The following is an 85,669-nucleotide window of genomic DNA, read 5'->3' on the forward strand; positions in this document are numbered from 1 at the left end:
GCGATCCGGTCGATGAGGGTCGAGCGCCGTTCCTTCAACGGCTGCAGAATGCTGTTCTGCACGAAGTCGGGGTCCCGCGCCGCCGCGTCCCGCGAGGCCGCGAGGCGCTGGTACGACTCGGTGATCTGGCTGTCCATCGTGGCCAGTTCGCCGTCGACCTCGGACCGTGCGGCGTCCGGCACGTCGGAGAGCCCGTTGCCCACGTCGGGGCAGTCGATCGTGGCGACCTGCTGCTGTTGCTGCTGCGCTCCGTCGCCGTGCTGCGCCGGGTTCTCCTCGTGGGCGGACGCGTAGACGTTCACCGCGACCAGCCCTCCTCCGCCCAGGAGCAGTGCGGCCGACGCGATCGTCATGCGCGTCGCGAGTGACGAGCGCCGTTTTCGTGATGTGCGTCCCATGGGGCTACGTACGCAACACGAGGTCCCCTTGTTCAAAGAGAGCACCGGTGATTTCCCGGCGGATTCTCAACGGCCCTGATCCAGATAGGCGATGACGGCGAGAACGCGCCGGTTGTCGTCGTCCGACACCGGAAGTCCCAGCTTCAGAAAGATATTGGAGGTGTGTTTCGCGATCGCCCGTTCCGTGACGACGAGTTGGCCGGCGATGGCCGCATTCGACCGGCCCTGCGCCATGAGTTCCAGAACCTCCGTCTCGCGCGGTGTCAGACCGCCGAGCGGTGCCTGTGAGGCCCGCCGCGAAAGGAGCTGCTGGATCACCTGGGGGTCCATCGCGGTCCCGCCCGCGGCGACCCGGCGCACCGCGTCGACGAACTGGTCCGCGTCGAACACCCGGTCCTTCAGCAGATATCCGATCCCGCCGTTCCCGTCGGCGAGCAGCTCGCGCGCGTACAGCTGCTCCACGTGCTGCGACAGGACGAGGACCGGCAGCCCGGGCCGCGCCCGCCGCGCGGCGAGGGCGCACTGCAGCCCTTCGTCCGTGTGCGAGGGCGGCAGCCGTACGTCGACGACGGCGACGTCGGGCTCCGACTCGGCGAGTGCCTTGGTCAGTTCGGGACCGCTCTCGACGGCCGCGACGACCTCGAAGTCGTACGCCTCCAGCATCCGCACCAGGCCGTCGCGGAGCAGGAAGAGATCTTCGGCTAGGACAACGCGCAAGGAATCTCCATCGTCACCATGGTCGGACCGCCCGCGGGGGAGCTGACGGCGAGGACGCCGTCGAATGTACCGAGCCGGCGCTCGATCCCGCCCAGCCCCGACCCCGCCCCGATACGCGCGCCGCCCTTCCCGTTGTCGGTGACGGCGATCCGCAGCATGCCGGTCGCCCCGGTGTGGTGCACGTCGACCCGGACGCGGTCGGCCCCCGAGTGCTTGACGGCGTTCGTGAGGACCTCGCTGACGGCGAAGTAGGCCGCCGACTCGACGGGCGCCTCGGCGCGGCCCGGGAGGTCCACGTCGACGTCGGTGGCGACCGGCAGGCGCAGCGCGAGCGCCTTCACCGCGTCGCCGAGGCCACGCTCGGCGAGGACCGGCGGATGGATGCCGCGGACCAGGTCGCGCAGCTCGGTGAGGGCGTCGGCCGAGGACTTCCGGGCCCGCGCGAGCAGCTCCTTGGCCTTCTGCGGGTTCTTCTCGACCAGCGCCTCGATCGTGCCGAGGTCCATGCCCATGGCGACGAGGCGGGCCTGCGCGCCGTCGTGCAGGTCGCGCTCGATGCGGCGCAGCTCCGCGGCCGAGGTGTCGACCGCGTCGCGCCGCGTCCGCGTCAACACCTGGACACGGGCGGCCAGTTCACCCGAATCGGGTGTGAGGACCGCGCGGGTGAGGAGGAAGTGGACCCGCAGCAGGGCCGGGGCCAGGAAGTAGCCGGCCACGAGAAGCGCGTTGGCGAGGCCGGCGGCCTGGAACGCGGAGCCCTGACCGCTGACGGGCACGAACCCGTACCACCAGCCGACGTGCGTGCCGTCCGTGAAGACCCGCCACAGACCGGCCGCGAGGGCGTAACCCTCCAGTGGATAGACGATGAGCGCGGCCGGCAGGAGCGCCGTCACGAGCCCGGCCGTCATGTCGATGAGCAGCCACAGCAGGTCCCGCCATGTCGCCGGGTCGCCGAGCATCAGGCGGCAGCGCTCCGCCTGCCCGACGAGCCCGGTCCGCGCGTCGGCGGGGAACGGCCGGTACAGCGCCGGGACCCGGATCCCGTACCACTCGGCGGCGAGGACGCGCCGCCGGTTCGCCCAGGACCTGACCAGGGAGAGCAGCGCGGGCGTGGTGAACACGCCGACACCCAGGGCGATGAACACGAGCGAAAGGACGGACAGGACGAAGAGGGTGAGCGACCCGGCGAACCCCGCCACCGCCAGCACGAGGCCACGCGCCCCCGCCACCAGTGCGCGCCGCGCCCGCCCGCCGTCCGCGTCCGACGTGTTCATCCCGCTCCCCGTCCACCGCCCGACCCGTAGGCCCCCAGTCTCCCCGGCCGGGGCCGCGCGGGGCATGGGGCGGACACCCTTTCCGGGGGTGTATCCGGCAACACCCCCAAAGATGCCGGGCCCCACGCGGGCCCGCGGCCTCAGGCCTCGAGCACCTTGGCCTCCGTCGCCGGGTCGAGGCCGAGCACCGGGCGGTCCGGGCGCTGGGGTGCCGTCCCGCCGATGGACTCCAGCCACGCCCAGGTGTCGGCGACGGTCTCCTCGACGGGCCGGCACCGCAGGCCCGCAGCGACCGCCTTCGCCACGTCGGCGCTGTGCAGCGCGGCATGCATGTCGCCGCCCGGAGGCACCCAGACCGGCAGCTGCATCCAGGGCTGGATCCCGGCCTCGGTGATCACCTCGGGAGCGGTCCAGCGCAGTTCGGCGTCACCCCCGGTGACCCGGACGCAGGCGTCGAGCAGCCCTCCCATGGTGGTGTGGCCGGAGGGGCTGATCAGGGTGTACGGGCCGCTCAGTCCGGCCTGCGCCGCGTCGAGGGCCCAGGTGGCGAGGTCGCGCACGTCGATGTACTGGAGCGGCAGTTCGCGGGGGCCGGGGGCGAGTACGGGGCCGCCCCGCGCCATCCGGGCCAGCCACCACGGGAGCCGGCCGATGTTCTCGTACGGGCCGAGGATCAGACCGCACCGCACCAGCAGGGAGCGGTCCGCGCCGAACGCGTCGACCGCCGCGAGCTCACCGCCCCGCTTGTCCCGCGCGTAGTCCGTCTGCTCCGCATCGGGCGAGGCGCCGGCGACGACCGGGGCGTCCTCGGTGTAGCCGGGCGGGGGCGCCCACTCGTACACGGACGAGGTCGACACGTATACGTAGCGGCCGGCACGCCCCGCGAGCAGCCGGGCGGAGTCGCGCACGACGCGGGGCGCCGCGGCCCAGGTGTCGACGACGACGTCCCACTCGCCCTCGCTCCGCGCGAGCGCGGCGAGTCCGCCGTCCGCGGTGCGGTCCCCGTGCAGGGACCGCACCCCTTCGGGCGCCGCGTGCCGCCCGCGATGGAACACCGTCACGTCCCAGGACCGGGCCACCGCGGCCTCCACCACGGCACGCCCCACGAATTCCGAACCGCCGAGTACCAGAAGTCTCATGCGGGTGACTCTGCCCGCACGCGGCGCGTCAGGGAATGGGTTTCTGCCCGTGGGAGAACGATTCGGCCGGAGGAGGAGTCCGACGGAGAAAGGGCGGCGGAGGCCGGAGGAAGGCACCTGCGCCGCCCGTCGGTCACCGCGTCGCCGGCGGGGCGTACTTGTACCCCACCCGCCGCACCGTCTGGATCACCTGACGATGCGCGGCCCCGAGCTTGCGCCGCAGCCGCGCGACATGGACGTCGACCGTCCGTCCGTCGCCCACGTGCCCGTAGCCCCACACCGTGGTCACGAGCTGGTCGCGGGTGTGCACCCGGTGCGGGTGCGCGACGAGGTGGGCGAGCAGTTCGAACTCCAGGTAGGTCAGGTCGAGTTGGCGTCCGTCGACCCATGCGGTGCGCTGTGCGCCGTCGATGCTGACGAGTGTGTCGGCGTCGGTGCCGCCGTTGTGCGACGTGGCTTCGGGCCGAGGACCGGGCTCGTCGGGCACGGGGAGCAGAGGCTGCTGGTCCGCGGGTACGAGCACCAGATAGCCGATCATCGGCGGCCGGCCGGGGAGCGAGGGCAGGGTGTGCGGGGGAGCGGGCAGCCAGGTCGCGCCCGGCGGCAGGAAGTCCGCGACGTCGACCACCTCGTCCCGGTCGACGGCGCGCAACCGGTGGCGGCCGGAGACGGCGGGGGAGGGGGCGGCGGCGGTCACGGAGGAAGCGGTGGAGAAGGAACGGGTGTTCGCCATGAGTGGTCAACTCTTTCGCGCGAGGAGTCATCGAGATCGTCGAGAACTGCGAGGTCGCAGAAGGACCTACGTCTGCGCGCGGGCCGAACGCCGGGGTGAGCCGGCTTTAGAGGGCCTGCGCGTTCTCCGCGCGGCAACACACCCGGTCGAAGTCGTGGTGCTGACGGGAAGGCCAGAAGGGCTCGAGGTCGTGGCGACCCGTCGCGGTGTTCTGGAAGCTGGCCATGGCCCCATTGAAGCAGACGGGTTCGCCGGGCAGGACCCCCCTCTCACCGGTCGGACGGCACCTTGGCGTGAACTTGACGTTCCGCGCGGCTCGCCGGACGGGCAGCGCGAAGGGCGCCCACCGTGACGGTGGGCGCCCTTGCGGAGGCAGGAGCCGTGGATCAGACCTGGCCGGCCTTCTCCAGAGCGCTGCAGCAGGTGTCGACGATCAGGCGCGTCACGACGTACGGGTCGACGTTCGCGTTCGGACGGCGGTCCTCGATGTACCCCTTGCCGTCCTTCTCGACCTGCCACGGGATGCGGACCGAGGCACCGCGGTCGGAGACGCCGTAGCTGTACTCGTTCCACGGGGCGGTCTCGTGCAGACCCGTCAGACGGTCGTCGATGCCCGCGCCGTAGTTCTTGACGTGGTCCATCGGCTTCGAGCCCTCGCCGAGCGACTCGCACGCGGTGATGATCGCGTCGTAGCCCTCGCGCATCGCCTTCGTGGAGAAGTTGGTGTGCGCACCCGCGCCGTTCCAGTCGCCCTTGACCGGCTTCGGGTCGAGGGTCGCGGAGATGTCGAAGTCCTCGGCGGTGCGGTACAGCAGCCAGCGGGCCACCCACAGCTGGTCGGAGACCTCGAGCGGGGCGAGCGGGCCGACCTGGAACTCCCACTGGCCGGGCATGACCTCGGCGTTGATGCCGGAGATCCCGAGACCCGCCTTGAGGCAGTTGTCCAGGTGCGCCTCGACGACGTCACGGCCGAAGATCTCGTCCGCGCCGACGCCGCAGTAGTAGCCGCCCTGCGCGGCCGGGAAGCCGCCCACGGGGAAGCCGAGGGGGCGCTCGCCCTCGAAGAACGTGTACTCCTGCTCGATGCCGAAGATCGACTCCTGCGCGGCGAACTGCTCCGCGACCTCGGCGAGCGCGGCACGCGTGTTGGACTCGTGCGGCGTCATGTCGATGTTCAGGACCTCGCACAGGACGAGGATGTCGTCGCCGCCGCGGATCGGGTCCGGGTAGGAGGCGACGGGACGCAGCACGCGGTCGGAGGCGTGACCCTTGGCCTGGCTGGTGCTCGAACCGTCGAAGCCCCAGATCGGCAGCTCTTCGAGCGCCGGCGCGGAACCCGCGATTATCTTCGTCTTCGAACGGAGCTTGGCCGTCGGCTGGGTGCCGTCGATCCAGATGTACTCAGCCTTGAACGTCACGGGGCCACATCCTTCGGGTGGGTCTGTACGGCGCAGTCATGTGCGGGTGCGGCGCCTCGGTGTGCTGCTCCGCAGACTGTCAACAGGCGATTTCCCGTCCGTTGCCCGAATGTGAACCCCGTGTTACCCGGGCCCTTTTGTGGCTCACGTCACGTTTCGCCGGACGGCCCCGGCCCGCGCCCGTCATGGGGGCACGCGCGCGGGGCGGGGCCGAAGGCCTGGGGGTCAGCCCACCTTCTCTATGCGTGCGTTGCGGATGAGGAATTTGCCCGGTTCGCGGACCTGCTCGAACGCCGAGTTGTTCAGCAGGACGCAGCTCCCGGAGACGGAGGTGACCTCGACGGACGTGGACCTGCCGTTGTCCAGGTTGGTGACCTTGAGCTTCGTCCCGGCCGGGAACTGCCCGCTGGACGCGGCGGGAGCGCCGCCCTCGCCGGACAGCGTCACGGTCGAACCGGCACAGACCTGCTCGCCGGTGGCGTCCCCTCCGGCGCCACCGGCGGCCTCGGTGGGGCCTGGTCCGGCGGTGACCGTGTCCGGCGGTGCGGCCGTCACGGTCTTCATGCCGCCGGCCGCGTCACCGGCTCCGTCCCCGGCCTGCGCTCCGGCTCCCGCCGCGTCATCGGCGCCGGATCCGGCCTGTGCCCCGGCTCCGTCGTCCCCTGCCGCGCAGCCGGACGCCGCCTCCTTGCGCCGGATCTCGGCGATGACCGCTTCCCGGTTGGCGATGCGGGCCTCGGACTGTGCGTCCGGGGCGGCCCGCTGCCCGTCGATGAACTTCTGGTTGTTGGCGATCGCGGTCTCCAGTCCCTGGCAGACCTGGGCGTTCTGCGCGACGGGCGCCGCATTGCCCGTACTCGCGAGCGCGAACGCCGCGCCCCCGGCGACGAGGGCGGCGCTCACCGCGAGCGCGGCCTTCTTCCGGGGGCTCATCCTTCTCCTGCGGGACATGTCCGCCTCCTGTCGTCGTTACGAACGTCGGTGCGCGCACCGTCACGTACGGGTAACGGGAGGGCGGAACTCAACTGACCCAAGGGGAACTCAAGTAACTTACGTCACAGGCGAGTTGGTCCCATGGTGTGAGCCCGTCGCGGCTCAGTGGCGTCCGAGCGCGTCCCGGACCGCGTCCTCGCTGCGCGCCACCACGGCCGTACCGTCCTGTGCCGTGATGATCGGCCGCTGGATGAGCTTCGGGTGCGCGGAGAGCGCCGCGATCCATCGGTCGCGCGAACCCGCGTCCCGCGCCCAGTCCTTCAGGCCGAGCTCCTTCGCGTCGGCCTCCTGCGTCCGTGTGATGTCCCAGGGCTCCAGCCCGAGCCGGTCCAGAACGGCGCGGATGTCGTCCTCGGACGGCACGTCCTCCAGGTAGCGGCGCACCGTGTAGTCGGCGCCTTCCGCGTCGAGCAGGGAGAGCGCGCTGCGGCACTTAGAACAGGCGGGGTTGATCCAGATTTCCATGGGGTCAAAGGTACGGGAAAGGCCCTGTGGCCAGCGGCTATTGTCAGTGCCCGGCAGTAGAATTGAAGCAGTGTTCGAGGGAGCGCCCGGGGCCGCGCAGGGCTTCGGAAGGTCTCCCTCCCGCGACAGGAGGATGTCTGTGCCCGCTGCCGCACCGATGCTGATCGACCTGCCCGGCAAGCCACTCCACAAGAAGGCCCTGCCCGCGGGACGGCCGCGTGACTGGTACGTCACGCACAACCGCCGCCTCAAGGCCATGCGCCTCGCGATCGCCCTGCTCGACTCGGGCGTCTACCTTCCGAACCAGGCCCACAACCGGACGATACGGAGCACGGCGGAGCGCGTCGGCATCCATCCGCCGTCGGACATCACCTGCCACATGGTGCGCGCCCTGATGCGCTACAGCCGCTGACGGCCAGGTGCGCCGCCCGCCCGGTCGTCTCTCGACGGGCGGGCGGCGCACGGAAGTTCACTCATTTCTTCGCCGGAGCCGGTCCCGCCAGCTCCTTCTCCAGGGGCGTACGGAAGCGGGGTGTGACCCGCGCATCACCCACCCACTCCTGGAGCCGCGCGGCCTCCGCCTCGACGGCGGCCGCGGCCTCCCGGCCCGCATCCGCGAGCAGCCGCCACCGGATGACGCCGTCCCTGTCCTGGGCCCATCCGCCGGCGATCCGCCCGTCCCACCACACGGTGGGCCCGATGTTGCCCGCCCCGTCGAAGAGCGGCGCCCGCAGCTCCGGCGGCAGGTACCAGTCGCGCTGCTGCCAGCCCATCGCGCTCGGGTCGAGCCCCGGGAGCAGGGCGGCCCACGGCTCCGCGTCGGCGGTGTCCGGCTCGACGGCATCGGGGAGCACGAACCCGGCCCCCTCGTCGAGCTCCACCTCGACCGCCTCGACGGCCGCGAGCGCCCTGCGGACGTCGGTGGCCTTCCACCCCGTCCACCACTTGAGGTCGGCCTCCGTGGCCGGACCGCACGAGCCGAGCCAGTGCCGAAGGAGCTCCGACTGGGCCTTCGCCGCGTGGAGTTCGGGATGCGCGGGCGCGAGCGCCCACCTGAACTGGCTGGACGTCCACGACCCGCGGGGCCGCCCACGCACGACGCGCCCCTCCATGCCGAGCACACGCAGCAGCCGCGTCGAGATCGACTGCCAGGCCTCGTACTTCTTGCCCGGCGCGTACAGCAGCTGCGTACGCAACCGGGGCTCGTCCTCGGCGAGTTCGGCCGCGGTGGCCTCGCCGCGCGCCCCGATCGCCGCCAGGGTGCCCGCCTCGACGTCCGCGAGCCACGCCGCGTCGTGCTCGCTGCCCGCCTCCAGATGCTTGACGAAGGAGGCACGCTCCCGCGCGGCGACCGCCACACCCGTCGACGCGTGCACCACGGCGGTGAGCGCGGCGGGAAACACGAACACCGTGTGCCGCATGCCGTGCATGCGCACCAGGGAGCGGTCCGTATACAGGGCGCGCTCGACATCGGCGACCGTCTTCGAGGGGTCCCTGAGGCGCGCGCCCACCGCCAGGTACACGGTGGCCGGGTCCGTGCCGTGCAGCGCCACGAGCGACCCGGCGACCTCCTCGGCGGACCCCGCCCGCGCGTCGGGCGCGAGCCGCTGCCCGGCCGCGAGCCTGGCCCGCCGCTCCGGCGCCCCGATGTACCGCCGCCCACCACTCACGAGGTCCTCCCAGGACTGTCCGCCGACTGTGCCCCCCATCCTGCCCGGGCCCGGGCAGGATTCACCTGTTTGCCGTATCCGGCATGCCGCCCGGGCCCCGGCCGCCTTGACTGGGGTGACGGGGGAGCGGAGCGGAACTGGCAGCGGGAGGCATGATGTCGGGACGTGGCATACGGGGAGCGGCAGCCGGACTGTTCGTGGCGGCGGTGCTGCTCGTGGCGGCCGGGTGCTCGGACGACGGCACCAGCCCGTCCAACGCGGTGTCCAAGGCCGCGTCCGCCGCGTCGTCCGCGGCGTCCCGGGGCGGGGAAGTCGTCGCGTCGGCCACGGCGAAGGCCCAGGACGAACTGGACCGCATCAAGGGCGGCGTGAACGCCAAGGGCGACATCGCGCTGGGCGACGTGACGAAGGAGGGCGACCGGCTGACGGTCCCCGTCACCGCCACCAACAAGTCCGGGTCCCAGGCCTCGTACGCGGTACAGATCGACTTCCGCGACAGCAGCGGCAACCTTCTCGACATGGTCGTGGTCACGGTCGACGACGTGGACAACGGCAAGTCCAAGAAGGCGACGGCCCGCACCAACCGCGACCTCACCGGCGACGTGAAAGCGGACGTCGGCCGAGCGCTGCGGCACTAGCCATGGCCGGCTCCGCAGGCCACGCGGACGGTGCGGCATGACCACTCCCCAGGCCAGGGCCGCCCTGGGCAGGGCGGCCCGCAAGCGCGCCTCACGCTCCTCGCACGGTGCGTGGATCCCCGCCGCCGACCGCGCCGACCCCGTCGTCGTACTGGAACGGCAGGCGGTCGACCGCGTCGCGGAACTGCTGCCCATCCGGTACGGACGGATGGCGGCGTCCCCGTTCGCGTTCCTGCGCGGCGCCGCCGCCGTCATGACCGGCGACCTGGCCACCCAGCGCGCCACCGGCCTCACGGTCCAACTCTGCGGCGACGCACACCTGTTGAACTTCGGCCTCTTCGCGTCACCGGAACGGTCCCTGCTCTTCGACGTCAACGACTTCGACGAGACCAGCCCGGGCCCCTTCGAATGGGACGTGAAACGGCTGGCCGCGAGCGTGGCCGTCGCGGCCCGCGACAACGGGCACACCGACACCCAGGCCCTCAGGTCGGCCCGCGCCGCCGTGGCCGCGTACCGCACGACGATGCGCCGGCTCGCCGGGATGGGCGAACTCGCCGTCTGGTACGAGCACATCGACGCGCACCAGCTGCTTCCCCTCATCCGCTCCGGCCGCAACCGCCGACGCGTCCAGGCGACCCTCGCCCAAGCCACCCGCCGCACCAGCCTCCAGGCGCTCGGCAAACTCACCGAGGTCGTCGACGGACGCCGCCGCATCATCAGCGACCCGCCGCTCCTCGAACCGGCGAGCACCCCCGACGCGGCCACGGTGCGCAAACTGTTCGGTGACTACCGCTCCACCCTCGCCGAGGAACGCCGCCGCCTCCTCGACCGCTACCACTTCGTCGATGCCGCCCGCAAGGTCGTCGGCGTCGGCAGCGTCGGCACCCGCTGCTTCATCGTGCTGCTCGAAGGGCGCGACGCCGACGACCCCCTGTTCCTCCAGATCAAGGAGGCCACCCGGTCCGTCATCGAGGAACACCTGCCGCACGGCCCCTACGTCCACCCGGGCCACCGCGTCGTCGCCGGCCAGCGCCTGCTCCAGGCCACCGGAGACATCTTCCTCGGCTGGATGACAGGACCCCAGGGCCGCGCCTTCTACTGGCGTCAGCTGCGCGACATGAAGGGCTCCGCCGACGTCGCCGGCCTGGGCCCGGACGAACTGCGCTTCTACGCCGAACTGTGCGGCAACACCCTGGCCCGCGCCCACGCCCGCTCCGGCGACCGCATCGCCATCTCCGGCTACCTGGGCCGCGCCGACACCTTCGACCGCGCCGTGGCCGACTTCGCGCTGCGCTACACCGACCAGAACGCCGCCGACCACACGGCCCTGCGCAGGGCGGCGTCGCAGGGCCTGATCACGGTGGCGCCGGGCGTCTGAGCACGCCGGTGCGGCCGCCCCCGGACGGGAACGGCCGCACCCACAGGACCGTACGGATGTCTCAGACCCCCTGCGGGGTCTCCTGTCCCGCCGCGCCGGCCCGGGCCGCCTTCAGGGCCGCCCGCAGACGCTCCTCGTCCTCGTTGCTCAGCGAGGTCTGGACGAGCTGACCGCCGAACGCCGCGATCTCGGGGATGACCTTGTCCGGGGAGGCCTGCTTCACCAGGACGAACAGCGCGGCGGCGCCGGGCTGCAGGTTCTGGCTCAGGTCCTTCATGAAGTTGTCGTTGATGCCGGTGTCGGTCGCGGCACCACCGGCGGCCCCGGCCGCGGCACCGACGGCCGCACCGAGCAGCGGCGCCAGGAAGAGCAGACCGATGACACCGCCCCACAACGCCCCGCCGGCCGCGCCCGTCGCCGTGTGGTTCACGGCCTGGTGCAGCTTGATCTTCCCGTCCTCGCGCCGCTCGACGACCACGATGTCCTCGAGTTCGACGAGATGCTGCTTGGACAGGTCGAGCATTTTCTCGCGCACCTGATGGGCCGTGGCGAGGTCGTTGTAGGCGACGACGAACAGATTGCTCATACGGCACTCCTCGGAGGTCTGTGCAACTTCGCCCGAGTTTATGAGTATTTGCGGCGATACGCAGAACGAAGGCCGATCGCAGACGCGGCATCGGGGGCGATCTGTGCGCAGGTTCGTCAGATGCGGCGCTGAGCGTCGAAACGCTCGCCTGACTGCCGTAACCCGGCGCGCGCAGAGCATCTCCACCGGCAAAGCTGTTGGGGCGTACGTGCTCCATCCGTCCTGTCGGGGGAGACAAAGAAGGATTTCCTGTGCGTCTGCATCGAATAGCGCTGTGGGTCATGATCCCTGTGGCAGTTCCACTCGTGGCGGCACCGGCCGGAATGACGAAGGCCGCCGCCATCAGTGAGACACGGTCGGAATCCCTTCCGTCGGCGTGGCGGGCCGAAGCGGTCACGGAGCCGGCGGTCGCTTCCGCCCGGACCTTCCCGCCTCTCGGATCGGCGCCCGTGCTCCTGCCTCACACAGCGCATCGACCCGTCATCGTGTCGCGTGCGCAGTGGCGGGCCGACGAGACCAAGCGCGACCCCCATGCCCACTACGCGCTAGGGGTTGCGGCGATCTTCATCCACCACACCGACACCCCCAACGACTACTCGTGCGCGGACGTCCCGCGTACCTTGCGCAATCTGTACACGGGCCAGACCCGTGACAGGAAGTGGGGAGACCTCGGCTACAACTTCCTCGTCGACAAATGCGGCAACATCTACGAAGGCCGCGCCGGCGGTACCGACCGCCCCGTCATCGGCTCCCACACCATCGGGTTCAACCAGGGCACCATGGGGATCGCGGCGATCGGCACCTTCGGAGCGGGGACGCCGGTGCCGGCGGCCATGGAACGCGGCATCGCGGCCCTCGCCGCCTGGAAACTCGGCCTGCGCGGCATCGACCCCACCAGCAAGGTGCGGCTGACGTCCACGAATGACAAGAGCCGTTACTCCAAGGGAACTTCGGCCACGTTCAACGCGATCTCCGGCCATCGCGACGGCTTTGCCACCGACTGCCCCGGAGAGGCGTTGTTCGCCCGACTCCCCGCGATCCGCCGGCTCGCCGCCCGTCTCCAGGGCAGGTCTGCACAGACAGCTTCGATGCCGACCTCCCCCGGTCGCCTTGAGGGCCCTCCGTCAGGGCGGTAGTCGACCGCCGGGCGCCGGGGCCGCCCTGTCCTGCGCATCGGTCGGGGGTGAGGTGACCGGGCGTTCCAGGCCGCGTCCGGCCGATCGTCCGAGTCGTGGTTCCGGCCATGACCGATCCGGGGGATCTCACGGAAAAGGCCGTCGGCCGTGCCTTCCGATGAGCGGAAGAACACGGCCGACGGCCCACGGACGGTCCAGGGGAGCGGAAACCCGCTCCGACCTGCGGCGATCCTAGATGTCGTAGTACAGCTCGAACTCGTGCGGGTGCGGGCGGAGCTGGATCGGGGCGATCTCGTTCGTGCGCTTGTAGTCGATCCACGTCTCGATCAGGTCGGACGTGAAGACGCCGCCGGCCTGGAGGTACTCGTTGTCCGCCTCGAGGGCGTCGAGGACCGCGGGGAGCGAGGTCGGGACCTGCTGGACGTTCGCGTGCTCCTCGGGAGCCAGCTCGTACAGGTCCTTGTCGATCGGCTCCGCCGGCTCGATCTTGTTCTTCACGCCGTCGAGGCCGGCCATCAGGAGGGCCGAGAAGGCGAGGTACGGGTTCGAGGACGGGTCCGGCGCGCGGAACTCGACGCGCTTGGCCTTCGGGTTCGAGCCCGTGATCGGGATGCGCATCGCGGCGGAGCGGTTGCGCTGCGAGTAGACCATGTTGACCGGCGCCTCGAAGCCCGGGACCAGACGGTGGTACGAGTTCACCGTCGGGTTCGTGAAGGCCAGCAGCGACGGCGCGTGCTTCAGGATGCCGCCGATGTAGTAGCGGGCGATGTCCGAGAGACCCGCGTAGCCCTGCTCGTCGTAGAACAGCGGGTCGCCGCCGGCCCACAGGGACTGGTGGACGTGCATGCCCGAGCCGTTGTCGCCGAAGATCGGCTTCGGCATGAAGGTCGCGGTCTTGCCGTTGCGCCAGGCGACGTTCTTCACGATGTACTTGAAGAGCATCAGGTCGTCGGCCGCGGCGAGCAGCGTGTTGAACTTGTAGTTGATCTCCGCCTGGCCGGCGGTGCCGACCTCGTGGTGCTGGCGCTCGACCTGGAGGCCGTTCTTGTCCAGCTCCAGGGAGATCTCCGCGCGCAGGTCGGCGAAGTGGTCGACCGGCGGGGTCGGGAAGTAACCGCCCTTGTAGCGGACCTTGTAGCCGCGGTTGTTGTCTTCCGAACCGGTGTTCCAGGCGCCGGCCTCGGAGTCGATCTCGTAGACCGAGCGGTTCGCGGAGGTCTCGAAGCGGACCGAGTCGAAGACGTAGAACTCGGCCTCGGGGCCGAAGTACGCGGTGTCGGCGATGCCCGTCGAGGCCAGGTACGCCTCGGCCTTCTTCGCGACGTTGCGCGGGTCACGCGAGTACTGCTCGCCCGTGATCGGGTCGTGGATGAAGAAGTTGATGTTGACCGTCTTGTCGCGGCGGAAGGGGTCGATGCGCGCGGTGGTCAGGTCGGCGCGGAGCGCCATGTCGGACTCGTGGATGGCCTGGAAGCCACGGATCGAGGATCCGTCGAAGGCCAGCTCCTCGGTGGGGTCGAACGCCGCGGCCGGCACCGTGAAGTGCTGCATCACACCCGGCAGGTCGCAGAACCGGACGTCGACGAACTTGACGTCCTCGTCCGCGATGAACTTCTTGGCGTCATCGGCGTTCTGGAACATCCAACTCCTCCTACTCCCACCCGGGAGGGGCGGGGTTGCAGCTCGGTGGTGCGGCCAGTGCGGTGGCACACGCTGGGACCCGACCATAGGGACGGGGGATTTCTCAAGCATGACCCATTTGTTTCGCCGAAGTTAACCGAGCCGGGGGGCAGAGCGGGCCGGGTGGCCGAGCGCAGTACCTTGGACGGGTGGACAACAGGCAAGCAATCGGATCGTGGCTCTCCGGGCCGCGCGCGGCCGCAGAGGACGCGGGTGTCGAGTTCGGGTACCGCGGCGAGCAGCTGGGGCTGCCCGAGGAGGGACCGGGCTCCATCGCCCGCCCCGGCAGGCGTATCGCCGCCCTCGTCATCGACTGGGCCCTGTGCATGCTGATCGCATACGGGCTCCTCACGCACGGCTACAACCAGGCGACGGGGAACTGGGCCCTCGCGATCTTCTTCCTCCTCGGCCTGCTCACCGTCGGCACCGTCGGCTTCACGCCGGGCAAGCGGATCATGGGTCTGCGCGTCGTCGCGCAGGACGGCTCCGGCCGCCTCGGCCTCGGCCGCGTCCTGGTCCGCACGGCGCTCCTGTGCGTCGCCGTCCCCGCGCTGATCTGGGACCGTGACGGCCGCGGCCTGCACGACCGCGTGGCCCGAGCGGTCCAGGTCCGCGCCTGACGCCTGACGCCCGATGCCTGACGCCTGACGCCGACCCGCCGTCGCAGCGGGACGCGCTCCTGCGGCCTGATGCGACGGCGACCCACTACGACGATGAGGCCCCGGAACCGATCGGTTCCGGGGCCTCATCGTCGTAGTAGGAGGGTCAGCGGGCCTTGCCGCCGCCGCGCGGCATCCGCATGCCCTTGGGCATCGGACCCTTGGGGAGCGGCATGTTGCTCATCAGGTCGCCCATCGCCCGGAGGCGGTCGTTGGTCGACGTGACCTGCGGGCCCGCGAGAACGCGGGGGAGCTTGAGCATGGTCGTGCGGAGCTTCTTGAGCGGCACCTGGCCCTCGCCGTTGCCGACGAGGATGTCATGGACCGGCACGTCGGAGACGATGCGGGCCATCTTCCGCTTCTCGGCCGCCAGCAGCGTCTTCACGCGGTTCGGGTTGCCCTCGGCGACCAGGACGATGCCGGCCTTGCCGACCGCCCGGTGCACGACGTCCTGGCTGCGGTTCATCGCCACGGCCGGGGTCGTGGTCCAGCCACGGCCGATGTTGTCGAGTACCGCGGCAGCCGCGCCGGGCTGGCCCTCCATCTGCCCGAAGGCTGCTCGCTCGGCACGGCGTCCGAAGACGATCGCCATCGCGAGGAAGGCGAGCAGGAAGCCGAGAATTCCGAGATATACCGGGTGACCGATCAAGAAACCGATCGCGAGGAACACACCAAAGGTGACGATTCCCACAGCCGCGAGTACAAGGGCGATCATCGGATCGGCCTTGCGGGTCATCTTAAAGGTCAGAGCGATCTGCTTGAGTCGCCCGGGGTTCGCAGCGTCCGCTGCGGTTTCCTTCCTCGCCATGCCTTGAAGTCTACGTGTCCGGGCAAGTGGCTACGACGTGCGGGCGGCCACAGCCTTCTCGAGCACCCGCTGCGCCTCCACCCGGTCCTTGGCGCGGCGGCGGTCCTCGAGCACGGAGGTCCAGGCGTTGCGGCGGGCGGTGCGCTGTCCGCTGCTCATGAGCAGCGACTCGACCGCGCGCAGGGCGTCGGTGAAGGTCGGGATGGCGGTGGCGCGAACGGGCGCGGCCTGCATTGGGAGGTCCCCCTCGGGAGCGACTCTGACGATGGGTACGTGGCGTGAGTACAGCGTCACTGTTTGGTGTTACCAGGGCATGACCGAAGGGTCAAACGCCCATGAAGCCTTGATGGGGGAGGGCCGAACGATGACGCGGCCCTGACGGTGCCCCCCATCTGCGGGGACTGTCAGGGCCGCGTTCTCTCGGCCATTACCGGCCGGTAGCTGCTTGTGCGTGATTTCACACGGCTGGCGGGCCGTGCGGGTGGGACGGGATCAGACCGCCTGCGAGGCCACGTACGCGCCGCGCTTCTCGACCGCCATCTGATAGAGGCGTCCGGCGCGGTACGAGGAGCGGACCAGCGGGCCCGACATGACGCCGGAGAAGCCGATCTGCTCGGCCTCCTCCTTCAGCTCCACGAACTCGGCCGGCTTCACCCAGCGCTCGACGGGGTGGTGGCGCGGCGTCGGGCGCAGGTACTGGGTGATGGTGATCAGCTCGGTGCCCGCCTCGTGCAGCTGGCGCAGCGCCTCGCTGACCTCGGCGCGCTCCTCGCCCATGCCCAGGATCAGGTTGGACTTGGTGACCAGTCCGGCCTCGCGGGCCTTCGTGATGACCTCGAGGGAGCGCTCGTACCGGAAGCCGGGGCGGATCCGCTTGAAGATGCGCGGCACCGTCTCGACGTTGTGCCCGAGAACCTCGGGGCGGGACGAGAAGACCTCGGCCAGCTGGTCCGGGTCGGCGTTGAAGTCGGGGATGAGCAGCTCGACCTTGGTGTAGCCCTCGGCGCGCTCCGCCGTCATCGCGTGGATCTGGCGCACGGTCTCCGCGTACAGCCAGGCGCCGCCGTCCTCCAGGTCGTCGCGCGCGACGCCGGTGATCGTGGCGTAGTTCAGGTCCATCGTGACGACGGACTCGCCGACGCGGCGGGGCTCGTCACGGTCCAGCGCCTCGGGCTTGCCCGTGTCGATCTGGCAGAAGTCACAGCGCCGCGTGCACTGGTCGCCGCCGATGAGGAAGGTGGCCTCGCGGTCTTCCCAGCACTCGTAGATGTTCGGACAGCCCGCCTCCTGGCAGACCGTGTGCAGGCCCTCGCTCTTCACGAGGCTCTGCATCTTCGTGTACTCGGGACCCATTTTCGCCCGGGTCTTGATCCACTCGGGCTTGCGCTCGATGGGGGTCTGGCTGTTGCGGACCTCCAGGCGCAGCATCTTGCGTCCGTCGGGTGCGACTGCGGACACGACCGGCTCCCTACAGCTTTGATTCTTCGGCGTACCTCAGGGTACGCCCGTGGTCTTGATGGGCCTTACGTGTGGCCAACCTCTGGCCTTCGGGGTGCATTCCCGCTCAGGCGGTCGCCTTGTCGGGCTCCCTCTCGGGTGCCTTCTCGATGACGCGTGGGGCGAGCGCCGCGTTCTCCAGGACGTCGCGCAGGTGGCGCTCCACGACGGGCAGCACCTCGTCGATCGTGACCTCGCGGCCCAGCTCGTACGAGAGCGAGGTGACGCCCGCGTCACGGATGCCACACGGGATGATCTTGTCGAAGTTCGAGGTGTCCGGATTCACGTTCAGCGCGAAGCCGTGCATCGTGACGCCCTTGGCGACACGGATGCCCATCGCGCAGATCTTGCGGTCCTCGCGGCGCTGTCCGGCGTTCGAGGGCGCGTACTCCGGGCCGTTGAGACGGGGGTCGAACTCGGAGTCGTTCACCCGGGGGTCGAAGTCGAGGGACAGGCCGCCGAGCTTCGGGCGCTCCTCCACCGGGTCGCCGAGCACCCACACGCCCGCCCGGCCCTCGACACGGGAGGTCTCCACGCCGAACTCGGCGCAGACCGCGATCATCGCGTCTTCCAGGCGGCGCAGGTGCGCGACCACGTCGACGGGGCGCGGCAGCTTCTGGATCGGGTAGCCGACGAGCTGGCCCGGGCCGTGCCAGGTGATCTTGCCGCCCCGGTCCACGTCCACGACGGGGGTGCCGTCCAGCGGACGCTCCTCGGGCGCGGTGCGGCGGCCCGCGGTGTAGACCGGCGGGTGCTCGAGAAGCAGGCAGGTGTCGGGGACCTCGTCCGCGAAGCGGGCGGCGTGCACACGGCGCTGCTCGTCCCAGGCCTCCTGGTAGTCGACCGAGTCCGCTCCGAAACCCAAGCGGACGAACCGCAACTCATTCACGGTCAGTGCCTCCCTAGAACCTTCAGCGTGCACATATCGCGCCCCCAGCCACTGTACGGGCAGGGCTTCCTCGCCAGCCGTTCGGGGAATCCTCACACGATCGGATGAAAGGGGGTCTCGGCTGGTCTCATCGGGGGCCTCCGTGCGCGCTGCGTGATAGCTTCGGCGCCGTCCGTGAGCGGGGAGCCGCTCGTGGACCTACCGCCGGGCGGGCGGGAAGTCAGGCTTGTGGAGGCTGCGTAAGACCGGACCCCGGTCCGGCAGGGCCTGTGAAGCAGGAACCCACCGAGGTCCCGTGCGAGCGGGGCGGCAGGAGATTCCCCGCTTGCGGGGAAGGACGTCAAATTCGCGCCGTTCCATGTGGGAGCAGTGCAGAGGGGGGCGCACGACGGCCCCCCTCTACGGCTTCCTAGGGCCCGGAAGGCAATCGCACAGCATGACGGAACGACCTCCGCAGCGCACGCCCAACCGCCAGCTAGCCGCGCTCATCGCGGAGGCGGGGTTCTCCAACGCCGGACTGGCCCGCCGAGTCGACCAGCTCGGTCTGGAGCACGGTCTCGACCTGCGCTACGACAAGACATCCGTGACGCGCTGGCTGCGCGGCCAGCAGCCCCGCGGCACCACACCCGCACTGATCGCCGAGGTGTTCACCCGGCGCCTGGGCCGTCGGCTCTCCGCCCAGGACCTGGGGCTCGACGCCTGCTCCCCGGTCTACGCGGGTCTGGAGTTCGCGGCCTCGCCCGAGGAAGCCGTCGACATCGTCAGCGGCCTGTGGCGCAAGGACTCGGGCAGCCATGCCGAGCTCCGCAAGATCGCGTTCACCCCGGCGGGGCTCGTCGTGCCCAGCCGGGACTGGCTGATCGGGCGGGCCGACGACCGGGTCGCCCACGGGGACCACGGCGGTCCCGGCGGCGTGCGGATCCCCGCTCAGGGACGCTCTTCGGCGAAGGCTCCGTCCGGGCCCGAACAGGGGCCGCCCCCCTTGCCCCGGCAGCGCGTCCAGGCCGAGCGCGGGCCCGGGCAGCGGGTCACCGCGGGCGACATCGCGGCCCTGCGCTCCGTCGGCGAACTCTTCCGCTCCCTCGACCAGGCCTACGGCGGTGGTCACGCCCGCCAGGCGCTCGTGCGCTACCTGGAGCACGAGGCCGAACCGATGCTGCGGGGCACCTACGGGGAGCAGACCGGCCGGCGGCTCTTCGCCGCCGCCGCCGATCTGACCCGGCTCGCGGGCTGGACCTCGTACGACATCGCCGCGCACGGGCTCGCGCAGCGGTACTTCGTGCAGGCGCTGCGGCTCTCGCAGGCGGCGGGGGACCGGACGTACGGGGCGTACGTCCTGGTCACGATGAGCCGCCAGGCCGTCTATCTCGGTCACGGGCGTGAGGCCGTCCAGCTGGCGCGGGTCGCCCAGCAGGGCGTGGGCTCCTCCGCGCCGCCTGCCGTACAGGCACTCCTGCACGCGGCCGAGGCGCGCGGGCACGGCGTGCTCGGCGAGGTGCGCGCGTGCACGGCGTCGCTGGTGCGGGCCGAACGGGCCCTGGAGGCGGTGCGGACCGGGGACGACGTGCCGCACTGGGCGCGGTTCTTCGACGAGGCGCAGCTGGCCGACGAGTTCGGGCACTGCCACCGGGATCTCCAGCAGTACCGCGCGGCCGCCCAGCACGCGGAGCGCTCGCTCCAGCTGCGGGCGCCCGGCTTCGCGCGCAGCCGGCTGTTCTGCCGGGTGGTGCTCGCCTCCGCGCGGCTCGGCCTCGGCGAGCTGGACCAGGCGTGCACCCTCGGAGCCGAGGCCGCGCAGGCCGCCTCCGAGATGCGCTCCGTGCGGGCGCACGAGTACGTGCGGGAGTTCGAGCGGCGTCTGGAGCCCTACCGCGACGCGGCCCCGGTACGCGGATACCGGGACCGCGTCGCCGCCCTCAGCCACTGACGGGACGGGGGCGGGCTCCGGCGCGTACTACCGGGTGTCCTGCCGGGACAGAGCGGCGACCCGGTCGGCCGTCAACGGCTCGTCCCAGGTGGTCAGTTCGTCGAGGTCGCCGCGCAGGCTCACCTTCTCCGTGCCGATCGAGCGCAGGGGCAGGGGGATCGACGCGTCGACCGTGCCGACCCGCACCCCGTCGGCGTAGAGCGTGGTGTGGCCCGGCGTCGCCACCCATGTCAGCCGGGTCCAGCGGTCGAGCGGCAGCGTGTAGTCGAAGCTGAGGTCGGCCGAGCCGTACCGGGTGAAGCCGACCTTGCCCGTGCCGTACTGCATGAGCTTGAGCGCGCCCGCCTTCGAGCTGAGCAGCACCTGGTCCGAGGTGCGGGCCGTGGGGCGGACCAGTACCGACACCGTCCACGGCTCGGCCACGTCCAGGCCGCCGAAGCCGACACCGTCCCGGTCCGAGTCGAAGTTCCACGCCTGCCCGCGCACGCCGTCCACCGGTGCCGGGTTGTTGATGATGTACGACGTGCCCGGCAGGTCGCCCGCCGTGTCCTCGGCGAAGATCGTGTTGCCGGGACTGCCCGCGTAGGTCCAGCCCTTCGGGTACGCGGCGGTGTCGAAGGTCCAGTGATGGCTCGGCCGGCCGTCGTTCACCCGGGGCTTCGCCGGCGTCGCGGTGATGCCGGGCGGGTCACCGATACGGGCCGCGCGGGCCCGGAAGTCGGCCAGGGTGTCCGGGGTCGCCGTGCCGTTCCAGGCGCGGTCCGCGAGGATCGCGCGGGCGCCGGCCATCGACTGCTCGAAGTACGCGTCGTCGGCCCAGAAGTTGTAGTCGGCCCAGTTGGTCAGGCCGGAGCCGAGCATGTCCGGCGCCGTGCTCACGGTCCAGCTGTCGTACATCCAGGGCTCGTTCGGATACAGGTGGTGGTAGTTGTTCGGGGTGTCGTAGAACGGGCCGATGGCGATCTCGTCGTGGCCCGGCACGGCGGGTTCGGCGCCGGTGCCCTCCCAGGTGAGGAAGACGACCGGGCCGTGGACGGTCTGCTGGGGCGCGGCCAGGTGCTCGGAGCCGTTGTAGACGGCGGTGCGCTTGCCGTGCGAGGCGATCACGTCGTCCAGGGTGTTGATGTACCGGTTGAGGAGGTCGCCGAGCGTCGACACATCGGGCGAGGCGGCCAAGTAGTCCTGTACACGGGGGCAGTCGGCGAGCTGGCCCGGCACCTCCTCTCCGCCGATCGAGAACAGCGGCGCGTCGAACCAGCCGGCGAACTCGTCGACGATCTGCTTCGTCTTCGCCACCGCCTTCTCGCTGGTCATGTCGATGATCCAGTCGGGCGTGAGGTGCGAGTGCGTGTGCGCGGCCGTGCAGGGGTTCGTACCGGAGCCGAAGCCGATGCCGAACGCGTCGCTGATCGCCGTCGCGTGGCCGGGGACCTCCAGGCCCGGCATCAGCTGTACGTGGTGGCGGGCGGCGAAGGACTTGAGGTGCTCGATGTCGGCGCGGCTGTAGCTGTGGTCGGGGTCCGCGAGGCCCGGGAACTTCGGGCTGTACAGACGGAAGCCCTCCGACTCGGAGAGGTGCAGCATGAGCGTGTTCAGCTTCTGGTCGCCCATCCTGCGGATCAGGTTCTCCAGGTACGGGATCTTCCAGTACTTGCGGCCCGCGTCGAGGTGGACCATGCGGATCGCCTGCGTGGGGACGTCGGTGGCGCGGGCCCGGGGGAGCGTGCGGTGCTCGTCGTCCGTGGCGCGCAGGAGCTGCAGGAGTGTGCGGGTGCCGTAGAAGAGGCCGTGCGTGGAGGCGGCCCGGATGCGGACGGCGCCGTCCGAACTGTCGAACCGGTAGCCCTCCGCGCCGAGTTCACGGTCGTCGGCGAGAGCGAGGACGATGTCGCCGGGCCCGGCATGGGCCACGTCGCTCGCGACGCGCGGCTCGACGCCGGAGACCTGCCCGAGCTCCGTGCGCAGCTGGGCGGCGAGCTGCTGCACGCTCTGGCGGGCCGGGCCGGGGAACTCGGCGCGGCCGGACGGCTCGGCGGTCCCGGCGCGGGCGCGAGGGTCGATCAGGACGCGGGTGCGGGGCGTGAGGGCGACCGTGCCGCCGAGGGAGGTCCAGTCGGTGGGGCGGGGGACCACGGAGGGCTGCCCGGCGGGCGGTTCGGAGGTCCGCTCCTCGGGCTGGGCTGCTGATGACGGCACTACAGCTCCGATGAATCCGGTGACAAGGGCTAGGACGAACAGCAGGGCTGACGCCGTTCTTCGCACTGCGGCCTCCAGGGACTGGGGTGCGGATGTGGGGACCGTAGAGGGGAGTTGCGGGGGAGGCAAGAGTGCGCGTGAGGGAATGAGGGCGCCCGCCTCCGGAATGTGCCACGGAGACGGGCGCGTACAGGGACCTTATAGAGGTCGGATCTGTGATGGGGTCTGGGTCAGGCTGCCGCCGGCAACCGGTCGGCTGTCGGGGACAGTTGGACGCCCAGGTCCGCGAGGATCGCGTGCGCCGCCCGGCGGCCCGAGTGGAGGGCGCCCTGCACCGTGCTCGTGCCGCGGTGGTCGCCGCACACATAGAGCCCGTCGAGGAGCCGCACCGGGCGGCGCAGGTCGTGCGGGGCCGGCATCGCGGGCACCGCCTCCGGGTCGTGGTGGACCGCGAGGGTCTCCCAGTCGGAGGTCGACGTGCCGTAGAGGGCGGCCAGTTGGGCCCGCAGCTCGCGCTCGGGCGGCGGCGGGCCGAGGACCGTCGAGGAGACGAGCGCACGGCCGGCCGGGGCGCGGGTCGGGTCGACCTGGCTGATCACCGCGGTGTACGCGACGGGGCCCAGCCGGTCGGCGTCGAGGAGCAGCGCCGGGTCGGCGAGCGGTGGCTCGGGGACCGCGTGGTGGACGACCGTGACGGGGTGGAAGTCCGGCACCCGCAGTCCCGGGAGCAGCCCGGCCGCGGCGCGCGCCCCGGTCGCCAACAGGGTCGAACGGCAACGGAGTTCGCCGTGTTCCTCGGTCGTCACCGAGTTCGCGGAGACGGCGGTGACGCGGACGCCGGTGCGGACCGTGCCCGCCGGGAGCCCGGCGGCGAGCAGCTCGGGCAGCGCGTCCGCGCCGCCCTCGGGGACGCAGAGGCGGCCGCGCGCGTAGGCGTGCAGGGCGAGGTCCGCACACCGGCTCGACGAGGTCAGGTCCGGGTCGCACAGGAGTGCCGACAGGAGGGGGCGCACAAAGCCGTCGAGGGTACGGGCGGGCAGCCCGCGGCCGAACAGCGCGTCGGAGGCGGGGAGTTCGGGGCGCGCGAGGAGACGGGGGACGGGCGTCGCGGCGAGGCGGGCCAGGGCCCTGGCGAGCCGGGCGTGGTCCAGGGGGCTGCCGAGCGGAGCGGTGGGGCGCGGGCTCCTGGCGGTGCGGGGGCGGGGCACCCGGGGGGCGCTCGCAAGGGCGCGCGCCGTTGTGAGTGCGCCCTTTGCGCGCCGTGGGGCCGGGAGCTCTCCGGCGCGATGGCGGCGGCCGTCGCTGTGCACCAGCACACCGGGCGAGAAGGAGCGCAGGACGAGGGCGTCCAGGCCCGGGTTGCGGCGCAGTTCGGGGTACGAGGTGCACAGGAGCCGGCCGATCCGGTCCAGGCGGAACCCGTCGACCTTCTCGGTGGACATGCGGCCGCCCACACAGGGGCCGGCCTCCAGGACCAGGGTGGGGACGCCCGCCCTGGTCAGGCGATGGGCGGCCAGGAGTCCCGCGACCCCGGCTCCCACGATGACGACGTCCGCGTGCTGTGCGGGCTCAGGCACGTGCGCCTCCCTGGCGGTTGTGCGGCTGGTGAGAGCCGTCGTTCGTACCCCGGGCCGTCCGGCCGGCGCACGAAGGCGGGCTCCGAAGGCGTCCTACCCCCCGGCGAACCCGCGTACGGCTCCGGAACACCCGGGCTGTACCCGAGTCCGTCGAGGGTAGGTCCGGGCCCCGGCACAGGGAGTCGCGCGTAGCCCGGGCACGGTCGCACGGGGGGCGCCCGGGGCCGCCGAGCGAAAGGCGCTAGCGCCCCTGGAGCGCCGCCGCCTGCTTCCTGATCTCCGGGAGCGCGGCCATCAGGGCCTGGCCCGGGCAGTACGTCTCGTACGCGTCCCGGTGCGCGGCGACGGCGTTGAACTCCGCTGTCTTCCCCTTGGGGAAGCGGCTGAGGCTGTTCGTCGAGGTGAGGCGGACGCGGGAGCGCGGGTCGATGTCCGCGAGGCCCAGCTTCCAGGCGGCGAGCTCCGCGATGGACTCCGCCATGGCGGGAGGCACCGGGGTGCCCGCGTCGAAGGTGCCGATGGCGGCGATGCCCGCCGTGCCCCGGTTGAAGCCCTGGGCGTGCGCCCCCACGACCGCCCTGTCGACACCGCCGGCCCGGCCCTCGTAGATCGTGCCGCACTTGTCGACGAGGAAGTTGTAGCCGATGTCGTCCCAGTTCCGGCCGCCGGCCTGGTCCGCGTACAGGTAGCGGATGATGCGGGGCGTGTCGGCGCAGTCGTAGCCGTTCGGCGAGTCCGTGTGGTGGATGAAGACCGCCGTGACGCGGTCGGTGTACCGGGCGGGCGGCCTGCGGTACGCGGCGTCGGCCAGCCACTTGGCCCGCGGCACGATCCGGGGCAGCGCGGCGGTGTGCGCACCGTCGACCGACCGGCGCGCCGGTACGGCGGCCGGTGGCAGCACCGGCGCGGCCTGATCGGTGAGGCCCGCCGCCTGGCCCGGCTTCGCCGCCGGACCGCTGTGTCCGGGCCCCACGGTCGCGGCACACAGCAGCAGGAGGCCGAAGGCCGCGACCCCCGGTGCGCTGCACAACGCCATACGGAAGACGCGCATACGTGCCACTCTCCGTCGCGCGCCCGGGGCCCGCCCCGCACGCGGCGCCGTACGAGTGAATCCGCGGGCCCCGTCGCGGGTCGGAACCCGTCTCCGCCGCAGGTCAGAAGTGCGTACCGCCGTCGATCCTGACCTCGGTGCCGGTGATGAACCTGCCGTCGTCCGAGCCGAGCATCGCGACGACGGACGCCACGCTCTCCGGTCCCGCGAAGCCCTGGCCGATGGCCGGCGCCAGCTTCATGAACAGGCTCATGTCGGCGTCCTCGGGCAGGCCCGGGCCGCTGCTCTGCCGGCTGGCGCCGGAGCCGTCGGTCATGCCGGAGGAGATGGATCCGGGCTGCACGGCCGTGAACCGGATGCCCTGCTTGCTGTACTCGCTCGCCAGGGCGTGCGTCATGGACTGGATGCCGCCCTTGCTCGCCGCGTACGCCGCCATGTACGGGTGGGCGAACGTCGCCGACGTCGAGCTGAAGTTGATGACGGCGGAGTCGTCACCCGCGAGGAGCGCGGGTATCGACTCGCGGATCATCAGGAACGTGCCGGCCAGGTTGATCTGCAGGACCTGGTTGAAGTCGGCGAGGGACGTCTCGTGGGTGTGCGAGGAGCGCAGGATGCCGGCCGCGTTGACCAGCACGTCCAGGCCGCCGAGCGTCTCGACGGCGGCGGCGACGCCCGCGCGCACGGAGGCCTCGTCCGCGACGTTCACGACGACCGTGGTCAGCCGGTCCGCGGTGCCCGCGGCGGTCGCCTTCTCGACGGTGTCCTTCAGGCCCGCCTCGCTGACGTCGGCGGCGACCGCGCGGGCGCCCTCGGCGAGGACCCGCAGCACGGTGGCCTGGCCGATGCCGGAGCCACCGCCGGTGACGAGTACACGACGGCCTTCGTAGCGGTTCAGGTTCGGGCTCATGTGCTGCTCCACTTCGTTCATTTTTTTCACGATCCGCGTCACCGGGATCGCCGGATTCGCTGTCCACCGTACGCCTGGGTGGCACGTTTTGCCATAACGTCAGAACGTGCAGGTTTGTTCCCGGACGCATAGGCTTCCCCGGTGAGCCCCACGAACGATCAGCGCAGTCCGCAGCCCTCCCTGACCGAGCGGCGCAAGGCCGCCACCCAGCTGGACATCGCCCGCGCCGCCGCCGAACTCTTCGCCGAGCACGGCCCCGACGGCACGACGGCCGAGGACATCGCCCACCGGGCGGGCGTCGCGCTGCGCACCTTCTACCGCTACTTCCGGGGCAAGCAGGACGCGGTCGGCCCGCTCCTCGCCGCGGGCGGCGACGCCTGGCGCGCCCTCCTCGCGGACGCCGAGCCCGGCGCGGACCTGCGGCTCACCCTGGAGACGGCCGTCACCGCCACACTCTCCGCACCCGGCGACCACGGCCCCGAACAGCTGGAGACGACCAGGGGACTGCTGCGCGCGGCCCAGGACGACGCCGCGCTGCGGGCCGTCTGGTACCGGGTCAACCAGGAGTCGGAGGAGCGCCTCGTGCCGGTCCTCGCGCGGCTCGCGGGCGAGCGGGCGGACCCCCTCGACGTACGGCTCGCCGCCGCCGCGGCCACCGACGCCATCCGGATCGCCCTGGAGGCCTGGGCCGTCACCGACGCGCCGGCGACCGGCGCGACCGGCTCGCCGGCGGTCCTCGCGCTGCGCTGCCTGCGCGAACTGACGGGCGGCATCAGCCTGCTGGGGGACGGTCGGGGCGCCGGCCGGCAGTGACCCGTCAGTCGTCCGACGGGTCGATCTCCGGTGCGAACACGAGCAGCGTCAGATCGTCCCGTACCGTCCCCGCGAACCGCACCACGTCCCGCCACAGCGCGTCCGTCAGCTCCGCCGGATCCTCCGCGCCGAACCTGACCAGACGCTCCGCCAGCGGATAGAAGGCGCCGGACGAGTCCCGCGCCTCGATCAGGCCGTCCGTCAGACCGAGCAGCCGGTCCCCCGGCCGCAGCCGCACCGTGAGCTGCTGCGGCGGCGAGAGGCCCGCGATCCCGAGCCCGAGAGGCGCCCCGGGCGGCACCGGGAGCTCGATGACCTCCCGCCCGCGCAGGAGCAGCGGCCGCGGGTGGCCGCACGAAAGGGCCCGCACCACCGGGGAGTCGTCGGGGAACTCGAGCAACAGCGCGGTCGCGAACAGTTCGGCGTGCTCCTCCTCGGCCGAGTCGACCACCAGCCTGCGGTCGAGGCGCGCCGCGACCCCCTCCAGGTCCGCCTGGTCGAGCACCGCCTCACGGAACGCGCCGAGCAGCCCCGCCACCGTCCCCACGGCGGACAGCCCGTGGCCCTGCACGTCACCGATCACGGCCCGCACCCCGGCCGGACTCCTGCGTACGTCGAACAGGTCGCCGCCGACCAGCGTCCCGCGCTCGGCCGCCCGGTACAGGCCCGCGCAGCGCACCGTGCCGACCCGGTCGCGCAGCGGCGGAAGCACGGCGAACTGGGCCGCCTCCGCGACCGTGCGCACGGTGACGAGCTGGTGGTCGCGCCGGCTGCGGACCCAGCCGATCAGCACACTGAGCAGCGCCACGAAGGAGACCGTGAGCACGTCGCTGTTGCCGGGGTGCCCGAGGTTCATGAAGGGCACGTTCAGCAGGACGATCACGATGCCGCCGAGCAGCGCCGTGGCGGCGGGCCCGTACGTGAGGGCGGCCAGCGGCGGGATCGCCCCCAGCAGGAATCCGAGGTCCAGTTTCTCCTCGGTGACCAGCTGGGCCGTGCACAGAGCGACGAGCAGCGCGACCGGCAGCGCTCGCACCCAGCGCGGCGGCGGTGCCCCACGCAGCCAGGCCCGCTCCTCGCCGTCCCGGCGACGCGACAACGCCCCGGTCATCGGCGGGCTCCTTCCCATGGACCCTTTCACGCTCCTACGGGAGGGCCGTCACCGCACCCCGGGCGGGTCCGTGAGAACCGCGCCCCGCTACAGGGCCTGGCCCATGAGGACGTCGTCCACGTACTTCCCGTCGAGCAGGAACTCCTGAGGCAGGACGCCCTCGACCACGAATCCCTCGGACTCGTACAGGGCCCGCGCGGGGCCGTTGTGCCCGAGCACCCGCAGCGTCATGCGGCGCGCGCCGGCCGTGCGGGCGCGCTCCACCGCAGCGCGGACCAGCGCCCGGCCGACTCCCGCGCCCCGCGCCTGTGCGGCGACCGCGAGGCCCTGGATCTGCCGGACATGGGTGTTGGCGGCGAGCGACGTGGGGTAGGCGATGCGCACGTAACCGGCGAGTTGCCCGTCGAGCTCCGCGACCAGATGGTCCCGCGGCCCGAACCGCTCCGAGAAGAACGGGTCGTACGGCGGCTGTGGCTGCGGCTGGACGGCGTGCAGCGTCGACCAGGCGGCACGGTCGAGCCGGGCGAGCCCGTCCTCGTCGTCGGGGCGGGCGAGACGTATGAGCGGCTGCGGCATGAGGGCCACTGTACGACCGGTCCACAACCGGCCGCCGGGCGATTCACGCGGCAGGATGGACCCATGACCCAGAGCGAATCCGCACCCGTACGACGCTCCCGGTTCGCCGTCGCCGGCGCCTCCGGCCTCATCGGTTCCGCCCTGACCCGGTCCCTGCGCGCCGACGGGCACGACGTCGTCCGCCTGGTCCGCAGAGAGCCGGCGGCCCCGGACGAGGTCCGCTGGGACCCGGAGCGGGGGTCCGTCGACGCGGCCGGGCTCTCCGGGTGCGACGCGGTCCTCAACTTCGCCGCCGTGGGCGTGGGCGACCACCGCTGGACCGACGAGTACAAGAAGAAGATCCGCGACAGCCGGGTCCTCGGCACCGCGACGCTCGCCGAGGCCGTCGCCACGCTCGAACAGCCTCCCCGCGTCTTCGTCAACGGCAGTGCCGTCGGCTACTACGGAGACACCGGCACGCGCGCCGTCGACGAGAGCGCGCCGCCCGGGGACGGATTCCTGCCCCGGCTGTGCGTGGAGTGGGAGGAGGCCGCGGCGCCCGCCCAGGAGGCCGGAATCCGCACCGTGTTCGCGCGGTCCGGGCTCGTCGTGTCCCGCGACGGCGGGGCCTGGGCGCGGCTCTTCCCGCTGTTCCTGGCCGGGCTCGGCGGACGCATGGGCGACGGCCGCCAGTACTGGTCGTACATCGCGCTGCACGACGAGATCGCGGCCCTGCGGCACATCCTCGCCACGGACGAGCTGTCGGGCCCCGTGAACCTCACCGCCCCGCACCCCGTCACGAACAGCGAGGTGACCGCCGCGATGGGACGCGTGCTGCACCGCCCCACCCTGCTCACGGCGCCCGCCCCCGCCCTGCGCCTGGTCCTCGGCGAGATGGCGGGCGACGTCCTCGGCAGCACGCGGGCCGTGCCGACCCGGCTCCTGGAATCAGGCTTCACGTTCGCGTTCCCCGGCATCGAGGAGACGATCCGGGCAGCAGCCGCGCGGTGAACTCCCGGGCGCCTAGGGCCTGTCGTCACATTCCCGTCTGTCCGGCGGCGTCCGGCACGCACTCCCCCTGGCTCTCGGCTCTGCTCGAGCAGGGGGGACCCCCATGCGGCGTTGCCGAAGAGCCCTGGTGGCTCCGCTACCAGGGCTCTCCGGCGCCTTGCGATCGCACGCACCGGACGCCGCCGGGCCCGCCCCTCGGGCGGACGACGGGAACGTGACGACAGGCCCTACGACCCGAAACGCTCGGAGAGCTTCGGGTACAGCCGCTCGAGTTCCGCCGCGTTCTCGAAGTCGACCGGCGTGCCCTCCGGCTCCGGGGGCGCGGCCGGGATGCCGAGATCGGGTGCCACCGCGCCGGTCAGCTCCTCGTACGCCTCGTCCGCCGCGTACCCGAGCTCCTCGCCGTCGCCGTCGATCTCCTCGTCGAATTCGCCCAGCAGGTCGGCGAGCGTGTCCGGTTCGTGCAGCGCGCCCTCGAAGACCTCCCGGCCCTGGCCGATCAGCCAGCAGCGGAAGTAGTCGAAGGCGTCGTCGCTCGCCCCGCCGAGCAGCACCCACGCGGCGCCCCACAGATCCCAGCGGTAGGCGCGGTGGTAGCGGGACTCGAAGTGACGGGCGAAGTCGAGCACCGCGTCGGGGTCGGCCTGGAGCAGCCGGTCGACGAGCAGCTCGGCATGGTCCTCGGGGTCGCCCTCGGCGGCCTCGCGGGTGCTGTCCACGATCTCCCAGAACTCCGTCTCGTCCATCACGGGACAAGCATCTGCCTTGGGGGTCGGGGACGCACGCCGAGTGACGGAGCTGCGCCAGTTCGTTATGCGCGCACATGCCGAGGGCACGGCGCCCGGCGGCTCAGCGGTAGCGGTCCGCCGTCCGCCGCGCCGCGTCGGCGAAGCGCTCGCGCAGACCAGCGGGAGCCAGGACCTCCGCCTCGGGCCCGAGCGCGAACAGCTGGCCGTACGCGACGTCCTCCGACTCGACCGGCAGAGTCACCGTCACCCACCCCTCGTCGTCGGGCTCGCCGGCCGACTCCCGCGCCGCACGCACGGACACGGGCTCGGTCACGTGCGGAAGCTGCCGCAGCCCCGAGGGGGACAGCCGCAGGACGACCTCGGCGCGCAGGATGGACCGCGCGAACTGCTCGGCCCGCTCCTCCCAGAACCCCGGCAGGTCGAACTCCTCGTCCCGTACGAAGCGTTCCTCGCCCGCCTCGACGCCGATGAACCGGTCGATCCGGTACACCCGGTGGGTCCCGCCGCACGCGACGCGGGCACACAGATACCAGACGCCCGCCTTCAGGACGAGCCCGTACGGCTCCAGCTCCCGCTCGACCTCGGCCTCGTCACGGCGGTAGCGGGCGCGCACCACCCTGTCGTCCCACACCGCGTCGGCCACCGCGGGCAGCAGCTCGGGCGTCCGCGGCTCCTTGAACCAGCCGGGCGCGTCCAGATGGAAGCGCTGCGCCGCCGTGCGCGAGGCGTCCCGCAGCGAGGGCAGCAGCGCCGCCGACACCTTCAGCCGTGCGGCCGACGCCGCGTCCTCGAGTCCCATCTCACGCAGCGCGCCCGGTACCCCGGACAGGAACAGGGCCTCCGCCTCGCCGCGCGCCAGCCCCGTCAGCCGCGTCCGGTAGCCGCCGATCAGCCGGTACCCGCCCGCCCTGCCCCGGTCCGCGTACACCGGCACGCCCGCCTCGGACAGCGCCTGCGCGTCCCGGGTCACCGTCCGCTCCGAGACCTCCAGTTCGCGCGCCAGTTCACCCGCCGTCATCGACGGCCGGGACTGGAGCAACAACACCATCTTGATCAGGCGGGCGGCACGCATACGCCCATGATGCGTGCCCTCAGCGCGGGGGGTACGTGAGGACCGCGAACGAGGCCCCCTGCGGATCGGCGAGCACCGCGAACCGGCCCGGCTCGATCGTCTTCGGGTGCACCAGGATCTGCCCGCCGAGCGCCTTGCAGCGGGCCGCCGTCGCGTCGGTGTCCCCGACGGCGATGTACACCGTCCAGTGCGCCGGCAGATCCTCGGGGCACGAGTCCGACGCCATGTCGAGCATGCCGCCGAAGGGCTCGGTGTCGACACTCCATTCCGTGTAGCCGGCGCCGCCCCCGTGGGGGTGCCGCTTCGCGCCCCAGCCCAGTACGGACTGGTAGAAGTCCTTGGAGCCGTCCGGATCGCGGGTGAGCAGCTCGAACCAGCAGAAGCTCCCCGGCGCGTTCACGACGCCGAAGCCCGTGTTCGAGATCGGCTGCCACAGACCGAACGCGGCTCCCGACGGGTCCTGACAGACCGCGAAGACGCCGTCCTCCGCGATGGTCTCCGGGCCCGTGACCACCGTGCCGCCGTTGCCCTTCACGCGCGCGATGACCGCGTCGACCCCGGCCGACTGGTAGTACGGCAGCCACGCCGGCCGTTCCTTCGGGCTCCTGGTCGGGCCGATGCCCGCGACCGGTTCCTCACCGGACCGGAAGAGGCCGTAGGTCTGCGACCGCGGATCGGACACCACTTCGCTGCGCCAGCCGAGGAGCCCCTGGTAGAAGAGCCGAGCCGCGTCGGTGTCGGGCGTGGAGAGGTCCGCCCAGCAGGGTGCTGACGGGGTTTTGGAGATCTTCATGGACGTACGGCTCCCCTGAACGGCGCCCCCCTGGACCTCCTCATTCACGCACGCGTGCCCCGCCCCGGCAATCGGGACGGGGCACGCGGGACAGGGGACTACAGGCCGTAGCGCTCGCGCGCCTCCTTCACGGCCGAGGCCTTGACCTCGCCGCGGCGGGCGAGCTGGGCCAGGGCCGCGACGACGATCGACTGCGCGTCGATGCCGAAGTGGCGGCGGGCCGCCTCACGGGTGTCGGAGAGACCGAAGCCGTCCGCACCGAGCGAGGTGTAGTCCTGCTCGACCCACTGCGCGATCTGGTCGGGGACCTGGCGCATGTAGTCGGAGACCGCGAGGACCGGGCCCTGGGCGCCGTCGAGCGCCTTACGGATGTACGGAGTGCGCTCCTCGCCGCGCAGGATCGCCTCGTCCGCCTCCAGGGCGTCGCGGCGCAGCTCGGTCCAGGAGGTGGCGGACCACACGTCGGCGGCGACACCCCACTCCTCGGCGAGCAGCTTCTGCGCCTCGAGGGTCCAGTGGATCGCCGTGCCCGAGCCGAGCAGCTGGATGCGGGGGGCGTTGGCGGCCGCGACGTTCACCCCGGCCGACTCGGCGGTGTTGAAGCGGTACAGGCCCTTGAGGATGCCCTCGTCCACGCCCGCGGGCTTGGCCGGCTGCGGCATCGGCTCGTTGTAGACCGTCAGGTAGTAGAAGACGTTCTGGTCCTCGCCCGGGGCCGCCTCGCCGTACATCCGGCGCAGACCGTCCTTGACGATCGCGCCGATCTCGTAGGCGAACGCCGGGTCGTAGGTCAGCGCGGCCGGGTTGGTCGCCGCGATGACCGGCGAGTGACCGTCCGCGTGCTGCAGACCCTCACCCGTCAGCGTCGTGCGGCCCGCGGTGGCACCGACCAGGAAGCCGCGGCCCAGCTGGTCGCCGAGCTGCCACATCTGGTCGGCCGTGCGCTGCCAGCCGAACATCGAGTAGAAGATGTAGAAGGGGATCATCGCCTCGCCGTGCGTGGCGTACGAGGAGGACGCGGCGATGAAGTCCGCCATGGAGCCGGCCTCGGTGATGCCCTCGTTGAGGATCTGGCCGTCCGTGGCTTCCTTGTAGTACATCAGCTGGTCGCGGTCGACCGGCTCGTACGTCTGTCCCTTGGGGGAGTAGATGCCGAGCGACGGGAACAGCGACTCCATGCCGAAGGTGCGCGCCTCGTCCGGGACGATCGGCACCCAGCGCTTGCCGGTCTCCTTGTCGCGTACGAGGTCCTTGACCAGGCGTACGAACGCCATGGTCGTCGCGACCGACTGCGAGCCGGAGCCCTTGTCGAAGGACGCGAACGCCTTGTCGGCCGGGGCCGGCAGCGGAGCGATCGCGTGCGTGCGGCGGGCCGGGGCGGGGCCGCCGAGGGCAGCGCGGCGCTCCTGGAGGTAGCGGACCTCGGGGGAGTCGGCGCCCGGGTGGCCGTAGGGGACCTGGCCGTCGACGAACTGGCTGTCGGAGATGGGCAGTTCAAGGAGGTCACGCATGTCCTTGAACTCGTCCACCGTCAGCTTCTTCATCTGGTGGTTGGCGTTCTTGGACTCGAAGCCCTTGCCCAGCGTGAAGCCCTTGACCGTCTGGACCAGGATCACGGTCGGCGCGCCCTCGTGCGACAGGGCCGCACGGTAGGCCGCGTACACCTTGCGGGGCTCGTGGCCGCCGCGCGAGACCTGGAAGCACTCGGCGATCTTGTCGTCCGTGAGCAGCCTGCCCAGCTCGACGAGCGCGGGCTCGGAGCCGAAGAAGTGCTCGCGGATGTACGCCGCGTCGCGCGTCGCGTACGTCTGGAACTGGGCGTCCGGCACCTCGCGCAGCCGGCGCACGAGCGCGCCGGTCGTGTCGAGCTGGAACAGCTCGTCCCAGGCGGAGCCCCAGAGCGTCTTGATGACGTTCCAGCCGGCGCCGCGGAACTGCGCCTCCAGCTCCTGGACCACGCGGAAGTTGGCGCGGACCGGGCCGTCGAGGCGCTGCAGGTTGCAGTTGATGACGAAGGTCAGGTTGTCCAGACCCTCACGCGAGGCGAGCGCCAGGGCCGCGGTGGCCTCGGGCTCGTCCATCTCGCCGTCACCGAGGAACGCCCACACGTGCGAGGCGGAGACGTCCTTGATCTTGCGGTTGGTGAGGTAGCGGTTGAACCGCGCCTGGTAGATCGCCGACAGCGGGCCGAGGCCCATGGAGACGGTCGGGAACTCCCACAGCCAGGGCAGGCGCCGCGGGTGCGGATACGACGGCAGGCCGTCGCCGCCGGACTCCTGGCGGAAGCGGTCGAGCTGCTGCTCGCTCAGGCGGCCGTCGAGGAAGGCGCGGGCGTAGATGCCGGGGGAGGCGTGGCCCTGGATGTAGAGCTGGTCACCGGAGCCGTCGCCCTCCTTCCCCCGGAAGAAGTGGTTGAAGCCGGTCTCGTAGAGCCAGGCCGCCGAGGCGAACGTGGCGATGTGGCCGCCGACGCCGTACTTGGAGCCACGGGTCACCATCGCGGCCGCGTTCCAGCGGTTCCACGCGGCGATCTTCAGTTCCAGCGCCTCGTCACCCTCGATCGCCGGCTCCGCGGCGGTCGGGATGGTGTTGACGTAGTCGGTCTCGAGGAGCTTCGGCAGCGCCAGGCCCGAGCCCTCGGCGCGCTCCAGCGTGCGGCGCATCAGGTACGCGGCACGGTGCGGCCCGGCCGCCTTGGTAACGGCGTCCAGGGAGGCCTGCCATTCGGCGGTCTCCTCGGGGTCGCGGTCCGGGAGCTGGTCGAGCTCGCTCGGCTGGATTGCGGAGGGGTCGGTCATTGCGCCGCCTTCCTGAGTCGGAGGGGGGTTCCCTTAGCGGAAAGGGTGGGGGTGCCCTAGGTCTTTGGCAGGACAGGGCGTGGGTCCCTGGTGGAGACCCGTCGGCGACTCTAACTCCCTGATCGATGATCGATCAAAGGGTTGAAGGGGAAAACTTCCCCAGACGGAGAAAGTGGGCATCCGGTGCCATTGAACAGGGCACCGGGTGCCTTGATATCGAAGGCGGGACGCCGGATACGCGCAGGTGGGGGCGGTGGCGCGACGACGTCTGAGCGGGGTGTGGCTCAGGCGCGCGGGGCGCAGCCGAGCACGTGCGCCTTCACCAGCTCCGCGATCGCGGGATCCCGGCGCCGGAACGCGGCCACGAGCGCCTCGTGCTCCTCCGCGTACGACTGCTGGACGGTGCCCAGCCACCGGATGGACAGGGCCGTGAACACCTCGATGCCCAGGCCCTCCCAGGTGTGCAGGAGCACGGAGTTCCCCGCGGCACGCACCAGCTCGCGGTGGAAGGCGACCGTGTGCCGCACCTGGCCCGTCCCGTCGGCCTCCTGGTCGGCGCGGTAGAGGGCCGCCACATGGGGTTCGAGGGCCGAGCAGTCCTCGGCCAGCTTCCCGGCCGCCAGCTCCGCCGCGATGGCCTCGAGGCCGGCCCTGACCGGGTAGCTCTCCTCCAGGTCGGCGGCCGTCAGATTCCGCACCCGGACGCCCTTGTTGGGGGCGGACTCGATCAGGCGCAGGCTCTCCAGCTCCCGCAGGGCCTCCCGCACGGGCGTCTGGCTGACCTCGAGCTCCGTCGCGATGCGGCGTTCCACGATGCGCTCGCCCGGCTTCCAGCGCCCGCTGACGATCCCCTCGACGATGTGCTCGCGGATCTGTTCGCGCAGCGAGTGGACGACGGGCGCGGTCATGATGGCTCCTCCAGAGGGGGCAGGGACCCCAAGGTGCGTTGACCTCTAGACAATACGGCGGCGCCCCCGTCCGGAAGACCTCCGGACGGGGGCGTACGCGCTGATGAGACGAGAGTTACAGGCCGAGCTCGACCTCGAACTCGCCGGCCTCCAGGATCGCCTTGACCGCGGTCAGGTAGCGGGCGGCGTCCGCGCCGTCCACCAGACGGTGGTCGTAGGAGAGCGACAGGTACGTCATGTCCCGGACGGCGATGGTCTCGCCGAGGTCCGGGTGGTTGATGACGACCGGACGCTTCACCGTGGCGCCGATGCCCAGGATCGCGGCCTGGTTCGGCGGCACGATGACGGTGTCGAAGAGCGCACCGCGCGAGCCCGTGTTGGAGATCGTGAAGGTCGCACCGGACATGTCGTCCGGCGTGAGGCCGCCACCGCGGGCCTTGCCGGCCAGCTCGGCGGTCTTCTTCGAGATCCCGGCGATGTTCAGGTCGCCCGCGCCCTTGATGACCGGCGTCATCAGACCCTTCTCGGCATCGACGGCGATGCCGATGTTCTCCGAGTCGAAGTACGTGATGGTGCCTTCGTCGTCGTTGATCCGGGCGTTGATGACCGGGTGGGCCTTCAGCGCCTGGGCGGCGGCCTTGACGAAGAACGGCATCGGGGAGAGCTTGACGCCCTCACGGGCCGCGAACGCGTCCTTCGCCTTGGCGCGCAGCTTCATCAGCTTGGTGATGTCGACCTCGACGACCGAGGTCAGCTGGGCCTGCGAGTGCAGCGCCTTCATCATGTTGTCGCCGATGACCTTGCGCATGCGGGTCATCTTGACCGTCTGGCCACGGAGGGGGGAGACCTCCAGGGCCGGGGCCTTCGCGGCCGCCGGAGCGGCAGCGGCGGCGGGGGCCGGGGCGGCCTTCGCGGCCTCGGCGGCCGCGATGACGTCCTGCTTGCGGATACGGCCACCGACGCCGGTGCCCTTGACGGTGCCCAGGTCCACGCCGTTCTCCGACGCGAGCTTGCGGACCAGCGGGGTCACGTACGCGCCGTCGTCACCGGCGACCGCGGCGGGGGCCGGGGCGGCGGGGGCGACCGGAGCGGGAGCGGCGGCCGGGGCCGGAGCCGGGGCGGCCGGAGCCGCGGGGGCGACCGGAGCCGGAGCGGCGGCGGGGGCGGGGGCCGGAGCAGCCGGGGCCGGGGCCGGAGCCGCGGGGGCAGCCGGGGCCGGGGCCGGGGCGGGGGCCGGAGCAGCCGGGGCGGCGGGCGCGGCGGCGGCCGGAGCGGCGCCGGGGGCACCGATGACGGCCAGCTTGGCGCCGACCTCGGCGGTCTCGTCCTCGGCGACGGAGATCTCCAGGAGAACGCCGGCGACGGGGGAGGGGATCTCGGTGTCGACCTTGTCCGTGGAGACCTCGAGCAGGGGCTCGTCCTCCGCGACCTCCTCGCCGACCTCCTTCAGCCAGCGGGTGACGGTGCCCTCGGTGACGGACTCGCCGAGAGCGGGCAGCACGACGTCGGTGCCGGAAGCGGCACCGGCGGGGGCGGCCGGAGCGGCCGGGGCGGCGGCCGGGGCCGCGGGGGCCTCGGCGGCGGGGGCCGGAGCGGCGGCCGGGGCCTCGGCAGCGGCGGGAGCCGGGGCGGCGGCGGGCGCGCCCGTGCCGTCGTCGATGACGGCAAGCTCGGCGCCGACCTCGACGGTCTCGTCCTCGGCGACCTTGATGGAGGCCAGGACGCCGGCGGCGGGCGAGGGGATCTCGGTGTCGACCTTGTCGGTCGAGACCTCGAGCAACGGCTCGTCGACCTCGACGCGCTCGCCCTCGGCCTTCAGCCAGCGGGTGACGGTGCCCTCGGTGACACTCTCACCGAGCGCCGGAAGGGATACGGAAACCGACATGGTTTCTGTTGCTCCTTAGTGGGGTCTCCCCTGCTCGAGCGATGTTGAGAGCTTGGGGGAGTGCGGAAGTCTGTGGTCGGTCGTCGCGCCCAGGGGACGACAGGGACGACTGGGTCCAGCCTGCGGCCTGACCTAGTCGTGCGAGTGCAGCGGCTTGCCCGCGAGGGCCAGGTGGGCCTCTCCGAGTGCCTCGTTCTGCGTCGGGTGGGCGTGGATGAGCTGGGCGACCTCGGCGGGCAGCGCTTCCCAGTTGTAGATCAGCTGGGCTTCGCCGACCTGCTCGCCCATACGGTCGCCGACCATGTGGACGCCGACCACGGCACCGTCCTTGACCTGGACGAGCTTGATCTCGCCCGCGGTCTTGAGGATCTTGGACTTGCCGTTGCCCGCGAGGTTGTACTTCAGAGCGACGACCTTGTCCGCACCGTAGATCTCCTTGGCCTTGGCCTCGGTGATACCGACGGAGGCGACCTCGGGGTGGCAGTACGTCACCTTCGGCACGCCGTCGTAGTCGATCGGGACGGTCTTGAGACCGGCCAGACGCTCCGCCACCAGGATGCCCTCGGCGAAGCCGACGTGCGCGAGCTGGAGCGTCGGGACGAGGTCACCGACGGCGGAGACGGTCGGCACGTTGGTCTGCATGTACTCGTCGACCAGGACGTAACCGCGGTCCATCGCGATGCCCTGCTCCTCGTAACCGAGGCCGGCCGAGACCGGGCCGCGGCCGATGGCGACCAGGAGGACCTCGGCCTCGAAGGTCTTGCCGTCGGCGAGGGTCACGCGGACGCCGTCCTGCGTGTACTCGGCCTTCTCGAAGAAGGTGCCGAGGTTGAACTTGATGCCGCGCTTGCGGAACGCGCGCTCCAGGAGCTTGGAGCTGTTCTCGTCCTCGACGGGCACGAGGTGCTTGAGGCCCTCGACGACGGTGACGTCGGTGCCGAAGGACTTCCACGCGGAGGCGAACTCGACGCCGATGACGCCGCCGCCGAGGATGATCGCCGACTGCGGGACACGGTTCAGCGTCAGCGCGTGGTCCGAGGAGATGATGCGGTTGCCGTCGATCTCCAGGCCCGGCAGCGACTTCGGCACGGAGCCGGTCGCGAGGAGCACGTGGCGGCCCTGGACGCGCTGGCCGTTCACGTCCACGGAGGTGGGGGACGACAGGCGGCCCTCGCCCTCGATGTACGTCACCTTGCGGGAGGCGACGAGACCCTGCAGGCCCTTGTACAGGCCGGAGATCACGTCGTCCTTGTACTTGTGGACGCCCGCGATGTCGATGCCCTCGAAGGAGGTCTTGACACCGAACTGGTCCGCCTCGCGCGCCTGGTCGGCGATCTCGCCGGCGTGCAGCAGGGCCTTCGTCGGGATACAACCGTTGTGCAGGCAGGTGCCGCCGAGCTTGTTCTTCTCGATCAGGGCGACGTCCAGGCCCAGCTGCGCTCCGCGCAGGGCCGCGGCGTAACCGCCACTGCCACCGCCGAGGATCACTAGGTCGAAAACGGTGCTGGCGTCGTTCGCCACGTCACGTCCTCCATGCATGTGCGCCGTACGCCGGTCTGCAGTGACCGGGCGGCGGCTGGTGTCCGGCCGCTTTTTTATGCTTCGGCCCTGTGGTGGGGGCCCTGTCCTGCCGAGAACCCATCTTCGCACTTGTCGGAGGCGGACGGGACGCCGGGCCCGGGGGTGAGACGGCGGTTACACCTGAAACCCGGGTGAGGGGGTCCGGGAGGCTGCGGATTTCGTCGAAAGCGAACAGCCCCCGGGTGCCGTCGCACCCGGGGGCTGTCGAGCCGTGCCCTACGCGTCAGCCGAGGTCACCGTCGGCCGTGCGCTCCGCGAGGCGCACCAGCGTACGGACCGCGGAACCGGTGCCGCCCTTGGGCGTGTAGCCGGACGCGCCGCCCTCGTTGTAGGCCGGGCCCGCGATGTCGAGGTGGGCCCACGTGATGCCCTCGCCGACGAACTCCTTGAGGAAGAGGCCGGCCACCAGGCCGCCGCCCATGCGCTCGCCCATGTTGGCGATGTCGGCGGTGGCGGAGTCCATGCCCTTGCGCAGGTCGGAGGGGAGCGGCATGGGCCAGGACGGCTCGCCGACCTCCTCGGCCACCTCGTGGATCGACGTACGGAAAGCGTCGTCGTTCGCCATGATGCCGAACGTGCGGTTGCCGAGCGCCAGCATCATCGCGCCGGTCAGCGTGGCGACGTCGACGATCGCGTCGGGGGTCTCCTCGGAGGCCTTGGCGATCGCGTCGGCCAGGACCAGGCGGCCCTCGGCGTCCGTGTTCAGGACCTCGACGGTCTTGCCGGAGTACATGCGCAGGACGTCACCCGGGCGGGTGGCCGAGCCCGACGGCATGTTCTCGGCGAGCGCCAGCCAGCCGGTGACGTTCACCTTGAGGCCCAGACGCGCGGCGGCGACGACGGCGGCGAACACGGCGGCGGCGCCGGCCATGTCGCACTTCATCGTCTCGTTGTGCCCGGCCGGCTTGAGGGAGATGCCGCCCGAGTCGTACGTGATGCCCTTGCCGACGAAGGCGAGGTGCTTGTCCGCCTTGGACGACGTGTAGGAGAGCTTCACCAGGCGCGGCGGGGCCTCCGAGCCGGCGCCGACGCCGAGGATGCCGCCGAAGCCGCCCTTGACGAGCGCCTTCTCGTCGAGGATCTGCACCTTGATGCCGTGCTCCTTGGCCGCGGCCGAGGCGACGGCGGCGAAGGCCTCCGGGGTCAGGTCGTTCGGCGGGGTGTTGACCAGGTCGCGGGCGCGGTTGAGCTCCTCGGTCACGGCGAGGGCGCGCTCCACGGCGGCCTTGAACGCCTTGTCGCGGGGCTTGGCACCGAGCAGGGCGACCTCGGCGAGCGGCGCCTTGCCGTTCTGCTTGCCGTCCTGGGCCGATTCCTTGTAGGCGTCGAAGGAGTAGGCGCCGAGCAGGGCGCCCTCCGCGATCGCGCCCGCGTCACCCGAGTCCTCGACGGGCAGGGCGAACGCGGCCTTCTTCGCACCGGCCAGCGCGCGGGCGGCGGCACCGGCGGCGCGGCGCAGGGCCTCCGCGTCGTACGTCTCGTCCTTCTCCGGCACCGGACCGAGACCGACGGCCAGGACGACCGGGGCCTTGAAGCCGGAGGGGGCGGGGAGCTTCGTCACCTCACCCTCACCGCCGGAAGCGCCGAGGGTCTCCAGGACGGCGGCGAGCTTGCCGTCGTAGGCCTTGTCCACGGCCTCCGCGCCGGGCGCGACGACGAGCCCTCCGGACTTGGATGCAGCACCCTTCGCCACACCGACGACGATCGCGTCGGCACGCAGGCCGGACGCGGCGGCGGTGCTGAGAGTCAGAGCAGTCACGGTGGTGAGGTCCCTACTTTCATGGTGTTTGAACGAGTTCTGACGGGCCGTGGGGTGTATGGCCTCTTGGGGAGCCTACGCCCGTGTGCGCGAGGGTGCGCTTCCCGGTGGGCGACCGATGCCGTGTCAGCCGAAGGTGAGGACGACGAGAGCCGCCGTGGCGGCGGTCTCGGCGACCCCGCCGAAGACGTCACCGGTCACGCCGCCGAAGCGTCGCACGCAGTGGCGCAGCAGGAGTTCGGCCGCGCAGCAGGCCAGTACGGTGGCCGCCGCGCCGCGCACCGCACCGTACGCCGAGCCGGCGACGGCGCCCGCGGCACCGGCGGCGCACACGGTCACGGCGGCGGCGAGCAGCGCCCCGCGCACCGGCACCGTCGCGGCGACGGCCGCGCCCAGGCCCTCGGGCCGGGCCGGCGGGACGCCGGCGCGCGAGGCCAGGGTGAGCGCGAGCCGGGCGGTGAGTGCCGAGACGACGGCGGCGAGCGCGCCGCGGGCCCACGCATCCGCGTACAGCTCGGTGAGCGCGGCGACCTGCGCGAGGAGCGTGAGCACGAGGGTGAGGACGCCGAACGGGCCGATGTCCGACTGCTTCATGATGCGCAGCGCGTCCTCGGCCGGCTTGCCGCTGCCGAGGCCGTCGGCGGTGTCGGCGAGTCCGTCCAGGTGCAGCCCCCGGGTCAGCGCGGCCGGGACGCTCACGCTCGCCACCGCCGCGAGCAGGGGTCCGGCGCCGAGCAGCGTCAGGATCCCGCCGAGCGCGGCGGCGGCCAGGCCCACGACGAGTCCGGCGACGGGGGCGCAGAGCATTCCGGCGCGGGCCGCCTCGCGGTCCCATCGGGTGACCTTGACCGGAAGCACGGTGAGGGTGCCGAAGGCGAAGCGGAGGCCGTCGGCCGGGGTTGCGGGCATCCCGGCAGGCTACCCGGGGGGCTCAGCACAGCGGGCGGCGCCTGTGCCCCGGCGGCAGGATGGCCGCATGGGTGACTGGTGGTACCGGAACATCGTCGAGCCGGGGAAGCTGCCGCTGTTGCTCGCCCTCGCCGCGTTCCTGCTGACCTTCGCGGCGACCCGTACGATCACGCGCCTCATCCGGGCCGGGCGCGGGCCGTTCCGCAACGTCACGCCGGGCGGCATGCACATCCATCACGTGGTGCCGGGCGTGATCCTCACCGTCGTCGGCGGGTTCGGCGCGGTCGGCAGCGGGCGGCACGGCGTCGCCGCCTCGATCTGCGCGGTGATCTTCGGGACCGGGGCCGGCCTGGTTCTCGACGAGTTCGCGCTGATCCTGCACCTCGCCGACGTGTACTGGACCGAACAGGGCCGCCAGAGCGTGGAGGTGGTGGTCCTCGCGGCGGCGCTCGGGCTGCTTGTCCTCAGCGGCTTCTCGCCGCTCGGCGTGAACGATGTGACGGGACGGGAGGAGCAGGGGCGCGGTACCGCGATCCTCACGGTCCTGTTCAACTTCCTGTTCGTCCTGCTGGCCATGTTCAAGGGGAAGCCCCGGCTCGCGATCGTCGGCGTACTCGTGCCGTTCGTCGCGCTGTTCGGGGCCGTCAGGCTCGCGCGGCCCGGATCGCCGTGGGCCAAGCGCTGGTACCGGCGGCGTCCCAAGGCCAGGGCCAGGTCGCGGCTGCGCGCCTACCGGCACGACCGGCGCTGGTCGAAGCTGAGCCGGGCCTTTCAGGACCTGATCGGCGGCACACCCGACCCGGAGCGCTCGACGCCCCGGTGACGCACGGTGGCGACCGCCCACCGCGTCACGACGCCCAGGGCGACCGCGGCCAGCGCCGCCAGGTGTTCCTTGCCCGCGAGGTTCGGCTTCATGGCCGACTCGACCACCATGAGGGCGACCACCACGCCCGCCGTCCACCAGGCGCGATGGCGCCAGCACAGGTACACGGCGAGACCGACGACCGCCGCCGAGGGGCCGTTGTCGACGATCCGCGCGTCCGACGGGGGCAGGCCGAGCGGGCTGTCGGGGCCGAGGGCGATGCCGAGGCGGGCGTAGAGGGTCCCGGCGAGGGTGGCGACGTATCCGATGGCGAGCGTGCCCCTCCAGCCGAGGCAGACCTCCGCGACGCCGAACACGATCAGGACCTGCGCGAGCGCGCCCCACACCGGCAGGTCGAGCGCCGGCACGAAGAGGGACAGGGGGGTGCGCAGCAGGGACAGCCACAACGGGTCCTGGGCCCGTACGGAGCCGACGTCCTCCACGAACCGGTAGCCCCAGGACTGGTTCTGCGCGTACTGGAGCAGGGCCGTGAGACAGACCGCGCCGAGCGTCATCGGCGCCGCCCGCCATCTCCTGGCGGCGAGCCCCCGGTGCGCCGTCGACCACAGCGGGCCCCACTCGGCGCGGGCCAGGCGGGCCGGTGATCTCACGGGCCCGGCTCCAGACGCCTGCGGTGCATCCAGTTGGGCAGGCCGGGGGCCTCCAGGAAACCTTCGGCACGTGCGGAGGCGAGGCCGATCCGCGGCAGGTCGGCGCTCTTCTCGAAGAGCAGGAAGCGGGGTTCCCAGATGGGCCGGTACTTCGCGTTGGCCCGGTAGAGGGATTCGATCTGCCACCACCGTGAGAAGAAGCTGAGCAGCGAGCGCCACAGGCGCAGCACCGGGCCCGCGCCGAGCCGCGAGCCTCGTTCGAAGACGGACCGGAACATCGCGAAGTTCAGCGACACCTGGGTGATCCCGAGCTCTCCGGCGCGCTGGAGCAGTTCGATCACCATGAACTCCATCAGCCCGTTCTCGGAGTCCCTGTCGCGCCGCATCAGGTCGAGCGAGAGCCCCTGCGGCCCCCAGGGGACGAACGAGAGCACGGCCTTCAACTCGCCGTCCCCATCGGTGCATTCGAGCATCACGCAGCGTCCGTCCGCCGGGTCGCCGAGCCGCCCGAGCGCCATCGAGAAGCCGCGCTCGGTCGCCCCGTCGCGCCAGTCGTCGGCGCGCTGGAGCAAGTACGTCATCTCGTCGGCGGGGATGTCCTCGTGGCGCCGGATCCGCACCTCGTAACCCGCGCGCCCGACCCGGTTGTAGGCCTGGCGGACGGTGCGCATGGCGCGGCCCTCCAGGGTGAACTCACGGATCTCGACGATGGCTTCGTCGCCGAGTTCGAGGGCGTCGAGGCCGTGCCGGGCGTAGATGGTGCCCGCCTCCTCGCTCGACCCCATCACGGCCGGGATCCAGCCGTGTTCGCGCGCCTCCATGAGCCAGGGGGCGATCGCGCCGGGCCAGGCCTCCGGGTCGCCGATCGGATCGCCCGACGCGAGCGAGACCCCGCCGACGACGCGGTACGCGACGGCCGCTTTGCCCGTCGGTGACCACACGACGCTCTTCTCGCGGCGCAGCGCGAAGTAGCCGAGCGAGTCCCGGTCGCCCTCCTTGTCGAGCAGCGCGCGCAGCCTGGCCTCGTCGTCGGGGGTGATGGGGTCGACGGCCTTGCGGGAACGGAACGCGGCGTACGCGACGGCGAACAGAAGGAGGGTGCTCAGGATGTTGATGACGACGTTGACCCAGTTCGGCGACGTGATGCCGGGGTAGCGGGACTCGTCCGTGGCGACGGAGATGAGCCGCAGGGTGCCGTAGCGCCAGCGCTCGAGGAACGTCGAGTTGTGCCCGTCGTACGCCTGGTTGGTCACGGTCACGAGGAACGTCGCGAACAGGGACGTCACGAGGAGTCCGCCGATCCCGACCGCGGCCGCGAGCTTCGCGTTCGAGCGGTCCCCCTTGGCGTAGAACTCCCGTCTCCCGAGCAGCAGCGCGAGGACGAACGCGGCGGTCAGGACGAGTGAGATCCAGTTCTGCGCGTAGCGGCGCACCTCGGGGAAGAACATCACGACGATGAACAGGAGCAGGAAGAGCCCGCTGAGCACGAGGTTGAGGATCCATGCGGCGCGCTTGCGGCGGCGCATCGTGATCGCCAGGAACCAGGTGAAGACCCCGGACGCGAAGCCGGCCGTCAGCAGGTACGGGGTGAAGTAGTTGTCGGTGTTGTGCCGTTGCAGGTCCTGGCCGAGGGAGACCCAGACCGCGCTGAGGAAGTTGATGAACGTGACGACGCGCAGGTACCAGACGAGGAAGGCGGCCGCCCGTTTCGTCGTGGGGGTGGAGGCATGGGCGGGGCGCGCGGGTGGAGCGCTCGTGTGTTCATCTGCCATAGGCACGGAGCATATGGGGCATTTAAGGTGATGTGGGTCGAGCACCGCCGGGGCGCGAAACGGCGGGTCGCGGCGGGACCGAACCCGCCGCGACGCGCCGTCAAAAAGGCGTGCCAGGTGCCTACTCGGTCGCGCCGGCGGTCTCCGGCTCCTCGGTCGCCGGCGCCTCCTCGGGGGCCTGCGGGACCTCCGGCAGCTCCGCCGCCAGCGCCGCGGCGGCCTGCACCAGCGGCAGCGCGAGCAGCGCCCCGGCCCCCTCGCCCACCGTCACGCCCTGGTCGAGCAGCGGCTCCATCGCCATCCGGTCCAGCGCCTTCGCCTGCGCGGGCTCCCCGCTCGACTGGCCCGCCAGCCACCAGTCCGGCGCCCGGAACGCGATCCGCTGCCCGACGAGCGCGCACGCCGCCGACACGACGCCGTCCAGGATCACGGGTGTGCGGCGCACCGCGCTCTGCAGCAGGAACCCCGTCGCGGCGGCGAGGTCCGCGCCGCCCACCGCGCCGAGCAGCGCCAGCTGGTCACCGAGCACGGGCCGGGCCCGCCGCAGGGCGTCCCGCACGGCCGCGCACTTGCGCATCCACGCCAGGTCGTCGATCGGCGCGCCGCCGCGCCCGGTCACCACGGACGCGTCCGTCCCGCACAGCGCCGCGATCAGCGTCGCCGCCGCGGTGGTCCCGCCCACGCTGAGATCCCCGAGAACCACCAGATCCGTGCCGGAGTCCGCCTCCTCGTCGGCGACGGCCATGCCCGCACGGAACGCGGCCTCCGCCTCCTCGGGCGTCAGCGCGTCCTCGATGTCGATGCGCCCGGACGACCTGCGCACCCGGTGCCGTACGACCTCGGCGGGCAGCTCATCGGGCTCGCAGTCCAGTGACATGTCGACGACCCGTACCGGAACACCCAGGCGCCGCGCGAGGATCGCCGACGCGCTCCCGCCCTCGACAGCCTGGCGCACCAGCGCCGCGGCGCTTCCCGCGGGGCGCGCCGACACCCCGAGTTCCGCGACCCCGTGGTCACCCGCGAACACCACCACGCGCGGTCGCTCCAGCGGCTTGACCGGCACGGCGGCCTGGGCGGCCGACAGCCACTCGCCCAGCTCGTCGAGGCGGCCGAGCGCGCCGGGCGGCACCGCGAAGCGGGCGCGGCGTTCCTCGGCGTCGCGGCGCGTCCCGCCGTCGGGGCGCTCGATCAGATCGGTGAAGTCGTCGAGATTCAGCGAGCTCATTCGCCGAACAGTACCGGCCGTTCCCCGACGTGGCGCATGACGTGGTGTTACGCCATGCGATGCATCGGATCCGCAGCGTCATTGCGGGTCCCTCCGTGATCCTTTACGTTCCTGGATGCCCCGGATTGTCGTATCGCCCCAGGGTGGTGTGACGCCCTTCGGAACGTCCCGCAGGAGTTCGTGATGACCCCCACGACCGAGGCCGTCGCCGAGCGGCGGCCCGCCTATCTCACCGAACTCGCCCAGGGCACCGACCGGTTCCACGAGCCGCGCAGGACCGACTGCCCCTGGTGCGGCTCCGGGCGCCTGCGCACCCGGCTGCGGACCACCGACCTCCTCCAGCACAAGCCCGGCAGCTTCGTCGTCGACCAGTGCCGCGCCTGCTCGCACTCCTTCCAGAACCCGCGCCTGACCCGCGAGGGCCTGGCCTTCTACTACCGGGACTTCTACGACGGGCTCGACACCGGCCACTGCGCCCGGCTCCTGAACGCCCAGCACTCCGCGCGGCGCTCCGCCCGGCGCCACCGCGCCGCCGCCCGCACCCTGCTGCCTCTCATCGAGCCGGAGAGCTGGCTGGACGTCGCCACCGGGCAGGGCCACTTCCCGGCGGCCGCCAAGGAGGTCCACCCGTACACCGCCTTCGACGGGCTCGACACCGGTCCGGGCGTCGAGGAGGGCCGCAGGGCCGGCCGCGTCGAGGAGGCCCACCGCGGCACCCTCACCGAACTCGCCCCCGCGCTCGCGGGACGCTACGACGCGCTGAGCATGTTCCACTACCTGGAGCACGCCACCGACCCGCGCGAGGAACTCAAGGCCGCCCGCACCGTCCTGCGCCCCGGCGGCCACCTCCTCGTCGAGGTCCCCGACCCCGAGAGCCGTTACGCGAAGCTGCTCGGCAAGTGGTGGGTGTCGTACTTCCAGCCCCAGCACCTGCACCTCATCCCGATGGACAACCTCAGCCGCGAGCTGGAGCGCCTCGGCTACACCGTCGTCGCGACCGACCGCCGCGAGGCGCACGTCCCGCTCGACCTCACCGCCGGCCTCACCCTGTTCCTCGGCCACTGGCTCCCGGGCGCCGACGCTCCCTGGCGCAGCAAGGCCCCCACCCCGCTCCAGCGCGGGCTGCGCACGGCCCTCACGTACGCCGTCGTGCCCCTCGTCGCCGCGGCCTACGTGGCGGACCAGCTGCTCGCCCCGCTCGCGGGCCGCACCCGCTTCTCCAACGCCTACCGGGTCGTGGCCCGCAAGAACACCGCGGGGCCCGGCAGGAACCCGCGGCTGACCGAAGCCTGACCGACGCGCCCGCGTCAGCCGCGCAGCACGAGCGCCTGCCCGGCCACCACGAGCAGTACCTGTTCGCACTCGGCGGCGAACGCCGTGTTCAGGCGCCCCAGTTCGTCCCGGTAGCGACGGCCCGACGCGGTGGCCGGGACGATCCCGGAACCCACCTCGTTCGAGACGGCGACGACCGTGCGCGCGGTGTTGCGCACGGCCTCCGTCAGCGCCGCGACCTTCTCGCGCAGCGCCCGCTCCCCGCCGCCCGCCCACTCCGCGTCGTCCCAGGCCCGCACCTCGTCCATGGCGTACGTCAGCCACAGGGACAGGCAGTCGATGAGCAGCGGGGGGCCGTCCTGCGCGAGGAGCGGCACGAGGTCGCAGGTCTCCGTCGTGTTCCAGGAGCCCGGCCGCCGCTCGCGGTGCAGCGCCACCCGCTGCGACCACTCGGTGTCCCCGCCCCGGGTGCCGCCCGTCGCCACGTACAGCACGCCCGGGAACGCCTCGAGGCGCCGCTCGGCCTCGACCGACTTCCCGGACCTCGCCCCGCCCAGGACCAGCGTCCTGCGCGGCACGTCCGGCACGTCCTCGTACGCCCCCACGACGAGCGTCGTCCCGTCCGGCACGGCCCGCGCGCCCGCCGCCGCCAGACGGCGCGTCAGCTCCGGACCCGGCGGCACGTCGTGGTCGATGTGGACCGCGAGCACATCGGTCGTCGCGCCGATCGCCCCCACGGCCCGCAGCCTGGCCGCCGCGTCCGGCCGGTCCACGATGTCGGCGAGCACCATCTCGTACGGCCGCTCGGCCTCCTCGAAGCCCGCGGGCGCCGCGCCCGGCGGCAGATACAGCAGCCGCTCGCCGTCCGGCCCGGTCACCTCGTAGCCCGTCCCCGGCGAGTCCATCGGCAGGGCCCGCACCCGGTGCCCGGTCAGCATCGTCAGCTCACTCCCGTCCGGCACCCGGCCCGGCGAGACGAGTCCCGCCGGCACCTCGACGGGCGGCCCGTCGTGCGGATGCGAGAGCAGCACCTGCCGTACGCCGCTGAGACTGTGCCCCGATCGGGCGGCGGCGAACGCCACCCCCGGCGTCAGGTCGAGCAGCAGCGTGCCGTCGATCAGGAGCGCGGTCGCGGCGCGAGCACCCGGCCCGAGGGCGGTGGCGCAGGCCGCGCAGGGGCAGTCGGGGCGGGGCAGTCCGGTGGGTGCGCCGGTGCCGAGCAGAGTGAGTTCCACGGGAAGATCCTCCCGCGCCACCGCGAGCGGCGCTCGCCCGGATAGGCTTCCGGGCAGTACTCAGACCGTGAGCTGGTCCGTTGACTCTCTGGAGGCTGACATGGCGGCATGGACGTGGAGGTTCGAGAAGTCGGACGGGACGGAGGTCCAGCCGGCGGTGCAGCCCGAGGAGTTCACGACTCAGGGCGACGCGGAGTCGTGGATCGGCGAGTACTGGAAGGCCCTCGCCGAAGGCGGGGCCGACCAGGTCACCCTCTTCGAGGACGACGCGGTGATCTACGGTCCGATGGGCCTGCACGCGGAGGACGCGCCGGCGTAGGCCCGCGGCACCTTCCGGAACGCCGAGAGGGGGGGGGGGGCCCCCCCCGGCGCCGCCCCGCCGCCGCAGGGGGAGGACCCCCCCGCACAAGCCCGGGCGCGCCCGCGGGGGGGGGGGGCGGGGGGGGCGGCCCCGCCCCCCCGGCCGCCCGGGGGGGGGGGCGCCCCCCCGCCCCGCCCCCCCCCCCCCTCTCGCTTCCGTCACAGCCGTCCCGCATCTCGCCGGGCGTGCCCCGACCGTCCACCGAACAGGGGCGCGCCGGGGCTCTCAGCCCCGTACGCCGCACAGGTGGAGCAGCGCCGCCACCCGGCGGTACGGCTCCGTGCGGCCCGCCCGCTCCTCCGCCGCGAGCAGCGTGTGGAACTCGCCGGGCGGCGGCACGGGCGCGTCGTCACCCGCCGTGTCCGTGAAGACCCGCACCCCGTACCAGGCGTGCAGCGGAGCACCGATCCCGGCCAGCGTCGCGGTCAGTGCGGCGAGCCGGTCGGCCCGCACGTCGAGCCCGAGCCGGTTGCGGTACGCGAGCGAGTCGAAGGAGCCGAGCGCCGCCTGCCAGTCACCGGCGAGGCCGGGCCGCATGGCGAGCGCGTCACCGTTGCGCACGAGGAGTGAGAGCAGGCCGCCGGGGGCCAGCATCCGCGCCAGGCCCGCGAGCAGCGCGTCGGGGTCCTCGACGTACATCAGGACTCCGTGGCACAGCACCACGTCGAAGCTGCCGGGCAGGAAGTGCACCCCGGTCTCCCGGCCGTCCCCCTCCACGAGGCGTACCCGGCCGCGGATGCCCTCGGGCTCCTCGGCGAGCGCGGCCCGCGCGACGGCGACCATCTCGGGATCCTGCTCGACCCCGGTCACCTGATGTCCGGCACGCGCGAGGCGCAGGGCCTGCGTGCCCTGGCCCATGCCGACGTCGAGGATGCGCAGCCGCTGCCCGACGGGGTAGCGCGCGGCCAGCTGCTCGTCGAGCTGCCGGGCCACGAGCTCCTGGCGTACGCAATTGCGCAGACCGCCCAGTTTGCCGAGCCAGGACGCCGCGGCGCCGCCGGAGAAGGCCTCCGTGCTCAGGGCCGTTCCCCGCGCTTGACCTGGGGCTTGGGCAGACGCAGCCGGCGCATCTGGAGCGTGCGCATCAGGGCGTACGCGACGGCGCCCTTCTTCGGCTCGTTGGGGAACTTCTCGGCCAGGCGCTTCTTCAGGCGGAACGCCGTCACGATCGAGTCGAGCACGATCAGCACGATCACGATGAGCCAGAGCAGCAGCGCGATGTTCTGGAGGCTCGGGACGCGGATCATGGTCATCACGAGGATGACCACCGCCAGGGGCAGGAAGAACTCGGCGATGCAGAAGCGCGAGTCGACGAAGTCGCGCGCGAACCTTCGCACCGGACCCTTGTCGCGGGCGGGAAGATAACGCTCGTCACCGCTGGCGAGCGCCTGGCGCTGCCTCTCCATCGCGGTGCGGCGCTCGTCGCGCTGCCGCTTCGACGCCTCCTTGCGGGTCGTCGGCGTATTGGCCACACTGCGGCGCTGGGTCTGGGCCTGGCTGCGCTTGGGCGTGGGGCGGCCCTTGGGGGCCTGCGGGTCACGGGGCTGCGTGGAGTTGGTCACCGGTGCCTTGGCGGCCGGGGCCTTCTCGTCCTTGGATCGGCTACGGAACACAAAGCCCAAGGGTACGTGGTGCGGGCGCATGGACCAGAGGCGAGTGGGGAACGATCCGGCAACACCCTGCGTCAGTGTTGCTGAGCGTTCCCGGCGGCTGCACCGCGTGCTCGTCGAACCGGCGCACTCAGGGGGATTCCTACTCCCTGCGCCGGAGCGGGACCGGACGCAGTCGTCCTTGGGGATGAGCGCATCCGCACCTGAACAGTGCGGTAATAGAGGCAGGACCCGTACTGTGGGTTCTGTCGCAGTGCTGGTGCTGGACGTCTGCTGGATCTGTCAGAAGGGGGCGCGCGAAGCCCATGAGCGGTGTCATGAAGCGTATGGGGATGATCTTCCGCGCGAAGGCGAACAAGGCCCTTGACCGGGCCGAGGACCCGCGCGAGACCCTCGATTACTCGTACCAGAAGCAGCTGGAGCTGCTCCAGAAGGTGCGCCGGGGCGTCGCCGACGTGGCGACCTCGCGCAAGCGCCTGGAGCTGCAGCTCAACCAGCTCCAGACCCAGTCGTCCAAGCTGGAGGACCAGGGCCGCAAGGCGCTCGCGCTCGGTCGCGAGGACCTGGCCCGTGAGGCGCTCTCGCGCCGGGCTGCCCTCCAGCAGCAGGTCACCGACCTGGAGACGCAGCACCAGACCCTCCAGGGCGAGGAGGAGAAGCTCACCCTCGCCGCGCAGCGCCTCCAGGCCAAGGTCGACGCCTTCCGTACGAAGAAGGAGACGATCAAGGCGACGTACACCGCGGCCCAGGCACAGACCCGGATCGGCGAGGCCTTCTCCGGCATCTCCGAGGAGATGGGCGACGTGGGCATGGCCATCCAGCGCGCCGAGGACAAGACGGCGCAGCTCCAGGCCCGGGCCGGCGCGATCGACGAGCTGCTCGCCTCCGGCGCCCTCGACGACCAGTCCGGCCTCGCCAAGGACGACATCCAGAGCGAGCTGGACCGCCTCTCCGGTGGTACGGATGTAGAGCTGGAACTCCAGCGGATGAAGGCCGAACTGTCGGGCGGCCCCTCCTCCTCGCAGCAGGCCATCGAGGGCGGTCAGGGCCAGCAGTCCCCGACGCAGACGCCGCAGGACACCCCGCGCTTCGACAAGCAGTAGTCCCACGCCGAGGAGGGCGTCATGATCGTACGGATCATGGGGGAGGGGCAGGTGGAGCTGGCGGACAGCCACTTCGCCGAGCTCAACAAGCTCGACAACGAGCTCCTGGCCGAGATGGAGAACGGGGACGGCCCCGGTTTCCGCCGCACGCTCAACGCCCTGCTCGAAACGGTCCGCTCCGTCGGCACCCCGCTGCCGGACGCGTCACTCGAACCTTCGGAACTTATTCTTCCGGCCCCGGACGCCACCCTGGAAGAGGTCCGGGAGATGCTCAGCGACGACGGTCTGATCCCTGGCTGAGCCGCTGCCCGCGCTACGCGGCCCGTCGCGCGTACCGCTGAGGGACGGGCCTGCCGCGCACGGACGAGGGAGCGATACCGTGACGCCGGTGACCCCCTTCGTACGCTGGGCCAGGACTCACCCCCGGGCCATGGACGCGGCCCTCGCGGCGGCGGTGCTGCTCTGCATGATCGCCGCCTCCTTCGCCGATCCGAACGGCGGCCGCGACGGCACCCCCACCTGGGGCACCCGCAGCCCCCAGATCCTCAGCGTCGTCCTCATGGTGCTCGGCGCGGCCGCCCTGGTCCTGCGCCGCCGCGCCCCCATGGCGGTCCTCGCGGCCACCTCCGCCGTCACCCTGGCCGAACTCGTCACCGGCGACCCCCGCGCGCCCGTCGCGATGAGCGCCGTCGTCGCGCTCTACACCGTCGCCGCCACCACCGACCGCCCCACCACGTGGCGGGTCGGCCTCGCCACCATGGCCGTCCTCACCGGCGCCGCGATGCTGGCCGGCCCCCTGCCCTGGTACACGCAGGAGAACCTCGGCGTCTTCGCCTGGACCGGCATGGCCGCCGCGGCCGGGGACGCCGTGCGCAGCCGGCGCGCGTTCGTCGACGCGATCCGCGAGCGGGCCGAGCGGGCCGAGCGCACGCGGGAGGAGGAGGCCCGGCGCCGGGTCGCCGAGGAGCGCCTGCGCATCGCCCGCGACCTCCACGACGTCGTCGCGCACCACATCGCCCTGGTCAACGTCCAGGCGGGCGTCGCCTCGCACGTCATGGACAAGCGCCCCGACCAGGCCAAGGAGGCCCTGTCGCACGTGCGTGAGGCGAGCCGCTCCGCGCTCAACGAACTGCGCGCCACCGTGGGTCTGCTGAGGCAGTCCGGCGACCCGGAGGCGCCCACCGAACCGGCACCGGGACTCGACCGCCTCGAAGACCTCGTCGGCACGTTCCGCAACGCCGGGCTGCCCGTCGAGGTCGCCTGCGCCGAGCGGGCCACCGGCCTGCAGGCCGCCGTCGACCTGGCCGCCTACCGCATCATCCAGGAGGCCCTGACCAATGTGCAGAAGCACGCGGGCGCCGAGGCCAGGGCCGAGGTCAGCGTCGTGCGCGTAGGCCCGAACATCGAGGTCACCGTCCTCGACAACGGGCCCGGCACCGAGCAGCCCTCGCCCGACAGCGGCGGCCACGGCCTCCTCGGCATGCGCGAGCGCGTCGCCGCGATCGGCGGCAGCTGCTCGGCGGGACCTCGCTACGGGGGCGGGTTCCGCGTCCATGCGATCCTGCCCGTCCAGGCGCACGCCACCGCGGGCCTCGCCACGGACACGGGGGACGCTGGATGACCATCCGGGTACTGCTCGCCGACGACCAGGCCCTGCTGCGCAGCGCCTTCCGCGTCCTCGTGGACTCCGAACCCGACATGCTCGTCGTGGGCGAGGCCTCGAACGGCGCGGAGGCGGTCAGCCTCGCCAAGTCGGAGAAGGCCGACGTCGTCCTGATGGACATCCGGATGCCCGGCACCGACGGACTCGCCGCGACCCGCCTGATCAGCGCCGACCCCGAACTGGCACATGTACGCGTCGTGATGCTCACGACGTTCGAGGTGGACGAGTACGTCGTCCAGTCGCTGCGCGCGGGCGCCTCCGGCTTCCTCGGCAAGGGCGCCGAACCCGAGGAGCTCCTCGGCGCCGTGCGGATCGCCGCCGCGGGCGAGGCGCTCCTGTCGCCGGTCGCGACCAAGGGCCTGATCGCCAAGTTCCTCGCCCAGGGCGAGGGGTACGGCGACTGGGAGGACGGCGCGCGCCCCGGCGGCGCCCACGGCGAACGTCTCGCCGCGCTGACCACCCGCGAGCGCGAGGTGCTCGTCCAGGTCGCCGGCGGTCACTCGAACGACGAGATCGCGGAGCGCCTCCAGGTCAGCCCGCTCACGGTCAAGACCCATGTGAACCGCGCCATGGCCAAGCTCGGCGCGCGGGACCGCGCCCAACTCGTCGTAATCGCGTACGAATCGGGCCTGGTCCGTCCAAGGGTGGAGTGAGCCGGGGGCCTCGCGTACTACGGGCGCAGTATGCGGCGCATAAGAACGGGACCTGGGAGCGACGGATCCACCGTCGCGGATGGCTGAGGGTGTAGGGGGCCCCGCACGTGGCTTCGGACGCACCCGCGTCCCCCGGACGCCCGGGGCCTCCTCCTGCCGCGCTTGCCACAGAGAGAGACCCACACCATGTCCTGGCTGTCGAGATTCAGCCTCGCTCAACGGGCCCTGATCGGGCTGATGTCGATCATCGCGATCGTCTTCGGCGCCATCGCGATCCCCCAGCTCAAGCAGCAGCTGCTGCCCTCCATCGAACTGCCCATGGTGTCCGTCCTGGCCCCGTACCAGGGCGCGTCTCCCGACGTGGTCGAGAAGCAGGTCGTCGAGCCGCTCGAGTCGACCATCGACGCGGTCGACGGCATCACCGGCATCACCTCCACGGCGAGCGAGGGCAACGCCGTGATCATGGCCCAGTTCGACTACGGCAACGGCTCCAAGCAGCTCGTCGCCGACGTCCAGCAGGCCGTGAACCGGGCCCGCGCCCAGCTCCCCGACGACGTCGACCCGCAGGTCGTCGCGGGCTCCACGGACGACATACCGACCGTCGTCCTCGCCGTCACGTCCGACAAGGACCAGCAGGCGCTCGCCGACCAGCTCGACAGGACCGTCGTCCCGTCCCTCAAGGACGTCGACGGCGTCGGCCAGGTCACCGTCGACGGTGTGCGCGACCTCCAGGTCACCGTCACCCCCGACGACAAGAAGCTCGCCGCGGCCGGCATCAGCCCGGCCGCGCTCGGCCGGTCCCTCCAGGCGGGCGGCGCGACCGTGCCCGCCGGCTCCTTCGACGAGGGCGGCAGCAACCGCACCGTCCAGGTCGGCGGCGGCTTCACCTCCCTGAAGCAGATCGAGGACCTGATGGTCACCGGCGAGGGCGTCAGGAAGCCCGTACGCCTCGGTGACGTCGCCGAGGTCGCGCAGCGGCCCGCGAAGGCCGACTCGATCACCCGCACCGACGGCAGGCCCAGCCTCGCGGTCATGGTCACCATGGACCACGACGGCAGCGCGGTCGCCATCTCCGACGCGGTCAAGGACAAGCTCCCCGACCTGCGCAAGGACCTCGGCACCGGCGCGAAGCTCACGGTCGTCAGCGACCAGGGCCCGGCCGTCTCCAAGTCCATCGACGGTCTGACGACGGAGGGCGCGCTCGGCCTCCTCTTCGCCGTCCTCGTCATCCTGGTGTTCCTGGCGTCGATCCGCTCGACCCTGGTCACCGCGGTCTCGATCCCGCTCTCGGTCGTCCTGGCCCTGATCGTTCTGTGGACTCGCGACCTCTCGCTCAACATGCTCACGCTCGGCGCGCTGACCATCGCGATCGGCCGTGTCGTGGACGACTCCATCGTCGTCCTGGAGAACATCAAGCGACACCTCGGCTACGGCGAGGAGCGCCAGGAGGCGATCCTCAAGGCGGTCCGCGAGGTCGCGGGCGCCGTCACGTCGTCCACCCTGACCACCGTCGCCGTCTTCCTGCCCATCGGCCTGGTGGGCGGCATGGTCGGCGAGCTGTTCGGCTCGTTCTCGCTGACGGTCACGGCGGCCCTGCTGGCCTCGCTGATCGTCTCGCTCACCGTCGTCCCGGTCCTTTCGTACTGGTTCCTGCGCCCGCCCAAGGCGATCAAGGGCGTCGACCCGGAGGAGGCCCGCCGCAAGGCCGAGGAGAAGGAGGCGCGGTCCTGGCTCCAGCGGATCTACGTCCCCGTCCTGCGCTTCGCGACCCGTCGCCGCCTCACCAGCGTCCTCATCGCGGTCGTGGTCCTGGTCGGCACGTTCGGCATGGCCCCCATGCTGAAGACGAACTTCTTCGACCAGGGCGAGCAGGAAGTCCTGTCCATCAAGCAGAAGCTGAAGCCGGGCACCAGCCTGGCGACGACCGACGCCGCGGCGAAGAAGGTCGAGAAGCTGCTCGACGGCGTCGACTCGGTCAAGGACTACCAGGTCACCATCGGCTCGTCCGGCTTCATGGCGGCCTTCGGCGGCGGCACCGACACCAACCAGGCCTCGTACCAGGTGACGCTGAAGGACAAGGCGTCGTTCGAGAAGACCCAGGACCGCATCGAGAAGGGTCTCGGTGAGCTCTCAGGGATCGGCCGGACCACCATCGCGGCCGGTGACGGCTTCGGCAGCCAGGACCTGAGCGTCGTGGTGAAGGCGGCCGACGGCCAGGTCCTGCGCAAGGCGGCCGACGAGGTCCGCGACGAGGTCGCAAAGCTCGACGGCGTCACGGACGTCACCAGCGACCTGTCGCAGTCGGTCCCGCGCATCTCGGTCAAGGCCAACTCCAGGGCCGCGGCCGCCGGGTTCGACGACACCACGCTCGGCGCGGCCGTCGGCCAGGCCGTGCGCGGGACGACCAGCGGCAAGGCGATCCTCGACGACACCGAGCGCGACGTCGTCGTGAAGTCGGCGAAGCCCGCCACGACGATGGACGAGCTCAAGAAGCTCCCCATGGGCCCCCGCGGTCTGAAGCTCGGCGACATCGCCACGGTGAAGCTGGTCGACGGGCCGGTCTCCATGACCCGGATCGACGGCGCCCGCGCCGCGACGATCACGGCCAGGCCGACCGGTGACAACACCGGCGCGATCAGCGCCGACCTCCAGACGAAGATCAACGCGCTGAAGCTGCCCGCGGGCGCGAAGGCCACGATCGGCGGCGTCACGTCCGACCAGGACGACGCGTTCAAGAACCTCGGCCTCGCGATGCTGGCCGCGATCGCGATCGTGTTCATGCTCCTGGTCGCCACGTTCCGCTCGCTGGCGCAGCCGCTGATCCTGCTGGTCTCGATCCCGTTCGCCGCGACCGGCGCGATCGGCCTGCTCGTCGCCACCGGCACCCCGATGGGTGTCCCGGCGATGATCGGCATGCTGATGCTCATCGGCATCGTGGTCACCAACGCGATCGTCCTGATCGACCTGATCAACCAGTACCGCAAGGAGGGCTACGGCACGATCGAGGCGGTCATCGAGGGTGGCCGCCACCGCCTGCGCCCGATCCTCATGACGGCCCTGGCGACGATCTTCGCCCTGCTCCCGATGGCGCTCGGCGTCACCGGCGAGGGCGGCTTCATCGCCCAGCCGCTCGCGGTGGTGGTGATCGGCGGTCTGATCACGTCGACGCTCCTGACGCTCCTCCTCGTCCCGACGCTCTACGCGATGCTGGAGCTCCGCAAGGAGCGGCGCCGCAAGAAGCGCGCGGCGAAGCGGGCGAAGAAGGCCGGAGCGACGGCCGAGCCGGAGGCCGCGCAGGCCACGGAGGCCGAGTCCGGGGACCCGGAGCCGGCGGGAGTCTGACCCTTTCGGCGCAAAGCCCGGAGCCCGGGTCCCACCTTCACGTGGGACCCGGGCTCCGGGCTTCGCGCGCCTTCGCGCCTACGGCAGCGCCAGCATCCGCTCCAGCGCCTGCTTCGCGAACTGCTCGGTCTCGCGGTCGACCTCGATCCGGTTGACCAGGTTGCCCTCGGCCAGGGACTCCAGGGTCCACACCAGGTGCGGCAGGTCGATGCGGTTCATCGTCGAGCAGAAGCAGACCGTCTTGTCGAGGAAGACGATCTCCTTGTCGGGGTGCGCGTTGGCGAGGCGCCGCACCAGGTTGAGCTCGGTGCCGATCGCCCACTTCGACCCGGCCGGGGCCGCGTCGAGGGCCTTGATGATGTACTCCGTCGAGCCGACCTCGTCCGCCGCGGCGACGACCTCGTGCTTGCACTCGGGGTGCACCAGGACCCGTACGCCGGGGATCCGCTCGCGGACGTCGTCGACCGAGTCGATCGAGAAGCGCCCGTGCACCGAGCAGTGCCCGCGCCACAGGATCATCTTCGCGTTCCGCAGCTCCTCGGCGGTCAGGCCGCCGTTCGGCTTGTGCGGGTTGTACAGGACGCAGTCCTCCAGGGACATCCCCATGTCCCGCACGGCGGTGTTGCGCCCGAGGTGCTGGTCCGGCAGGAAGAGCACCTTCTCGCCCTGCTCGAAGGCCCAGTCGAGGGCCCTCTTCGCGTTCGACGAGGTGCAGATCGTGCCGCCGTGCTTGCCGGTGAACGCCTTGATGTCCGCGGAGGAGTTCATGTACGAGACGGGCACGACCTGCTCGGCGACGCCGGCCTCGGTCAGCACGTCCCAGCACTCGGCGACCTGCTCGGCGGTGGCCATGTCGGCCATGGAGCACCCGGCGGCCAGGTCGGGCAGGACCACCTTCTGGTCGTCGCCGGTGAGGATGTCGGCGGACTCGGCCATGAAGTGCACACCGCAGAAGACGATGTACTCGGCCTCCGGCCGGGCGGCCGCGTCGCGGGCGAGCTTGAAGGAGTCGCCGGTGACGTCCGCGAACTGGATGACCTCGTCGCGCTGGTAGTGGTGGCCGAGAACGAAGACCTTGTCCCCGAGCTTCTCCTTGGCCGCGCGGGCGCGCTCCACCAGGTCCGGGTCGGACGGGGAGGGCAGGTCTCCAGGGCACTCCACACCGCGCTCGCTCCGCGGGTCGGCTTCGCGGCCGAGCAGCAGGAGGGCCAGCGGAGTCGGCTGAACGTCCAGGTCAACGGGGGTCTGGGCCGTGGTCACGTCACGCACCCTTTCTTGTTATGACATTCGTGCGGCGAGGCTTCTCGTCGAAATGACGCTATCTATCATAACTGCTTCACGTCAGAATGACGATGGCCATCGTGTCGATGTGACGCAATCCGCGCGGACCGGCCCGTGCCGCCCGCGCGCGGGGTGTGCGAGCATGAAAGGGCAAGGAAGCCGAACTCGCCGCGAGGCGAAACACGAGCGCCAGGGCCGGAATGAAACCGCGGCCCCGCCGGTTGGAACGTCGGCAAGCAGTCTCCGTACAACCCTGGAGAGAAGCAGATGTCCGTATCGGACGAGACCACCACCGTGAGCGACGGCATCCTCCTGTCCGACGCCGCCGCGGCCAAGGTCAAGGCCCTCCTTGACCAGGAAGGGCGCGACGACCTGGCGCTGCGCGTCGCCGTACAGCCCGGAGGCTGCTCCGGCCTGCGCTACCAGCTCTTCTTCGACGAGCGCTCCCTCGACGGGGACGTCGTGAAGGACTTCGGTGGCGTCAAGGTCGTCACCGACCGCATGAGCGCCCCGTACCTGGGCGGCGCCTCCGTCGACTTCGTCGACACGATCGAGAAGCAGGGCTTCACGATCGACAACCCGAACGCCACGGGCTCCTGCGCCTGCGGCGACTCGTTCAGCTGAGTCTGAGCCTGTACGCACACGAAGCGGCGGTTCCCTGCTCGAGGGGGAACCGCCGCTTCGTGTCGTGTCGCGGGGTCAGCTCCGCGGCGCCGGCTCGTGCCCCCGCCCGCCGTCCGCGTGCGGCACCGCCTTGCCCTCGGAGTCCACGACCTTCCGGCCGTCGAGCGGCTCGTCCAGCGTCACCGGCAGCGTGTAGAACTTCGCCATCGCGATGCAGACCGTGCCCTTCTTCCGTGTCTCCGTGACCTTCAGGGCGACAGTGCCGTCGTTCTCCGTGGCGGTGGCCGTGTAGGTGCTGCACACGCCGCCCGTGAAGTGCGCCGTCAGCGTCCGCCCGTCCACCGTGTAGCTGTCGGGGCGCACGGCGCGGGTGTCGGTCCCCGGGGAGCCGGGGCTGACGCTCGGCCGCGGGCTCGGCTTGCCGGTCGGCCCCGGCGCATGCGGCGAGGTGAGGAACTTCGGGTCCACCGCGGGATGCGTCACCGTGAACGCCGCCTGCCCGCCCTGCGGCTTCACCTGGAACAGCCACGACGGCACGAGGATCTGCCGTCCCTGCGAGAACTGCGCCGCGAGCCCGAACGTGGCCCCCGTGACATGGACGGGCTCCGCCGCGGGCAGTTTCGTCGGTGCCTTGCACGGTGCCTCGTCCCGCTCCTTCACCGGCACCGGGCTGGCGCAGCCGCCGATACCGACGCGACCGGCCCCGACAGCCGCGGAGTTGAGCAGATCGAGCGTCTTCTGCGCACTGATCACGGGGTACGTGTCACCCTTGACCGGTTTCTTCAACTGGCCGCTGCCGCCCACCACTTGACCGTCCGAGCCGACCTGCACGCCCGTGGTCCAGCCGTACGTGGGCAGGTCGCCCACGCGGGGCTCCGCGTTCACCACGCGTACAGCGCCCATCAGTTGGCGCGCGTCGAGCTTCGCGTCGTCCTGGCCGAGCGCCTTGAGCACCGGAGCGGCCGCCTTCTTCGCGGCCTCCTCGCTCACGGCGTCCTCGGTGCTGCCGTTCCCCGGCGCCTCGGTGCACCGGGTGGGGCTCGCGCACTTGTGGCCCGCGGACGGTGCGTAGCGTGCGTACGTCCAGGCGCCGGGTGCCCGTTCGGTCACCTGGAGTGAGGGGCCCGAGCCGTCCTTCGCCGGGCCCACCTTCCAGGCGCCGTTCTCCAGGCGCGGGGTGCCCTGCGCGTCGAGCGTCCTGGCGAGCGCGGCGACATCGGCCGCGGTCACCTTGCCCTGGCTCCGGTAGACGGGGGCGTCGCCGGGGCCGGTGGGGAGCTTGCCGTCGGCCCGGTAGCGGGTGCCGTTCGGGTCGGGCTCGCCCGGCGCGATGCCCGAGGTGGAACCCGTGCCGCCCTCCCGGTAGCCGTCCAGGGGCAGCGGTGGGGGAGTGGAGCCGTCACCGGCCGCCGGAGCCCCGCCGCGGCCGTCACCGTCGGCCGAGGTCGTCGCGAAATACGCGCCACCGCCACCGACGAGGAGTACCGCTGCCGCGACCGAGGCGACAGTCAGCGGAGACCGCCCCCGGTGTCGATCCTGCGTCTGCTCGGTGCTCACCGCATTGCTCCTTCACCTGTCGCGTCGTACGCCGTATCCCCCCGTACGGGGGACAGCGATGGGACGCAGCGGGGGAGCGTGCGGTTCCCTCCTCGCTCCCCGGAGCCCGCGCGGGCGCCTGTCTAGTCCCCGTACTCGGACATCGAGTCGATGAGCCGCGCGGACTCGGAGGGCACGACGACGCCGTGGGGGAGGGAGGGGGTGACGGGCGTCTGCTTGTCCTTGGCGGGGGCCGTCCAGTGCGGGGCCATTCGGGCGCAGTCGCCGCGCAGGGACGCGAGGCCGCCTTCGAGGTCGAGCGGTGCGGACGCGGTGCGGACCTTGAGGTTCGTCATAAAGGAACGCTATGCAGGTCCGGCCCCGCGAAGAAAGACCTACTATCGGGTAGTTTTGCCGCTTCAGTCGGACGGACGCGACCCGGTAGCGTAAAGCGTCAACCCCCTCCGCTCAGGAAGACGTGACCACGCCGTGCGTATCGCAGTCACCGGCTCCATCGCCACCGACCACCTCATGACCTTCCCCGGCCGCTTCGCCGACCAGCTGGTCGCGGATCAGCTGCACACGGTCTCCCTCTCCTTCCTCGTCGACAACCTCGACGTCCGCCGGGGCGGTGTCGGCGCGAACATCGCGTTCGGCATGGGGCAGCTGGGCACGGACCCGATCCTGGTCGGCGCCGCGGGCGCCGACTTCGACGAGTACCGCGCCTGGCTCGACCGGCACGGCGTGGACACCGACTCCGTCCGCATCTCCGAGGTCCTGCACACGGCCCGCTTCGTCTGCACCACGGACGCCGACCACAACCAGATCGGCTCCTTCTACACGGGCGCCATGAGCGAGGCCCGCCTCATCGAGCTGCAGTCCGTCGCCGAGCGTGTCGGCGGCCTCGACCTGGTGCTGATCGGCGCGGACGACCCGGAGGGCATGCTCCGTCACACGGAGGAGTGCCGCTCGCGCTCCATCCCGTTCGCCGCGGACTTCTCGCAGCAGATCGCCCGGATGAACGGCGACGAGATCCGCACGCTCCTGGACGGCGCGACGTACCTGTTCTCGAACGAGTACGAGAAGGGCCTCATCGAGAGCAAGACCGGCTGGACCGACGAGGAGATCCTCGGCAAGGTCGGCCACCGCGTCACGACCCTCGGCTCGCGCGGTGTCCGCATCGAGAGCGTCGGCGCGGACCCGATCGAGGTCGGCTGTGCCGAGGAGGAGGCCAAGGTCGACCCGACCGGCGTCGGCGACGCGTTCCGCGCGGGCTTCCTGTCCGGCCTGGCCTGGGGCGTCGGCCATGAGCGTGCCGCGCAGGTCGGCTGCATGCTCGCCACGCTGGTCATCGAGACCCTCGGCACGCAGGAGTACCAGCTGCGCCGCGGGCACTTCATGGACCGCTTCACCAAGGCGTACGGCCACGAGGCCGCGGCCGAGGTCAAGCAGCACCTGAAGTAGTCCCGTCAGGAGAGCCGGCGGACCACATAGGCGGCACCGCGCTCCGCCGGCTCCTCCCCGACGTACTCCTGGCTCCGCATCTCGCACCATGCCGGGATGTCGAGCCGCGCCGCCTCGTCGTCGGCGAGCACGGTCACGGTCCCGCCCACCGGGACGTCCCCGATCACCTTCGCCAGCTCGATGACGGGGAGCGGGCACCGCTTGCCGAGCGCGTCGACCACGAGTGAGGGCGCACTCGCCGGCGCGGGGGCGGGCGCGGTCACGGCCGTCGCCCCCAGCCGCTCCCGTACCGACGCCACCGTCCCGGGCAGCACCCCGAGGAACCGCTCGACGTCGTCCCCCGTCGTCCCGAGCGGCAGCGACACCCGTACGTTCCCCTCGCTCAGCACCCCCATCGCCTTGAGCACATGGCTCGGCGTCAGCGTGCTGCTCGTGCACGACGATCCGGACGAAACAGAAAAACCGGCCCGGTCCAGCTCGTGCAGCAGAGTCTCTCCATCGACATAGAGACAAGAGAAGGTCACCACGTGCGGCAGCCGCCGCACCGGGTCGCCCACCACCTCGACATCGGGCACGAGCCCCGGCACCCGGGCCCGGATCCGCTCCGTCAACTCCCGCAGTCGCGCGTCCTGCTCGGCGGCCTCGGCGCGCACCGCCCGCAGCGAGGCCGCGGCCGCCACGACGGCCGGAATGTTCTCGAACCCGGCCGCCCGCCCCGACTCCCGCTCGTCGGCCGGGCCTTGGGCCGCGAACCGCACCCCCTTGCGCACGACGAGCAGCCCCACGCCCGCCGGGCCGCCCCACTTGTGCGCGCTGCCCGCGAGCAGCGACCAGTCGCCCTCGACCGGCCCCCACGCCAGCGACTGCGCAGCGTCCACGAGCAGTGGCACCCCGGCGGCCCGGCACGCCGCGGCGACCTCGGCCACCGGCTGCACCGTCCCCACCTCGTGGTTGGCGGACTGGAGGCAGGCGAGCGCCGTGTCCTGCCCGAGCGCGGCGGCGTACGCGCCGGGGGAGACGGAACCGGCCCGGTCCACGCCCACCTCGGTCACCGAACCGCCGTCCGCCTCCAGCGCGGCAGCCGAATGGAGTACCGAGGAGTGCTCGACCGCGGAAACCACCAGATGCCGGCCGACACGCCGACGTCCCGCGAGCGCGCCGGAGATCCCCGCATGCACGGCACGCGTCCCCGAAGGGGTGAAAACCAGCTCGTCCGGACGGCAGCCCACGGCGTCCGCGGCGGCCTCGCGGGCCGCGTCCAGGAGCAGCCGGGCCCTCCTCCCCTCGCGGTAGAGCCGGGCGGGGTCGGCCCACCCCTCGTCCAGCGAGGCGAGCAGCGCCTGCCGGGCCACGGGGTGCAGGGGAGCGGAGGAGGCAGCGTCGAAGTAGGACACACCGCAACGGTAAAGCCCGGGGTGGGGGCGGCGTCGGGCCAGGGGCGCGGAGAACGGGCGCGACCCGCCGCCCGGAGCGCGCACCCGGCGCAGTGTCTGCGCCCGCGCCCGTCGGACATCCCCCCGATCCCCCGTCAGATCCCCCCGGAACAGCAAGTTCCACCCCTTCTGAGTGACCCGCGGCGCGTTAGGCACCCTCCCCGCGCGACCCCAAATAGCGTCCAGTAGGGTTTGGTCCGCATAAACATCCAAACCCCTGCCCGTGTGCCAGGGCGGCGAGCGACCAGCGAGACGGCCGTAGCCAACCAGCGCGGGCGAGACTCTCGGGAAGGCGCTACGTGAGTCCCAACGGCTCCGACCGCTCGTCGCGGCGCCCGATGCGGCGGAAGCTGCCGCAGGTGCTGACTGCGGGCCTGATCCTGGTAACCGCTACTGGTTGCACATACAAGGACTTCCCTCGTCTTGGTATGCCGACCCCGGTTACGGAAGAAGGTCCCAGGATCCTCTCCCTCTGGCAGGGCTCGTGGGCGGCAGCGCTCGCCACGGGTGTCCTTGTCTGGGGCCTGATCCTGTGGAGCATCATCTTCCACCGGCGCAGCCGCACCAAGATCGAGGTACCAACGCAGACGCGGTACAACATGCCGCTAGAGGCGCTGTACACGGTTGTACCCCTCATCATCGTCTCGGTCCTCTTCTATTTCACGGCACGAGACGAGTCGAAGCTCCTCAGCCTCGCCGACAAGCCGGCCCACACCATCAACGTGGTCGGCTATCAGTGGAGCTGGGGCTTCAACTACGTCGAGAACGTGCCCGGCTCCACGGGTGACGCGAAGACCTCGAAGGAGCTGGCCGGCATTCCGGACCGCTTCGTCAAGGACTTCCCGGCGAACGCCGGCGGCGTCTACGAGGCCGGTACGCCGGCGTCGAGGAACCCGCAGACGAAGAACCCCGGCCCCACCCTCTGGCTGCCCAAGGGCGAGAAGGTCCGGTTCGTCCTCACCTCGCGCGACGTCATCCATGACTTCTGGGTGGTGCCGTTCCTGATGAAGCAGGACGTCATTCCGGGCCACACCAACGCCTTCGAGGTGACCCCCAACCGGGAGGGCACCTTCCTGGGCAAGTGCGCCGAGCTCTGCGGCGTCGACCACTCGCGCATGCTGTTCAACGTGAAGGTCGTCTCTCCTGAGCGCTACCAGCAGCACCTCAAGGACCTCGCGAAGAAGGGGCAGACCGGTTACATCCCGTCCGGCATCGCGCAGACGAGCCACGAGAAGAACCGGGAGACGAACAACCTGTGAGCATCCTCAACGAACCCCAGGGTGCCGCCGCAGCTGACGACTCGTACGAGAACGAGCTGCCGGTCAGGCGCAAGCAGCCGGGGAATGTCGTCGTCAAGTGGCTGACCACCACTGACCACAAGACGATCGGCACGCTCTACCTGGTCACGTCGTTCGCGTTCTTCTGCATCGGCGGACTCATGGCGCTCTTCATGCGCGCCGAACTCGCTCGTCCCGGCAACCAGATCATGTCGAACGAGCAGTTCAACCAGGCGTTCACGATGCACGGCACGATCATGCTGCTGATGTTCGCGACGCCGCTGTTCGCCGGATTCGCGAACTGGATCATGCCGCTGCAGATCGGCGCGCCCGACGTGGCGTTCCCGCGGCTGAACATGTTCGCGTACTGGCTGTACCTCTTCGGCTCGCTCATCGCGGTCGGCGGCTTCCTCACCCCGCAGGGTGCGGCCGACTTCGGCTGGTTCGCCTACAGCCCGCTCTCGGACGCCGTCCGCTCGCCGGGCATCGGCGCCGACATGTGGATCATGGGTCTGGCCTTCTCCGGCTTCGGCACGATCCTCGGCTCGGTCAACTTCATCACCACGATCATCTGCATGCGCGCACCCGGCATGACGATGTTCCGTATGCCGATCTTCGTGTGGAACGTGCTGCTGACCGGTGTGCTGGTCCTGCTGGCCTTCCCGGTCCTGGCCGCCGCGCTGTTCGCCCTGGAGGCGGACCGCAAGTTCGGTGCCCATGTGTTCGACGCCAGTAATGGCGGCGCCCTGCTATGGCAACACCTCTTCTGGTTCTTCGGCCATCCAGAGGTGTACATCATCGCGTTGCCATTCTTCGGAATCATTTCCGAAGTGATCCCGGTGTTCTCGAGAAAGCCGATGTTCGGCTACTCGGGCCTGATCGGCGCGACCATCGCGATCGCGGGTCTCTCCGTGACCGTGTGGGCGCACCACATGTACGTCACCGGCGGCGTGCTGTTGCCGTTCTTCTCCTTCATGACGTTCCTCATCGCCGTACCGACAGGCGTGAAGTTCTTCAACTGGATCGGCACGATGTGGAAGGGCTCGCTGTCCTTCGAGACACCGATGCTGTGGACGATCGGCTTCCTGATCACCTTCGTCTTCGGTGGTCTGACCGGCGTCATCCTGGCGGCCCCGCCGCTGGACTTCCACGTCTCGGACTCGTACTTCGTCGTCGCGCACTTCCACTACGTCGTCTTCGGCACCGTGGTCTTCGCGATGTTCGCCGGATTCCACTTCTGGTGGCCGAAGTTCACGGGCAAGATGCTCGACGAGCGGCTCGGCAAGATCACGTTCTGGACGCTGTTCATCGGCTTCCACGGCACGTTCCTGGTGCAGCACTGGCTGGGCGTCGAGGGCATGCCGCGTCGTTACGCGGACTACCTCGCGGCCGACGGCTTCACCGCGCTGAACACGATCTCGACGATCTCCTCGTTCCTGCTCGGCCTGTCGATCCTGCCGTTCTTCTACAACGTGTGGAAGACCGCCAAGTACGGCAAGAAGGTCGAGGTCGACGACCCGTGGGGCTACGGCCGTTCGCTCGAATGGGCGACGTCCTGCCCGCCGCCGCGGCACAACTTCCTCACCCTGCCGCGCATTCGCAGTGAATCGCCGGCGTTCGACCTGCACCACCCGGAGATCGCCGCGATGGACCAGCTCCAGAACGGCGGCCACGGGGGCAACGCTCTCTCCGGTGGCAAGGAGGCCGGCAAGTGAAGGTCCAAGGCAAGATGTTCATCTGGCTGAGCGTCTTCGTGCTCGCCATGGCGATCGTCTACGGCGTGTGGTCGAAGGAGCCCGCCGGAACCACGGCGCTGTTCCTGGCCTTCGGCCTGTGCATCATGGTCGGCTACTACCTGGCCTTCACGGCCCGGCGGCTCGACACGGGTGCGCAGGACAACAAGGAGGCCGATGTCGCGGACGACGCCGGTGAGGTGGGCTTCTTCAGCCCGCACAGCTGGCAGCCGCTCGCTCTGGCCGTCGGTGGTGCGCTCGGTTTCCTGGGCGTCGTCTTCGGCTGGTGGCTGATGTACTTCTCGGCCCCGATCATCCTGATCGGCCTGTGGGGCTGGGTCTTCGAGTACTACCGCGGCGAGAACCGGACCCAGTAGGGCCCGGCAGACGCCGAAGGGCCCGGACATTCCTGAGGGAGTGTCCGGGCCCTTTCCCGTGCCCCGCACCGGCCGTGCCTCGGACGGCCCAATCGACGCGCCGCCGACGGCCAGGGTTCATACCGTGTTGCTCATGAACCACTCACCGAGAATTCGCACGGTAATGGGCTGCACTCTGCTGGTGACCGCACTCGGTGCGAGCGTCACGGGCTGCGGCGGCTCCGGTCATCCGCTCTCCGCCAAGCCGTACGACGCGGCGAGCGAGGTCAGCTTCGTCGGGGAGTCAGGGAACAAGAAGGCCGACCCGAACAAGCCGATAGAGATATCCGCGGAGAGCGACGAAGCGCGTATCACCGACGTCACCGCCACCGATTCCATAGGCCGCTATGTGGCGGGCGAACTGTCGGCCGACGGCAGCAGGTGGCACAGCACCGCCCCGCTCGCCGCTGACGCCCACTACACGGTGCAGGTGAGCACCGAGGACGAGGACGGCTCACCGGGCCGCAAGGTCCTCACCTTCGACACGGGCCACGCGGGCAAGAACAAGGCCCTGAAGGTCACCTTCGGCCCCGATGCCGGAAAGTACGGCGTCGGACAGCCCGTCACCGCCGTACTCAGCGCCCCCGTCAAGGACAAGGCCGCACGGGCCGTGGTGGAGCGGGGCCTGAAGGTCGACTCGGAGCCCGCCGTGGCGGGCTCCTGGACGTGGGTGGACGACAAGACGCTGCACTACCGCCCCGAGGAGTACTGGCCCGCGGGCGCCACCTTGGAGGCGCACAGCACCCTCAACGGCATCAAGGTCGGTGACCGCCTCTGGGGCGGTGCCTCCAAGCCCCTGCGGCTCACCATCGGCGACCGAATAGAGGCCATCACCGACGCCGCCTCGCACCAGATGACGGTCTACCGCAACGGCCGTGTGATCAACACGATCCCCGTCACCACCGGCAAGCCCGGCTTCGAGACCCGTAACGGCGTCAAGGTGGTGCTCGGCAAGGAACGCTTCGTACGGATGCGCAGCACCAGCATCGGCATCGCCGAGGGCTCGTCGGACTCGTACGACATGGACGTGTACTTCGCGACCCGGGTGACCTGGAGCGGCGAATACGTGCACGCCGCCCCCTGGTCCACGGGCTCGCAGGGATACGCCAACGTCAGCCACGGCTGCACCGGCATGAGCATGAGCAACGCCGAGTGGTTCTTCAACACCGTCCGCACCGGCGACATCGTGAAGGTCGTCAACAGCAACGGCGCGCAGATGGACCCGTTCGGCAACGGCTTCGGCGACTGGAACCTCAGCTGGAAGAACTGGGAGAAGGGCAGCGCCATCCAGGCGACCGCGACGGACGGCGGCCGCATCGGCGTCCAGGCGGCCCGGCTGAGCCCCGAGGTGTGAGACTTCTGACTCCGGACCGCACACGCAAGGGGCGACCCGCGGCAGCGCTGCGGATCGCCCCTTCGACGTACCGAAGCGCCCTACGCCTCCACGGCGCTCCGCGAGCGCAGCAGGGCGGCCAGTGCGCCCGCGAACTCCACCGGGTCGACCGGCAGCGTCACAGCGGCCTCGGCGCGGCTCCAGGTGGCCAGCCAGGCGTCCTGCGGGCGGCCCATCAGGATCAGCACCGGCGGGCAGTGGAAGATCTCGTCCTTGATCTGCCGGCAGACGCCCATGCCGCCCGCGGGAACGGCCTCGCCGTCCAGGACGCAGACGTCGATGCCGCCGTGCTCCAGCTCCTTGAGGACCGCGGGGAGGGTGGCGCACTCGACGAACTCGACCTCGGGGGCATCGGCGGCGGGCCGGCGCCCGGTCGCGAGGCGGACCTGTTCGCGGGTGCTTGCGTTGTCGCTGTAGACCAGGACCGTCGCGGTCGACTGCATCGTTCCTCCGGGACTTCGGCGTCTTTGACTCATCGAGGTGGGGAAGCGTTGCGCGGAGCCTACTCCTCCCGACACCCCGTCAACACCGGTTCGGACACCGCCCCGATGGGCCATACGGGCTGGACACACCCCACAGACACTCCGAACGGCACCCCCCGGAGTGAGCGCGAGATAAGCGACCGACATAATGTCGGTCGTGGCGACAGCAACGACAGTAGAAACCGGGCACGCGCACCCGTCGGTCAATCGGCCGAACCTCACCAGCGTCGGAACCATCATCTGGCTGAGTTCCGAGCTGATGTTCTTCGCGGCCCTCTTCGCGATGTACTTCACCCTGCGATCGGTGACCGGGCCAGATCACTGGAAGGAAATGGCCGAGTCGCTGAACGTTCCGTTCTCAGCGACGAACACCACGATCCTGGTGCTCTCCTCACTGACCTGTCAGCTCGGCGTGTTCGCCGCCGAGCGCGGGGATGTGAAGAAGCTCAGGACATGGTTCATCGTCACCTTCATCATGGGTGCGATCTTCATCGGCGGTCAGATCTTCGAGTACACCGAGCTGGTCAAGAAGGACGGTCTCTCGCTGTCCTCCGACCCGTACGGCTCGGTGTTCTACCTGACGACTGGCTTCCATGGACTGCACGTGACAGGCGGCCTCATCGCCTTCCTGTTCGTCCTCGGCCGGACCTACGCGGCCAGGAAGTTCACCCATGAGCAGGCGACCGCAGCCATCGTCGTGTCCTATTACTGGCACTTCGTCGATGTCGTCTGGATCGGCCTTTTCGCCACGATCTACTTGATCAAGTAGCCGGTACGTCGATCCCGACCTACCGACTCGTCCAGCAAGCACCGACGCAGAAGATCCTGACACCGGGGTAATCCGTGAAAAAGCTCTCCGCACGACGACGCCATCCGCTGGCGGCGGTCGTCGTCCTACTCCTCGCGCTGGCGGCCACCGGGGGGCTGTACGCCGCGTTCGCACCCGCGAGCAAGGCGCAGGCCGACGAAACCGCCCAGTCCCTCGCCATCGACGAGGGCAAGAAGCTCTACGCCGTCGGCTGCGCCAGCTGCCACGGCACCGGCGGTCAGGGCAGCTCTGACGGTCCGCCGCTTACGGGCGTGGGCGCCGCGGCCGTCGACTTCCAGGTCGGCACCGGGCGCATGCCGGCGCAGCAGCCCGGCGCGCAGATCCCGAAGAAGAAGGTCATTTACTCGCAGGCCGAGATCGACCAGCTCGCGGCGTACGTCGCCTCGCTCGGTGCCGGTCCGACCGTCCCGACGAAGAGCCAGGTCAGCCCGGAGGGTGCGGACATCGCCAACGGTGGCGAGCTGTTCCGTACCAACTGCGCGCAGTGCCACAACTTCACCGGTGAGGGCGGCGCGCTGACACACGGCAAGTTCGCGCCGAGCCTGGAGGGCGTGAGCCCGAAGCACATCTACGAGGCCATGCAGACGGGCCCGCAGAACATGCCGTCCTTCCCCGACACCACGATGCCGGAGAAGAACAAGAAGGACATCATCGCGTACATCAACGCGGTCAACGGCGACGAGACCGAGAGCCCCGGCGGTCTGAACCTGGGCGGGCTCGGCCCCGTCAGTGAAGGCCTGTTCGCCTGGATCTTCGGTCTCGGCGCACTGATCGCCGTCGCCGTCTGGGTCGCCGCTCGGACCGCAAAGGCCAAGAAGTCATGAGTAGCCAAGAGATTCCAGAAGAGAACCTGCCCAGCGCGCAGGACGCCGACCAGCCGCACGGCTCGGTCGCGGTGAAGGACGACCCCTTCGCCGATCCGGGGCTGCCGCCCCACGAGCACCGGGTCCAGGACATCGACGAGCGGGCCGCCAAGCGCTCCGAGCGCGTGGTCGCCCTCCTGTTCACGATCTCGATGCTCGCCACGGTCGCCTTCATCGCCTCGTACGTGGCGATCAAGCCCGGCAAGAGCGTCTACATCTGGCCGATCGGGCACATCAGCGCGCTGAACTTCGCGCTCGGTATGACGCTCGGCGTGGCCCTGTTCTGCATCGGCGCGGGCGCGGTCCACTGGGCCCGCACCCTGATGTCCGACGTGGAGGTCGCCGACGACCGCCACGCGATCTCGGCCGAGCCCGAGGTCAAGGCGAAGGTCCTGGCGGACTTCAAGCAGGGCGCCAAGGAGTCGCAGTTCGGCCGGCGCAAGCTGATCCGCAACACGCTCTTCGGCGCGGTCGCGATGGTTCCGCTCTCCGGCATCGTCCTCCTGCGTGACCTCGGTCCGCTGCCGGAGGACAAGCTCCGGCACACCGCGTGGAAGAAGGGCAAGCTCCTCGTCAACGTGAGCACGAACCAGCCGATGCGTCCTTCGGACATCGTGGTCGGCTCGCTCACCTTCGCCAAGCCCGAGGGCCTGGAGGAGACGGACGAGGACTTCCAGCAGGTCATGGGCAAGGCCGCCCTGATGCTGGTCCGGATCCAGCCGGAAGACATCAAGGACAAGCAAGAGCTCGCGTGGGGCCACGAGGGTGTCGTCGCGTACTCGAAGGTCTGCACCCACGTGGGCTGCCCGATCTCCCTGTACGAGCAGCAGACGCACCACGTGCTCTGCCCCTGTCACCAGTCCACCTTCGACCTCTCCGACGGCGCCCGCGTCATCTTCGGTCCCGCCGGCCACGCGCTTCCGCAGCTGCGTATCGGCGTGAGCGACGAGGGTTACCTGCAGGCGCTCGGCGACTTCGCGGAGCCCGTCGGTCCTGCTTTCTGGGAGCGCGGATGAGCACTACGACGACCAACGACGCGTCCTCGCGCGAGAAGGCGCCCGCCGGTGAGCGGGTGGCCGACTGGGCGGACGGCCGGCTCGGGATCTACTCCCTGGCCAAGGCCAACATGCGCAAGATCTTCCCGGACCACTGGTCCTTCATGCTCGGTGAGATCTGCCTCTACAGCTTCATCATCATCATCCTCACGGGTGTGTACCTGACGCTGTTCTTCCACCCGTCGATGAACGAGGTGACGTACCACGGCAGCTATGTCCCGCTCCAGGGGCAGCTGATGTCGGAGGCGTTCAACTCGACCATGCACATCTCCTTCGAGGTGCGCGGTGGTCTGCTGATCCGGCAGATCCACCACTGGGCGGCGCTGATCTTCCTCGCCGGCATGTTCGTGCACATGATGCGCGTGTTCTTCACGGGCGCGTTCCGCAAGCCGCGTGAGATCAACTGGCTGTTCGGCTTCCTGCTGTTCGTCCTCGGCATGTTCACCGGCTTCACCGGTTACTCGCTCCCGGACGACCTGCTCTCCGGCACCGGTGTCCGCTTCATGGAGGGCGCGGTCCTGTCCGTGCCGATCGTCGGCACGTACCTGTCGTTCTTCCTCTTCGGCGGCGAGTTCCCGGGCGGCGACTTCGTCGCGCGGTTCTACTCGGTCCACATCCTGCTGCTGCCGGGCATCATGCTCGGTCTGGTGGTCGGCCACCTGATCCTGGTCTTCTACCACAAGCACACGCAGTTCGCGGGCCCCGGAAAGACGAACAAGAACGTCGTCGGCATGCCGCTGCTGCCGGTCTACATGGCCAAGGCGGGTGGCTTCTTCTTCCTGGTCTTCGGTGTCATCGCGGTCATCGCCGCGATCGCGTCGATCAACCCGATCTGGGCCATCGGCCCGTACCGGATCGACCAGGTCTCCACCGGCGCGCAGCCCGACTGGTACATGGGCTTCTCCGAGGGCCTGATCCGCTTCATGCCGGGCTGGGAGATCAACCTCTGGGGTCACACGCTCGTCCTGGGTGTGTTCATCCCGCTGATCATCTTCCCGCTGGTCCTGGTGGCCATCGCGGTCTACCCGTTCATCGAGTCCTGGGTCACCGGCGACAAGCGCGAGCACCACATCCTGGACCGCCCGCGCAACGTCCCGACCCGGACCGCGTTCGGTGCCGCCTGGATCAGCTGGTACTTCGTCCTGCTCGTCGGTGGCGGTAACGACCTCTGGGCCACGCACTTCCACCTGTCGATCAACGCGATCACCTGGTTCGTGCGCATCGGGTTCTTCGTCGTGCCCGTGCTGGTCTTCGTCGCCACCAAGCGGATCTGCCTCGGCCTCCAGCGCCGCGACAAGGACAAGGTGCTGCACGGACGCGAGTCCGGCCTCATCAAGCGCCTGCCGCACGGTGAGTTCATCGAGGTCCACGAGCCGCTCGGCTCCGACGCCCTGCACACCCTCACCGCGCACGAGCAGTACGCGCCGCTCGAGATCGGCCCGACGGTCGACGAGAACGGTGTGGAGCGCAAGGTGTCCGGCACGCAGAAGCTGCGGGCCAAGCTCTCCGAGGGGATGTACGGCGAGGACAGCCAGATCCCCAAGCCGACTGTCGAGGAGTACAAGGAGATCACCAGCGGCCACGGCCACCACTGATCACCTGACCTGACCCCATGGTCGCCACGGTGAGAGCCCCGTCCAGGCACTGGACGGGGCTCTTTGCCGCTCTCCGGGCTGGATAGGGTGGCCTTGTTCCCATACACACGAAAAACCAGGAGCGGCAGATGAATGCTGTGACCCCCGCAGGAGGCAATACCGCGGCGGGCCGTTCCTGGCCCCAGATCCTGAACGGCCTCCTGGAAGGGCGCGACCAGAGCGCCGACGACACGGCCTGGGCCATGGACCGCATCATGCGGGGCGAGGCCACGGACGCGCAGATCGCCGGTTTCGCTGTGGCCATGCGCGCCAAGGGCGAGACCGTCGAGGAGATCTCCGGCCTCGTACGGGCCATGTACGAGCACGCGAACGTGATCGAGGTCCAGGGCGACACGGTCGACATCGTCGGCACGGGTGGCGACGGCGCCAAGACGGTCAACATCTCCACGATGTCGGCGATCGTCATCGCGGGCACGGGCGCCAAGGTCGTCAAGCACGGCAACCGCGCCGCCTCGTCGGCGTCCGGCGCCTCGGACGTCCTGGAGAAGCTCGGCGTGAATCTGGAGCTGTCTCCGCAGCGCGTGGCCGAGGTCGCGGACGAGGCCGGGATCACGTTCTGCTTCGCCGTGAAGTTCCATCCGGCACTGCGGCACGTGGCGGCGGCGCGCGGCCAGCTGGGCATCCGTACGACGTTCAACTTCCTCGGTCCGCTGACCAACCCGGCCAGGGTGCGGGCGCAGGCCGTCGGGGTCGCCGACGCGCGGATGGCGCCCATCGTGGCCGGTGTCTTCGCCGAGCGCGGACACTCGTCCCTCGTCTTCCGCGGTGACGACGGCCTGGACGAGCTGACGACGACGGCGACCTCGCGGATCTGGGTGGTCCGGGACGGCGCCGTGCGCGAGGAGGCCTTCGACCCGCGGGACGTCGGCATCGACCTGGTCCCGGTGTCCGCGCTGCGGGGCGCCGACGCGTCGTACAACGCCGAGGTCGCCCGCCGTCTCCTGGACGGCGAGAGGGGCCCGGTACGGGACGCGGTCCTCCTCAACTCCGCGGCGGCGCTCGTCGCTCTCACGCCCGGCGACGGTCCTCTGACCGACCAGATCCGGGCCGGCATGGACCGCGCCGCCGAGTCGATCGACTCGGGCGCCGCGAAGAGGACGCTGGAGCGCTGGGTGGCGGCCAGCAACGCGTGAGCGCGTAGGGCACGGAGGGTGGGGAGGTTGCCGGACGGCGCCTCCCCACCACGCTCCGTCCGGGATGCGGACACGCTGTTGCGATGAAGCGATCGGCTGGCATACTTCTCGGCAGGTCATGAGTGACAGCGATTAGGCCCCGGCTCGCTGTCCGGCAACCCTCCGTCCGTGGCGGGGTGCCCCGGGTGAAGACCAGGCAGTGCACAGCAAGGTGCTCTGCAAGCGCGGACCCCTGCACACCCTGGGGTCCTGGTCCTCAAGGGAGCAGTCTCGTGAGCAAGCGAATGCGATAGGGCATCTCCGCCCCACCTCCGCACACCCTTTTCCTTTTCAGCTGCGCCGTCGAGCCATCGGCTCCGGCGTGGTCAATTCGCTTGCCTCTCACGGGAGTTCGCCATGTCTGTCTCCACCGCTGCCGCCGACCAGTCGCTTTGTACCCCTCTGCCGGTTCTCGGCCGGGATGTCACCGTTCCGCTCGTCACCGGGGGCGAGGTCACCTACGCGGCGCTCGACTACGCGGCCAGCGCCCCGGCGCTCCAGCGGGTCTGGGACGACGTGGCGGCCTACGCGCCGTACTACGGCAGCGTGCACCGCGGCGCCGGGTACCTGTCGCAGCTGTCGACCGACCTTTTCGAGAACTCCCGCGTGACCGTCGCGGAGTTCCTCGGCTGCCGCGCGGACGACCAGGTGATCTTCACCCGCTCGACCACCGACTCGCTCAACCTGCTCGCCGCCGTGCTCCCCGCCGACTGCGAGGTCTTCGTCTTCGAGACCGAGCACCACGCCTCGCTCCTGCCGTGGCGCGACGCCCGCGTGACCTACCTCAACGCGCCGCGCACGCCCGGCGAGGCCGTCCGGACCCTGGAGAGCGCCCTCGCCGACCGCGACCCGTACGGGCCCGCCCTGGTGTGCGTCACGGGTGCCTCCAACGTCACCGGCGAGCTGTGGCCCGTCCGTGAGCTCGCCGCCGCGGCCCATGCCCATGGCGCCCGTATCGTCCTCGACGCCGCGCAGCTCGCCCCGCACCACCCCGTCGACATCCAGGACCTCGACGTCGACTGGGTCGCCTTCTCCGGGCACAAGCTGTACGCGCCCTTCGGCTCCGGTGTCCTCGCCGGCCGCGCCGACTGGCTCCAGGCCTCCGAGCCCTACCTCGCCGGCGGCGGCGCCTCCCGCAAGGTCGCGCGCCGCGCCGACGGCGGCGTGGACGTCGAGTGGCACGACAGCGCGGCCCGCCACGAGGCCGGTTCGCCGAACGTCATCGGCGTCTACTCCATCGCCGCCGCCTGCAAGGCCCTCACCGAGGCGGGCTTCGACTCGCTCGTCGCCCGTGAGCAGTACCTGATCGGCAAGGTCCGTGACGGGCTCGCCGCCGTGCCCGAGGTGAAGGTGCTCTCGCTGTTCGGCGACGACGCCCCGCGCGTCGGTGTCATCTCCTTCGTCGTCGAGGGCTGGAACAGCTCGCACTTCGCGGCCGCGCTCTCCGCCGAGTACGGCATCGGGGTGCGCGACGGCCTCTTCTGCGCCCACCCGCTCGTGCGCACCCTGCTGGGCAGCGACCCGCAGTCGCAGGGGGAGTGCGGGGCGCCCGAGGCCGCGCCCGGCGAGAAGTCCCTCAACGCCATCCGCGTCAGTTTCGGCGCAGGCACCCCGGACGAGCACGTCGAGCGCTTCGTCCGCGCCGTCACCGAGTTGGTGCGCGACGGCGCGCGCTGGAACTACCGCACGGAGGACGGGCGTTGCGTCCCCGCGGTGTGATCCGCGCACCGCACCGGACATGACGAAGGCCGCCCCTCGGGGCGGCCTTCGGTCGTCTTGAGCGGGAAGGATCAGGAGTCGAGCCCGATCGCGAACGCCGCCTCCAGGTCGTGCTGCGAGTAGGTGCGGAACGCGACGTGCGTGTCCGTCGCCTCCACGCCCGGGATCTTGCTGATCTTCCCGGGGATGACGTCCGCCAGGTCGTCGTGGCGCGCGACGCGCACCATGGCGATCAGGTCGTACGTACCGGTCACGGAGAAGACCTCGCTGACGCTGTCGAGGGCGGCGATCGACTCGGCGATCTCGGGGATCCGGTCCACGCTGGTCTTGATGAGCACGATCGCGGTGATCACGGCTGGCTGTCTCCCTCGGTGGCCGTGGCTGGGGCTGCTTTCACTCTAGCTCTCCCGTCTCCCGCCCCTGCCCGTGCGCAGAAGCCCTGGGCGCCCCCCTCTTTCCGCCGTAGCGCATCCACGCGTAGAGGAAGCCGACGGAGAACCCGACCAGGTGCGCCAGGTACGCCACCCCGGGCCCCCGGCTGCCCTGCCTCGCCGCGGCCCACTGGAGCGCCGCCCAGAACGGCAGCACCACCCACGCCGGGAACCTCAGGGGGAGGAAGAACAGGAACGGGAACAGGCTCGTCACGCGCGCCCGGGGGAAGAGATACAGGAATGCCCCGAGCACCGCGGAGATCGCCCCTGAGGCGCCGACCAGGGTCTGCTCGGAGCCCGCGTACGCGATCGCGTAGCCGAGCAGCGCCACGCAGCCCGAGAACAGGTAGAAGAGCGCGAACTGGAGGTGGCCCATGCGTTCCTCGACCATCGCGCCGAAGACGTACAGGAACAGCATGTTGCCGAGGAGGTGCAGCCAGCTGCCGTGGACGAAGAGGGCCGTGACGGTGGTGAGCGCGGCGCGTGGGGAGCCGGTGAGCAGCTGCGAGGGGATCACGCCCCAGCGGGCGAAGTAGTCGCTCTGCGCGGCGAGCAGCCGGTCGCCCGTGCCGTAGGCGGGGTTGAGCCCGGACGCCGGGGACAGCAGGAAGGCCACGCAGCACAGCGCGATCAGCCCGTACGTCACCGGTGCCGGCTGGTTCCTGACGGCCGCCCTGACCGTCCTGCCGGCCGCCGCACCCCAATTGTCGATCATGTGGCAGATCATGACGTAACGGTGCACACCTGCCCAGACGGCCTGCCGGAATTCCCCACTGTGGACGCCCGCGCGGGGGGTACCCGTCAGGCCGTAGGGTTACGGGCACCACGCACCACGGAAGACGTACGACCCCGAAAGAAGGCGAAAGCCCCGATGACGGTTCCCCTGCCGACCGCCGAGACCCGTTGGCGCTGCACTCTCTGCGGCAACCTCACGCGTTTCGACGTGACCCGCTCGTCGAAGGTCGTCGAATATGTGCACCTCGACCTCGCGGGTGACCCGACCGTCGAGGAGCGCGAGGTGGTCAGTGAGACCATCGAGTCGGTCCGCTGCCGCTGGTGCAACGCGGTGGATCAGGTCGAACTCGTGGACAGGCCGGGTGCCGGCTCCTGAGAGGGAGCGGAACCCCCGGAAAATACGGACATTGAGGTGACGGATGGTGGAGAGCGAAGGCGGGGAGGCCGGGGACGGCACCGCTGAGGTGCTCGACCGGCCGTTGCCCGAAGGTGTGCGACGCCGGGTCGTGCAGATCGTCTCGGACGGCTTCGGCGGTCTGACGGTCGCCGAACTGCCGTCCCAGTTGCGGCAGTATGCGCGCTTCACCCCGACCCGGCGCGCCAAGTTCGCCGGCAATGCGATGGCTGCCGCCGTGGAGAGCGACACGCTCTTCCGTCAGCGCATCGGCGAACGTCTCAGGGAGGCCCAGCCGGAGCTCGCCGGCGCCCTGGACTCCGGGGCGCCACCGCCCGCCGCCGACCCCCTCGACGTGGCCGCCGCGGCCTATGTGCTGCGGCCCACGGGCTGGGTGAAGCTCGTCGCGGCCGCCGGCGAGGAGGCCGTGCGGGCCGACGCCGAGCGCGCCGACGAGGAGGCGAAGGCGGAGCTGGAGCGGCTGCGCGCGGAGGTCGAGGCCGCCCGCGAGCAGACCAGGTCCGAGACCGAACGGCTGCGCGCGGAGCTGGAGTCGGCGAAGAAGGAGGCCGATTCCCTCCACCGCAAGCTGCGCAGCGCGCTCAGTGACGTCAAGCGCGGCGAGGCGGCCCTGCGCAAGGTCCACGGCGAGACCGAGGCCGTGCGGGCCGAGATGCACGCGCAGCTGTCCGCCGCCGACAGCGAGACGCGGCGGCTCAAGGCCCGGCTCGGCGAGACCGAGGCGGCGCTCGAGGCCTCCCGCAAGGCGGCGCGCGAGGGCCGCAGCGTCGAGGACATGCGCGTACGGCTGCTGCTCGACACCGTCCTGGAATCCGCCCAGGGGCTGCGCCGTGAGCTGGCGCTGCCGCCCGTGTCCGTGCGTCCGGCCGAGACCGTGGACGCCGTCGAACCCGGACGGATGTCGCCCAAGGACATCGCGGCCCGCGCCCTGTCCGAGCACGACCCCGCCATCCTGGACCAGCTGCTCGCCCTGCCGCAGGCCCATCTCGTGGTCGACGGCTACAACGTCACCAAGACCGGCTATCCGACGATGCCGTTGGAGAAGCAGCGGCTGAGGCTGCTCGGCTCGCTCTCCCAGCTCGCCGCGCAGACCGGCGCCGAGGTCACCTGTGTCTTCGACGGGGCCGAACTCGCCGCGCCCGTACTGCTCGCGCCGCCGCGCGGCGTGCGTGTGCTCTTCTCGAAGGCGGGTGTGACCGCCGACGAACTGATCCGCCAGCTGGTGCGCGCCGAGCCGTCCGGACGGCCCGTGGTGGTCGTCTCCACGGACCGCGAGGTGGCCGACGGGGTGGCCAGGTCGGGCGCCCGCCCCGTCGCCTCCGTGATGCTCCTGAAGCGTCTGTCGCGCGGCTGAGCAACCGCCGCGCAGGTTCCGGCCCTTCGCCGCATAGGCAACGTAGGTCTCATACGTAACCTCTGGGCCTGATGCCCGAATTGGCGGATCGTTTACGCAACGTAGTGTCAAACGAGCACTACCGCATGTGAGTTGAGTGCAAAGAATGCGCTCGGTGACCGACTTTTTTCCCGTCAGGATTTGAACTGATCACAGGAAGGTCACTAAGGTCTGGCCTCGAACCTCCGCTCGGGTGATCGCTCATCGGGAGTGACGGCAGAGGGTCACCGCCCACCGGCGTGTCGGTAGGCGGCTGGAGGAAGAAGGAGCTCGCCTTCGTGGCGTCCCACCGTCGACCCAAGCAGCCGAGCCGCACCCGTGTGACCGTGCTCACCGCAACCGCCGCCGCAGCCGTGGCCCTCACGTCGCAGGCGGCGCAGGCCGCGCCGAAGCCGACCAAGAGCGAGGTCAAGGCCAAGGTCGACAAGCTCTACGAAGAGGCGGAGAGGGCCACCGACAAGTACAACGGGGCCAAGGAGAAGCAGAAGAAGCTCGAGAAGGAGATCGGCGACCTCCAGGACAAGGTCGCCCGCGGCCAGGAGGACCTCAACGAGCTGCGCTCCGGCCTCGGTTCGATGGCCAGCGCGCAGTACCGCTCCGGCGGCATCGACCCCTCCGTCCAGCTCTTCCTCTCCGCCGACCCGGACGACTTCCTGGACAAGGCCTCCACGCTCGACCAGCTCAGCGGTCAGCAGGTCGAGGGCCTGAAGAAGATCCAGGAGAAGCAGCGTTCGCTGGCGCAGGAGCGCCAGGAGGCCGCCGACAAGCTCAAGGACCTCGCCGACACCCGCACGGAGCTCGGCAAGAAGAAGCAGCAGGTCCAGAGCAAGCTCAGCGCCGCGCAGAAGCTCCTCAACACCCTCACCGCCGCCGAGCGGCAGAAGATGGCCGCCGACGACGCCCGCGCGAGCCGTTCCGCCGGCGCCCGCGTCGACCTGGGCAACGAGGTCCCCGCCTCCAAGCGCGGCGCCGCCGCCCTGAACGCCGCCGCCACCCAGCTCGGCAAGCCGTACGTCTCCGGCGGTACGGGCCCCAACTCCTACGACTGCTCCGGGCTCACCCAGTGGTCCTACGGACAGGCCGGCGTGGGCATAACCCGGACCACGTACACGCAGCAGAACGACGGCCCGAAGATCGGCATGAGCCAGCTCAAGCCCGGCGACCTGGTCTTCTTCAACAACCTCGCGCACGTGGCCCTGTACGCCGGCAACGGCCAGGTGCTGCACGCCCCGCACCCCGGCGCCGTCGTGCGCTACGAGTCGATGAGCACCGTCGGTTCGTTCCAGTTCGGCGTCCGCATCTCCGGCTGAGAACCCGGTCCGGATCCGCCGGGGGAGCGCCGAGCGAGAACGCGCCCGTTCGGGCGAATTCCGGCATCACCCGCTGACCCCACGCCCCGCCCATGACCTGCGTCATAGGCGGGGCGTCGCGTTTTCCGCCCCCTCAGCGGTCGTTGGCCGCGGCTGTCCCCCGCGGCTAATGTCTCCCCGCATTCCCCCGACCGGGCTCTCCGGCCGGGGGTCGTTCGTCAGCGGAAGAGGAGCGGCTACTCGTGGGGTCCCATCGCCGTCCCGCACAGTCCGGCCTCGACCGGAGCGCGCGCGGCTCCACCGTCAGCCTCCTGTCGGCCGTGTCCGCCGTGTCCGCGGTGGCGGCCACCGCGGCCGGGCTCGCCGCCGCCCCCGCGGGCGCCGCGCCACAGGACCGCCCGTCCGGCACCCGGGCCGAGGTCGACCGCCTCTTCGAGCAGGCGGAGCAGGCCACCGAGGCGTTCAACAAGGCCGGCGAGCGCGCCGACAAGCTCCGCGACGAACTGGCGGACCTTCAGGACAGCGTCGCCCGTGGACAGGAGCGCATCAACACCATGCGCGGCGCCCTCGGTTCGCTCGCCGGAGCCCAGTACCGCTCGGGCGGCATCGACCCGGCTCTCGCCCTGCTCCTGTCGTCGGACCCCGACGGCTATCTCGACAAGGCGTCCGTCCTCAACCGCGTCACCGCCCGCCAGGCCGGCGAACTCACCGAACTGCAGCGGGCGCAGCGCGACCTGTCCCAGGAACGCGCCGAGGCCACCCGCAAGCTCGTCGACCTGGAGCGCTCCCGCAAGGCCGTCGCCCGGCACAAGCGGACCGTTCAGGACAAGCTCGCCAAGGCCCGTCGCCTGCTCGACTCCCTGCCCGCCTCGCAGCGCGAGGCCTACGAGCGCGCCTCACGCGGTGGCATGCGCGGCGGCGTCCCCGACCTGTCGGGCGCGGGAGTGCCGTCGTCCGGCCGGGCCGCCGCGGCGGTCGCCGCCGCCATGTCGGCGGTCGGCAGGCCGTACGTGTGGGGTGCCAACGGGCCCTCCTCATTCGACTGTTCGGGCCTCATGCAGTGGGCGTACGCGCGGGCGGGCGTAGGCCTGCCGCGCACCTCTCAGGCCCAGCGGTACGCGGGGCGGCAGGTGCCGCTGTCCGAGGCGCGGCCCGGAGATCTCGTCGCCTACCGCTCGGACGCCAGCCACATCGGGATGTACGTGGGCAACGGCCAGGTCATCCACGCCCCCTACCCCGGCGCGCCCGTGCGCTACGACCCGGTGGGCATGATGCCCGTCTCGTCCGTGACGCGGGTCTGAGCGGTCGAGGCCGGCGGGGCCCGGCGCGGCAGGCGCCGTACGATCGGGAGGATGGCTGGTCGTGGGCGTGGTGCGGGTGGAGCGGGGGCGTGCGTCGCCCTGCTGTCCGTGGCCGCCCTGCTCGCCGGGCTCGTCGGCTGCGGCGGGGGAACGGTCAAGGACACCGCGCGCGGCGATGTGCAGCACACTCTCGACCGCAGGGCCGACGCCGTCCTCGCCCGGGATCCGGCCGCCTACCGGGCCACCGGCAGCGCGGACGCCGCGGTTCCGGCGAACCTCACCGACGTCCCGCTGGACTCCTGGACGTACCGGCTCACGCGCCTGGACCGCTCCGGCGGCCGCGCCACGGCCGGCGCGGAACTGCGCTACCGGATCAAGGGCTACGACAGTGCCCCCGTCGTCTCCGAGCGCTCCCTCGGACTCGAACTGCGCGAGGGCCGCTGGTACGTGACCTCCGACCGGCCCGCCGCGAACACCGGTGATCAGCTCTGGGAACAGGGCAGGGTCGTCGTCGAGCGGGGCGCGCACAGTCTGGTCCTCGGCGTCGGCAGGTCCCAAGGCGCGCTGAGCGACTACGCGGACCTCGCCGACGCGGCCGTGCCCGCCGTGAGCGAGGCCTGGGGGACCGGCTGGGACCGGCGGGTCGTGGTCCTCGTCCCGAAATCCCTCGACGGCATGGGAGCGCTGCTCGGGTCCCCCGCCGCCGGCTACCGGGAGATCGCCGCGGTGACGACCGGGGAGGCGGGGGCGCCGGGGCGGACGCCGGCCGACCGGATCATCGTGAACCCGGACGCGTACGGCGTGCTCGGCTCGCTCGGCAAGCAGGTCGTCCTCACGCACGAGACGACCCACGTCGCCACCCGCGCGGCGACGTCGGGCGCCACTCCGCTGTGGCTGTCCGAGGGGTACGCGGACTGGGTCGGCTACCGCGGTACCGGGCGCTCGGCGGGGCAGGCCGCGCCGGAGCTGGAGCGCGCCGTGCGGCGCGGCAGGCTGCCGGCCGCGCTCCCCACCGACCCGGACTTCGGGTTCTCCGGCGACGCGGGGCGGCTCGCGCAGGCGTACGAGGGCGGGTGGCTGGCGTGCCGGATGATCGCCGACCGCTGGGGCGAGGCGAAGCTGAACGACTTCTACCGCGCCGTGGGGAAGCACAAGCGGCGGGCCGGGGCGGTCGAGGAGGCGATGGCGAGCGTGCTCGGGACGACGGAGGAGAAGTTCACGGCGGACTGGCGGGATTATCTGCGGGCCCGACTCGGCTGACCGGCCGACGGGGTCATGACGTGAGCAGGGTCTCGTCGCGGGCCGCCCGGGGAGGCGGGGCCTGCTCGCGCGTCCGCGGTTCCGTGACCGTCTGCCGCCACAGGCGCCGGGCGGCGGTCAGGGAGGCGGCGACCAGCAGGCCGTTGCGTACGAGGATCAGGGCGAGGCCGAGTCCGTCGCCGTACACGACGTGTCCGAAGCCGAGCGGGAACTCCAGGAACGTCACGAGGGACGCCGCCACGACCAGGCAGGCCGGCGTTGTCATCCGGCTCGCGGAGAACACCGTCGACACCGCGGCCAGACCGGTCAGCCACAGCATGTACTGGGGGCTGATCACCCGGCTCGTCGTCGTGAACAGCAGCACCGCGACGAACGCCGCGTCCGCGAGCGTCCCCGGCGCCCAGGCCCGCACCCTCAGCCGCCACACCAGGAGCCAGGCGAACGCGAGCAGCGTCAGCGCCTGCGCGACCACGCTCACGACGTCCACGTAAGGGCCGAGGAACTCCATCGAGCCGTAGTTCAGCCCGACGGAGCCCGGCCAGCCGAACTGCCGCGCCACGTGGAACACCAGAGCGCCGAGCGACTCGACCTCCGTGCCGCGGTCGCGCTGAGAGGTGAGGAAGTCGAGCGCGCCGGGCATCGCCTGCGCGAAGGCGACGACCAGGGCCCCGGCCGTGAGGGCCGCGCTGCCCCAGGACACCCGTGTGACGCGGCCGCGGCGGGTCCCGAGCAGCAGGAGCAGGGGCCACACCTTCAGCAGCGCGCCGAGCCCCGTGAGCGCCCCCATGACGCGCGGACGCCGGGCCCCGGCCAGCAGCGCGGCCACCGCGACCGCCGTGACCATGACGTCGTAACGGGCGTACGCGGTCGGACCGAGCAGCGGCACCCCCGCGACCCACACCCACGCCCCGCGCCACGACCTGCCGGGCCGCCCGCCCGCGTGGACGAGGAGCCCGAAGGTGAGCGCGTCGGCGAGGAGGGCGAGCACGAAGAATGCGGTGGCGTAGGACAGGAACGGCAGGAGAGCGGGGGAGAGGATCGCGCCCGCGGCGGCCGGCGGGTACTGCCAGGTGACGTCGTCGAGCGGGAACGTGCCGGTGCGCAGGATTCCGTACCAGTGGCGGTAGATGACGGAGACGTCGCTCGTCACGTCGGGACCCGGGACCGTGATCACCTTCAGGACGCACAGGAGGAGCAGCGCCCTGGTCGCGGCCCACACCAGCACCGCGAGGACCGGGATTCTCGGCATCATTCGGGCCATGATGCCCGGCGGAACTGTGCAGGGGCCATGAAGCACGGCCCACCGGCGCGTTAGGTACTGTCGGCGGCGATGCACAAGACCCTGATCGTGACCAACGACTTCCCGCCCAGGCCCGGTGGCATCCAGGCGTTCCTGCACAACATGGCGCTCCGCCTGGACCCCGAGCAGCTCGTCGTCTACGCCTCCACCTGGAAGCGCACCCGGGAGGGCGTGGAGGCGACCGCCGCCTTCGACGCCGAACAGCCCTTCACCGTCGTGCGCGACCGTACGACGATGCTGCTGCCGACGCCCCGCGTCACCCGGCGCGCGGTGGGCCTGCTCAAGGAGCACGGCTGTACGTCGGTGTGGTTCGGCGCGGCCGCCCCGCTCGGCCTGATGGCTCCGGCGCTGCGCAAGGCCGGCGCCCGGCGCCTGGTGGCCACCACGCACGGGCACGAGGCGGGCTGGGCGCAACTGCCCGCGTCCCGCGGGCTCCTGCGCCGCATCGGCGAATCGACGGACACGATCACGTATCTGGGCGAGTACACGCGGTCGAGGATCGCCGCCGCGCTGACGCCCGCCGCCGCGGGCCGGATGGTGCAGCTGCCGCCGGGGGTGGACGAGAAGACGTTCCACCCCGGCTCCGGCGGCGACCTGGTGCGCGAGCGGCTCGGGCTGACCGACCGGCCCGTCGTCGTGTGCGTCTCGCGGCTCGTGCCGCGCAAGGGGCAGGACACGCTGATCCTCGCGATGCCGCGGATCCTGGCGGCCGTCCCGGACGCGGTGCTGCTCGTCGTGGGCGGCGGCCCCTACGAGAAGGAGCTGCGGGGGCTCGCCGCGGAGACGGGCGTCAGCGACTCGGTGCGCTTCACGGGGGCCGTGCCGTGGTCGGAGCTGCCCGCGCACTACGGGGCGGGCGACGTGTTCGCCATGCCCTGCCGGACCCGGCGCGGAGGCCTCGACGTCGAGGGTCTCGGCATCGTCTACCTGGAGGCCTCGGCGACGGGCCTGCCGGTCGTCGCGGGCGACTCCGGCGGCGCGCCGGACGCGGTGCTCGACGGGGAGACGGGCTGGGTCGTGAAGGGCGGCGACACGGAGGACTCCGCGGACCGGATCATCACGCTCCTCGGCGACGGGGAGTTGCGGCGCCGCATGGGGGAGCGGGGGCGCGAGTGGGTCGAGGAGCGGTGGCGGTGGGATCTGCTGGCTGAGCGGCTGCGCGGGCTGTTGTGACGCCGGACGCCGGACGGGCCGGATGAATCA

The 85,669-nt window shown here is 71.3% G+C and carries 79 protein-coding genes and 1 riboswitch (1 of these 80 only partly in view); of the genes, 34 read left to right on the forward strand and 45 right to left on the reverse strand.

The annotated features are described in order from the left end of the window. The 9 genes from ACFC96_RS15410 to ACFC96_RS15450 all read right to left on the reverse strand — a co-directional run. Nucleotides 1-398, reverse strand: the 5' portion of a protein-coding gene (locus tag ACFC96_RS15410; protein WP_376612648.1) for a DUF1996 domain-containing protein. It extends 1,120 nt beyond the left edge of the window; only the first 398 of its 1,518 coding nucleotides appear in the window; its start codon is at nucleotides 396-398; its stop codon lies off the left edge, out of view. A 66-nt stretch (nucleotides 399-464) separates the two neighbouring features. After that, nucleotides 465-1,115, reverse strand: coding sequence for a response regulator (locus ACFC96_RS15415; protein ID WP_376258889.1), 651 nt, complete (start codon nucleotides 1,113-1,115; stop codon nucleotides 465-467). Next, complete coding sequence (locus tag ACFC96_RS15420) at nucleotides 1,100-2,389, reverse strand: sensor histidine kinase (RefSeq protein ID WP_376612650.1); 1,290 nt, start codon at nucleotides 2,387-2,389, stop codon at nucleotides 1,100-1,102. Before ACFC96_RS15420 ends, ACFC96_RS15415 begins: the two co-directional genes overlap by 16 nt. Nucleotides 2,390-2,529: 140 nt before the next feature. Then, nucleotides 2,530-3,528 (reverse strand): NAD-dependent epimerase/dehydratase family protein, encoded by a 999-nt coding sequence (locus tag ACFC96_RS15425; protein ID WP_376612652.1) that lies wholly within the window; start codon nucleotides 3,526-3,528, stop codon nucleotides 2,530-2,532. A gap of 133 nt (nucleotides 3,529-3,661) precedes the next feature. Next, entirely contained in the window at nucleotides 3,662-4,261 is a 600-nt protein-coding gene (locus ACFC96_RS15430; protein WP_376258883.1) for a winged helix-turn-helix domain-containing protein, read from the reverse strand. Between the two features lie 106 nt (nucleotides 4,262-4,367). Beyond that, a complete protein-coding gene (locus ACFC96_RS15435) occupies nucleotides 4,368-4,592 on the reverse strand; it encodes a hypothetical protein (protein WP_376258949.1) in 225 nt (74 codons plus the stop codon). Nucleotides 4,593-4,647: 55 nt separating this feature from the next. After that, on the reverse strand, nucleotides 4,648-5,679 hold the full coding sequence (gene glnII, locus ACFC96_RS15440) for a glutamine synthetase (RefSeq protein ID WP_227294330.1): 1,032 nt from the start codon (nucleotides 5,677-5,679) through the stop codon (nucleotides 4,648-4,650). Nucleotides 5,680-5,904: 225 nt separating this feature from the next. Further along, nucleotides 5,905-6,630: a hypothetical protein gene (locus tag ACFC96_RS15445; protein ID WP_376258882.1), complete on the reverse strand. Its 726-nt coding sequence runs from the start codon at nucleotides 6,628-6,630 to the stop codon at nucleotides 5,905-5,907. A 144-nt stretch (nucleotides 6,631-6,774) separates the two neighbouring features. Continuing rightward, nucleotides 6,775-7,137 carry an arsenate reductase family protein gene (locus tag ACFC96_RS15450; RefSeq protein WP_376258881.1) on the reverse strand — a complete coding sequence of 121 codons (363 nt, stop codon included), beginning with the start codon at nucleotides 7,135-7,137 and terminating at the stop codon, nucleotides 6,775-6,777. Nucleotides 7,138-7,270: 133 nt separating this feature from the next. On the opposite strand from ACFC96_RS15450, the gene ACFC96_RS15455 reads away from it, so the two are divergent. Continuing rightward, nucleotides 7,271-7,549: a hypothetical protein gene (locus tag ACFC96_RS15455; protein WP_376258878.1), complete on the forward strand. Its 279-nt coding sequence runs from the start codon at nucleotides 7,271-7,273 to the stop codon at nucleotides 7,547-7,549. Nucleotides 7,550-7,610: 61 nt separating this feature from the next. Here the strand turns inward: ACFC96_RS15455 and ACFC96_RS15460 are convergent, their stop codons facing one another. Next, complete coding sequence (locus tag ACFC96_RS15460; protein ID WP_376612654.1) at nucleotides 7,611-8,846, reverse strand: winged helix DNA-binding domain-containing protein; 1,236 nt, start codon at nucleotides 8,844-8,846, stop codon at nucleotides 7,611-7,613. A gap of 113 nt (nucleotides 8,847-8,959) precedes the next feature. Here ACFC96_RS15460 and ACFC96_RS15465 point away from each other — a divergent pair, with 113 nt between their 5' ends. Beyond that, nucleotides 8,960-9,445, forward strand: a complete 486-nt coding sequence (locus tag ACFC96_RS15465) for a hypothetical protein (RefSeq protein ID WP_376612656.1) — start codon at nucleotides 8,960-8,962, stop codon at nucleotides 9,443-9,445. A 37-nt stretch (nucleotides 9,446-9,482) separates the two neighbouring features. After that, the gene (locus ACFC96_RS15470) at nucleotides 9,483-10,823 is read left to right on the forward strand and encodes a DUF2252 domain-containing protein (protein WP_376258873.1); all 1,341 of its coding nucleotides are present in this window, start codon (nucleotides 9,483-9,485) and stop codon (nucleotides 10,821-10,823) included. 61 nt (nucleotides 10,824-10,884) lie between these two features. Here the strand turns inward: ACFC96_RS15470 and ACFC96_RS15475 are convergent, their stop codons facing one another. Next, the gene (locus ACFC96_RS15475; RefSeq protein WP_376258870.1) at nucleotides 10,885-11,409 is read right to left on the reverse strand and encodes a DUF1269 domain-containing protein; all 525 of its coding nucleotides are present in this window, start codon (nucleotides 11,407-11,409) and stop codon (nucleotides 10,885-10,887) included. Nucleotides 11,410-11,894: 485 nt separating this feature from the next. Here ACFC96_RS15475 and ACFC96_RS15480 point away from each other — a divergent pair, with 485 nt between their 5' ends. Further along, nucleotides 11,895-12,545 (forward strand): peptidoglycan recognition protein, encoded by a 651-nt coding sequence (locus tag ACFC96_RS15480; protein ID WP_376228003.1) that lies wholly within the window; start codon nucleotides 11,895-11,897, stop codon nucleotides 12,543-12,545. Nucleotides 12,546-12,776: 231 nt separating this feature from the next. Here the strand turns inward: ACFC96_RS15480 and glnA are convergent, their stop codons facing one another. Next, a complete protein-coding gene (gene glnA, locus ACFC96_RS15485) occupies nucleotides 12,777-14,186 on the reverse strand; it encodes a type I glutamate--ammonia ligase (protein ID WP_376258868.1) in 1,410 nt (469 codons plus the stop codon). Nucleotides 14,187-14,374: 188 nt separating this feature from the next. On the opposite strand from glnA, the gene ACFC96_RS15490 reads away from it, so the two are divergent. Next, entirely contained in the window at nucleotides 14,375-14,845 is a 471-nt protein-coding gene (locus ACFC96_RS15490; RefSeq protein WP_376258866.1) for an RDD family protein, read from the forward strand. 145 nt (nucleotides 14,846-14,990) lie between these two features. Here the strand turns inward: ACFC96_RS15490 and ACFC96_RS15495 are convergent, their stop codons facing one another. The 4 genes from ACFC96_RS15495 to lipB all read right to left on the reverse strand — a co-directional run bounded on the left by ACFC96_RS15495 (nucleotide 14,991) and on the right by lipB (nucleotide 18,078). Next, a complete protein-coding gene (locus tag ACFC96_RS15495) occupies nucleotides 14,991-15,692 on the reverse strand; it encodes a DUF4191 domain-containing protein (RefSeq protein WP_376258863.1) in 702 nt (233 codons plus the stop codon). A gap of 30 nt (nucleotides 15,693-15,722) precedes the next feature. Further along, a complete protein-coding gene (locus tag ACFC96_RS15500; protein ID WP_326713343.1) occupies nucleotides 15,723-15,926 on the reverse strand; it encodes a hypothetical protein in 204 nt (67 codons plus the stop codon). 258 nt (nucleotides 15,927-16,184) lie between these two features. Then, complete coding sequence (locus ACFC96_RS15505; protein ID WP_376258861.1) at nucleotides 16,185-17,150, reverse strand: lipoyl synthase; 966 nt, start codon at nucleotides 17,148-17,150, stop codon at nucleotides 16,185-16,187. A 106-nt stretch (nucleotides 17,151-17,256) separates the two neighbouring features. Further along, nucleotides 17,257-18,078: a lipoyl(octanoyl) transferase LipB gene (gene lipB / locus ACFC96_RS15510; RefSeq protein WP_376258859.1), complete on the reverse strand. Its 822-nt coding sequence runs from the start codon at nucleotides 18,076-18,078 to the stop codon at nucleotides 17,257-17,259. Nucleotides 18,079-18,514: 436 nt separating this feature from the next. On the opposite strand from lipB, the gene ACFC96_RS15515 reads away from it, so the two are divergent. Next, the gene (locus ACFC96_RS15515; protein WP_376258857.1) at nucleotides 18,515-20,005 is read left to right on the forward strand and encodes a regulator; all 1,491 of its coding nucleotides are present in this window, start codon (nucleotides 18,515-18,517) and stop codon (nucleotides 20,003-20,005) included. Between the two features lie 27 nt (nucleotides 20,006-20,032). Here the strand turns inward: ACFC96_RS15515 and ACFC96_RS15520 are convergent, their stop codons facing one another. The 4 genes from ACFC96_RS15520 to ACFC96_RS15535 all read right to left on the reverse strand — a co-directional run bounded on the left by ACFC96_RS15520 (nucleotide 20,033) and on the right by ACFC96_RS15535 (nucleotide 25,757). Further along, nucleotides 20,033-22,201 carry a family 20 glycosylhydrolase gene (locus ACFC96_RS15520; RefSeq protein ID WP_376612657.1) on the reverse strand — a complete coding sequence of 723 codons (2,169 nt, stop codon included), beginning with the start codon at nucleotides 22,199-22,201 and terminating at the stop codon, nucleotides 20,033-20,035. A gap of 230 nt (nucleotides 22,202-22,431) precedes the next feature. Continuing rightward, a complete protein-coding gene (locus ACFC96_RS15525) occupies nucleotides 22,432-23,778 on the reverse strand; it encodes an NAD(P)/FAD-dependent oxidoreductase (protein ID WP_376258853.1) in 1,347 nt (448 codons plus the stop codon). A 241-nt stretch (nucleotides 23,779-24,019) separates the two neighbouring features. Beyond that, the gene (locus ACFC96_RS15530; protein WP_376612659.1) at nucleotides 24,020-24,829 is read right to left on the reverse strand and encodes a peptidoglycan recognition protein; all 810 of its coding nucleotides are present in this window, start codon (nucleotides 24,827-24,829) and stop codon (nucleotides 24,020-24,022) included. A gap of 103 nt (nucleotides 24,830-24,932) precedes the next feature. Then, complete coding sequence (locus ACFC96_RS15535; protein WP_376612661.1) at nucleotides 24,933-25,757, reverse strand: SDR family NAD(P)-dependent oxidoreductase; 825 nt, start codon at nucleotides 25,755-25,757, stop codon at nucleotides 24,933-24,935. A 120-nt stretch (nucleotides 25,758-25,877) separates the two neighbouring features. Between ACFC96_RS15535 and ACFC96_RS15540 the strand changes: the two genes are divergently transcribed. Beyond that, complete coding sequence (locus ACFC96_RS15540; RefSeq protein ID WP_376612663.1) at nucleotides 25,878-26,549, forward strand: TetR/AcrR family transcriptional regulator; 672 nt, start codon at nucleotides 25,878-25,880, stop codon at nucleotides 26,547-26,549. A 4-nt stretch (nucleotides 26,550-26,553) separates the two neighbouring features. Here ACFC96_RS15540 and ACFC96_RS15545 read toward each other — a convergent pair whose 3' ends face one another. Beyond that, the gene (locus ACFC96_RS15545; protein ID WP_376258847.1) at nucleotides 26,554-27,660 is read right to left on the reverse strand and encodes a PP2C family protein-serine/threonine phosphatase; all 1,107 of its coding nucleotides are present in this window, start codon (nucleotides 27,658-27,660) and stop codon (nucleotides 26,554-26,556) included. An 87-nt stretch (nucleotides 27,661-27,747) separates the two neighbouring features. Continuing rightward, nucleotides 27,748-28,236 (reverse strand): GNAT family N-acetyltransferase, encoded by a 489-nt coding sequence (locus tag ACFC96_RS15550; RefSeq protein WP_376258844.1) that lies wholly within the window; start codon nucleotides 28,234-28,236, stop codon nucleotides 27,748-27,750. Nucleotides 28,237-28,299: 63 nt separating this feature from the next. Here ACFC96_RS15550 and ACFC96_RS15555 point away from each other — a divergent pair, with 63 nt between their 5' ends. Further along, a complete protein-coding gene (locus ACFC96_RS15555) occupies nucleotides 28,300-29,226 on the forward strand; it encodes a TIGR01777 family oxidoreductase (RefSeq protein WP_376258842.1) in 927 nt (308 codons plus the stop codon). A 227-nt stretch (nucleotides 29,227-29,453) separates the two neighbouring features. Here ACFC96_RS15555 and ACFC96_RS15560 read toward each other — a convergent pair whose 3' ends face one another. From ACFC96_RS15560 to ACFC96_RS15600, 9 genes are all read right to left on the reverse strand, one after another. After that, nucleotides 29,454-29,972, reverse strand: a complete 519-nt coding sequence (locus tag ACFC96_RS15560; protein WP_376258947.1) for a DUF4240 domain-containing protein — start codon at nucleotides 29,970-29,972, stop codon at nucleotides 29,454-29,456. Nucleotides 29,973-30,075: 103 nt separating this feature from the next. Next, complete coding sequence (locus ACFC96_RS15565; protein ID WP_376612665.1) at nucleotides 30,076-31,047, reverse strand: helix-turn-helix transcriptional regulator; 972 nt, start codon at nucleotides 31,045-31,047, stop codon at nucleotides 30,076-30,078. 19 nt (nucleotides 31,048-31,066) lie between these two features. Then, complete coding sequence (locus tag ACFC96_RS15570) at nucleotides 31,067-31,840, reverse strand: VOC family protein (RefSeq protein WP_376258838.1); 774 nt, start codon at nucleotides 31,838-31,840, stop codon at nucleotides 31,067-31,069. Nucleotides 31,841-31,938: 98 nt separating this feature from the next. Beyond that, nucleotides 31,939-34,638 (reverse strand): pyruvate dehydrogenase (acetyl-transferring), homodimeric type, encoded by a 2,700-nt coding sequence (aceE, locus tag ACFC96_RS15575; protein ID WP_376612666.1) that lies wholly within the window; start codon nucleotides 34,636-34,638, stop codon nucleotides 31,939-31,941. Between the two features lie 284 nt (nucleotides 34,639-34,922). After that, the gene (locus ACFC96_RS15580) at nucleotides 34,923-35,546 is read right to left on the reverse strand and encodes a GntR family transcriptional regulator (protein ID WP_100592131.1); all 624 of its coding nucleotides are present in this window, start codon (nucleotides 35,544-35,546) and stop codon (nucleotides 34,923-34,925) included. A 115-nt stretch (nucleotides 35,547-35,661) separates the two neighbouring features. Then, entirely contained in the window at nucleotides 35,662-37,431 is a 1,770-nt protein-coding gene (gene sucB / locus ACFC96_RS15585) for a 2-oxoglutarate dehydrogenase, E2 component, dihydrolipoamide succinyltransferase (protein ID WP_376612668.1), read from the reverse strand. Nucleotides 37,432-37,563: 132 nt separating this feature from the next. Then, complete coding sequence (gene lpdA, locus ACFC96_RS15590) at nucleotides 37,564-38,952, reverse strand: dihydrolipoyl dehydrogenase (protein ID WP_376258832.1); 1,389 nt, start codon at nucleotides 38,950-38,952, stop codon at nucleotides 37,564-37,566. A 283-nt stretch (nucleotides 38,953-39,235) separates the two neighbouring features. Further along, entirely contained in the window at nucleotides 39,236-40,771 is a 1,536-nt protein-coding gene (locus ACFC96_RS15595) for a leucyl aminopeptidase (protein ID WP_376612670.1), read from the reverse strand. A 126-nt stretch (nucleotides 40,772-40,897) separates the two neighbouring features. Then, nucleotides 40,898-41,680, reverse strand: a complete 783-nt coding sequence (locus ACFC96_RS15600) for an adenosylcobinamide-GDP ribazoletransferase (protein ID WP_376612672.1) — start codon at nucleotides 41,678-41,680, stop codon at nucleotides 40,898-40,900. Between the two features lie 67 nt (nucleotides 41,681-41,747). Here ACFC96_RS15600 and ACFC96_RS15605 point away from each other — a divergent pair, with 67 nt between their 5' ends. Beyond that, the gene (locus ACFC96_RS15605) at nucleotides 41,748-42,503 is read left to right on the forward strand and encodes a hypothetical protein (RefSeq protein WP_376258827.1); all 756 of its coding nucleotides are present in this window, start codon (nucleotides 41,748-41,750) and stop codon (nucleotides 42,501-42,503) included. On the opposite strand, the gene ACFC96_RS15610 is transcribed toward ACFC96_RS15605, so the two are convergent. The 3 genes from ACFC96_RS15610 to cobT all read right to left on the reverse strand — a co-directional run bounded on the left by ACFC96_RS15610 (nucleotide 42,452) and on the right by cobT (nucleotide 46,150). Further along, a complete protein-coding gene (locus ACFC96_RS15610; RefSeq protein ID WP_376258825.1) occupies nucleotides 42,452-43,153 on the reverse strand; it encodes a hypothetical protein in 702 nt (233 codons plus the stop codon). The genes ACFC96_RS15605 and ACFC96_RS15610 overlap by 52 nt on opposite strands. Beyond that, nucleotides 43,150-44,925, reverse strand: a complete 1,776-nt coding sequence (locus tag ACFC96_RS15615; RefSeq protein ID WP_376258822.1) for a phosphatidylglycerol lysyltransferase domain-containing protein — start codon at nucleotides 44,923-44,925, stop codon at nucleotides 43,150-43,152. The genes ACFC96_RS15610 and ACFC96_RS15615 overlap by 4 nt, the downstream gene beginning before the upstream one ends. A gap of 121 nt (nucleotides 44,926-45,046) precedes the next feature. Further along, the gene (gene cobT, locus ACFC96_RS15620; protein ID WP_376612674.1) at nucleotides 45,047-46,150 is read right to left on the reverse strand and encodes a nicotinate-nucleotide--dimethylbenzimidazole phosphoribosyltransferase; all 1,104 of its coding nucleotides are present in this window, start codon (nucleotides 46,148-46,150) and stop codon (nucleotides 45,047-45,049) included. Nucleotides 46,151-46,333: 183 nt separating this feature from the next. On the opposite strand from cobT, the gene ACFC96_RS15625 reads away from it, so the two are divergent. Further along, entirely contained in the window at nucleotides 46,334-47,443 is a 1,110-nt protein-coding gene (locus tag ACFC96_RS15625; RefSeq protein WP_376258817.1) for a class I SAM-dependent methyltransferase, read from the forward strand. 14 nt (nucleotides 47,444-47,457) lie between these two features. Here the strand turns inward: ACFC96_RS15625 and ACFC96_RS15630 are convergent, their stop codons facing one another. Next, nucleotides 47,458-48,657 (reverse strand): bifunctional adenosylcobinamide kinase/adenosylcobinamide-phosphate guanylyltransferase, encoded by a 1,200-nt coding sequence (locus tag ACFC96_RS15630; protein WP_376258815.1) that lies wholly within the window; start codon nucleotides 48,655-48,657, stop codon nucleotides 47,458-47,460. A 100-nt stretch (nucleotides 48,658-48,757) separates the two neighbouring features. Between ACFC96_RS15630 and ACFC96_RS15635 the strand changes: the two genes are divergently transcribed. Continuing rightward, nucleotides 48,758-48,976 carry a hypothetical protein gene (locus ACFC96_RS15635; protein WP_100592141.1) on the forward strand — a complete coding sequence of 73 codons (219 nt, stop codon included), beginning with the start codon at nucleotides 48,758-48,760 and terminating at the stop codon, nucleotides 48,974-48,976. A 267-nt stretch (nucleotides 48,977-49,243) separates the two neighbouring features. Here the strand turns inward: ACFC96_RS15635 and ACFC96_RS15640 are convergent, their stop codons facing one another. Beyond that, nucleotides 49,244-49,951, reverse strand: a complete 708-nt coding sequence (locus ACFC96_RS15640; protein ID WP_376258812.1) for a class I SAM-dependent methyltransferase — start codon at nucleotides 49,949-49,951, stop codon at nucleotides 49,244-49,246. Nucleotides 49,952-50,034: 83 nt separating this feature from the next. Then, a complete protein-coding gene (locus tag ACFC96_RS15645) occupies nucleotides 50,035-50,661 on the reverse strand; it encodes a DUF3043 domain-containing protein (RefSeq protein ID WP_376258810.1) in 627 nt (208 codons plus the stop codon). Nucleotides 50,662-50,933: 272 nt separating this feature from the next. On the opposite strand from ACFC96_RS15645, the gene ACFC96_RS15650 reads away from it, so the two are divergent. The 5 genes from ACFC96_RS15650 to ACFC96_RS15670 all read left to right on the forward strand — a co-directional run bounded on the left by ACFC96_RS15650 (nucleotide 50,934) and on the right by ACFC96_RS15670 (nucleotide 57,389). Then, on the forward strand, nucleotides 50,934-51,731 hold the full coding sequence (locus ACFC96_RS15650; protein ID WP_376258809.1) for a PspA/IM30 family protein: 798 nt from the start codon (nucleotides 50,934-50,936) through the stop codon (nucleotides 51,729-51,731). 21 nt (nucleotides 51,732-51,752) lie between these two features. Next, complete coding sequence (locus ACFC96_RS15655; RefSeq protein WP_376258807.1) at nucleotides 51,753-52,031, forward strand: hypothetical protein; 279 nt, start codon at nucleotides 51,753-51,755, stop codon at nucleotides 52,029-52,031. A gap of 130 nt (nucleotides 52,032-52,161) precedes the next feature. Next, on the forward strand, nucleotides 52,162-53,352 hold the full coding sequence (locus tag ACFC96_RS15660) for a sensor histidine kinase (protein ID WP_376258945.1): 1,191 nt from the start codon (nucleotides 52,162-52,164) through the stop codon (nucleotides 53,350-53,352). Further along, entirely contained in the window at nucleotides 53,349-54,047 is a 699-nt protein-coding gene (locus tag ACFC96_RS15665) for a response regulator transcription factor (protein WP_266669756.1), read from the forward strand. Before ACFC96_RS15660 ends, ACFC96_RS15665 begins: the two co-directional genes overlap by 4 nt. Before the next feature lie 186 nt (nucleotides 54,048-54,233). Then, nucleotides 54,234-57,389, forward strand: a complete 3,156-nt coding sequence (locus tag ACFC96_RS15670; RefSeq protein ID WP_376258805.1) for an efflux RND transporter permease subunit — start codon at nucleotides 54,234-54,236, stop codon at nucleotides 57,387-57,389. 78 nt (nucleotides 57,390-57,467) lie between these two features. On the opposite strand, the gene nadA is transcribed toward ACFC96_RS15670, so the two are convergent. Further along, entirely contained in the window at nucleotides 57,468-58,658 is a 1,191-nt protein-coding gene (nadA, locus tag ACFC96_RS15675) for a quinolinate synthase NadA (RefSeq protein ID WP_362899951.1), read from the reverse strand. Between the two features lie 279 nt (nucleotides 58,659-58,937). Here nadA and ACFC96_RS15680 point away from each other — a divergent pair, with 279 nt between their 5' ends. Beyond that, a complete protein-coding gene (locus ACFC96_RS15680; RefSeq protein ID WP_100592151.1) occupies nucleotides 58,938-59,294 on the forward strand; it encodes an iron-sulfur cluster assembly accessory protein in 357 nt (118 codons plus the stop codon). A 75-nt stretch (nucleotides 59,295-59,369) separates the two neighbouring features. Here the strand turns inward: ACFC96_RS15680 and ACFC96_RS15685 are convergent, their stop codons facing one another. After that, nucleotides 59,370-60,851, reverse strand: coding sequence for a hypothetical protein (locus ACFC96_RS15685; RefSeq protein ID WP_376612676.1), 1,482 nt, complete (start codon nucleotides 60,849-60,851; stop codon nucleotides 59,370-59,372). A 122-nt stretch (nucleotides 60,852-60,973) separates the two neighbouring features. Continuing rightward, nucleotides 60,974-61,186, reverse strand: a complete 213-nt coding sequence (locus tag ACFC96_RS15690; RefSeq protein WP_376258800.1) for a hypothetical protein — start codon at nucleotides 61,184-61,186, stop codon at nucleotides 60,974-60,976. A gap of 133 nt (nucleotides 61,187-61,319) precedes the next feature. On the opposite strand from ACFC96_RS15690, the gene ACFC96_RS15695 reads away from it, so the two are divergent. Beyond that, nucleotides 61,320-62,294, forward strand: coding sequence for a carbohydrate kinase family protein (locus ACFC96_RS15695; protein WP_376258799.1), 975 nt, complete (start codon nucleotides 61,320-61,322; stop codon nucleotides 62,292-62,294). A gap of 5 nt (nucleotides 62,295-62,299) precedes the next feature. On the opposite strand, the gene ACFC96_RS15700 is transcribed toward ACFC96_RS15695, so the two are convergent. Then, complete coding sequence (locus tag ACFC96_RS15700) at nucleotides 62,300-63,688, reverse strand: cysteine desulfurase/sulfurtransferase TusA family protein (RefSeq protein ID WP_376258797.1); 1,389 nt, start codon at nucleotides 63,686-63,688, stop codon at nucleotides 62,300-62,302. Between the two features lie 338 nt (nucleotides 63,689-64,026). On the opposite strand from ACFC96_RS15700, the gene coxB reads away from it, so the two are divergent. The 4 genes from coxB (at nucleotide 64,027) to ACFC96_RS15720 (ending at nucleotide 68,507) form a co-directional block, all read left to right on the forward strand. Further along, a complete protein-coding gene (coxB, locus tag ACFC96_RS15705; RefSeq protein WP_376258795.1) occupies nucleotides 64,027-64,986 on the forward strand; it encodes a cytochrome c oxidase subunit II in 960 nt (319 codons plus the stop codon). Next, a complete protein-coding gene (gene ctaD / locus ACFC96_RS15710) occupies nucleotides 64,983-66,719 on the forward strand; it encodes a cytochrome c oxidase subunit I (RefSeq protein ID WP_116502518.1) in 1,737 nt (578 codons plus the stop codon). Before coxB ends, ctaD begins: the two co-directional genes overlap by 4 nt. Beyond that, the gene (locus tag ACFC96_RS15715) at nucleotides 66,716-67,114 is read left to right on the forward strand and encodes a cytochrome c oxidase subunit 4 (RefSeq protein WP_376258794.1); all 399 of its coding nucleotides are present in this window, start codon (nucleotides 66,716-66,718) and stop codon (nucleotides 67,112-67,114) included. Before ctaD ends, ACFC96_RS15715 begins: the two co-directional genes overlap by 4 nt. Before the next feature lie 133 nt (nucleotides 67,115-67,247). Then, nucleotides 67,248-68,507, forward strand: coding sequence for an Ig-like domain-containing protein (locus ACFC96_RS15720; protein ID WP_376612678.1), 1,260 nt, complete (start codon nucleotides 67,248-67,250; stop codon nucleotides 68,505-68,507). Between the two features lie 80 nt (nucleotides 68,508-68,587). Here ACFC96_RS15720 and ACFC96_RS15725 read toward each other — a convergent pair whose 3' ends face one another. Further along, complete coding sequence (locus ACFC96_RS15725) at nucleotides 68,588-68,989, reverse strand: hypothetical protein (RefSeq protein ID WP_376258791.1); 402 nt, start codon at nucleotides 68,987-68,989, stop codon at nucleotides 68,588-68,590. Nucleotides 68,990-69,176: 187 nt separating this feature from the next. On the opposite strand from ACFC96_RS15725, the gene ACFC96_RS15730 reads away from it, so the two are divergent. The 6 genes from ACFC96_RS15730 (at nucleotide 69,177) to ACFC96_RS15755 (ending at nucleotide 76,321) form a co-directional block, all read left to right on the forward strand. Next, on the forward strand, nucleotides 69,177-69,797 hold the full coding sequence (locus ACFC96_RS15730) for a heme-copper oxidase subunit III (protein ID WP_100592161.1): 621 nt from the start codon (nucleotides 69,177-69,179) through the stop codon (nucleotides 69,795-69,797). A gap of 74 nt (nucleotides 69,798-69,871) precedes the next feature. After that, nucleotides 69,872-70,681, forward strand: coding sequence for a c-type cytochrome (locus tag ACFC96_RS15735; protein WP_376258789.1), 810 nt, complete (start codon nucleotides 69,872-69,874; stop codon nucleotides 70,679-70,681). Beyond that, nucleotides 70,678-71,736 carry a Rieske 2Fe-2S domain-containing protein gene (locus ACFC96_RS15740; RefSeq protein WP_376258788.1) on the forward strand — a complete coding sequence of 353 codons (1,059 nt, stop codon included), beginning with the start codon at nucleotides 70,678-70,680 and terminating at the stop codon, nucleotides 71,734-71,736. The genes ACFC96_RS15735 and ACFC96_RS15740 overlap by 4 nt, the downstream gene beginning before the upstream one ends. Continuing rightward, a complete protein-coding gene (locus ACFC96_RS15745; protein WP_376258786.1) occupies nucleotides 71,733-73,370 on the forward strand; it encodes a cytochrome bc complex cytochrome b subunit in 1,638 nt (545 codons plus the stop codon). Before ACFC96_RS15740 ends, ACFC96_RS15745 begins: the two co-directional genes overlap by 4 nt. A 128-nt stretch (nucleotides 73,371-73,498) precedes the next feature. After that, complete coding sequence (gene trpD, locus ACFC96_RS15750; RefSeq protein WP_376258785.1) at nucleotides 73,499-74,563, forward strand: anthranilate phosphoribosyltransferase; 1,065 nt, start codon at nucleotides 73,499-73,501, stop codon at nucleotides 74,561-74,563. A gap of 114 nt (nucleotides 74,564-74,677) precedes the next feature. After that, nucleotides 74,678-74,794: riboswitch (SAM riboswitch) on the forward strand. 165 nt (nucleotides 74,795-74,959) lie between these two features. Continuing rightward, nucleotides 74,960-76,321 (forward strand): aminotransferase class V-fold PLP-dependent enzyme, encoded by a 1,362-nt coding sequence (locus ACFC96_RS15755; RefSeq protein WP_376258783.1) that lies wholly within the window; start codon nucleotides 74,960-74,962, stop codon nucleotides 76,319-76,321. A 71-nt stretch (nucleotides 76,322-76,392) separates the two neighbouring features. Here the strand turns inward: ACFC96_RS15755 and ACFC96_RS15760 are convergent, their stop codons facing one another. Further along, nucleotides 76,393-76,674 carry an Lrp/AsnC family transcriptional regulator gene (locus tag ACFC96_RS15760; protein ID WP_100592167.1) on the reverse strand — a complete coding sequence of 94 codons (282 nt, stop codon included), beginning with the start codon at nucleotides 76,672-76,674 and terminating at the stop codon, nucleotides 76,393-76,395. A gap of 40 nt (nucleotides 76,675-76,714) precedes the next feature. Beyond that, nucleotides 76,715-77,467, reverse strand: coding sequence for a rhomboid family intramembrane serine protease (locus ACFC96_RS15765; protein ID WP_376612680.1), 753 nt, complete (start codon nucleotides 77,465-77,467; stop codon nucleotides 76,715-76,717). A 156-nt stretch (nucleotides 77,468-77,623) separates the two neighbouring features. Here ACFC96_RS15765 and ACFC96_RS15770 point away from each other — a divergent pair, with 156 nt between their 5' ends. The 5 genes from ACFC96_RS15770 (at nucleotide 77,624) to ACFC96_RS15790 (ending at nucleotide 83,166) form a co-directional block, all read left to right on the forward strand. Beyond that, nucleotides 77,624-77,863, forward strand: coding sequence for a hypothetical protein (locus ACFC96_RS15770; RefSeq protein ID WP_376258779.1), 240 nt, complete (start codon nucleotides 77,624-77,626; stop codon nucleotides 77,861-77,863). A 43-nt stretch (nucleotides 77,864-77,906) separates the two neighbouring features. Beyond that, complete coding sequence (locus ACFC96_RS15775) at nucleotides 77,907-79,256, forward strand: NYN domain-containing protein (protein WP_376258777.1); 1,350 nt, start codon at nucleotides 77,907-77,909, stop codon at nucleotides 79,254-79,256. 317 nt (nucleotides 79,257-79,573) lie between these two features. Then, nucleotides 79,574-80,605 carry an NlpC/P60 family protein gene (locus ACFC96_RS15780; protein ID WP_376258775.1) on the forward strand — a complete coding sequence of 344 codons (1,032 nt, stop codon included), beginning with the start codon at nucleotides 79,574-79,576 and terminating at the stop codon, nucleotides 80,603-80,605. Nucleotides 80,606-80,847: 242 nt separating this feature from the next. Then, nucleotides 80,848-81,906, forward strand: coding sequence for an NlpC/P60 family protein (locus ACFC96_RS15785; protein WP_376612682.1), 1,059 nt, complete (start codon nucleotides 80,848-80,850; stop codon nucleotides 81,904-81,906). Nucleotides 81,907-81,957: 51 nt separating this feature from the next. Further along, the gene (locus tag ACFC96_RS15790; protein ID WP_376612684.1) at nucleotides 81,958-83,166 is read left to right on the forward strand and encodes a hypothetical protein; all 1,209 of its coding nucleotides are present in this window, start codon (nucleotides 81,958-81,960) and stop codon (nucleotides 83,164-83,166) included. A gap of 13 nt (nucleotides 83,167-83,179) precedes the next feature. Here ACFC96_RS15790 and ACFC96_RS15795 read toward each other — a convergent pair whose 3' ends face one another. After that, nucleotides 83,180-84,418 (reverse strand): glycosyltransferase 87 family protein, encoded by a 1,239-nt coding sequence (locus tag ACFC96_RS15795; RefSeq protein ID WP_376612686.1) that lies wholly within the window; start codon nucleotides 84,416-84,418, stop codon nucleotides 83,180-83,182. 78 nt (nucleotides 84,419-84,496) lie between these two features. Here ACFC96_RS15795 and ACFC96_RS15800 point away from each other — a divergent pair, with 78 nt between their 5' ends. Beyond that, the gene (locus ACFC96_RS15800; RefSeq protein WP_376258767.1) at nucleotides 84,497-85,639 is read left to right on the forward strand and encodes a glycosyltransferase family 4 protein; all 1,143 of its coding nucleotides are present in this window, start codon (nucleotides 84,497-84,499) and stop codon (nucleotides 85,637-85,639) included. The last annotated feature ends 30 nt before the right edge of the window (nucleotides 85,640-85,669 follow it).

Origin of the sequence: Streptomyces sp. NPDC055955, from assembly GCF_042270245.1 — a bacterium.
GTDB lineage: Bacteria > Actinomycetota > Actinomycetes > Streptomycetales > Streptomycetaceae > Streptomyces.

Bases quoted from the DNA above. Each gene is read 5' to 3' on its own strand.
- ACFC96_RS15420 (WP_376612650.1), bottom strand. From the start codon at position 2,389: ATGAACACGTCGGACGCGGACGGCGGGCGGGCGCGGCGCGCACTGGTG.
- ACFC96_RS15425 (WP_376612652.1), bottom strand. From the start codon at position 3,528: ATGAGACTTCTGGTACTCGGCGGTTCGGAATTCGTGGGGCGTGCCGTG.
- ACFC96_RS15430 (WP_376258883.1), bottom strand. From the start codon at position 4,261: ATGGCGAACACCCGTTCCTTCTCCACCGCTTCCTCCGTGACCGCCGCC.
- ACFC96_RS15445 (WP_376258882.1), bottom strand. From the start codon at position 6,630: ATGTCCCGCAGGAGAAGGATGAGCCCCCGGAAGAAGGCCGCGCTCGCG.
- ACFC96_RS15450 (WP_376258881.1), bottom strand. From the start codon at position 7,137: ATGGAAATCTGGATCAACCCCGCCTGTTCTAAGTGCCGCAGCGCGCTC.
- ACFC96_RS15455 (WP_376258878.1), top strand. From the start codon at position 7,271: ATGTCTGTGCCCGCTGCCGCACCGATGCTGATCGACCTGCCCGGCAAG.
- ACFC96_RS15460 (WP_376612654.1), bottom strand. From the start codon at position 8,846: ATGGGGGGCACAGTCGGCGGACAGTCCTGGGAGGACCTCGTGAGTGGT.
- ACFC96_RS15465 (WP_376612656.1), top strand. From the start codon at position 8,960: ATGATGTCGGGACGTGGCATACGGGGAGCGGCAGCCGGACTGTTCGTG.
- ACFC96_RS15470 (WP_376258873.1), top strand. From the start codon at position 9,483: ATGACCACTCCCCAGGCCAGGGCCGCCCTGGGCAGGGCGGCCCGCAAG.
- ACFC96_RS15475 (WP_376258870.1), bottom strand. From the start codon at position 11,409: ATGAGCAATCTGTTCGTCGTCGCCTACAACGACCTCGCCACGGCCCAT.
- glnA (WP_376258868.1), bottom strand. From the start codon at position 14,186: ATGTTCCAGAACGCCGATGACGCCAAGAAGTTCATCGCGGACGAGGAC.
- ACFC96_RS15495 (WP_376258863.1), bottom strand. From the start codon at position 15,692: ATGGCGAGGAAGGAAACCGCAGCGGACGCTGCGAACCCCGGGCGACTC.
- ACFC96_RS15500 (WP_326713343.1), bottom strand. From the start codon at position 15,926: ATGCAGGCCGCGCCCGTTCGCGCCACCGCCATCCCGACCTTCACCGAC.
- ACFC96_RS15515 (WP_376258857.1), top strand. From the start codon at position 18,515: ATGACGGAACGACCTCCGCAGCGCACGCCCAACCGCCAGCTAGCCGCG.
- ACFC96_RS15530 (WP_376612659.1), bottom strand. From the start codon at position 24,829: ATGCGCGTCTTCCGTATGGCGTTGTGCAGCGCACCGGGGGTCGCGGCC.
- ACFC96_RS15535 (WP_376612661.1), bottom strand. From the start codon at position 25,757: ATGAACGAAGTGGAGCAGCACATGAGCCCGAACCTGAACCGCTACGAA.
- ACFC96_RS15545 (WP_376258847.1), bottom strand. From the start codon at position 27,660: ATGACCGGGGCGTTGTCGCGTCGCCGGGACGGCGAGGAGCGGGCCTGG.
- ACFC96_RS15550 (WP_376258844.1), bottom strand. From the start codon at position 28,236: ATGCCGCAGCCGCTCATACGTCTCGCCCGCCCCGACGACGAGGACGGG.
- ACFC96_RS15555 (WP_376258842.1), top strand. From the start codon at position 28,300: ATGACCCAGAGCGAATCCGCACCCGTACGACGCTCCCGGTTCGCCGTC.
- ACFC96_RS15560 (WP_376258947.1), bottom strand. From the start codon at position 29,972: ATGGACGAGACGGAGTTCTGGGAGATCGTGGACAGCACCCGCGAGGCC.
- ACFC96_RS15565 (WP_376612665.1), bottom strand. From the start codon at position 31,047: ATGCGTGCCGCCCGCCTGATCAAGATGGTGTTGTTGCTCCAGTCCCGG.
- ACFC96_RS15570 (WP_376258838.1), bottom strand. From the start codon at position 31,840: ATGAAGATCTCCAAAACCCCGTCAGCACCCTGCTGGGCGGACCTCTCC.
- aceE (WP_376612666.1), bottom strand. From the start codon at position 34,638: ATGACCGACCCCTCCGCAATCCAGCCGAGCGAGCTCGACCAGCTCCCG.
- ACFC96_RS15580 (WP_100592131.1), bottom strand. From the start codon at position 35,546: ATGACCGCGCCCGTCGTCCACTCGCTGCGCGAACAGATCCGCGAGCAC.
- sucB (WP_376612668.1), bottom strand. From the start codon at position 37,431: ATGTCGGTTTCCGTATCCCTTCCGGCGCTCGGTGAGAGTGTCACCGAG.
- ACFC96_RS15600 (WP_376612672.1), bottom strand. From the start codon at position 41,680: ATGCCCGCAACCCCGGCCGACGGCCTCCGCTTCGCCTTCGGCACCCTC.
- ACFC96_RS15605 (WP_376258827.1), top strand. From the start codon at position 41,748: ATGGGTGACTGGTGGTACCGGAACATCGTCGAGCCGGGGAAGCTGCCG.
- ACFC96_RS15615 (WP_376258822.1), bottom strand. From the start codon at position 44,925: ATGGCAGATGAACACACGAGCGCTCCACCCGCGCGCCCCGCCCATGCC.
- cobT (WP_376612674.1), bottom strand. From the start codon at position 46,150: ATGAGCTCGCTGAATCTCGACGACTTCACCGATCTGATCGAGCGCCCC.
- ACFC96_RS15625 (WP_376258817.1), top strand. From the start codon at position 46,334: ATGACCCCCACGACCGAGGCCGTCGCCGAGCGGCGGCCCGCCTATCTC.
- ACFC96_RS15635 (WP_100592141.1), top strand. From the start codon at position 48,758: ATGGCGGCATGGACGTGGAGGTTCGAGAAGTCGGACGGGACGGAGGTC.
- ACFC96_RS15645 (WP_376258810.1), bottom strand. From the start codon at position 50,661: ATGCGCCCGCACCACGTACCCTTGGGCTTTGTGTTCCGTAGCCGATCC.
- ACFC96_RS15650 (WP_376258809.1), top strand. From the start codon at position 50,934: ATGAGCGGTGTCATGAAGCGTATGGGGATGATCTTCCGCGCGAAGGCG.
- ACFC96_RS15655 (WP_376258807.1), top strand. From the start codon at position 51,753: ATGATCGTACGGATCATGGGGGAGGGGCAGGTGGAGCTGGCGGACAGC.
- ACFC96_RS15660 (WP_376258945.1), top strand. From the start codon at position 52,162: ATGGACGCGGCCCTCGCGGCGGCGGTGCTGCTCTGCATGATCGCCGCC.
- ACFC96_RS15665 (WP_266669756.1), top strand. From the start codon at position 53,349: ATGACCATCCGGGTACTGCTCGCCGACGACCAGGCCCTGCTGCGCAGC.
- ACFC96_RS15670 (WP_376258805.1), top strand. From the start codon at position 54,234: ATGTCCTGGCTGTCGAGATTCAGCCTCGCTCAACGGGCCCTGATCGGG.
- ACFC96_RS15680 (WP_100592151.1), top strand. From the start codon at position 58,938: ATGTCCGTATCGGACGAGACCACCACCGTGAGCGACGGCATCCTCCTG.
- ACFC96_RS15690 (WP_376258800.1), bottom strand. From the start codon at position 61,186: ATGACGAACCTCAAGGTCCGCACCGCGTCCGCACCGCTCGACCTCGAA.
- ACFC96_RS15720 (WP_376612678.1), top strand. From the start codon at position 67,248: ATGAACCACTCACCGAGAATTCGCACGGTAATGGGCTGCACTCTGCTG.
- ACFC96_RS15725 (WP_376258791.1), bottom strand. From the start codon at position 68,989: ATGCAGTCGACCGCGACGGTCCTGGTCTACAGCGACAACGCAAGCACC.
- ACFC96_RS15730 (WP_100592161.1), top strand. From the start codon at position 69,177: ATGTCGGTCGTGGCGACAGCAACGACAGTAGAAACCGGGCACGCGCAC.
- ACFC96_RS15740 (WP_376258788.1), top strand. From the start codon at position 70,678: ATGAGTAGCCAAGAGATTCCAGAAGAGAACCTGCCCAGCGCGCAGGAC.
- ACFC96_RS15745 (WP_376258786.1), top strand. From the start codon at position 71,733: ATGAGCACTACGACGACCAACGACGCGTCCTCGCGCGAGAAGGCGCCC.
- trpD (WP_376258785.1), top strand. From the start codon at position 73,499: ATGAATGCTGTGACCCCCGCAGGAGGCAATACCGCGGCGGGCCGTTCC.
- ACFC96_RS15755 (WP_376258783.1), top strand. From the start codon at position 74,960: ATGTCTGTCTCCACCGCTGCCGCCGACCAGTCGCTTTGTACCCCTCTG.
- ACFC96_RS15765 (WP_376612680.1), bottom strand. From the start codon at position 77,467: ATGATCGACAATTGGGGTGCGGCGGCCGGCAGGACGGTCAGGGCGGCC.
- ACFC96_RS15770 (WP_376258779.1), top strand. From the start codon at position 77,624: ATGACGGTTCCCCTGCCGACCGCCGAGACCCGTTGGCGCTGCACTCTC.
- ACFC96_RS15775 (WP_376258777.1), top strand. From the start codon at position 77,907: ATGGTGGAGAGCGAAGGCGGGGAGGCCGGGGACGGCACCGCTGAGGTG.
- ACFC96_RS15790 (WP_376612684.1), top strand. From the start codon at position 81,958: ATGGCTGGTCGTGGGCGTGGTGCGGGTGGAGCGGGGGCGTGCGTCGCC.
- ACFC96_RS15795 (WP_376612686.1), bottom strand. From the start codon at position 84,418: ATGATGCCGAGAATCCCGGTCCTCGCGGTGCTGGTGTGGGCCGCGACC.
- ACFC96_RS15800 (WP_376258767.1), top strand. From the start codon at position 84,497: ATGCACAAGACCCTGATCGTGACCAACGACTTCCCGCCCAGGCCCGGT.